At 70.9% G+C, this 111,198-nt stretch carries 95 protein-coding genes, 3 rRNA genes, 2 pseudogenes and 1 riboswitch (1 of these 101 running past the window's edge); of the genes and pseudogenes, 33 read left to right on the forward strand and 67 right to left on the reverse strand.

The genetic code is table 11. The features are described 5' to 3' along the window. From SA2016_RS19740 to SA2016_RS19765, 6 genes are all read left to right on the forward strand, one after another. A protein-coding gene (locus tag SA2016_RS19740) for an extracellular solute-binding protein (protein ID WP_066501559.1) crosses the window boundary here: on the forward strand, positions 1-396 show its 3' portion. It extends 903 nt beyond the left edge of the window; only the last 396 of its 1,299 coding nucleotides appear in the window; its start codon lies off the left edge, out of view; its stop codon occupies positions 394-396. Position 397: 1 nt separating this feature from the next. Further along, on the forward strand, positions 398-1,369 hold the full coding sequence (locus SA2016_RS19745) for a carbohydrate ABC transporter permease (protein WP_141305405.1): 972 nt from the start codon (positions 398-400) through the stop codon (positions 1,367-1,369). Positions 1,370-1,371: 2 nt separating this feature from the next. Next, positions 1,372-2,253 carry a carbohydrate ABC transporter permease gene (locus tag SA2016_RS19750; RefSeq protein WP_218030561.1) on the forward strand — a complete coding sequence of 294 codons (882 nt, stop codon included), beginning with the start codon at positions 1,372-1,374 and terminating at the stop codon, positions 2,251-2,253. Between the two features lie 13 nt (positions 2,254-2,266). Continuing rightward, entirely contained in the window at positions 2,267-3,313 is a 1,047-nt protein-coding gene (locus tag SA2016_RS19755; RefSeq protein ID WP_066501568.1) for a glycoside hydrolase family 130 protein, read from the forward strand. Between the two features lie 53 nt (positions 3,314-3,366). Then, entirely contained in the window at positions 3,367-4,440 is a 1,074-nt protein-coding gene (locus SA2016_RS19760) for a glycoside hydrolase family 130 protein (protein WP_066501570.1), read from the forward strand. Positions 4,441-4,537: 97 nt separating this feature from the next. Continuing rightward, positions 4,538-7,063 carry a glycoside hydrolase family 2 protein gene (locus SA2016_RS19765; protein WP_066501572.1) on the forward strand — a complete coding sequence of 842 codons (2,526 nt, stop codon included), beginning with the start codon at positions 4,538-4,540 and terminating at the stop codon, positions 7,061-7,063. Here the strand turns inward: SA2016_RS19765 and SA2016_RS19770 are convergent. After that, positions 7,013-7,900, reverse strand: coding sequence for a LysR family transcriptional regulator (locus SA2016_RS19770; protein WP_066501574.1), 888 nt, complete (start codon positions 7,898-7,900; stop codon positions 7,013-7,015). The two genes, SA2016_RS19765 and SA2016_RS19770, sit on opposite strands and share 51 nt — an antisense overlap. A 155-nt stretch (positions 7,901-8,055) precedes the next feature. Here SA2016_RS19770 and SA2016_RS19775 point away from each other — a divergent pair, with 155 nt between their 5' ends. Next, positions 8,056-9,216 carry an iron-containing alcohol dehydrogenase gene (locus SA2016_RS19775; protein WP_066501576.1) on the forward strand — a complete coding sequence of 387 codons (1,161 nt, stop codon included), beginning with the start codon at positions 8,056-8,058 and terminating at the stop codon, positions 9,214-9,216. Positions 9,217-9,256: 40 nt separating this feature from the next. Continuing rightward, positions 9,257-10,756 (forward strand): CoA-acylating methylmalonate-semialdehyde dehydrogenase, encoded by a 1,500-nt coding sequence (locus SA2016_RS19780; protein WP_066501578.1) that lies wholly within the window; start codon positions 9,257-9,259, stop codon positions 10,754-10,756. Between the two features lie 113 nt (positions 10,757-10,869). On the opposite strand, the gene SA2016_RS19785 is transcribed toward SA2016_RS19780, so the two are convergent. From SA2016_RS19785 to SA2016_RS19795, 3 genes are all read right to left on the reverse strand, one after another. Continuing rightward, positions 10,870-13,770, reverse strand: a complete 2,901-nt coding sequence (locus SA2016_RS19785; protein WP_084249673.1) for an FAD-binding and (Fe-S)-binding domain-containing protein — start codon at positions 13,768-13,770, stop codon at positions 10,870-10,872. A 172-nt stretch (positions 13,771-13,942) separates the two neighbouring features. Further along, on the reverse strand, positions 13,943-14,887 hold the full coding sequence (locus SA2016_RS19790; protein ID WP_066501580.1) for an ABC transporter substrate-binding protein: 945 nt from the start codon (positions 14,885-14,887) through the stop codon (positions 13,943-13,945). A gap of 163 nt (positions 14,888-15,050) precedes the next feature. Further along, a complete protein-coding gene (locus SA2016_RS19795; RefSeq protein WP_066501583.1) occupies positions 15,051-15,752 on the reverse strand; it encodes an ArsR/SmtB family transcription factor in 702 nt (233 codons plus the stop codon). A 64-nt stretch (positions 15,753-15,816) separates the two neighbouring features. On the opposite strand from SA2016_RS19795, the gene SA2016_RS19800 reads away from it, so the two are divergent. Further along, positions 15,817-17,067, forward strand: coding sequence for an MFS transporter (locus SA2016_RS19800; protein WP_066501586.1), 1,251 nt, complete (start codon positions 15,817-15,819; stop codon positions 17,065-17,067). 83 nt (positions 17,068-17,150) lie between these two features. On the opposite strand, the gene SA2016_RS19805 is transcribed toward SA2016_RS19800, so the two are convergent. Both SA2016_RS19805 and SA2016_RS19810 read right to left on the reverse strand, forming a co-directional pair. Next, entirely contained in the window at positions 17,151-17,579 is a 429-nt protein-coding gene (locus tag SA2016_RS19805) for a GlcG/HbpS family heme-binding protein (RefSeq protein ID WP_066501588.1), read from the reverse strand. Beyond that, complete coding sequence (locus tag SA2016_RS19810; protein WP_066501591.1) at positions 17,576-19,762, reverse strand: malate synthase G; 2,187 nt, start codon at positions 19,760-19,762, stop codon at positions 17,576-17,578. Before SA2016_RS19810 ends, SA2016_RS19805 begins: the two co-directional genes overlap by 4 nt. 253 nt (positions 19,763-20,015) lie before the next feature. Between SA2016_RS19810 and SA2016_RS19815 the strand changes: the two genes are divergently transcribed. Further along, positions 20,016-21,773 (forward strand): L-lactate permease, encoded by a 1,758-nt coding sequence (locus SA2016_RS19815; protein WP_066501593.1) that lies wholly within the window; start codon positions 20,016-20,018, stop codon positions 21,771-21,773. 49 nt (positions 21,774-21,822) lie between these two features. Further along, the gene (locus SA2016_RS19820; RefSeq protein WP_084249675.1) at positions 21,823-23,205 is read left to right on the forward strand and encodes an FAD-binding oxidoreductase; all 1,383 of its coding nucleotides are present in this window, start codon (positions 21,823-21,825) and stop codon (positions 23,203-23,205) included. Between the two features lie 77 nt (positions 23,206-23,282). On the opposite strand, the gene SA2016_RS19825 is transcribed toward SA2016_RS19820, so the two are convergent. From SA2016_RS19825 to SA2016_RS19835, 3 genes are all read right to left on the reverse strand, one after another. Continuing rightward, entirely contained in the window at positions 23,283-24,320 is a 1,038-nt protein-coding gene (locus tag SA2016_RS19825) for a carbohydrate ABC transporter permease (RefSeq protein WP_229711000.1), read from the reverse strand. Continuing rightward, complete coding sequence (locus SA2016_RS19830; protein WP_066502948.1) at positions 24,317-25,225, reverse strand: carbohydrate ABC transporter permease; 909 nt, start codon at positions 25,223-25,225, stop codon at positions 24,317-24,319. The genes SA2016_RS19825 and SA2016_RS19830 overlap by 4 nt, the downstream gene beginning before the upstream one ends. 64 nt (positions 25,226-25,289) lie before the next feature. Next, positions 25,290-26,687, reverse strand: a complete 1,398-nt coding sequence (locus tag SA2016_RS19835) for a type 2 periplasmic-binding domain-containing protein (protein ID WP_066501595.1) — start codon at positions 26,685-26,687, stop codon at positions 25,290-25,292. Positions 26,688-26,926: 239 nt separating this feature from the next. Here SA2016_RS19835 and SA2016_RS21855 point away from each other — a divergent pair, with 239 nt between their 5' ends. Continuing rightward, positions 26,927-27,097, forward strand: coding sequence for a DUF8730 family Cys-rich protein (locus tag SA2016_RS21855; protein ID WP_169803095.1), 171 nt, complete (start codon positions 26,927-26,929; stop codon positions 27,095-27,097). Then, the gene (locus SA2016_RS19840) at positions 27,094-27,675 is read left to right on the forward strand and encodes a hypothetical protein (protein WP_066501598.1); all 582 of its coding nucleotides are present in this window, start codon (positions 27,094-27,096) and stop codon (positions 27,673-27,675) included. The genes SA2016_RS21855 and SA2016_RS19840 overlap by 4 nt, the downstream gene beginning before the upstream one ends. 28 nt (positions 27,676-27,703) lie before the next feature. Here SA2016_RS19840 and SA2016_RS19845 read toward each other — a convergent pair whose 3' ends face one another. The 12 genes from SA2016_RS19845 to SA2016_RS19900 all read right to left on the reverse strand — a co-directional run bounded on the left by SA2016_RS19845 (position 27,704) and on the right by SA2016_RS19900 (position 41,101). Continuing rightward, positions 27,704-28,657 carry a 3-hydroxyacyl-CoA dehydrogenase NAD-binding domain-containing protein gene (locus SA2016_RS19845; RefSeq protein WP_066501606.1) on the reverse strand — a complete coding sequence of 318 codons (954 nt, stop codon included), beginning with the start codon at positions 28,655-28,657 and terminating at the stop codon, positions 27,704-27,706. Positions 28,658-28,676: 19 nt separating this feature from the next. After that, positions 28,677-30,071 (reverse strand): NAD(P)(+) transhydrogenase (Re/Si-specific) subunit beta, encoded by a 1,395-nt coding sequence (locus tag SA2016_RS19850; RefSeq protein WP_229710999.1) that lies wholly within the window; start codon positions 30,069-30,071, stop codon positions 28,677-28,679. Further along, positions 30,068-30,376, reverse strand: a complete 309-nt coding sequence (locus SA2016_RS19855) for an NAD(P) transhydrogenase subunit alpha part 2 (protein ID WP_066501613.1) — start codon at positions 30,374-30,376, stop codon at positions 30,068-30,070. The genes SA2016_RS19850 and SA2016_RS19855 overlap by 4 nt, the downstream gene beginning before the upstream one ends. Next, positions 30,376-31,638 carry a Re/Si-specific NAD(P)(+) transhydrogenase subunit alpha gene (locus SA2016_RS19860; protein ID WP_066502955.1) on the reverse strand — a complete coding sequence of 421 codons (1,263 nt, stop codon included), beginning with the start codon at positions 31,636-31,638 and terminating at the stop codon, positions 30,376-30,378. Before SA2016_RS19860 ends, SA2016_RS19855 begins: the two co-directional genes overlap by 1 nt. A 70-nt stretch (positions 31,639-31,708) precedes the next feature. After that, positions 31,709-32,146 (reverse strand): VOC family protein, encoded by a 438-nt coding sequence (locus SA2016_RS19865; RefSeq protein ID WP_084249677.1) that lies wholly within the window; start codon positions 32,144-32,146, stop codon positions 31,709-31,711. Between the two features lie 83 nt (positions 32,147-32,229). Further along, positions 32,230-33,462 carry a sigma-54-dependent transcriptional regulator family protein gene (locus SA2016_RS19870; RefSeq protein ID WP_169803096.1) on the reverse strand — a complete coding sequence of 411 codons (1,233 nt, stop codon included), beginning with the start codon at positions 33,460-33,462 and terminating at the stop codon, positions 32,230-32,232. Between the two features lie 194 nt (positions 33,463-33,656). Further along, entirely contained in the window at positions 33,657-33,794 is a 138-nt protein-coding gene (locus tag SA2016_RS19875) for a YegP family protein (protein ID WP_157089153.1), read from the reverse strand. A 175-nt stretch (positions 33,795-33,969) separates the two neighbouring features. Further along, positions 33,970-34,254: a MoaD/ThiS family protein gene (locus SA2016_RS19880; protein WP_066501623.1), complete on the reverse strand. Its 285-nt coding sequence runs from the start codon at positions 34,252-34,254 to the stop codon at positions 33,970-33,972. 2 nt (positions 34,255-34,256) lie between these two features. Continuing rightward, positions 34,257-35,384 carry a beta propeller repeat protein gene (locus tag SA2016_RS19885; RefSeq protein ID WP_066501624.1) on the reverse strand — a complete coding sequence of 376 codons (1,128 nt, stop codon included), beginning with the start codon at positions 35,382-35,384 and terminating at the stop codon, positions 34,257-34,259. Between the two features lie 225 nt (positions 35,385-35,609). Then, positions 35,610-35,726 (reverse strand): 5S ribosomal RNA (gene rrf, locus SA2016_RS19890). Positions 35,727-35,909: 183 nt separating this feature from the next. After that, positions 35,910-39,035: ribosomal RNA gene (locus SA2016_RS19895) — 23S ribosomal RNA — on the reverse strand. Positions 39,036-39,577: 542 nt separating this feature from the next. Further along, positions 39,578-41,101, reverse strand: a 16S ribosomal RNA gene (locus SA2016_RS19900). Together the 16S, 23S and 5S rRNA genes form the textbook arrangement of a ribosomal RNA operon. A 562-nt stretch (positions 41,102-41,663) precedes the next feature. On the opposite strand from SA2016_RS19900, the gene SA2016_RS19905 reads away from it, so the two are divergent. The 3 genes from SA2016_RS19905 to SA2016_RS19915 all read left to right on the forward strand — a co-directional run bounded on the left by SA2016_RS19905 (position 41,664) and on the right by SA2016_RS19915 (position 44,629). Beyond that, positions 41,664-42,002, forward strand: coding sequence for a metal-sensitive transcriptional regulator (locus SA2016_RS19905; RefSeq protein WP_066501627.1), 339 nt, complete (start codon positions 41,664-41,666; stop codon positions 42,000-42,002). A 115-nt stretch (positions 42,003-42,117) separates the two neighbouring features. Next, a complete protein-coding gene (locus SA2016_RS22405; protein ID WP_066501629.1) occupies positions 42,118-42,348 on the forward strand; it encodes a heavy-metal-associated domain-containing protein in 231 nt (76 codons plus the stop codon). Between the two features lie 4 nt (positions 42,349-42,352). Continuing rightward, entirely contained in the window at positions 42,353-44,629 is a 2,277-nt protein-coding gene (locus SA2016_RS19915; RefSeq protein WP_066501631.1) for a heavy metal translocating P-type ATPase, read from the forward strand. A gap of 121 nt (positions 44,630-44,750) precedes the next feature. Here the strand turns inward: SA2016_RS19915 and SA2016_RS19920 are convergent, their stop codons facing one another. Continuing rightward, entirely contained in the window at positions 44,751-45,758 is a 1,008-nt protein-coding gene (locus SA2016_RS19920; protein WP_066501632.1) for an EamA family transporter, read from the reverse strand. Between the two features lie 81 nt (positions 45,759-45,839). On the opposite strand from SA2016_RS19920, the gene SA2016_RS19925 reads away from it, so the two are divergent. Next, on the forward strand, positions 45,840-46,394 hold the full coding sequence (locus tag SA2016_RS19925; protein ID WP_066501633.1) for a CGNR zinc finger domain-containing protein: 555 nt from the start codon (positions 45,840-45,842) through the stop codon (positions 46,392-46,394). Between the two features lie 2 nt (positions 46,395-46,396). On the opposite strand, the gene SA2016_RS19930 is transcribed toward SA2016_RS19925, so the two are convergent. The 3 genes from SA2016_RS19930 to SA2016_RS19940 form a co-directional block, all read right to left on the reverse strand. Then, entirely contained in the window at positions 46,397-46,774 is a 378-nt protein-coding gene (locus SA2016_RS19930) for a hypothetical protein (protein WP_066501636.1), read from the reverse strand. A 66-nt stretch (positions 46,775-46,840) separates the two neighbouring features. Continuing rightward, positions 46,841-47,464 (reverse strand): hypothetical protein, encoded by a 624-nt coding sequence (locus tag SA2016_RS19935; RefSeq protein WP_066501637.1) that lies wholly within the window; start codon positions 47,462-47,464, stop codon positions 46,841-46,843. A gap of 47 nt (positions 47,465-47,511) precedes the next feature. Then, the gene (locus SA2016_RS19940) at positions 47,512-48,873 is read right to left on the reverse strand and encodes an MATE family efflux transporter (RefSeq protein WP_066501640.1); all 1,362 of its coding nucleotides are present in this window, start codon (positions 48,871-48,873) and stop codon (positions 47,512-47,514) included. Positions 48,874-48,981: 108 nt separating this feature from the next. On the opposite strand from SA2016_RS19940, the gene SA2016_RS19945 reads away from it, so the two are divergent. Further along, entirely contained in the window at positions 48,982-49,785 is an 804-nt protein-coding gene (locus SA2016_RS19945) for a class I SAM-dependent methyltransferase (RefSeq protein WP_066501642.1), read from the forward strand. Positions 49,786-49,878: 93 nt separating this feature from the next. On the opposite strand, the gene SA2016_RS19950 is transcribed toward SA2016_RS19945, so the two are convergent. After that, positions 49,879-51,315: an amino acid permease gene (locus SA2016_RS19950; RefSeq protein ID WP_066501645.1), complete on the reverse strand. Its 1,437-nt coding sequence runs from the start codon at positions 51,313-51,315 to the stop codon at positions 49,879-49,881. A 259-nt stretch (positions 51,316-51,574) separates the two neighbouring features. On the opposite strand from SA2016_RS19950, the pseudogene SA2016_RS19955 reads away from it, so the two are divergent. After that, a pseudogene (locus tag SA2016_RS19955) lies at positions 51,575-51,933 on the forward strand (VOC family protein). A gap of 87 nt (positions 51,934-52,020) precedes the next feature. Here the strand turns inward: SA2016_RS19955 and dnaB are convergent. Beyond that, positions 52,021-53,409 (reverse strand): replicative DNA helicase, encoded by a 1,389-nt coding sequence (gene dnaB, locus SA2016_RS19960; protein ID WP_066501646.1) that lies wholly within the window; start codon positions 53,407-53,409, stop codon positions 52,021-52,023. Positions 53,410-53,878: 469 nt separating this feature from the next. Between dnaB and SA2016_RS19965 the strand changes: the two genes are divergently transcribed. Then, positions 53,879-54,604, forward strand: a complete 726-nt coding sequence (locus SA2016_RS19965; protein WP_066501653.1) for a TroA family protein — start codon at positions 53,879-53,881, stop codon at positions 54,602-54,604. A 1-nt stretch (position 54,605) separates the two neighbouring features. Here SA2016_RS19965 and SA2016_RS19970 read toward each other — a convergent pair whose 3' ends face one another. From SA2016_RS19970 to rpsF, 6 genes are all read right to left on the reverse strand, one after another. After that, entirely contained in the window at positions 54,606-55,748 is a 1,143-nt protein-coding gene (locus tag SA2016_RS19970; protein WP_066501654.1) for a dipeptidase, read from the reverse strand. 136 nt (positions 55,749-55,884) lie between these two features. Further along, positions 55,885-56,556, reverse strand: coding sequence for an FMN reductase (locus tag SA2016_RS19975; RefSeq protein ID WP_066501658.1), 672 nt, complete (start codon positions 56,554-56,556; stop codon positions 55,885-55,887). Positions 56,557-56,726: 170 nt separating this feature from the next. Beyond that, on the reverse strand, positions 56,727-57,179 hold the full coding sequence (gene rplI / locus SA2016_RS19980) for a 50S ribosomal protein L9 (RefSeq protein WP_066501660.1): 453 nt from the start codon (positions 57,177-57,179) through the stop codon (positions 56,727-56,729). 16 nt (positions 57,180-57,195) lie between these two features. Next, entirely contained in the window at positions 57,196-57,435 is a 240-nt protein-coding gene (gene rpsR, locus SA2016_RS19985) for a 30S ribosomal protein S18 (RefSeq protein WP_026820365.1), read from the reverse strand. Positions 57,436-57,514: 79 nt separating this feature from the next. Continuing rightward, on the reverse strand, positions 57,515-58,108 hold the full coding sequence (locus tag SA2016_RS19990) for a single-stranded DNA-binding protein (protein ID WP_066501661.1): 594 nt from the start codon (positions 58,106-58,108) through the stop codon (positions 57,515-57,517). A 63-nt stretch (positions 58,109-58,171) separates the two neighbouring features. Next, entirely contained in the window at positions 58,172-58,477 is a 306-nt protein-coding gene (gene rpsF / locus SA2016_RS19995) for a 30S ribosomal protein S6 (protein WP_066501662.1), read from the reverse strand. Positions 58,478-58,764: 287 nt separating this feature from the next. Between rpsF and SA2016_RS20000 the strand changes: the two genes are divergently transcribed. Continuing rightward, the gene (locus SA2016_RS20000) at positions 58,765-59,421 is read left to right on the forward strand and encodes a DUF1345 domain-containing protein (RefSeq protein ID WP_066501667.1); all 657 of its coding nucleotides are present in this window, start codon (positions 58,765-58,767) and stop codon (positions 59,419-59,421) included. A gap of 42 nt (positions 59,422-59,463) precedes the next feature. Here the strand turns inward: SA2016_RS20000 and SA2016_RS20005 are convergent, their stop codons facing one another. Genes SA2016_RS20005 through SA2016_RS20015 form a run of 3 tightly spaced genes read right to left on the reverse strand, consistent with a single transcriptional unit; the run spans position 59,464 to position 62,003 of the window. Then, positions 59,464-60,759, reverse strand: coding sequence for a M18 family aminopeptidase (locus SA2016_RS20005; RefSeq protein WP_066501669.1), 1,296 nt, complete (start codon positions 60,757-60,759; stop codon positions 59,464-59,466). A gap of 34 nt (positions 60,760-60,793) precedes the next feature. Further along, positions 60,794-61,531, reverse strand: a complete 738-nt coding sequence (locus tag SA2016_RS20010) for a glutamine amidotransferase (protein ID WP_066502966.1) — start codon at positions 61,529-61,531, stop codon at positions 60,794-60,796. Then, complete coding sequence (locus SA2016_RS20015; protein ID WP_141305490.1) at positions 61,500-62,003, reverse strand: hypothetical protein; 504 nt, start codon at positions 62,001-62,003, stop codon at positions 61,500-61,502. The genes SA2016_RS20010 and SA2016_RS20015 overlap by 32 nt, the downstream gene beginning before the upstream one ends. Before the next feature lie 166 nt (positions 62,004-62,169). On the opposite strand from SA2016_RS20015, the gene SA2016_RS20020 reads away from it, so the two are divergent. Further along, positions 62,170-63,600, forward strand: coding sequence for a hypothetical protein (locus SA2016_RS20020; protein WP_066501674.1), 1,431 nt, complete (start codon positions 62,170-62,172; stop codon positions 63,598-63,600). 20 nt (positions 63,601-63,620) lie between these two features. On the opposite strand, the gene SA2016_RS20025 is transcribed toward SA2016_RS20020, so the two are convergent. Together SA2016_RS20025 and SA2016_RS20030 are read right to left on the reverse strand one after the other, a co-directional pair. Then, positions 63,621-63,917, reverse strand: coding sequence for a hypothetical protein (locus SA2016_RS20025; protein WP_141305489.1), 297 nt, complete (start codon positions 63,915-63,917; stop codon positions 63,621-63,623). A gap of 8 nt (positions 63,918-63,925) precedes the next feature. Next, positions 63,926-64,642, reverse strand: a complete 717-nt coding sequence (locus SA2016_RS20030) for a GAF and ANTAR domain-containing protein (RefSeq protein WP_066501677.1) — start codon at positions 64,640-64,642, stop codon at positions 63,926-63,928. Between the two features lie 310 nt (positions 64,643-64,952). Between SA2016_RS20030 and SA2016_RS20035 the strand changes: the two genes are divergently transcribed. Beyond that, positions 64,953-66,158 carry a S53 family peptidase gene (locus SA2016_RS20035; protein ID WP_066501679.1) on the forward strand — a complete coding sequence of 402 codons (1,206 nt, stop codon included), beginning with the start codon at positions 64,953-64,955 and terminating at the stop codon, positions 66,156-66,158. An 88-nt stretch (positions 66,159-66,246) separates the two neighbouring features. Here the strand turns inward: SA2016_RS20035 and SA2016_RS20040 are convergent, their stop codons facing one another. The 6 genes from SA2016_RS20040 to SA2016_RS20065 form a co-directional block, all read right to left on the reverse strand. After that, on the reverse strand, positions 66,247-67,626 hold the full coding sequence (locus SA2016_RS20040) for an LLM class flavin-dependent oxidoreductase (protein ID WP_218030584.1): 1,380 nt from the start codon (positions 67,624-67,626) through the stop codon (positions 66,247-66,249). Positions 67,627-67,693: 67 nt separating this feature from the next. Continuing rightward, on the reverse strand, positions 67,694-69,037 hold the full coding sequence (locus tag SA2016_RS20045; protein WP_066501685.1) for an MFS transporter: 1,344 nt from the start codon (positions 69,035-69,037) through the stop codon (positions 67,694-67,696). Between the two features lie 38 nt (positions 69,038-69,075). After that, positions 69,076-69,192, reverse strand: a riboswitch (SAM riboswitch). A 224-nt stretch (positions 69,193-69,416) separates the two neighbouring features. Beyond that, positions 69,417-70,133: a response regulator gene (locus tag SA2016_RS20050; RefSeq protein ID WP_066501686.1), complete on the reverse strand. Its 717-nt coding sequence runs from the start codon at positions 70,131-70,133 to the stop codon at positions 69,417-69,419. Beyond that, the gene (locus SA2016_RS20055) at positions 70,130-71,365 is read right to left on the reverse strand and encodes a sensor histidine kinase (protein ID WP_066501689.1); all 1,236 of its coding nucleotides are present in this window, start codon (positions 71,363-71,365) and stop codon (positions 70,130-70,132) included. Before SA2016_RS20055 ends, SA2016_RS20050 begins: the two co-directional genes overlap by 4 nt. Before the next feature lie 7 nt (positions 71,366-71,372). After that, positions 71,373-72,236, reverse strand: a complete 864-nt coding sequence (locus SA2016_RS20060) for a hypothetical protein (protein ID WP_066501692.1) — start codon at positions 72,234-72,236, stop codon at positions 71,373-71,375. Continuing rightward, complete coding sequence (locus SA2016_RS20065) at positions 72,233-73,207, reverse strand: ABC transporter ATP-binding protein (protein WP_084249679.1); 975 nt, start codon at positions 73,205-73,207, stop codon at positions 72,233-72,235. Before SA2016_RS20065 ends, SA2016_RS20060 begins: the two co-directional genes overlap by 4 nt. Before the next feature lie 226 nt (positions 73,208-73,433). Here SA2016_RS20065 and SA2016_RS21635 point away from each other — a divergent pair, with 226 nt between their 5' ends. Genes SA2016_RS21635 through SA2016_RS20085 form a run of 4 tightly spaced genes read left to right on the forward strand, consistent with a single transcriptional unit; the run spans position 73,434 to position 77,418 of the window. Beyond that, the gene (locus tag SA2016_RS21635) at positions 73,434-74,987 is read left to right on the forward strand and encodes an efflux RND transporter periplasmic adaptor subunit (protein WP_066501693.1); all 1,554 of its coding nucleotides are present in this window, start codon (positions 73,434-73,436) and stop codon (positions 74,985-74,987) included. 7 nt (positions 74,988-74,994) lie between these two features. Then, positions 74,995-75,744, forward strand: coding sequence for an ABC transporter ATP-binding protein (locus SA2016_RS20075; RefSeq protein WP_066502975.1), 750 nt, complete (start codon positions 74,995-74,997; stop codon positions 75,742-75,744). Further along, on the forward strand, positions 75,741-76,970 hold the full coding sequence (locus SA2016_RS20080) for an ABC transporter permease (RefSeq protein WP_229710849.1): 1,230 nt from the start codon (positions 75,741-75,743) through the stop codon (positions 76,968-76,970). The genes SA2016_RS20075 and SA2016_RS20080 overlap by 4 nt, the downstream gene beginning before the upstream one ends. 7 nt (positions 76,971-76,977) lie before the next feature. Next, positions 76,978-77,418 (forward strand): hypothetical protein, encoded by a 441-nt coding sequence (locus SA2016_RS20085; protein ID WP_141305486.1) that lies wholly within the window; start codon positions 76,978-76,980, stop codon positions 77,416-77,418. 16 nt (positions 77,419-77,434) lie between these two features. Here the strand turns inward: SA2016_RS20085 and SA2016_RS20090 are convergent, their stop codons facing one another. Together SA2016_RS20090 and SA2016_RS20095 are read right to left on the reverse strand one after the other, a co-directional pair. Beyond that, positions 77,435-78,970 (reverse strand): bifunctional phosphatase PAP2/diacylglycerol kinase family protein, encoded by a 1,536-nt coding sequence (locus SA2016_RS20090; protein WP_306505411.1) that lies wholly within the window; start codon positions 78,968-78,970, stop codon positions 77,435-77,437. Between the two features lie 10 nt (positions 78,971-78,980). Next, positions 78,981-80,204: an MFS transporter gene (locus SA2016_RS20095; RefSeq protein ID WP_066501695.1), complete on the reverse strand. Its 1,224-nt coding sequence runs from the start codon at positions 80,202-80,204 to the stop codon at positions 78,981-78,983. 167 nt (positions 80,205-80,371) lie between these two features. Here SA2016_RS20095 and SA2016_RS20100 point away from each other — a divergent pair, with 167 nt between their 5' ends. Beyond that, the gene (locus SA2016_RS20100; protein WP_066501697.1) at positions 80,372-80,617 is read left to right on the forward strand and encodes a DUF3072 domain-containing protein; all 246 of its coding nucleotides are present in this window, start codon (positions 80,372-80,374) and stop codon (positions 80,615-80,617) included. 22 nt (positions 80,618-80,639) lie between these two features. Here SA2016_RS20100 and SA2016_RS20105 read toward each other — a convergent pair whose 3' ends face one another. The 13 genes and pseudogenes from SA2016_RS20105 to SA2016_RS20160 all read right to left on the reverse strand — a co-directional run bounded on the left by SA2016_RS20105 (position 80,640) and on the right by SA2016_RS20160 (position 95,406). Continuing rightward, on the reverse strand, positions 80,640-81,380 hold the full coding sequence (locus SA2016_RS20105; protein ID WP_066501700.1) for a GAF and ANTAR domain-containing protein: 741 nt from the start codon (positions 81,378-81,380) through the stop codon (positions 80,640-80,642). Positions 81,381-81,497: 117 nt separating this feature from the next. Continuing rightward, positions 81,498-82,241, reverse strand: a complete 744-nt coding sequence (locus SA2016_RS20110) for an MBL fold metallo-hydrolase (RefSeq protein ID WP_066501703.1) — start codon at positions 82,239-82,241, stop codon at positions 81,498-81,500. A gap of 40 nt (positions 82,242-82,281) precedes the next feature. Continuing rightward, the gene (locus tag SA2016_RS20115; RefSeq protein ID WP_066501705.1) at positions 82,282-84,315 is read right to left on the reverse strand and encodes a penicillin-binding transpeptidase domain-containing protein; all 2,034 of its coding nucleotides are present in this window, start codon (positions 84,313-84,315) and stop codon (positions 82,282-82,284) included. Between the two features lie 77 nt (positions 84,316-84,392). Next, on the reverse strand, positions 84,393-84,590 hold the full coding sequence (locus tag SA2016_RS21640) for a hypothetical protein (protein WP_141305485.1): 198 nt from the start codon (positions 84,588-84,590) through the stop codon (positions 84,393-84,395). A 198-nt stretch (positions 84,591-84,788) separates the two neighbouring features. Next, entirely contained in the window at positions 84,789-85,061 is a 273-nt protein-coding gene (locus tag SA2016_RS20120; RefSeq protein ID WP_066501707.1) for a hypothetical protein, read from the reverse strand. 145 nt (positions 85,062-85,206) lie between these two features. Next, the gene (locus SA2016_RS20125) at positions 85,207-85,650 is read right to left on the reverse strand and encodes a response regulator (protein ID WP_066501711.1); all 444 of its coding nucleotides are present in this window, start codon (positions 85,648-85,650) and stop codon (positions 85,207-85,209) included. A 203-nt stretch (positions 85,651-85,853) separates the two neighbouring features. Then, positions 85,854-86,381, reverse strand: coding sequence for a GNAT family N-acetyltransferase (locus SA2016_RS20130; RefSeq protein WP_066501714.1), 528 nt, complete (start codon positions 86,379-86,381; stop codon positions 85,854-85,856). A 46-nt stretch (positions 86,382-86,427) separates the two neighbouring features. Continuing rightward, positions 86,428-88,110 (reverse strand): ABC-F family ATP-binding cassette domain-containing protein, encoded by a 1,683-nt coding sequence (locus SA2016_RS20135; protein WP_066501716.1) that lies wholly within the window; start codon positions 88,108-88,110, stop codon positions 86,428-86,430. A gap of 169 nt (positions 88,111-88,279) precedes the next feature. Beyond that, positions 88,280-90,915, reverse strand: a pseudogene (gene hrpB, locus SA2016_RS20140) (ATP-dependent helicase HrpB). A 14-nt stretch (positions 90,916-90,929) separates the two neighbouring features. Beyond that, the gene (locus SA2016_RS20145; protein WP_174835364.1) at positions 90,930-92,390 is read right to left on the reverse strand and encodes a glycosyltransferase family 87 protein; all 1,461 of its coding nucleotides are present in this window, start codon (positions 92,388-92,390) and stop codon (positions 90,930-90,932) included. 56 nt (positions 92,391-92,446) lie between these two features. Continuing rightward, on the reverse strand, positions 92,447-92,698 hold the full coding sequence (locus tag SA2016_RS20150; protein ID WP_066501718.1) for a hypothetical protein: 252 nt from the start codon (positions 92,696-92,698) through the stop codon (positions 92,447-92,449). 639 nt (positions 92,699-93,337) lie between these two features. Further along, on the reverse strand, positions 93,338-93,928 hold the full coding sequence (locus SA2016_RS20155; RefSeq protein ID WP_229710884.1) for a histidine phosphatase family protein: 591 nt from the start codon (positions 93,926-93,928) through the stop codon (positions 93,338-93,340). Between the two features lie 8 nt (positions 93,929-93,936). After that, on the reverse strand, positions 93,937-95,406 hold the full coding sequence (locus tag SA2016_RS20160) for a CCA tRNA nucleotidyltransferase (protein WP_066501720.1): 1,470 nt from the start codon (positions 95,404-95,406) through the stop codon (positions 93,937-93,939). Between the two features lie 137 nt (positions 95,407-95,543). On the opposite strand from SA2016_RS20160, the gene SA2016_RS20165 reads away from it, so the two are divergent. The 5 genes from SA2016_RS20165 to trxA all read left to right on the forward strand — a co-directional run bounded on the left by SA2016_RS20165 (position 95,544) and on the right by trxA (position 101,317). After that, a complete protein-coding gene (locus SA2016_RS20165) occupies positions 95,544-96,050 on the forward strand; it encodes an NUDIX hydrolase (protein ID WP_066502983.1) in 507 nt (168 codons plus the stop codon). Between the two features lie 8 nt (positions 96,051-96,058). Beyond that, positions 96,059-98,026 carry a murein biosynthesis integral membrane protein MurJ gene (gene murJ, locus SA2016_RS20170; RefSeq protein WP_257125841.1) on the forward strand — a complete coding sequence of 656 codons (1,968 nt, stop codon included), beginning with the start codon at positions 96,059-96,061 and terminating at the stop codon, positions 98,024-98,026. A gap of 139 nt (positions 98,027-98,165) precedes the next feature. Further along, the gene (locus SA2016_RS21645) at positions 98,166-99,776 is read left to right on the forward strand and encodes a hypothetical protein (protein ID WP_066501722.1); all 1,611 of its coding nucleotides are present in this window, start codon (positions 98,166-98,168) and stop codon (positions 99,774-99,776) included. A 207-nt stretch (positions 99,777-99,983) separates the two neighbouring features. Beyond that, on the forward strand, positions 99,984-100,958 hold the full coding sequence (gene trxB / locus SA2016_RS20180; protein ID WP_066501724.1) for a thioredoxin-disulfide reductase: 975 nt from the start codon (positions 99,984-99,986) through the stop codon (positions 100,956-100,958). 29 nt (positions 100,959-100,987) lie between these two features. Further along, positions 100,988-101,317: a thioredoxin gene (trxA, locus tag SA2016_RS20185; RefSeq protein ID WP_066501726.1), complete on the forward strand. Its 330-nt coding sequence runs from the start codon at positions 100,988-100,990 to the stop codon at positions 101,315-101,317. 4,086 nt (positions 101,318-105,403) lie between these two features. Here the strand turns inward: trxA and SA2016_RS20190 are convergent. The 8 genes from SA2016_RS20190 to rpmH all read right to left on the reverse strand — a co-directional run bounded on the left by SA2016_RS20190 (position 105,404) and on the right by rpmH (position 110,990). Further along, positions 105,404-106,600 (reverse strand): ParB/RepB/Spo0J family partition protein, encoded by a 1,197-nt coding sequence (locus SA2016_RS20190; protein ID WP_066501730.1) that lies wholly within the window; start codon positions 106,598-106,600, stop codon positions 105,404-105,406. A gap of 79 nt (positions 106,601-106,679) precedes the next feature. Then, positions 106,680-107,597, reverse strand: a complete 918-nt coding sequence (locus SA2016_RS20195) for a ParA family protein (protein ID WP_371326638.1) — start codon at positions 107,595-107,597, stop codon at positions 106,680-106,682. 196 nt (positions 107,598-107,793) lie between these two features. Further along, on the reverse strand, positions 107,794-108,432 hold the full coding sequence (rsmG, locus tag SA2016_RS20200; protein ID WP_066502988.1) for a 16S rRNA (guanine(527)-N(7))-methyltransferase RsmG: 639 nt from the start codon (positions 108,430-108,432) through the stop codon (positions 107,794-107,796). A gap of 43 nt (positions 108,433-108,475) precedes the next feature. Continuing rightward, a complete protein-coding gene (locus SA2016_RS20205; RefSeq protein ID WP_066501733.1) occupies positions 108,476-109,015 on the reverse strand; it encodes a Jag family protein in 540 nt (179 codons plus the stop codon). Beyond that, positions 109,012-109,977, reverse strand: coding sequence for a membrane protein insertase YidC (gene yidC / locus SA2016_RS20210; protein WP_066501734.1), 966 nt, complete (start codon positions 109,975-109,977; stop codon positions 109,012-109,014). Before yidC ends, SA2016_RS20205 begins: the two co-directional genes overlap by 4 nt. 21 nt (positions 109,978-109,998) lie before the next feature. Then, positions 109,999-110,418, reverse strand: coding sequence for a membrane protein insertion efficiency factor YidD (gene yidD / locus SA2016_RS20215; protein WP_084249684.1), 420 nt, complete (start codon positions 110,416-110,418; stop codon positions 109,999-110,001). Next, positions 110,402-110,803 (reverse strand): ribonuclease P protein component, encoded by a 402-nt coding sequence (gene rnpA, locus SA2016_RS20220; protein WP_066501736.1) that lies wholly within the window; start codon positions 110,801-110,803, stop codon positions 110,402-110,404. Before rnpA ends, yidD begins: the two co-directional genes overlap by 17 nt. A 49-nt stretch (positions 110,804-110,852) precedes the next feature. Continuing rightward, entirely contained in the window at positions 110,853-110,990 is a 138-nt protein-coding gene (gene rpmH / locus SA2016_RS21160) for a 50S ribosomal protein L34 (protein ID WP_084249685.1), read from the reverse strand. Between the last annotated feature and the right edge of the window lie 208 nt (positions 110,991-111,198).

Consider the following 111,198-nt stretch of genomic DNA (forward strand, 5'->3'; position numbering starts at 1 on the left):
GCCCCGCAGCAGCAGGACAAGGTCTCGACCTTCTCGGACGCGAAGAACGTTGCCATGTACTCGGCCTGCAAGAACCGGGGCACGGCGTGGGATGTCCTCAAGTTCGCGACCAGCAAGGACGAGGACGGCAAGCTCCTCCAGGAGACCGGCCAGATGCCGATGCGCCAGGGGCTCACCACGGCCTACGCGGACTACTTCGCGAAGAACCCGTCCTACAGCCAGTTCGCCGACCAGGCCTCGCGCACGGTCGAGGTCCCCAATGTCTCCAACTCGGTCCAGGTGTGGCAGACGTTCCGCGACGCCTGGTCGAAGTCCGTGATCTTCGGCAACCAGAGCATCGACGATGCGTTCCATGGCGCCTCGGACAAGATCAACCAGCTCGTGTCGCAGAAGTAGCATGATGACCCACCCTCAGACGACATCCCCTGTGCCGGCGGCCGCGGAGGCGAAGCCCGCCTCCGCGGCCCGGCATGGGGGCGGACGCCCCCGGGCGAGGCTGCTCGGCCAGCACCCGCTCGGAATCCTGTTCTCCCTCCCGTACGTCGTGTACGTGATGGGCGTGCTCGCCGTCCCGTTCGGGTTCGCGGTCTACATCTCGGTCCACCAGTACTACTTCACCGCTCCCGGTGTGGACGTGGACCGGCCGTTCGTGGGACTGGACAACTACGTCAGTGTGCTCTCGGATCCGGCTGTCCAGCAGTCGTTCCTGAACATCCTGGTGTTCCTGGTGATCAACGTCCCGCTGACGGTCGGGCTCTCCCTCGTCCTCGCGACCGCCCTGAACCGGGTGCGGTGGCTGCGCACCTTCTTCAGGGTCTGCTACTACGTCCCCTACGTGACCGCGAGCGTCGCCGTCGTCGGCGTGTGGCTGTTCCTGTTCCAGCAGCACGGCCTGGTGAATTCGCTGCTGGGGCCGCTCGCGCCCGCGCCGTCCTGGCTGGTCAACTCGTGGCTCGCGATGCCCACGGTGGCGCTCTTCGTCACCTGGAAGCAGCTGGGGTTCTTCATCCTGCTCTACCTGGCCGCTCTGCAGAACATCCCGAACGAGCTCTACGAATCCGCCGCTGTGGACGGCGGGGGCAGGTGGGTCCAGTTCTGGAACGTCACCGTGCCGGGCGTGCGCTCGGCCAGCGTCCTCGTGGTCATCCTCGCCACCATCACCGGGGCCAACCTCTTCACCGAGCCGTACCTCCTCACCGCGGGCGGCGGCCCGGACGGCGCCTCCTCCTCGCCGGTGTTCCTGATGTACCAGAAGGGAATCCTGCAGGGAAACCCGGACGTCGCCGCCGCCCTCGGGGTGGTGCTCGTCGCCGGGATCCTGGTGGTCACGCTCATCCAGAAGAGGCTCGTCGGGGGGAAGGAAGAATGACCATGGACACTGACACCACCAGCACCACCGACGCGGCGCCCCGCCGCGGAACGCGCCGCCCCCTCGGCGCCGGGAGCATCATCCTGCTCGCCCTCGGGGCCCTGGCGTTCCTGTTCCCCTTCTACTACATGGTGGTCGGGTCGCTGCAGTCGAGCCCGGACACGAGCGTCGCCGGGGCCTTCCCCCATCCGGGAAACCTCACCGTGCAGAACTACGCCAGCATCAACGACTCGATCAACCTGCTCCGGGCGCTGGTGAACTCGGGGATCTTCACCGGCGGGGTGATCCTGTGCACGGTCGTCTTCGGCATCCTCGCCGGGTACGCGATGGCGCAGATGCGATTCCGGGGACGCGGGTTCGTCTTCGCCCTCATGCTCCTGGTGCAGATGATCCCGTTCCAGCTCCTGCTCATTCCCCTGTACATCATGATCGTGCGCGACTACGGCCTCGGTGACAGCTACCTCGGGATGATCCTGCCCTTCGCGATCAACTCGACCGCCGTGTTCGTCTTCCGCCAGTACTTCCTGCAGGTCCCGGCGTCCCTGTTCGAGGCCGCCCGGATCGATGGCGCCGGCGAGCTGGGCATCCTGTTCAGGATCGCACTGCCGCTGGTCCGTCCCGCGCTGGTCACAGCCGTCCTCCTGACCTTCATCGGCCCCTGGAACGAGTTCCTCTGGCCGTTCCTCGTGACCAAGGACGCCTCGATGCAGCCGCTCGCCGTGTCCCTGGCCAACTACATCTCCACCGTCGCTTCGGCCACATCGAACCCCTTCGGCGCGATCCTGGCGGGTGCCTGCGTGCTCGCCCTGCCCGCCGTGGTGCTGTTCATCGTGTTCCAGAAGCAGTTCACCGCCACCGACCTCGGCTCCAGCATCAAGGGCTGACCCGGAAGGACCCATGCACCCCCTCACCACGGCAGCGCTCCAGGACGGCCTGGCCCGCGCCCTGAGCCACACCAACGCGTCCACCGACGCCCTCTCCACTGACCAGTTCTCCGCCGACTGGGACGACCGCCCCGACTGGGCGATCGGGCCCTTCCGGAAGGACGAGGACCTCACCTTCAGGCCCCAGGGCCAATGGCCGGACCCGACGGGCATCGGCTGGACCAGCGCCTCGATCTTCAATCCGAGCCTGATCGAGCGCGACGGCGTGCTCCACCTCTTCTACCGCGCCTCACCCCGGAAGGAGAGCCTCGAGAGCCGCATCGGCACCGCGGTCCACACTCCGGGCCACGGATGGGCCGAAGGGCAGAACCCGGTCGTCTACCCGACGCTGGACAACGAACTGCTCGGCGTGGAGGACCCCAAGGTCTACTCGGCCGAGGGGCGCTACTACCTCTTCTACAACGGGATCTGGCCACTGGCCGGGACCAGCGAGGCGGAGGCCTACCCCTCCCCGGGATGGCCCCTCGGAGACGTGGGCTGCGACATCAACCTCGCCGTCTCCGACGACCTCGTGCACTGGGAGAAACGCGGACGGATCGTTCCCCACGAGGTCTCCCACCTCTGGGCCAAGGGCGCCGTGATCCCGACCGACGGCACCGGCGAGGCGGTGAAGATCGGGGGCGAATACCTGATGTTCCTCTCGGAGGGGTGCGACGGCAGGGCCGTCGTCGGCCGGTCGAGGGACATGGAGCACTGGGACTTCGCCGAGCAGCCGTATCTGGATATCTCCGCCCTCGGCTCCCTCCACGAAGTCGCCTGCGCAGTGGCCACCGGAGGCAACCTCGTCCTGGACTTCTTCTACGGCGACCACGACGGAAACTTCGCGGCAGCCCAGGCGCTCTACTCGCTCGAGGACCCCTTCACCCAGATCGCCCTCCACCGCGGAGGCTCGCTCGCCTGGGGCGGCCTGATCCGCTACGGCGACCGGTGGACCTTCGCTCAAGGATGGGACGCCCCCGCAGGCCAGCGGGAACTGTACCTCTACCGCTCAGAGAACTGACCACGCTTCTCCCCGACCGCCTCCCCGTACCGAGACTCCTGGAGCACCACGCCATGACCACCACCCAGTTCCCCTATGCCCTCACCCGCGCCGGCGTCATCATGTCCCCCGAGCCCGACAACGAGCTCGAGGCCGAGGGCGTCCTCAACCCGGCCACCGTCCGCGGCGCGGACGGCACCCTGTACCTGCTCCCCCGCCTGGTCGCCGCAGCGAACGTGTCCCGCATCGGCCTGGCCGAGATCAAGGTTGCCGACGGCGTTCCCGTCGACGTGGCGCGCGAGGGCGTCGTCCTTGCCCCGGACCGTTCCTGGGAGCACGGCGCGCAGAACGCGGGCGTCGAGGACCCCCGCGTCACCTTCATCCCCGAGCTCGGGCTGAACGTGATGACCTACGTCGCGTACGGGCCCCTCGGCCCCCGCACCGCCCTCGCCGTCTCCCACGATGAGCGCTCCTGGCGCCGGCTTGGCCCGGTCTCCTTCGAGTACGACGACAGCCTCGACGTCGATCTGGGCCTCTACCCGAACAAGGACGCCGTCTTCTTCCCCGAGGTTGTCCGCGATCCCGACGGGGTGCCCAGCTTCGCCGTCCTGCACCGGCCCTCGTGGGACCTGCAGGACGTCCGTCCCGGCGAGGTGGCCATGCCCCCGGCAGGACTGCCGGATGAGCGGCCGAGCATCTGGATCAGCTTCATCCCCGTCGAGGAGGTCCAGAAGGACATCAGGGCACTCGCACGCTGGCGCGGGCACCGGGTCGTCGCATCGCCCGAGGCGCCGTTCGAGCAGACCAAGATCGGAAGCGGGCCCGCGCCCATCCGGGTCGAGGAAGGCTGGCTGCTGCTCCACCACGGCGTCGTCGGCGAGCTCGTCCCCGGCGTCGCCCAGCAGAAGAACGTCAACTACGCGGCCGGCGCGATGATCCTCGACTCCGAGCAGCCGTGGCGCGTCACGGCGCGCACGGACGCCCCGCTGCTCTCCGCCGACACCGACGACGAACGCGAGGGGATCGTGCCGAACGTCGTCTTCCCCACCGCGATCGAAGAAGTCGACGGCGCCCTGTTCGTCTTCTACGGCATGGCCGACTCCAAGATCGGCGTCGCCCGCCTTGAACACAGCGTCTCCCGCCGCTGACCCCCCCGAAGACGTCGGACCGGCCCGTACCCCCCCTCGGGCCGGTCCGACCCCTCCATGCCCGCCCGGGACCGCCCGGCCAACCCCGGAGCCTCGAATGCAACGCACCGCCATCTCCCACGGTTGGGCCCTCTCCCACACCGCGGGCCCCCGCTCCTCGTCCGTGGGCAGCCTCAGGGACATCCCCGCCACCGTTCCGGGCACCGTGCACACCGACCTTCTGGCAGCCGGAATCATCGAGGACCCCTACCTCGACGGCAACGAGGCCCTGCAGGCGTGGATAGCCCAGTCCGACTGGCGCTACACGACGTCGTTCGAGTGGGAACCCGGGGACGAGCGGAGCGAGCTCGTCTTCGAGGGCCTGGACACCGTGGCCGCCGTCGCCCTCAACGGACACCCCGTCCTCCACGCGGAGAACATGCATCGCACCCACAGGGTCGATGCCACGGCGCACCTCGTGCCTGGCACCAATCACCTCGCGGTCGAGTTCTCCTCCGCCATCAGAGAGGCCGACCGGCGCTCCCTCGACCTCGGCTCCCGCCCCCACGCCAACCACCATCCGTACAACGCCCTGCGGAAGATGGCATGCAGCTTCGGCTGGGACTGGGGCATCGACACCGCCACGGCAGGGATCTGGAAGCCCGTATACCTGGAGCAGTGGTCCACCGCGCGCCTCGCCTCGGTCCGGCCGGTCGCCACCGTGGACGGCGCCGACGGGGTGGTGGACATCCATCTCGAGCTCGCCCGGGCCTCCGGAGAGGGGCCCCTCGTGGCCACGGCAGCCATCGGCGGCGCCACCGCCCGCACCGTCCTCTCCCCCGGCACATCCTCGGCCGTCCTCTCCGTCCGCCTGCCGTCCGTCAACCTGTGGTGGCCCCGGGGCTACGGCGACCAGGCACTCTACCGGCTCGACGTGGAGATCGGCCCCGCGGACGGCCGCACCGCGGTTGCCCTGGACTCCTGGAGCCGGGACATCGGCTTCCGCACCGTGGACCTGGCCATGCCCGAGGACGGCGGGGGCACCGGCTTCGGCCTCGAGGTCAACGGCCGGCCCGTGTTCGTCAAGGGTGCCAACTGGATCCCGGACGACGCCTTCCCGCACCGCGTGGACCGCGCCCGCTACGCCCGGCGCATCGGCCAGGCCGCCGCAGCCGGCCTGAATCTACTGCGCGTGTGGGGCGGGGGGATCTACGAGTCCGAGGACTTCTACTCTCTGTGCGACGAGCACGGCATCCTCACCTGGCAGGACTTCCTCCTGGCCTGCGCCGCCTACTCCGAGGAGGAACCGCTCCGCTCGGAGATCGAGGCGGAGGCGCGCGAGGCCGTCGCCCGGCTCGCCGTGCACCCCTCGCTGGCCGTCCTCAATGGGAACAACGAGAACCTCTGGGGCTACACGGACTGGGACTGGCAGGCCCTCCTCGAGGGCCGGTCCTGGGGCAGGGACTACTACTGCACCGTCCTGCCCGGCATCGCGGCCGAACTTGCCCCGCACGTGGTCTACACACCGGGCTCGCCCTTCACGCCCGCCGCCTCTGGCTTCGACCCCCAGACGGACCCCAACGATCCGTCCAGGGGGACCATGCACATCTGGGACCTCTGGAACCAGAAGGACTACCTCCACTACCGCGACTACCGGCCCCGCTTCGTCGCCGAATTCGGTTGGCAGGGCCCCCCGGCCTGGTCCACGCTCACCCGCGCGCTCAGCGACGACCCGCTCACCCCCGAGTCCCCCGGGATGCTCTCGCATCAGAAGGCCGCAGACGGGAACACCAAGCTCGTCCGCGGGCTCGTGCCCCACCTGCCCCTCCCCCATGAGATGCACGACTGGCACTGGGCGATGCAGCTGAACCAGGCCAACGCCGTCAGGACCGGCATCGAATGGTTCCGGTCCCTCGCACCGCACTGCACGGGATCGATCGTCTGGCAGCTCAACGACTGCTGGCCGGTCACCTCGTGGGCCGCGATCGACGGCAACGGCCACCCGAAGCCGCTCTATGCCGCCCTCCGGGCGGCGAATGCGGACAGGCTCCTGACCATCCAGCCAACGGACCCCGCATCGACCCGATCACCGCTCGAGGCGGACGCCGTCAACGACACGGACCAGGCCTGGGAGGGCGAGCTCCGGATCGAACGCCGCACGCTCTCGGGCCGGGTCCTCAGCGATGTGGCCGTGGGTCTGCGTGTTCCGCCCAGATCGGTCGTCAGAACGCCGCTCCCGGAGGACCTCAGCCTGCCGGAGGACCCCGCCTCGGAGATGCTGGTCGCCGTCCTGGCCGGAACCCGAACGTTCTGGCACTTCGCCGAATACCGCGGCCAGGCCCTCGACGCAGCCGAGTTCCTGGCCGAGGCGGAACCGTGCGACGGCGGGATCCTGCTCCGGATCACTGCCCGCACCCTCCTGCGTGACGTCACGGTCCTCGCGGACAAGCTCGACGCGGACGCCACCGTCGACCCGGCACTCGTGACGCTCCTGCCCGCAGAATCCGCTGAATTCCGGATCAGGACCGCGCTGCCGCTCACCCTCTCCGAGCTGAGCGACCGCCGCGTCCTCCGAAGCGCCAACCAGCTCGTCTCACACGGCGCGGAGGTACCTGTGCCCGCGGACGAGCTCGACCAGGGCTGACTCGGCGGCCTTGGTCCGGGCGAGCCGTTGGTGCTCGGAGGGCACTGCTATCCAGTAGGTGCGCTGGATGGTGGTGCCCTCGATGATGCGCACCAGCCGCTGGTCCCCTGCCGCCACGAAGTCCGGCAGGACGGCGACCCCGAGACCGGCGATGGCGGCCATCCACTGGCCCGTGACGTTGTTGGTCTGCACGGCCGGCCGCACTCCCGGCAGCGTCTCGTCGAGGAACCGCAGGGCCGGGATGTCGAGCAGGGCATCGACGTACCCGATCATCGGATGGCTGGCCAGGTCGGCGAGGTCGGTGGGCCATCCGCGCCGGCTGAGGTAGTCGGGGCTCGCGTAGAAGCTGAGCCCGTAGGTCGCCAGGGGCCTCGACCGGACGCCTCTGGTCGTCGGCTCCTCCAGCGCTATGCCGATGTCGAACTCGCGCGTGGCGAGCAGGCTCAGGCGCGTCTCGGTGACCACCTCGACCGTCAGATCGGGGTAGTCGGCCCGGAGGGGACCGAGCCCGGGCGAGAGCACGAAGGCGCCGAAGCCGTCAGGGGCGGCGATGCGCAGCGTGCCCGAGAGCCGGCCGCGGGCCGAACCGAGCTCCTCGGCCGCCGCAAGGAGCGCTGACTCGATGGCCTCGGCATGAACGAGGAGGCCCTGCCCTGCCTCAGTGAGTTCCCACCCTCCCGGGGTGCGGTCGAACAGGCGGGTGCCGGCAGCCCTCTCGAGCTGGCTCACTCTCCTGCCCACCGTGGTGTGCTCGACCCCCAGCGCCCTGGCGGCCGCCACAAGCCTCTTGGTCCGCACCACTTCCAGGAAGAAACGGAGATCGTCTGCTTGGATCACGCAGCAACCCTACGGCGATGTGTGCATTTGCGCACACGGCTGGGCCGAAATCACCCTTGCCCTCGCCACCGGCTGCACAGAGACTGAAGGCATTCCCCGGTGCCGCGGATCCGCCTGCCGGGAGGTCCAGCCCACTACTGCCGGGAGGCACCGCGATGACGTTCCAGATTTCCCTGCCCCGCCTGATGACCGTGGGCGCCGGCGCGGTCCGCGAGCTGGGGAGCACCGTGCGGGACCTCGGGGCGTCCCGGCCCCTGGTGGTGACCGACCCCTTCATGAAGGACTCCGGAACGGTCGACGCCGCCCTGGCCTCCCTGCGCGATGCGGGGCTGGCCACCGGCCTGTACGCCGAGTGCGTCCCCGACCCCACCACGGACTCCCTGAAGGCCGGCCTCGCCGCGGTTGAGGAGCACCGGGCGGACCTCCTCGTCGGCTTCGGCGGCGGCAGCTCCATCGACACGGCCAAGGCGCTCGGGTTCCTCTCCCAGAACCCCGGCCCGATGCGGGACTACAAGGCGCCCCGGATCAACACCGGCCCCGCCCTGCCCGTCGTCGCCGTCCCGACCACCGCGGGCACCGGCTCCGAGGCCACCCAGTTCACGATCATCAGCGACTCCGAGACGGACGAGAAGATGCTCTGCACGGGCCCGTCGTTCCTGCCGGTCGCAGCGGTGGTGGACTACGAGCTCACGCTGTCCATGCCGGCCCGGCTCAGCGCGGACACCGGCGTGGACGCCCTCACCCACGCGATCGAGGCCTACGTGAGCCGCCGCGCCAACCCCTTCTCGGACGGCTTCGCGCTCTCCGCCATGGCTGCGATCGGCGCGAATCTCCGCGAGGTCTACAAGGACGGCTCGAACCAGGCGGCCCGCGAGGCGATGATGCTCGCCGCCACCCAGGCCGGCATCGCGTTCTCCAACTCGAGCGTGGCCCTCGTGCACGGCATGAGCCGGCCCATCGGCGCGCACTTCCACATCGCCCACGGGCTCGCCAACGCGATGCTCTTCCCGGCCGTCACCGAGTTCTCGGTCTCCGGCGCCGAGGCCCGCTACGCGGACTGCGCGCGGGCCCTCGCCGTCGCGGGAGAGGAGGACGACGACGCCACCGCGGCCCAGGCCCTCGTCGACGAGCTCAAGGCCCTGGCCCGCGACCTCGCGGTGCCCACGCCCGCCTCCCGCGGGATCAGCCGCGAGGACTGGGACCGCGCCGTCCCGGTCATGGCCGAGCAGGCCCTCGCGTCCGGCTCGCCCGGGAACAACCCGGTGGTCCCCACCGCCGAGGAGATCGAGCACCTCTACGCGGCCATCTACGGCTGAACCCCCCAGTCCCTTCCACGTCACATCAGGAGCACATGAGATGACTGTCAAGACCATTCCGCATTTCCTCAACGGCGAGGAGACCCAGGGCGTCGGCGAGCGGACGCAGCCGGTGTTCAACCCGGCCACCGGCGAGCAGACGGGCGAGCTGCGCCTCGCCGACGCGGCCGACCTCGAGGCCGCGGTCGCGAACGCCCGCAAGGCCGCCGAGTCCTGGGGGGAGGTCTCCCTGTCCCGGCGGACCGCGGTGCTGTTCCGCTTCCGCGAGCTGGTCGCCGCCCACGTGGAGGACCTCGCGGCCCTGGTCACGGCCGAGCACGGGAAGGTGATCTCCGACGCCAAGGGCGAGATCGGCCGGGGCCTGGAGGTCATCGAGTTCGCCTGCGGCATCCCGCAGCTGCTCAAGGGCGCCTACTCCGACCAGGCCTCCACCGGCATCGACGTCTTCTCCTACCGCCAGCCCGTCGGCGTCGTCGCCGGGATCACCCCGTTCAACTTCCCCGTCATGGTCCCGCTGTGGATGGCCCCGGTCGCGATCGCCACCGGCAACGCCTTCATCCTCAAGCCGAGCGAGCGGGACCCCTCCGCCTCCCTGCTGCTCGCGCGGCTGTGGACCGAGGCCGGCCTGCCGGACGGGGTCTTCCAGGTCCTGCACGGCGGGAAGGAGACCGTCGACGGGCTCCTGACCCACCCCGACGTCGACGCGATCTCCTTCGTGGGCTCGACCCCGATCGCGAAGTACGTCCACGAGACCGCGACCGCGCACGGCAAGCGCGTCCAGGCCCTGGGCGGGGCGAAGAACCACGCGATCATCCTCCCGGACGCGGACATGGACAACGCCGCCGACCACCTCGCCGCCGCCGCGTTCGGCTCCGCCGGGGAGCGGTGCATGGCCATCTCCGTCGCCGTGGCCGTCGGGGAGGCCGCCGACGCCCTCGTGGGCAAGGTCGCCGACCGCGCCCAGGCCGTCAAGGTCGCCGAGGGCACCGAGCCGGACGCGGAGATGGGCCCGATCATCACCGCCGCCTCCAGGGACCGGATGGCCTCCATCGTCACCGCCGCGGCCGACGCCGGCGCCGCCCTGGTCGTGGACGGGCGGGAGTTCACCGTCCCCGGCAAGGAGGGCGGGAACTGGTTCGGGCCCACCGTGCTCGACCAGGTCGGCACGGACATGGAGGCCTACACCGAGGAGATCTTCGGCCCGGTCCTGTCCGTGGTCCGGGTCGAGACGGTCGAGGAGGCCATCGAGCTGATCAACGCCAACCCCTACGGCAACGGCACCGCGATCTTCACCTCCTCCGGCTCCAACGCCCGCAAGTTCCACCGCGGCGTGCACGTGGGCATGATCGGGGTCAACGTCCCCATCCCCGTCCCGGTCGCCTACCACTCCTTCGGCGGCTGGAAGAACTCCCTCTTCGGCGACAAGCACATCTACGGCGAAGAAGGCGTCGCCTTCTACACCCGCGCCAAAGTCATCACCCAGCGCTGGCCCGAACCCACCCACGCCTCCGGCGCCACCTACAACTTCCCCTCCAACTAGACCCCAGCCCCTTCCGTCTGAAAGTCACCTCCTGAAGGGCAACGTCCTGACAATGACCTTCAGGAGGTGACTCCCAGACGGGGATAACGGGGAGACGGGGAGACCGAGCGGCTCTACGGCGTCGTCTTGGACTGAGCCGCGCCCCGGCGGAGCGCCTCGGCGAGCACCTGGACGAGGTGGCGCCCCTCGAGCCCGGCGAGGTCGGCCACCTGGGTGCGGCACGAGAACCCGTCGGCCAGGATCGCGCGGTCGGGTGAGGCCTCCGCCCGCGCGAGGATGCCGCCACGGGCAATCTGCTCGGAGACCTCGTAGTGGCCCGCCTCCATGCCGAAGTTCCCGGCGAGCCCGCAGCACCCGGCCGAGACCTCGACGTCGCACCCCATCGCCTCGAGCAGCGCCCGGTCGGCGCCGTAGCCCATCACCGAGTAGTGGTGGCAGTGCGGCTGGACGAGCAGCCTCTCCGCCAAGCGCGGCGGCTCCCAGCCGATCCCGGTCAGGAACTCGGCCACGGTCTTCACGGACCGCGCCACCTCGGCGGCGCGCGGGTCGCGCGGGAGGAGCTCCGTGAGGTCCGAGCGCAGCGTCGCGGTGCAGCTCGGCTCGAGCCCCACCACGGTCCGGCCCGCCTGGACGTGGGGGGCGAGCTCGTCCAGCGTCCGGTGCAGGCGCACCTTCGCCGCGTCGAGCTGGCCCGTGGAGATGTAGGTGAGGCCGCAGCACGCCTTCCCGGCCGAGACCTCGACGTCGCATCCCGCGGCCTCGAGCACGGCGATCGCGTCCCGGGGGATCTGTGGGTCGAGGCCGTCGGAGAACGTGTCCACCCACAGGAGCACCTTCGGCGCTCCGGGGGCCGCGGCCGCCGCTCCCGTCGCCTCCGCCGGCGCACGACGCCGCCCGCGCGCCTCCCAGCGGAAGGGCGCCCTGGGCAGGCGCGGCAGGGAGCGGCGCGGGTCCGCGCCCATGAGCGTGAGCGCCGCGGCGCGCAGCGGGGGGACCCGCGCGCCCAGGTTCGCGAGCGGTGCGAACGGGGCGGTGAGCCGGAGCCACTGGGGAAGCCGGCCGAGGGTGTAGTGGCTCAGGGGCCGCAGGCGCCGGCGGTACGTCTGGTACAGCGTCTCGGACTTGTACCGGGCCATGTCGATGCCCGTGGGGCAGTCGCTCGCGCACGCCTTGCAGCTCAGGCACAGGTCCAGCGCCTCGTGCACCTCCGGCGAGCGCCAGCCCTCCCGCACCAGGCTCCCGTTGAGCATCTCCTGCAGCGCCCGCGCCCGCCCGCGGGTCGAGTCCTTCTCCTCGCGCGTGGCGATGAAGGAGGGGCACATGAACGCGCCCGCGTCCCGCGCGTCGGCGCGGCACTTCCCCACGCCCACGCAGCGGTGCACAGCGGAGGTGACGCTCCCGCCGTCGTCCGCGAAGGCGAAGCCGGACCCCACCCGCAGCTCGATCGCCTGGGGCCGCCGGAGGTCGGCGTCGACCTTCGAGGGCCGCACCACGATGCCCGGGTTCATCAGGTCGTGCGGATCGAACAGGCCCTTGAACTCGGCCATCGCCGCGAGCGCTTCGGCGCTGTACATCTCGCCGAGGAGCTCGGAGCGGGCGCGGCCGTCGCCGTGCTCGCCGGAGAGGGACCCGCCGTGCGCTGCCACGAGCTCGGCCGCGCGCTCGAGGAAACGGCGGAGGACCGCGCCGTCGTGCTCGAGGGGGAAGTCGAGGCGGAGGTGCACGCAGCCGTCGCCGAAGTGGCCGTAGGCCATGCCGCCCACGCCCTCGCTGTCCATGAGCCCGGCGAGGCCGCGGAGGTAGTCCCCCAGGTATTCGGGCGGGACCGCCGAGTCCTCCCAGCCGCCCCACGCCTGCCGGCCGTCCTGGGTGCGGCCGGCGTGCCCCGAGGCGTCCTCGCGGATGCGCCAGAGCCTACTCGCCTCCTCGCCCGCTGGGAGCACCTGGACCGCGTCGGTCGCCGCGGCATCGGCGAGGCGGCGCGCGGCGTCGGCGGCCGCGTCGGCCGTCTCCCCGGGCACCTCGGCGATGAGGAGGCAGCCGCCCTCGGGGAAGTCGGGCACGCTGCCGGGGCCCTTGGCGCGCCGGACCGCGTCGAGCAGCCCGGTATCGAGGGCCTCGAGCGCGAGGGGACGGAAGCGCAGGAGGTTCGGCACGTCGTCGGCCGCGGCGGCGAGGCCCGGATAGCCGAGCACCGCGAGCGCGGGCGCCTCCGCGCGCGGCACGAGCCGGAGCGTGGCCTCGAGGAGCACCCCGCAGGTGCCCTCGGTGCCCACGAGCGCGGCGGCGAGGTTGGCGCCGTTCTCCGGCAGGAGATGCTCGAGCGAGTAGCCGGAGACCTGGCGGCGGAACCGGCCGAACTCCGTGCGCAGCAGCGCGCGCCACCGGTCGACGAGCGCGGCGAGGCCCGGGACGGCGCCGAGTGCCTCCGCGCCGGAGCCCACCGTGAGCACCTCCCCCGCCGGGGTGAGCCACGTCAGCGAGAGCACGTTGTCCGCGGTCCTGCCGTAGGACATGGCGTGGGCCCCGCACGCGTTGTTGCCGATCATCCCGCCGAGCGTGCAGCGGGTGCCGCTCGCCGGGTCGGGGCCGAAGCGCAGCCCATGCGGGGCGCACGCGTCCTGGAGGTCCTTGAGGACCACGCCGGGCTCGACCACCGCCGTCCCCGCCTCCGGATCGAGGCTCACGATCCGGTTCAGGTACCGGGATGTGTCGATGACCAGGCCGGGCCCTATGGAGTTGCCGGCCATCGAGGTGCCGCCGCCGCGCATCGTGACCGGCACGCCGTGCCGGCGGGCGGCGGCCACCGCCTCGATGACGTCCTCGCGGCTGCGCGGCAGCACGACGACGTCCGGCGCGACGCGGTAGTTCGCCGCGTCCGAGGTGTAGAGCGCCCGGGTCAGGGAGGAGTCGTCCACGTCGCCGCGGAGGCTGCCGCGCAGCTCCTCGACGAGGCCGCGGAGGCCCCTAGGGGCGTGGGTGCTGCTGCGGGGACGCTGCGTGGTCGACGTCATGGTCCAGTCCTACCCCGGATCGGGCGCGGTCAACGGCGGCGGCCACCCTCGCTCGGATTCGAGGTGCCGTCCTGCCCACGTAGCCCCTCACCCCGGGCGGCGCGCCGCGGGACGGCACGCCGCAGTCACGCCGTGCAGGCGCCTGAAAGTGGGCAGGAACGCACGCGCTGCCTCAGCCGGCGAGCCCCTTCTCCTTGAGCCACGCGTCCGCGGCGGCCTTGGGGTCCTGCTTGGCGCTGCCCGAGACCTCGTCGTTGAGCTTGACGAGGTCCGCGGTGGTGAGCGCGGCCTGGACCTTGTTCAGCACGCCCTTCGCCTTGTCCGTGATCCTGTCGGTGCGCACGAGCGGGACCACCTGCTGGGCGGCGAAGTTGTTCTGCGGGTCCTCGAGGGTCACGAGGTGGTTCTGCGAGATGAGCGGCGAGGTCGTGAACACGTCCGCAGCCTGGATCTGGTTGTCCTGGAGCGCCTTGATGGTCACGGGGCCACCGCCGTCGCTGAGCGGGACGAACTGCTTGGGCGTGCAGCCGTACTTGGCCTTGAGCCCGGGCAGCCCCTGCGGGCGGTCCTTCGCCTCGGGCGGCATGCCGAGGGAGATCTGGTCGCAGACCTTCCCGAGGTCGGCGAGCGTCTTGAGGCTGTACTTGTCCGCGGTGGCCTGGGTGACCACGATCGAGTCCTTGTCCTCGGCGTTGGCCGGGTCCAGCACCGCGAGGCCCTTCGGCGTGGCCGCGGGGAGCGCCTTCATGACGTCCGCGGCGCTGACGGCGGTGGCGTTCTTGTCGAAGTAGCGCAGGAGGTTGCCCGAGTAGTCCGGCACGGCGTCGATCGAGCCGTCCTGGAGCGCCTTGACGTAGACCTCGCGGGAGCCGATCCCCGTCTTCGTGGTCGCCTGCACGCCGGCGCCGTTGAGCGCCCCGGCGTAGATGTCCGCGAGGATCTCGCTCTCGGTGAAGTTGGCCGAGCCCACCACGATCGCCCCGCCCGCGCTGGCCTGGCCCGAGGCCGGCGCCGTGGAGAGCGGATTCGACGCGCCGCCGCACGCGCACAGGGCGAGTGCGACGACGGGGACGGCCACGAGGGCGGCCTTGCGGGCCAGGCGTCGGTAGATGGTCACGGTCGGGTTCCTCCTGCGATCGGTGCGGTGACGTGCCGTGATCCCGGACCGGTGCTCGCACCCGGGTCGAAGGCCATCATCCCCTGTCATTCGGAGCAGGCTGAGGAACGGATGGCCACGGGCGCGGCGCGGCAGCGGCGCAGCCGGCCCCTCAAGGCCAGCCCTACGCGGCGGCCCCGGACTCGACGGCCAGTCCGGCGAGCCGCCACTCGAGCATCCCGTCCTCGAGGCGGCGCGCGGCCACGCCGCGGGCGCGGAGGAGGTCCACAGCGTCGTAGGCCATGACGCAGTAGGCGCCGCGGCAGTAGGCCACAACCTCCGAGTCGGCCGGCAGCTCGGCCAGGCGCGCCTCGAGCTCGTCGAGGGGAATCGAGACGGCGCCGGGGAGGTGCCCAGCCGCGAACTCCTCAGCGGGCCGGACGTCCAGGACGGTCAGGGTACCGGCCGCCGCCCGCTCGGCGAGCTCCTCCCGCGTGAGCCCTTCCTCGGAGGCCCGCTCCCCCGCGAGGCGGAGGTAGGCGACCCGGCGCGGCTCGACGTCGGCCACGCGCTCCTGCGCGACACCCCGGAGCAGGGCGTACAGGCGCAGGACGTCGGGGCCCGCCACCGTGTAGAAGATGCGCGTGCGCGAGCGGCGGGTGGCGACGAGCCCGGCCTGCCGCAGCGTCTGCAGGTGGGCGGATGCCGTGGACAGGCCCAGTCCCGCGGCCTCGGCGAGGGCCTCGACGCTCCGCTCCCCCTGGGTGAGGAGGTCGAGCAGCTCGAGCCGCTTGCCGTTCGCGAGGGCCTTGCCCACGCGCGCGAACTCCTCGAAGAGCGCCGCCTTGTCCTCGCGCCGCGCAGCCGCCGACGACCCCTCAGCCATCCATTCCTCCAAAGATCCGTGTAATACTGGATCAAATCCTATTCCATGTTTCTTTGGAGAACCAGTGAAGACCACCGCTCCCCCGGTCCTCGGGCTGCGGCACAACCTCGCCCAGTTCATCCTCCTGGTCGCCGTCAACGCCCTCGTGGGCGGGACGCTGGGGCAGGAGCGCACCGTCCTGCCCCTGCTGGCCACGCGCGAGTTCCACCTCGACCTCTACACGAGCGCCCTGACGTACATCCTGGCGTTCGGGGTGTCCAAGGCCGCGATGAACTACTTCGCCGGCACCCTCTCGGACCGGTTGGGGCGCAAGCCCGTGCTCGTGGCCGGCTGGCTCGTGGCGATCCCCGTGCCGCTCATGCTCATCGTCGGGCCCCAGTGGGGCTGGATTGTGGCCGCGAACGTGCTCCTCGGCATCAGCCAGGGCCTGACCTGGTCCACCACCGTGGTCATGAAGATGGACCTCGTGGGCCCGCGGCAGCGCGGCCTCGCGATGGGGTTCAACGAGGCGGCGGGCTACCTCGGGGTCGCCGTGACCGCCCTCGCCACCGGCTGGATCGCCGCGCAGTACGGCCTGCGGCCGGGACCGTTCCTGCTCGGCGCCGCCTACATCGCGCTCGGGCTGGGCCTGTCCGTCCTGACGGTGCGGGAGACGCACCACCACGCGAGGCTAGAGGCGGCCCAGCACGTCTCGGCCCGGGCCACGGCCCACGGCGGCCTCACCACGGGCGAGGTCTTCCGGCTCACGAGCTTCACCGACCGCTCGCTCTCCTCCGTGAGCCAGGCCGGGATGGTGAACAACCTCAACGACGGCCTCGCGTGGGGCCTCTTCCCGGTCCTGTTCGCCTCCGCGGGGCTGAGCCTGGGCCAGATCGGCGTCCTCGCCGCCGTCTACCCGGCGGTGTGGGGCGCGGGCCAGCTCGTGACCGGGGCGGCCTCGGACAGGTATGGGCGCAAGTGGCTCATCGCCGGCGGCATGGTGGTGCAGGCGGTGGCCCTGGGGATGGTCGCGGCGGGCCACGGCTTCGGGATCTGGCTCGCCGCCGCGGTCCTGCTCGGGGCCGGCACCGCGATGGTGTACCCGACGCTGCTCGCGGCGATCGGCGACGTCGCGCACCCCGCCTGGCGCGCCCGCTCCGTGGGCATCTACCGCCTCTGGCGCGACGGCGGCTTCGCCGTGGGCGCGCTCCTCTCCGGCGTCCTCGCGGACCTCTACGGGCTGCCGACGGCGATCGCGGCCGTCGCCGTCCTCACCGCCCTCTCCGGGGTGGTCGTCGCGGTGCGCATGCGCGGCACCGACCACGCGGCGGCGTAGCGCGCCCCTGCAGAAGGAGGCGGACGACGGCGGGTGGGCACCCGCCGTCGTCCGCCTCCTCTGGCTGCGCCCGCTCAGGGGGCTCAGGCCACCTGCGCCTCGAGGCCCACGGACTGGATCGCCTTGGCTGCGGCGGTCTCGTCGTTGTCGGACGTGTCGCCGCTGATGCCCACGGCTCCGTGCACGTCCCCGTCGCCGTTGCGGATGATCACGCCGCCGGGCACCGGGACGAGCCGGCCGCCCAAGGCGGCCGCCGCCGCCGTGACGAAGTAGGCCTGCTGCTCGGCGCGCTCCATGAGGGCCCGGGAGCCCATGCCCAGGGCGAGGGCGCCGTACGCCTTGCCGTGGGCGATCTCGAAGCGGTTGTTCGAGGCGCCGTCCTCCCGCGCCGCGGCGACCACGTGGCCCCCGGCGTCGAGCACCACGACGGTCAGCGGCTTGAAGCCCTGCTGCCGGCCGACCGCGAGCGCCTCGTCGACGATCGTGCGGGCTGCTGCGAGTCCGATGCTCACGAGGCGCTCCTGACCAGGCCCTCGGCCTGCTTCTGCGCCTCGCGGCGGCGGTGCAGGATCGGCTCGGTGTAGCCGGAGGGCTGGCTGGCGCCCTCGAGCACGAGCTCGCGGGCGGCGAGGAAGGCCTCCGAGTCGAACGAGGGCGCCATGGGCACGTAGCCCGGGTCACCGGCGTTCTGCTCGTCGACCACGGCCGCCATGCGCCGCAGCGAGTCCTCCACCTGCTCCTCGGTGATGATGCCGTGCAGGAGCCAGTTGGAGATGTGCTGGGAGCTGATGCGGCACGTGGCGCGGTCCTCCATCAGGGGGGTGCCCTCGATGTCCGGGACCTTGGAGCAGCCCACGCCGGAGCTCACCCAGCGCACCACGTAGCCCAGGGTGCTCTGGATGTTGTTGTCCAGCTCGTTGCGGCGGGCCTCCTCGTCCCACCCGCTCGGGTCCCCGAGCGGGATGGTGAGCAGCTGGCGCAGCGTGGACCGGCGGCCGGTGCCGAGCTCGGCCTGCCGGGCGTCCACGTCGACCTGGTGGTAGTGGATCGCGTGCAGGGTCGCCGCCGTGGGCGACGGGACCCAGGCGCAGTTGGCGCCGGCGAGCGGGTGCGCGACCTTCTGCTCGAGCATGTCCTTGAGGTTGTCCGGGGCGGCCCACATGCCCTTGCCGATCTGGGCACGGCCGCGGAAGCCGCACTCGAGCCCGATGTCCACGTTCGAGTCCTCGTAGGCCTTGATCCAGCTGGTGGAGCGCATGTCCGCCTTGCGGACCATCGGCCCGGCGAGCATCGAGGTGTGGATCTCGTCGCCGGTGCGGTCGAGGAAGCCGGTGTTGATGAAGACCACCCGGTCGCGGGCCTGAAAGATGCAGGCCTTGAGGTTCGCCGAGGTGCGGCGCTCCTCGTCCATGATCCCGATCTTGAGCGTGCGCGGCTCGAGTCCGAGCACCGACTCGGCGCCGGCGAGGAGGGCGCAGGCCACGGCGACCTCCTCCGGTCCGTGCATCTTGGGCTTGACGATGTAGACCGACCCGGCACGGGAGTTGCCGCCCGCGTGCGGGCCCCGCAGGTCGTGCACCGAGCCGAGGCCCGTGAAGAGCGCGTCGAGGATCTCCTCGGGGACGGGGTTGCCGGCGGCATCGAGCACGGCGTCGCTCGTCATGAGGTGGCCCACCTGGCGGATGAGCAGGAGCGAGCGCCCCGGGAGGGTCACCTCGGACCCGTCGGGCGCGGTGTAGACCCGGTCCGGGTTGAGGCGGCGGCTGAAGGTGCGCCCGCCCTTGCTCACGTCCGCGGTGAGCGTGCCCTGCATGAGCCGGAGCCAGTTGCGGTAGCCGGAGACCTTGTCCTCGGCGTCCACGGCGGCCACCGAGTCCTCGAGGTCCATGATCGTGGTGAGCGCGGCCTCGAGCACCACGTCCTTCACGCCCGCGGCGTCGGTGGACCCGATGGGGTGGCTGCGGTCGACCTGGATCTCGAGGTGGAGCCCGTGGTGGGCGAGCAGGATGGCCTCGGGCGCGGCGGCCTCGCCGCGGTGCCCCACGAACTGCGCGGGCTCCGCGAGCCCGGTCTCGCCCTGGGCCGTCTCGGCCACGAGGGCGCCGGCCTCGATCCGGTAGGCGGTCACGTCCGCGTGGGAGCCGTGGGCGAGGGGCACAGCCTCGTCGAGGAGCTGCCGCGCCTTGGCGATCACGGCCTCGCCGCGGACGGGGTTGTAGTCCCCGCCCCGCTCGCGGCCCTCGGCCTCGTCGATCACGTCGGCGCCGTAGAACGCGTCGTACAGGGAGCCCCACCGGGCGTTCGCAGCGTTGGCCGCGAAACGGGCGTTGAGGAGCGGCACCACGAGCTGCGGGCCCGAGAGGCTGGCGATCTCCGGGTCCACCCGCTCGGTCGAGATGCTGAAGTCCCCAGGCTCGTCCACGAGGTAGCCGATCGAGCGCAGGAACGCCTCGTAGGCGTCCTGGTCGATCCCGCCCTCGCCGGCGGAGCGGTGGAACTCGTCGATCTGCGCCTGGATCCGGTCCCGGGTGGCGAGCAGCTCCGCCACGCGCGGAGAGAACTCCTCGATGAGCGCCGCGGCGCCGGACCAGAAGGCATCCTCCTCGATGCCCGTGCCGGGAAGGGCCTCGTCGCGGACGAACGCATGGAGCGCCTCCGCGACCCGCAGCCCGTGGAGGTCGATTCGGTCGGTCATGATGACTCCTCGCAATGAAAGCGCTGTTTCGCAATGCGGAAAATGTATCTCGATCCCCACGAAGGTAGCCAGCCCGGCGGCCCGCTGTCAACGCCGCTCCGCCGTCTGGCCTCTCAGAACGCACCGTGGACTGACCACTGTGGACCGACCATTGACCGGTGGTCCAGCTCACACCTAGACTCCGAGGGGCTATTTCGGATAACGGAAAGTAACTTCCGGTCCATAGCGGTCCCCCACAGACAAAGGAGTCTCTGTGAGCACCTTCCACCAGCTTGTCGATCCCCTCAACGGGTCGCTGGCCCTCTCGGCGGTCCTGGCCGCCCTTCCCCTCATCCTGCTCTTCGTGATGCTCGGCATCTTCCGGACGAAGGCATGGAAAGCCGCCGTTGCAAGCCTCGTCCTCTCGATCGTCCTCGCCATCGCGGTCTGGCAGATGCCGCCCGGGCAGGCCCTCTCGGCCACCGCGGAGGGCGCCTTCTACGGGGTGTTCCCCATCCTGTGGATCCTCATCAACGCGCTGTGGGTCTACAAGCTCACCGTCGCCACGCGCTGGTTCGACGTCCTCGGCACCACCATCCGCTCCATCTCGGCCGACCTGCGGATCCTCGTGATCCTCATCGCGTTCTGCTTCGGGGCGCTCCTCGAGGCCCTCGCCGGCTTCGGCGCCCCCGTGGCCATCACCGCCGCGATGCTCGTGGCGGCGGGCATGAAGCCGCTGAAGTCCGCCATGGTGGCCCTCCTCGCCAACACGGCGCCGGTCGCCTTCGGCGCCATGGCCTCGCCGGTCATCGCCCTCAGCGGCGTCACGGGCATCCCGCTCGGGACGGTCTCGGCGATGGCGGGGCGGCAGACCCCGTTCCTCGCCCTGATCGTGCCGCTCCTGCTCGTGTTCATCGTGGACGGCAGGCGCGGTGTCCGGCAGACGTGGCCCGCGGCCATCGTGGGCGGCGTGGTGTTCGCCATCGTCCAGTTCCTCACCTCGAACTTCTTCACCGTCGAGCTCACGGATGTCCTGGCGAGCATCGTCGCGATCGCGGCCGTCCTGCTCCTCCTGCGGGTGTGGCAGCCGGCGGAGCTGCTCGAGGCGGACGGCGTGGCCGAGCAGGAGAGCGAGACGGTGCTCGCCCAGCAGGGCGCGTCGGCCGTCACGCGCGACGTCGATGCCTCCTCCACGGCCACCGTCGGCGCCCGGGCGGGGGGTGCCTCCGCGACGGGCGCCACCGGCGGCGAGCCGCCGCACGGAGCCGGCCGGGCCGGCGTCGGACGCCCCAGCACCCGCGAGATCTGGATGGCGGTCGCCCCCTACCTCGTCATCATCGTGGTCTTCTCGCTGTCCCAGGTCCCCGCGATCAAGACCTGGCTCACGGCGGTGGGCGGCTTCTCCTTCCGGTGGCCCGCCCTCAACGTGGTGGACCCCGCCGGCAAGCAGGTGGGATCGCAGATCATGCGGTTCGACCACCTCAAGGCCACCGGCACCCTGCTGCTCCTCTCCGGCCTCATCACCCTCGCGCTGTACCGCATCCCGTTCGGCCGCGGCGTGCGGATCTACGGCGAGACGCTCAAGGTGCTGCGCTGGACCATCCTCACGGTCAGCGCGGTCCTCGCCCTCTCCTTCGTCATGAACCTCTCCGGCCAGACGGGAACGCTCGGCATCGCCCTGGCATCCGCCGGCGGGATCTTCGCCCTCCTCTCCCCCGTGCTGGGGTGGATCGGCGTGGCCCTCACGGGCTCGGACACCTCGTCGAACTCCCTGTTCGGCCAGCTGCAGGTCACGGCCGCCGCGCATACGGGGCTCTCGCCGATCCTCATGGCCGCGACGAACTCCTCGGCCGGCGTGCTCGGGAAGATGCTCTCGCTCCAGAACCTCGCCGTCGCCGCGGCAGCCGTGGGCCTCGACGGTTCGGAGAGCACCCTCTTCCGGCGCCTGCTCGGCTGGAGCCTGGGGCTCCTCGTGGTCCTCACCGTCCTCGTGCTCCTGCAGACCGGCCCGCTGTCCTGGATGGTCCCGTGACCTCCGGGGCGCCCTCCCCTACCATCACCACAACACCCCAGAAGGCACCATGACGCTCAACATCGGGACCGCAGAAGCCATGCACACTGACACCGGCGCGTTCGCCGCGCACCCCCGGGCCACCTTCGACACCGGTGCGCGCGCCGCAGCGGCCACCGACCGCTCGGGCTACGAGCCGCCGACACTGCCCGATGCGGTGGTCCACGCCGAGTCCGTGGAGGACGTGGTCCAGGCCCTCCAGCTGGCCCACGAGCACCACCTGCCCGTGGTGCCCCGCGGCGCGGGCACCGGCCTCGCGGGCGGCTCGAGCGCGCACGCGGGAGAGGTGGTGCTCGATGTGTCCCGCATGAACCGCATCCTGAGCATCGACCCGGTCGAGATGATCGCGGTCGTGCAGCCGGGCGTCCTCAACGCAGAGGTCAACGCGGCCGCGGCCGAGCACGGGCTCTTCTACGCCCCCGACCCGGCCAGCACGGCCATCTGCTCGATCGGCGGCAACATCGCCACGAACGCGGGCGGCATGTGGTGCGCCAAGTACGGGGTGACGCGGGAGTCGGTGCTCGGGCTCACGGTGGTCCTCGCGGACGGCCGCGTCCTGCACACCGGCCGCTCCACCATCAAGGGCGTCACCGGGTACGACCTCAACGCCCTGTTCATCGGCTCCGAGGGCACCCTCGGCGTGGTGGTCGAGGCGACCCTGCGGCTGCGGCCGCGACCGGTGCGCACGGAGACGCTCGCGGCCTACTTCCCCGACGTCGAGGCGGCCGGCCGCGCGGCCTCGGCGATCACGGCCGCGCGGATCCAGCCCTCGATCCTCGAGCTCATGGACGGCCCCACGCTGGACGCCGTGGACCGGGCGGAGGGGACCCGGCACCGGGAGCTCGGCGGCGCCTTCCTGCTGGCCCAGACGGACGGCTTCGGGGCGCACCTCGAGCTCGACGAGATCGCGTCCGTCATCGGCCCCTACGCCTCCACGGTGCACCGGGCCGGCGGCGCGGACGAGGCCGCGGCCCTCGTCAAGGCCAGGCGGGACGCGATCCCGGCACTCGAGAAGCTCGGCCGGGTCTCGATCGGGGACATCGCCGTTCCGCGCAACCGGCTCGCGGAGGCCTTCACCGGGCTCGAGGAGATCGCCGCCCGGACCGGGACGAGGATCTTCAGCGTGGCCCACGCCGCGGACGGCAACCTGCACCCCATGATCGTGGTGGGCCCCGAGGAGTCGATCACCTCCGGACCGGCGAAGGAGGCGCTCGGCGAGATGTTCCACCTCGCGCGGCGGCTCGGCGGAACGCTCACCGGCGAGCACGGCGTGGGACTGCTCAAGCGCGAGTGGGTCGGCGAGGAACTGGGCGAGACCTCGCGCTCGCTCCAGCAGGCGATCAAGGCCACTCTGGACCCCTCGGGCATCCTCAACCCCGGCAAGGCGATCTGACCCGGCCCGCGCTCGAGGCGACGCACGACGGCGGGCGGGCACCCGCCGTCGTGCGTCGCCTTCTGCCGTGCGTCACCTCAGCCCTTGAGCGAGCCTGCGGCGATGCCCTCCATGAAGTAGCGCTGGCCGAACGCGAAGATGACCATCATCGGCAGGGTGACCAGCAGGGAGGCGACCATCACGTACTGGTAGTCGCCGTGGCCGCCGGCCGTGGGCGAGTACATCGTCATGGCGTAGGCGATCCCGAGCGGCACCGTGTACCCCTTGGGGTCGCCGAAGTTGAGGTAGATGAGCGGGCCGGCGAAGTTGTTCCACGAGGCCTGGAACTCGAAGATGAACACGATGATCGCGCTCGGCAGCGCCAGCGGGAACGCGATCCGGCGGAAGAGGCCGAAGAAGGAGCACCCGTCGATCCGTGCCGCCTCGAACAGGTCGCGCGGCAGGGAGAGGTAGAACTGCCGCATGAGGAAGATGTAGAACGCGGACCCGAACAGCGTCCCGCCCCACAGGGGCACGGTGGTCCCGAGCCAGCCGAGGGTCTTCCAGATCAGGTAGTTGGGGATGAGCGTCACGGCGCCGGGCAGCATCATGGTGCCGAGCAGGACGCTGAACAGCACCTTCTTCCCCGGGAACCTGAAGTAGGCGAACCCGAAGGCGATGGCCGAGCTCGTCAGCGTGACGATCGTGGCGGCGGCCAGCGCGATGAAGACCGAGTTGAAGACCCAGCTGAGCAGGGGCAGCTGGTTCCAGACGTCGGCGTAGTTCTGCGGGGTCGGGGTCAGCGGGATCAGCCGGTTGTCGAAGACCTCGCCGCGGGGCTTCAGCGACGCGGCGAGCAGCCACGCGAACGGGTACATGAACGCCAGCGCGAAGCCGGTGAGCAGCACCCAGCGGACGGTCTGGCCGAGGCGGCGGAGCACCCGCCGGCGGCGGTCGGAGACCGAGTGCGGGGGCACCGGGCGCCCGGATGCCGGGTGCCCCGACGCGGGGAGCCCCGGCGGCCGTCCCGCGGTGCCCGGGATGGCTGCGCCGGCGGCGACCAGGGGGCCCGCCGCCACGGAGGAGGACGGATCGTCCGCTGCGGTCGGCTCGAGGCCGGGGTTGGCGTTGGTCACGGGCGGTCGTTCCCCTCGTAGTGGACGAACCGGTTGCCGACCTTGATCTGGATCACCGTGATGACCATGATGATCGCGAACAGCAGCCAGGCCATCGCGGCCGCCGGCCCGAAGTTGAACTGCTGGAACGCCTGCTGGTACAGGTACACCCCGTAGAAGCGGGCGGCGTCGGGCACGGACGAGTTCCCGTCCCGGTAGAACAGCAGGTAGGCCTGGTCGAAGACCTGCAGCGCCCCGATGGTGTTGACGATGACGAGGAAGAACAGCGTCGGGGAGATCATCGGGATCGTGATGTGGAAGAACTGCTGGACCCGGTTGGCGCCGTCCGTGGCCGCCGCCTCGTAGAGCTCCCGCGGCACGGCCTGGAGCGCCGCGAGCAGGATGACGGTGGTGCCCCCCACGCCCCACAGGCTCATCAGCACGATCGAGGGCTTCATCCACGCCGGATCCGCGAGCCACTGCGGCCCGTCGATGCCGAAGAGGCCGAGGAACTTGTTGATGGCCCCGCTGTTGCCGTTGAGCAGGAGCAGGAACACGGCGGCCGTGGCGACCCCGGGCGTCATCTTGGGCAGGTAGTAGACCACCCGGAAGAAGCCGGAGGCCCGCTTCACCCCGTTCAGGAGCGAGGCCAGCAGGAGCGCGAACGCGATGTCGAGGGGCACGGCCATCGCGGCATAGATGAACGTGTTCCCGAGCGAGGAGAGCACGTTGGGGTCCTGCACGAGCCGCGCGTAGTTCTCGAAGCCGGCTGGGCCGCTGGCGCCCGTGGCGAGGTCGTAGTTCTGGAACGAGAGCACCAGGCTCCAGCTCATCGAGATCACCGTGAAGATGGCCAGGCCCGCGATCCACGGCGCGATGAAGAGGTAGCCGGCGGCCGACTCCCGGACGTTGTACTTCCTCCGCAGGCCCCTGCGCCCCCGCGCGCGGCGCGGGGGGCCCTGGTATGGCGGCCGTCTGTCTCGGCGGTCATCAGCCGTTCTTGCCGGCCGAGGTCTGCTGCCAGGCCCGCAGCGCCGTGGCCTGCGCGTCCTTGAGGGCGGTGGCCGGATCCTTCTCGCCGGAGAGCGCCACGGCGACGGCGTTGGAGAGCGCATCCTTGATGGCCGAGCCGGCAGGGGAGCTGCCGAAGGAGGCCGTGGTGTCCAGGGTCGCGTACGCGGTGCTGATCAGCTGGTCGAAGTCCGCGCTGCCCGAGGGCACCACGTGGGCATCGCGGACGGCCTTGTCGGCGGCCGGGGAGCCGGTGAAGAGGCCCGTGTTGATCGAGTTCTTCTGCTGGACGGTCTTGGCGCGGGCGTCGCCGGCCGCCTTCCAGGCATCCAGGGACGTGGCCTTGATGGCCCACGCGCACGCGGCCGAGGGGTTCTTGGCCGCCGTCGGGATGGCGAGGGCGGTGCCGCCGGCGTAGCCGAGGGCCTTGCCGTCGAGGGTCTTGATGGGCACCCCGACCACGCTCACCTTGTCCTTGGTCGCCGAGAGCACGTTGATGTACCACTGCGCCCACGTCTGGGCGCCCACCTCGTTCTTCACGTACTGGTTCTCGTTGCCGAAGGCGTCCATGGAGTCCTTGAAGGACTTGATGGCCGCGTAGCCGCCCTGGGCGTCCATGAGCTTCTTCATCCAGGTCAGGGCCGTGACGTTGGCGGAGGCGTCCAGGCTCGGCTTGCCGTTGGCGTCCATGGCGCTCCCGCCGAAGACCTGCAGCCACAGGTCGGCCGAGCCGGGCAGGTCGGCGTCGAAGCCGATCACGGAGGGCTTGCCGCCGGAGGCCTTGTACATCTTCTGGGCGGCCGCGACGATCTGGTCCGGCTTGGAGGTGTCGAGCTGGTCGACGCCCACGCCGGCGGCCTGCATCACGTTCTTGTCCGCGATGAGCATGGAGGTCTGGAAGAACTGGGGGACCCCGTAGACCTTGCCGCTGTAGGTGACGCTCTTGGTGGCGGCCGGGTAGTACTGCGTCTTCGGGTCGACGCCCCACAGCGAGTAGCAGGCGTCGAGGGGCTGGATGAGGCCCTTGTCCGCGAGCGTGGGGACGATGCTGCGGTCCACCTGGATGAGGTCCGGCACCTGGCCGGAGGCGGCCTGGGCCGAGAACTTCTGGGTATCGAAGTTGGTGGTGTCCATCGTGACGGTGGCCGGCGCGACGGCCTTCGTGGCCAGATCAGAACGGGACTTGCCCACCTCGTCCGAGGGGTTGTAGCCGCTGGTCTTGAGGGTGCCCGAGAGGTCCTTGCTGAACGATCCCGCGCCGGCCGAGCCGCCGGGGGCAGCGCTGCCCCCGGAGGCGGCGGGGTTGCACGCGGTGAGTGCCATGAGCACCGAGAGGGACAGCGCGGCGGCGCTGAGCTTGGTCCTGTGAGTCGACATTGACGTCCTCTTCCTTCAAGCCCTTCAGGCCCCCGGATGCGCAGGGGGACTTACGGAATTCCGGGCGTTCCCCCTGCTTGAGAACGATGCCCTTCTAAGGCGAAGGCTACCGAGGAGAAGCGGAGGAGTCGCGCACCCGCCGCGGCCGTGTCGGAAGCGGGCGGCTTGCCGTCCGGGGCGCTGGGCCTTACAGTAGAAATACCCCCAGGGGTATATCGACCCGGACAAAGGAGAATCCTATGTGCAGCCCCGCAACGTGCCCCACCTGCGGCAAGGTGACCTGGACTGGCTGCGGCCAGCACGTCGACCAGGTGTTCGCGAACGTCCCCGAATCCCGCCGCTGCCCCGGCCACGACCAGGCACCGGGCTCCGGCGCCAGCCTGCTGGGCAAGTTCCTCTCCTGGCGGTGAGCGACCGGGAGCCGCACGGCCCCGCGTTCGACGCCGATCCCGTCCTCGTGCTCCCGGCCGGCGGCCCGCGTGGCCTCGCCTCGCGCTGGTCGGTGCCCATGACGTGGACGGGAAGCAGGTGGGCCACTGCTGCGGCGGCCGTGGTGCTCGCGGCCGCCGCCCTGGTCTTCGCCAACGGTGCCTTCGCCGCGGCGTCCCTTCCCGGCGCCCTCTGGACGGCCGCCCTCGTCGGCGTCGGCTCGGCCACGTTCGGACTTCTGGTCGGCAGCCTCGTCGGAGCCCCGATCGGGGCCGGGGCGACCGCCTGCGACCTCCGCGGGCCGCTGTTCGGCATGATGGGCCTGCTGCTGGCCACGACGCAGAGCCGTTCGAGCCTGCTCGTCCAGCTGTTCGCGGGCCTGCCCCTGGACGCGATCCGCTTCGGGGTCCAGCCCGCGGTGGGCGCGGCGGCGGTCGCGCTCATGGCGGCCGCCCTCTCCTCACGGCTCCGGCTCGAACGCGACGCCCTCGCGGACCCGGCCGGCGCCCAGGCCTGCGCCACCTGCGTGCCGCTGTTCCCGCGCCGCCCGCAGGCGTAGACCCGTAGGCCCCCCGCCAGGCGGGGGCCTACGGGATGTGCGGGGCCTGGGCCTTGGCAGCGAGGAGCCCGAGGAGGAGCCTGTCCCGCTCGGCGAGCACGGCCTCCCAGTCGCGGCCCTCGAGCTCCGCGGCGACGCCCTCTGCCATCGTCTCGATGTAGTCGTCGGTCTCGGGGTACTCGCCGAGATCGGCCGCCCACTCCCGCATGGCAGGGCCGAGGTGCTCGAGGAAGTGGGTGATGCCGCCGTCCCCGCCGCCGGCGTGCATCGTGAGGAAGGGCCCCAGCAGGGCCCAGCGGAGGCCCGGGCCATACGCGATCGCGGTGTCGATGTCCGCGACGCTCGCCACGCCGCTGCGGACCAGGTGGAACATCTCCCGCCACAGGGCATCCTGCAGCCGGTTGGCCACGTGGCCCGGGACCTCCCGGTTGATGCGGATGGGCTTCTTGCCGACGTCGGTGTAGAAGGCGAGCGCGTGGTCCACGTTCTCGGGAGCGGTCCGCGCACCGCCGAGCACCTCGACGAGCGGAATGAGGTGCGGCGGATTGAACGGGTGCCCGAGCACGAGCCGCTCCGGGTGGCGCATCCCCTCCTGCGCCTCGGAGACCAGGAGCCCCGAGGACGAGCTCGCGATGAGGGCCGCCGCATCGGCGCCCTCCTCGATCTCCGCCAGGATGGCGCGCTTGAGCACCAGCCGCTCGGGCCCGTTCTCCTGGACGAAGTCGGCGCCCCGGGCTGCCTCGGCGATCGAGGGCGCGAAGGCGAGGCGGTCCTGCGGGGCGGAGCCGCCCTCCCCCTCGGCACCGAGGGCCGCGAGGGTGGGCCAGAAGGCCTCGACATGGGCGCGGAGCCGGTCCTCGGCGCCCTCGGCCGGGTCCGCGGCCGCCACGCGGAAGCCGCGCGAGAGGTAGTAGGCGGCCCAGCTTGCGCCGATGGTGCCGGTGCCGATCACGGCGACCGTCCTCGGGGTCGTGGGGGTCATCGTGGGTCCTTCCCTGGGGTCAGAGGGCCTTCACGGCGCCGAGGACCTGGGTCAGGGAGTCCTTCGCGTCACCGAAGAGGAGGGCGGTCTTGGGGTCGTAGAGCAGCTCGTTCTCGATGCCGGCGAAGCCCGGCCGCATGGAGCGCTTGAGGAAGACCACCTGCTTGGCCTCGGCGACCTCGAGGATCGGCATGCCGTAGATCGGTGAGCCCGGCGTGGACTTCGCGGCGGGATTGACCACGTCGTTCGCGCCGACCACGAGGGCGACGTCGGCCTGCCGGAACTCGCTGTTGACCTCGCTCATCTCCTTGAGCGACTCGTAGGGCACGTTCGCCTCGGCCAGGAGCACGTTCATGTGCCCCGGCATGCGCCCTGCCACGGGGTGGATCGCGAACTCGACGTCGATCCCCCGTGCCTCGAGGGCGCCCGCGAGCTCGGCCGCGGTGTGCTGGCCCTGGGCGACGGCGAGCCCGTACCCGGGCACGATGATCACCTTCTGCGCGTAGCCGAGCAGCACGGCGACGTCCTCGGGGCTCGAGGAGCGGACGGGGCGGTCCGAGACGGCGGTGGAGCCCGCCGTCGACCCTCCCCGGAAGGCGCCGAACATGATGTGCACGACGCTGCGCCCCATGGCTGCGGCCATGAGGCGGGTGAGGATGGTGCCGGACGCCCCGACGAGGGTGCCCGCGACGACGAGGAGCACGTTGCCGAGCACGAGACCGCTGGCGGCGACGGCGAGGCCCGTGAACGCGTTGAGCAGCGAGATGACGATCGGCACGTCCGCCCCGCCCACGGGCAGCACGAGCAGGACCCCGGCCAGGAGCCCGAGGGCGAGGAGCACGACGGCGAGCGGCACCGAGCCCGTCGCGACCACGGCCCCGGCCGCGGCGAGCGCGGCGAGCAGCACGGCGCCCATGAGCACGGGAAGGCCCAGGAACGTGACGGGCCGGGTGGTCATGAGCTCCTGGAGCTTGGCGAACGTCACGGCCGAGCCGGCGAAGGAGACGGCTCCCACCAGGAGCGTGAAGACGATCGCCAGCCGCACCCAGCCGTCCTCGGGGGCGCCCGCGTGGGGCAGTTCGAGCAGCGCGACGAGGGCCGCCGCACCGCCGCCCACGCCGTTGAAGAGCGCCACGAGCTGCGGCATCTGCGTCATCTTGACCCGGCGTGCCACCGGCGCCGCGATGGCCGCGCCGACCGCGATCGCGGCGAGGATCCAGGGGATGTTCGCGAGCCGGCTCGAGAGGAACACGGTCACGAGGGCGATCGCGGCGCCGAGCGCGCCGACGAGGTTGCCCCGGCGGGCATGCTTCGGGGAGGACAGGCCCTTGAGGGCCAGGATGAAGCACACGGCTGCGGCGAGGTAGAGCAGCGCGGTCCAGGTCGGGTCGAGCAGGGGCGCGGAGGCGGTCACCTGGCGTCCTCCTTGGCCCCGGGAGCCGGCCGGCGCCCCCTGAACATCTCGAGCATCCGGTCGGTCACCACGAACCCGCCCACGAGATTGGCCGTGGCGAGCACCACGGCGAGCAGTGCCAGCGCGAGCACCCACCCGTCCTCCGCCTGCCCGGCCACGGTGATCGCGCCCACGAGGATGATCCCGTGGATCGCGTTCGCGCCGGACATGAGCGGGGTATGCAGGATGCTCGAGACCTTCGAGACCACTTCGAAGCCCACGAACACCGCGAACACGAGGATCGTGAGCACCTCCACACCGCCCATCAGCCCGCCCCCTCCTCGGTCTCGTCCTCGATGCCCGGCGGCCCGTCCCGCCGCGCGGCGCCGGCGGCGACCGAGCTGCCCGCGGATGCGGTGGCTGCGAGGGCAGCGAGCGCCTCGGCCGTGGGCTCGTGGCGCACCTCGCCCGCATGCGTCAGGCATGCCCCGGCCACCACCTCATCGTCGAAGTCGGGCCGGATCTCGCCGCCGTCGCCGGGGCCCTGCGGGACGAGCAGCTCGATGAAGTTGGCGACGTTCTTGGCGTACAGGCGCGAGGCGTCCGCGGGCATCGCCGAGGCGGCGTCCTTGAGGCCCACCACGGTGACCTCGCCGGCCCCGCCCGCCACTTGTACCGCCACGTCCTCGCCCGGGACGGAGCCCTCGACGTTGCCCCCGGACTCGGCCGCCATGTCCACGACCACCGAACCGGGCCGCATCGCGGCGACCATGTCCCGGGTCACGAGCAGCGGGGCGCGGCGCCCGGGCACCGCGGCGGTGGTGATGAGCACGTCGGCCTCCGCGACGTGCGGCGCGAGGAGCTGGCGCTGGAGGGCGCCGCGGTCGGCGGAGAGCTCCCGGGCGTAGCCGCCCGCGGCCTGGGTGGCCTCGGCCGAGTCCACGTCGAGGTGGACGAACGTTCCGCCCATCGAGGCGACCTCGTCCGCGGAGGCGGGGCGGATGTCGTTGGCGGAGACCCGCGCGCCGAGCCGCTTGGCGGTGCCGATCGCCTGGAGGCCCGCGACCCCGGCACCGAGCACGAGCACCTTCGCCGGCGGGACCGTGCCGGCGGCGGTCATGTAGAGCGGGAAGAAGCGCGGAAGCCGGATCGCTGCCTCGAGCACACAGCGGTAGCCGGTCACGAGGGCCTGCGAGGTGAGGGCGTCCATGGACTGCGCGCGGGAGATCCGCGGGACGAGCTCGAGCGCGAAGGCCGTCACCCCGGCATCGGCGAGCGCGCGGACCGTGGGCAGCTCGGTGGACGGCGAGGCCAGTCCCACCGTGACGGCGCCCGGCCGGAGGGCCGCGGCCGTGGCCGGATGGAGGGGGCGCACATGGGCCAGCAGGTCCACACCGGCGGGATCGAGCGCGGGCACGACCTCTGCCCCGGCCTCGGCGTACGCGGCGTCGGAATGCCCGGCGGCCGCCCCCGCGCCCGACTCTACTGAGACGTCGAGGCCCTGGCCCACCAGCTGCCGCACGGTCTCGGGCGTCGCCGCCACGCGCCGCTCGCCGAGGAGCCTCTCCCTCGCGATGCCCACCCTCACGTGCACACCTCCGCTCCGGCGGCGCACCGTGGCCGCCTGAGCCAGAGTCTATGCGCCCCTGCGCCCGTGTCTACGATGCGGCGCCCTGTCCGCTCTGGCCGGCGATGTTGACGAGCCAGGCGATGCCGAACCGGTCGGTGAGCATGCCGAACGTGTCGCCCCAGATGGCCTTCTGCAGCGGCATGGACACGGTGGCACCCTCGGCGAGCCTGTCCCAGTAGCCGCGCAGCTCGTCTTCCGTCTCCGGGCCGCCGCTGAGCGAGACCGAGAAGTTGTTGCCGGGGCGGTACTCCATGCGGGGCGGGGTGTCCGAGCCCATGAGGGTGAAGCCGCCGGGCGTGGTGAGCTGCGAGTGCATCACGAGGGGCCCCTCCGAGGGGTCCATGGCGGCGTGCAGGTCGTCGAAGGTGGAGATGGTCAGGTCCCCGCCGAGCACCGACTGGTAGAACGTCATGGCGTCCCGGGCGTTGTCCTTGAAGTTGAGGTAGGGATTCAGGGTGGCAGGCACAGTGCGGCTCCTCGCGAGTGGTCTGACGCTGACCCTCAGGACCCTACGTCCCGCCGCCGGCGGTTGTCAGCCGTCGAACGGCCCTATCCTGCGAGGCGCTCGAGGTGGGCCACGACGGCGGCCCGCTTGGGCGAGCGCGGCGGGAGGAGGCTGAGCGCGGTGCGCCACGCCTCGGCGTCGTCCGCCGCCTCGGGGAGCCGGAGGTAGTGGAGCACGACGTCGACGGCGGCGCTGCCCACCACCGCCTCCCGCAGCGTCGCGGACAGCTCCTCGCGCAGCTCCGTGATCGCCGGCGCCTCGGAGCGCGGCAGGAGCTGGCCGGCGTAGGCGCCGAGGGCCTGGCGGTGTGAGCCGCGGGCGAGGAGCGCGAGGGCGGTCATGGAATCGACCTCGAGGCCCTCCACCCGGTAGGGGCGCGAGAGCAGCGTGACCCCGGTCCCCGAGGCCTCGAGGACCTTGCGGAGCCGCACGAGCTCCGCGCGCAGCGTCACCGGCGGCACGGGCTGGGAGTAGAGCCGCTCGGCCAGCTCCTCGGCGGTGAGGCCGCGCGGGTTCCCGGCGAGCAGCACGAGGATCTCGGAGTGCCGCACGCTCAGGTTCAGCTCGCGGCCTCCCCAGCGCAGCACGCCCTGGTCGCGGCCGGTGACGGCCAGGACCGCGCCGACGGGCCGCTGGGCCCGCTCGATGCGCGGCTTCCGTTCAGGGCCGAGCGTCCGGAGCCGCTCCTCGACGGCGGCGACAGTGGCCCTGAGCCAGGGCAGGGCGTGGCCTCCCACGGCCTGCTCTCCCCCCGTGATGTCGACAACGCCGAGCGTCTGGCCCGTCGCGGGGTCGCGGATGGGCATCGCCGTGCAGGAGAAGGCCTCGACCAGGGGGCTGAAGTGCTCGGCGCCGTGGATCTGCACCGGACCGCCGGTGGCCAGGGCCGTGCCGGGCGCCGACGTGCCGATGCTCGCCTCGGACCAGTCGGCGCCCTCGAGGAAGGCCATCCGCTCCGCCCGCCGGCGCACCGCGGCGTCCCCGCCGAGCCACAGGAGCCGGCTGCCCGCGTCGCCCACGGCCACGAGGATGCCCGAGTCGCGGGCAGGCTCGACCAGGAGCCGGTCGATCACCGGCATCACGGGTGCGAGCGGATGCTCCGCGCGGTAGGCGTCGAGTTCGCCCTCGTCGAGGATGCTCGTGACCACGGCGTCCTCACGGCGGGGGTGGACGGCGAGCGAGCGGCGCCAGGAGTCGGCCACGACAGGGCGCGCCGACCCGTCGTCCCCCGCTGCGGGGACCGGATCGGGTGCCTGCTGCACCTGGTTCGCACGCACGCCCACCCACTCCTTCATGTGTGCCGTGGCTCACAAGTGTACGCGCCGCGGCCGCCGGTCCGGCCGGCGCAACGTTGCGCCGAGGTTGCATCAGAAGCCTTACCGGAGGACTACTCCCTGTGGCACGTCTTCGACGCCCCGGTGCCGATGGGCCCGGCGGCCGGGACTCCATCGTCCCGGCCGCGCCGGCCCGCTCAGGCGCCGTGCGCCGTGCGGTCGACCACCAGTGCCAGCGCCGCGGCCTCGCGGATCTGGGCGATGGCGCTGCGCACCGCGTCGATGCTGGGCAGCCCGCTGAGGTCGGTGAGGACCTCTCCGGCAGGCCCGGTCATGCGCAGCCGGTAGGAGCCGCGCCTGGCGGGGTCTCGGAGTACTTCGAACGTCGGGCTCATCATCCACCTGTCTGCACAGCACTGTGCTCTGTTCAAAAATGTGACAGTGCCAGTCTCATTGAGCCGCGCGACGGTGACCAAGGTCAAAGGTCACATATCGGCATGTTGCGGGCGGCTATCCGCCGGCGATCGACTGGATGACGAGCACTTCCTGCCCCGCGGCGACCGGGGTCGCAAGGCCCCCGGCGCGGCGCACGTCCTCACCGTCGACGTAGATGTTGACGTGCCGGCGCAGCTCGCCCCGCTCGTCCCGGATCCTCCGGCCCAGGACGGGATAGTCGCGGCCGACGGCGTCGAGGGCCTCCCGCACGGACCTCGCCGAGGCGTCGGGCAGCTCGAACTGGGTCCTCCCGCCGCTCGCCGGCGCGAGGACGGAAGGCACGACGACGGTGACGGACACGCCTAGGTCCCCTGGCCGGCGTCGTGCGCTGCTCCGGCCGGCGGGGCGGTGAGCTCGGCAGCCCGGACGCACAGCACGTCGGGCAGGTGCGCGATCACCTCCTGGAAGGCCTCCCCCTCGTCGGCGCTCGCGTACACCGAGCCGCCGCGGGTGCCGAAGTAGACGCCCACGGGCTCCGCGGTGTCGACCGAGGCCGCGTCGCGGAGCACGGTGTTCCAGTCCGGCTCGGCCAGGCCCGTGTCGAGGCTGCGCCAGCTCTCCCCGGCGTCATCGGTGCGGTGGACCGCGAGGCGGCCGCCGGGCGCGACCCGTTCCCAGTCCGAGACGAGGGGCACCACCCAGGCGGTGCCGCTGCGCCGCGGATGCGTGAGCATCACGAACCCGAAGTCGGCCGGCAGCCCGTCCGCGATGGACACCCAGGTGTCCCCGCGGTCGTCGCTGCGGTAGACGCCCCGGTGGTTCTGCGCGTAGAGACGTCCCTCGCTGTCGGCCGCGATCTTGTGGACGCACTGTCCGACCTCGGGACTCGGGTCGGGCAGGAAGTAGGCGGAGATGCCGTGGTTCCGGGCGGTCCAGCTCGCGCCGGCGTCGGTGCTGCGGTAGACGCCGCCGGCACTGATGGCCACGTGGACCTGTTCCGGATCCTCGGCGTCGGGCACGATCGTGTGGACGGCCGCGCCGCCGGCGCCGGGCGCCCACCGGTCCCTGTCGGGGTGCTCCCAGAGGGCCCGGTTCAGCTCGAACGTCGCTCCGCCGTCCGTCGACTTCCACACCGAGATCGGCTCCGCGCCGACCCAGACGACCTCCGGGCGGTCCTCGGAGTCCGGCTGGATCTGCCAGATCCGCTCGACGGCGGCCTCCGTCCCCTCGGGGAAGACGACGGAGCCCTGCTCGGGCTCGGTCCAGGTGGCGCCGAGGTCGTCGGAGTGGACCACGGTGGGCCCGAAGTGCTCCGAGCGGACGCCCACGAGCAGGCGCGTGCGGCCGCCGCGCGTGTCGATGGCGACGGAGGGGATCTCCTGCATCAGGAACTGGGGCTCGGCGACGGTCCAGGTCTTGCGGTCCTCGCTCGTGGCGAGCCAGAGCCCCTTCTTGGTCCCGACGGCGAGGAGGAAGCGCGGTGTGGTCATCGCGCCATCAGAGCATCGGGCGCAGCGGGGCAGCAAGGGTCCGGCCGCCAGGAAGTCACTACGGCCGAAGGTAGGCACGCCTAACCTGCCGGCGTAATCTCTTGCCTAGGACTTCGAGGCTGCCCCGGAGCGCGTATTCCCCCAATTGCGCGCTCCGGGGTCTTTTGTGTGTTAAGTGCGGGAGCCCCCCAACCGGGTGGTTGGGGGGCTCGACCGTGTGGTGTTGTCCGGCGGTGTCCTACTCTCCCACACCCTCGCGGGTGCAGTACCATCGGCGCTGTGGGTCTTAGCTTCCGGGTTCGGGATGGGTCCGGGCGTTTCCCCCACGCTATGGCCGCCGTAACCCTTCTACCCTTCCCTGCCCCGGTGTGGGGGTGGGTGGGTGGTCTGTGGTCACGGGTTTCCGTGATGTGTATTCGGTTGTGGGTTCCCCGGGGTTTGTTGTCTGGGGACCGTATGGTGGACGCGGAGCATTCTGTGGTTCGCACACCCCCTTTTTTTCCTTGCGGTGGTGGGGGGTGTGGTGTGTTGAGGTTGTCGGCCTATTAGTACCGGTCGGCTTCACGAGTCTTCAGTCCTCGTTTCCACGTCCGGCCTATCAACCCAGTGGTCTGCTGGGGGCCTCTCGCCCTTGACGGGCGTGGAGATCTCATCTTGAAGCGGGCTTCCCGCTTAGATGCTTTCAGCGGTTATCCCATCCGAACGTAGCCAACCAGCCGTGCACCTGGCGGTACAACTGGCACACCAGAGGTTCGTCCGTCCCGGTCCTCTCGTACTGAGGACAGCCCTTCTCAGATCTCCTGCGCGCGCAGCGGATAGGGACCGAACTGTCTCACGACGTTCTAAACCCAGCTCGCGTACCGCTTTAATGGGCGAACAGCCCAACCCTTGGGACCTACTCCAGCCCCAGGATGCGACGAGCCGACATCGAGGTGCCAAACCATGCCGTCGATATGGACTCTTGGGCAAGATCAGCCTGTTATCCCCGAGGTACCTTTTATCCGTTGAGCGACGGCCCTTCCACGAGGTGCCGCCGGATCACTAGTCCCGACTTTCGTCCCTGCTCGAGATGTCTCTCTCACAGTCAAGCCCCCTTGTGCACTTGCACTCGCCACCTGGTTGCCGACCAGGCTGAGGGGACCTTTGGGCGCCTCCGTTACTCTTTGGGAGGCAACCGCCCCAGTTAAACTACCCGTCAGGCACTGTCCCTGACCCGGATCACGGGCCGAGGTTCAGGTGTCCAAAGCGACCAGAGTGGTATTTCAACGATGACTCCACCGGCACTGGCGTGCCCGCTTCACAGTCTCCCACCTATCCTACACAAGCCGCTCCGAACACCAATACCAAACTGTAGTGAAGGTCTCGGGGTCTTTCCGTCCTGCTGCGCGTAACGAGCATCTTTACTCGTAGTGCAATTTCGCCGAGTTCACGGTCGAGACAGCGGGGAAGTCGTTACTCCATTCGTGCAGGTCGGAACTTACCCGACAAGGAATTTCGCTACCTTAGGATGGTTATAGTTACCACCGCCGTTTACTGGGGCTTGAATTCTCCGCTTCGCCATTGCTGGCTGACGGGTCCTCTTAACCTTCCAGCACCGGGCAGGAGTCAGTCCGTATACATCGTCTTGCGACTTCGCACGGACCTGTGTTTTTAGTAAACAGTCGCTTCCCCCTGGTCTCTGCGACCCATATCCCCTCCCAGGCGCGCGGCCTGTTCAAGGTCAGGGTCCCCCTTCTCCCGAAGTTACGGGGGCATTTTGCCGAGTTCCTTGACCGTGATTCTCTCGATCGCCTTGGTATTCTCTACCTGATCACCTGTGTCGGTTTGGGGTACGGGCGGCTGGGACCTCGCGTCGATGCTTTTCTCGGCAGCATAGGATCACCCGATCCCCCCGTGAGGGGGTCCCGTCGGATCTCAGGCCCTGTGCGCGGCGGATTTGCCGACCGCGCGCCCTACATCCTTGGACCAGGTCAACCATCGCCTGGCCGGGCTGCCTTCCTGCGTCACACCTGTTAATACGCTTGCCTCGCAGCTCTGGTCCCCGCGCTCGCCCCACGGTCCATGCCCGAAGGCATGGGGTGTGGGGTCCGGGCGGTCAGCATCGGCTGTCCGGCATGGGCGGTCCTTCGCCGGTACGGGAATATCGACCCGTTGTCCATCGACTACGCCTGTCGGCCTCGCCTTAGGTCCCGACTTACCCAGGGCAGATGAGCTTGACCCTGGAACCCTTGATCATCCGGCGGACGGGTTTCCCACCCGTCTTTCGCTACTCATGCCTGCATTCTCACTCGTGCGGCCTCCACCCCTCGGTCACCCGGGGGCTTCACTGCCCGCACGACGCTCCCCTACCCAGCCCCACCCCTGAACCACGAAGGCTAGGGTGCACGTGGGACTGCCACGGCTTCGGCGGTGTGCTTGAGCCCCGCTACATTGTCGGCGCGGAATCACTTGACCAGTGAGCTATTACGCACTCTTTCAAGGGTGGCTGCTTCTAAGCCAACCTCCTGGTTGTCTGGGCAACTCCACATCCTTTCCCACTTAGCACACGCTTGGGGCCTTAGCCGGTGGTCCGGGCTGTTTCCCTCTCGACTACGAAGCTTATCCCCCGCAGTCTCACTGCTGCGCTCTCACTTGCCGGCATTCGGAGTTTGGCTGACGTCAGTAACCTTGTGGGGCCCATCGGCCATCCAGTAGCTCTACCTCCGGCAAGAAACACGCAACGCTGCACCTAAATGCATTTCGGGGAGAACCAGCTATCACGGAGTTTGATTGGCCTTTCACCCCTACCCACAGCTCATCCCCTCCATTTTCAACTGAAGTGGGTTCGGTCCTCCACGACGTCTTACCGTCGCTTCAACCTGGCCATGGGTAGATCACTCCGCTTCGGGTCCAGACCACGCCACTGAACGCCCTGTTCAGACTCGCTTTCGCTACGGCTCCCCCACACGGGTTAACCTCGCGACGTGGCACTGACTCGCAGGCTCATTCTTCAAAAGGCACGCCATCACCGCACCCCCAACGGGGCCGGCTCTGACGGTTTGTAGGCGCACGGTTTCAGGTACTGTTTCACTCCCCTCCCGGGGTACTTTTCACCTTTCCCTCACGGTACTTGTCCGCTATCGGTCATCGGGTAGTATTCAGGCTTATCAGGTGGTCCTGACAGATTCGCACGGGATTTCTCGGGCCCCGTGCTACTTGGGGACACCGGCAAGGACGGCAGACCAGCGTTACGGCTACGGGACTCACACCCTCTACGGCCGGCCCTTCAAGACCGTTCGCCTACACTGCTGCACTCGCCCCCGACCACCGGCAGATGATCGAAGCCAGGCCCCACAACCCCCTGCGCGCAACCCCTGCCGGGTATCACACGCGCACGGTTTGGCCACATCCGCGTTCGCTCGCCACTACTGACGGAATCACTGTTGTTTTCTCTTCCTGCGGGTACTGAGATGTTTCACTTCCCCGCGTTCCCTCCACACCGTCTATGCGTTCAACGGCGGGTCACCGCATCAAGTGCGGCGGGGTTCCCCCATTCGGAGACCCTGGGCTCACAGTCCGGTTATCGACTCCCCCAGGCTTATCGCAGATTCCCACGTCCTTCATCGGCTCCCGATGCCAAGGCATCCACCGTGCGCCCTTGGAAACTTCAACACAGAAGAAACCACAAAGGGCGCACACACACGCAAAACATGCATGCACACACCTACAAGAAAACTCGACCCGCCACGACCACACCACCACCCCACAGGGCAGGGCACAGCGCGGCAGGAAGAAATTGCTAGATGCTCGCGTCCACTATACAGTTCTCAAACAACAACCCCCACAACCTGCACCCATGCGGCAGGGCCGCACGGCACGGGAAGGCGGGAACCAGCACCCCCACACACCCCGCACCCCCACACAGGGGGCACAGGAGCAAAACGGGGGCGCAGGGCGTGTTGCCCCAGGACCCAACAGTGTGCCAAGGACCCCACCCCCCGGACAATCCGGCCCGGAACCCTTTCCAACCGCCCACACCGGAGTGCGGGGGCGTACTGGGGCCACAGGCCGTACCAGGGGCACGGGCCACGAATCCGTCGATGTTCCACCCATGAGCACCCGCCGGGAGACGAACGCTCCCGCAGCGGGCCGCTGCTCCCCCCGCACCGGCACGGCCCATGCGGGCCGCCCCCGGCAGGGGCGCTGCTCCTTAGAAAGGAGGTGATCCAGCCGCACCTTCCGGTACGGCTACCTTGTTACGACTTAGTCCCAATCGCCAGTCCCACCTTCGACGGCTCCCTCCCACAAGGGGTTGGGCCACCGGCTTCGGGTGTTACCGACTTTCGTGACTTGACGGGCGGTGTGTACAAGGCCCGGGAACGTATTCACCGCAGCGTTGCTGATCTGCGATTACTAGCGACTCCGACTTCATGGGGTCGAGTTGCAGACCCCAATCCGAACTGAGACCGGCTTTCTGGGATTGGCTCCACCTCACAGTATCGCAACCCTTTGTACCGGCCATTGTAGCATGCGTGAAGCCCAAGACATAAGGGGCATGATGATTTGACGTCGTCCCCACCTTCCTCCGAGTTGACCCCGGCAGTCTCCCATGAGTCCCCACCCGAAGTGCTGGCAACATGGAACGAGGGTTGCGCTCGTTGCGGGACTTAACCCAACATCTCACGACACGAGCTGACGACAACCATGCACCACCTGTGAACCGGCCCCGAAGGGAAGCCCCATCTCTGGGACGGTCCGGCACATGTCAAGCCTTGGTAAGGTTCTTCGCGTTGCATCGAATTAATCCGCATGCTCCGCCGCTTGTGCGGGCCCCCGTCAATTCCTTTGAGTTTTAGCCTTGCGGCCGTACTCCCCAGGCGGGGCACTTAATGCGTTAGCTGCGGCGCGGAAACCGTGGAATGGCCCCCACACCTAGTGCCCAACGTTTACGGCATGGACTACCAGGGTATCTAATCCTGTTCGCTCCCCATGCTTTCGCTCCTCAGCGTCAGTTACAGCCCAGAGACCTGCCTTCGCCATCGGTGTTCCTCCTGATATCTGCGCATTTCACCGCTACACCAGGAATTCCAGTCTCCCCTACTGCACTCCAGCCTGCCCGTACCCACTGCAGACCCGGGGTTGAGCCCCGGGCTTTCACAGCAGACGCGACAAACCGCCTACGAGCTCTTTACGCCCAATAATTCCGGATAACGCTCGCGCCCTACGTATTACCGCGGCTGCTGGCACGTAGTTAGCCGGCGCTTCTTCCGCAGGTACCCTCACCCCAAGGGGCTTGTTCCCTGCCGAAAGGGGTTTACAACCCGAAGGCCGTCATCCCCCACGCGGCGTCGCTGCATCAGGCTTCCGCCCATTGTGCAATATTCCCCACTGCTGCCTCCCGTAGGAGTCTGGGCCGTGTCTCAGTCCCAGTGTGGCCGGTCACCCTCTCAGGCCGGCTACCCGTCGTCGCCTTGGTAGGCCATCACCCCACCAACAAGCTGATAGGCCGCGAGCCCATCCAAGACCGCACAAGGCTTTCCACCCCCCACCATGCGGCAGGAGGTTGTATCCGGTATTAGACCCAGTTTCCCAGGCTTATCCCAGAGTCAAGGGCAGGTTGCTCACGTGTTACTCACCCGTTCGCCACTAATCCACCCCGAAGGGCTTCATCGTCCGACTTGCATGTGTTAAGCACGCCGCCAGCGTTCATCCTGAGCCAGGATCAAACTCTCCGTCAAAGAACACGCCAACCAGGAACCCCAGGAAAATGAGGCACACCCGGCCAGCAGAAAATGATCCGGCATCAAACACCCACTGCCGTGCACGGGGGTGCACAGCAACAGGCACATTTGACAACCATAAAAAATGGCATCAACAAACTTGGCACACTATTGAGTTCTCAAACAACACGCCCCCGCAGGTACTCCGACCAGCCCAACCGGACCGGCCACATCCCCGCGGCAACAAGATTCAATCCTACCCGATCCGATTTCCTTTTCCAAATCCCGCTTCCGGGAGTGGATCGAGAAATTCGAATCCGAATTCCGCCGTCCGGGCGCACTCGAAGGTGCACCATTCCGGTGGAATTCCTAGGGGTTCTGCCGCCCTGTCCGGTCCGCGATCAGTTCGCAGCCGCTCCGGCGACTCAGAAAACATTACCGGCTCGCGGCGGTTCGGCCAAATCGGGAGGGTGTGCCCTTGGCCACTGGGGCCGGAGGGGCGGGTCCGGTGGCCGCCCACGGGACACATACCCCCGTGGGGTACTTGACCCATACCCCGGGTGGGTATAGCTTCGGTCCCATGGACGAGATCACCCAGGCCCCCGAGCACCAGCATGCAGGGCCGCCCTACGGCTACACCGCAGACAAGGACGCCTACCTGCGGCGCCTGAGACGCATCGAGGGCCAGGTCCGGGGCATCGCGCGCATGGTGGAGGAGGACAAGTACTGCATCGACATCCTCACGCAGGTGTCCGCCGTCACCAAGGCCCTCCACGCGGTCAGCCTCGGGCTCGTCGAGGAGCACATCGGACACTGCGTGGTCGGCGCCGCCAATGTGCAGGACCCCGCCCGGCGCACCGAGGAGATCGATGCCAAGGTCAAGGAGGCCACCGATGCCATCGGCCGGCTGCTGCGGTAACGCCGCTCCCGGCCACGGCTCCGCCGGCTCCCCCGGACGGCCCGCGGGGACAGTCCGCCTGCCCCGGCCTACGCTGGGCACCACCACCGAGAACACGCACCAGAGGAGAAGCACCATGAGCCACTTCACCACCACCGTGCACGTCGACGGCATGACCTGCGGCCACTGCGTCAGCTCGGTCACCGAGGAGATCGAGTCGATCGACGGCGTCCAGGACGTCTCCGTCGACCTCAACGCCGGCGGCGTCTCGGAAGTGACCATCCAGTCGGACCGCAGGCTCAAGCACGAGTCGATCAGCGAAGCAGTCGCCGAGGCGGGCTACGTCGTCGTCGACAACGACGCCTAGGACGATGGACCACAAGACCGCCCAGCTCCCCCGCATCGTCGAACTCGATATCGGGGGCATGACGTGTGCCTCCTGCGTGAACAGGGTCGAGCGGAAGCTGGGGAAGATCGAGGGCGTCCACGCCTCGGTGAACCTTCCCCTCGAGTCCGCCCGCGTCGAGGTTCCCGCCGGCGTGAGCGACGAGCAGCTGATCACGACCGTGGCGGCTGCCGGATACACCGCGAAAGTCAAGGCCCAGCCCCGCCCCGCTGCCGCCTCCGGCGAGGGGGAGGGCGAGGACCACGGTGAGCACGCGCCGTCGTCCGCGGGATCCGTCGAGGCGCCGGCCCGCACGCTGCTGCCGCGGCTCGCCGTCGCGGCGGTGCTCACCGTCCCCGTCGTCCTGATCTCGATGGTCCCGGCCGCCCACTTCCCCGACTGGGGCTGGTGGGCCGCCGCCCTGGCCCTGCCGGTCGTCACCTGGGCGGCGTGGCCGTTCCACCGCGCGGCGGCAGTCAACGCCCGCCACGGCGGCTCGACCATGGACACCCTCGTCTCCCTCGGGGTGACAGCGGCGTACGTCTACTCGCTCGTGCAGCTGCTGGCCGACCCGGGCCTGACCGCGCACCCGGGCATGGAGATGTCCGGCGGGGCGCTGTACTTCGAGACCGCCGCCGTGGTGACCACATTCCTCCTCCTCGGGCGCTGGCTCGAGGCGCGCGCCAAGTCCCGGGCCGGCGACGCGCTGCGGGCGCTCCTGGACCGCGGCGCCAAGCGGGCCACGCTCCTGCGCGACGGCGTCGAGACGGAGGTCCCCGCGGACCAGCTCGTGCCCGGAGACCTCTTCGTGGTCCGGCCTGGGGAGAAGATCGCCACCGACGGCACGGTCCGCGAGGGTGCCTCCGCGGTCGACGCGTCGCTCCTCACGGGCGAGTCCGTCCCGGTCGAGGTCACCGAGGGCAGCTACGTCACCGGCGCCACGGTCAACACCTCGGGCCGGCTCGTGGTCGAGGCCACCCGCGTGGGCTCGGACACGACGCTCGCGGCGATGGCGCGACTCGTCTCCGAGGCACAGACGAGCAAGGCGCCCATCGCCCGGCTCGCGGACAGGATCAGCGCCGTCTTCGTGCCCGTGGTGCTCGCGATCACCGCCGTCACGTTCGTCCTCTGGCTCGTGCTCGGCGGCGCGCTGCCCTCCGCCTTCACGGCCGCCGTCGCCGTCCTCGTGATCGCCTGCCCGTGTGCGCTCGGCCTCGCCACCCCGATCGGGCTGCTTGCGGGCAGCGGGCGCGGCTCGCAGCTGGGCATCCTCATCCGGGGCGCCCACGTCCTCGAGGACACGCGCGCCGTCGACACGATCGTGCTCGACAAGACCGGGACCGTCACCACCGGCCGCCTGGCGGTCGACACGGTCGACGCCCTCGGGGACCTCGACCGTGGCGCGCTGCTCCGACTTGCCGGGGCCGTCGAGTCCGCGAGCGAGCATCCCCTCGCCCGCGCCGTCACCGCGGCGGCACGCAGGGCGCACGACGGCGCGGGCCTGCCCGGCGTCGTCGGCTTCCGTTCCGCGCCGGGCGGCGGGGTGGAGGGCACCGTCGAGGGGCGCCGCGTGCTCGTGGGCCGCACCGACTGGATCGCCGGGCAGCTCGGTTCGGCGCCCGACGCCGGGGCCGCGGCCACGTTCACCGAGCGCGAGGAGGCCGGCGCGACCGCGGTGTGGGTCGCCGTCGACGGCGCCGTCGCCGGGATCGTGGCGCTGCGCGACTCGGTCAAGCCGGGGTCCGCCGCGGGGATCGGCCGGCTGCGGGCCCTCGGCCTGCGGCCCGTGCTCGTCACCGGGGACAACGCGGCCGTCGCGGCCCGGGTCGCCGCCGAGGTCGGCATCGCGGGCGAGGACGTGCAGGCGGGCGTCCGCCCCGAGGGCAAGGTCGAGGCGGTCAGGCGGCTCCAGTCCGGCGGCGCCCGCGTCGCGATGGCCGGCGACGGCGTCAACGACGCGCCCGCGCTCGCGCAGGCCGACCTGGGGATCGCGATGGGCTCGGGCACGGACGTGGCCCGGGAGGCCGCCGACCTGACCGTGATGGGCGACGACCTGAATCAGGTCGCGGCGGCGATCGCGCTCTCGCGCAGGACGCTGGCGATCATCAAGCAGAACCTGTTCTGGGCGTTCTTCTACAACGCGGTCGGGATCCCCGTCGCGGCGCTCGGACTGCTCAACCCGATGATCGCCGGCGCGGCCATGGCGGCGAGCTCGGTGCTCGTCGTGGCCAACTCGCTGCGCCTCACGCGCTTCACCCCCTAGCCCCTCCCCCGTTTCGGGTACGCATCTCGACGCAGAAACGCCCATTCGGGTACGCGCCGGCGTACCCGAAACGGTGAAAGGGCGACGAGATGCGTACCCGAAACGTGAGGGCGGGGGGCGGTCAGGCGGGGCGGTTGACCGCCGGCAGCGAGCCGGTCGCCAGGTCCGCCGCCGGGAGGGCCTCCGGTGCCGAGTCGGGGACCACGGCGGACGCAGGGGCGCGGAGCTCGTCCATGCGTACCATGATCACCCCGGCCACGATGAGCGCGCCGCCCACGAACTGCACCGGTCCGGGGACGTCGCCGATCATGATCCACGACGCGACGACAGAGAAGAGCACTTCGGTGAGCGAGACGAAGCTCGCGACCTTCGAGCCGAGCCGCTGCGTGCCGATGATCCCGAACGTGTAGGCGAGCACCGCGGCGACGAGCGTGATGCCCGCCAGCGGGACCACCCAGCTGGCCTCGCCGCCGAGGAGCGCCACGGTCCCGAACGTCGCCCCCAGGGGCAGCAGGCCCACCACGGCGAGCAGGGCAATGGTCAGGGCCCCGGACACCATCCCCCCGGCCACGGTCACGAGAGGCGGCAGGACGCCGTCGGACTTCGCCGAGAGGACGAAGTACACGGCGAGGCAGACCGCCGCGGCGACGCCCCACAGCACGCCGACGGGATCGACGTGCTGGGCGCTCATGAGGTCCAGGACCAGCACGAGCCCGAGCATCGCCGTCACTGTCCCGAGGATGGTGAGGGTTCCCGGGCGGTGCCGCGTGCGCAGCCAGGCCCAGCCCACGAGGATGATCGGGGCGAGGTACTCGAGCATGAGCGCGACCGGCGGGCTCATGCGTGCCACGGCATTGAAGTAGAAGAACTGGCACAGCGCGATGGCGATCGCGCCGTAGGCCGCCATGAGCGCCACCCCTCCTCGGAGGCGCGACCACTGCCCGCGCATCATCCACGCCGCGGGGAGGGCCATCACGAGCGCGGCGAGCCCCACCCTGCCGCCGACCACCGCGCCGGGCGTCCACCCGGCCTCGAGCAGGGACTTCCCGAGCGGTCCCGAGATGCCGAACGTCGCGGCCGACAGCAGGGCGAAGACGAGACCGGATGCGGAACGGTTCGCGGACAGCACAGGGCACCCCCCAAAGATCGTGTCATGAGTAAAGCAAGGGTATGGTGATGACAGTAGATCCCGATCCCGTCAGGAGTCAACGTGATCTTCGCCCATGACACCGAGGTGGCGCTCCGCAGCGCCGTCAACCTCGTCAACACCCTCGACCCCCTCGGAGCAGACGGCGGCGACCACCTCGCCACCGGCGAGGACCTGGACCGCTTCCTCCTCAAGGAGAAGTTCACGGGCTCCCGCACGCACGACGCCGCGGAGCTGGCTGGGGTGCGCGCGCTCCGGTCGCGGCTGCGCACCCTCTGGGACTCGACCGAGGAGGAGGCCGTGGAGCTGGTCAACGCCCTGCTCAGCGAGGCCCGGGCACTGCCTCAGCTCGTCAAGCACGACGACTGGGACTGGCACCTCCACGCCACGACCCCGCAGGCGCCCCTCGCGGACCGGATGGGCACGGAGGCGGCGATGGCGTTCGTGGACGTGATCCGCTCGAAGGAGCTCGACCGCCTGCGCGTCTGCTCGGCGGAGGACTGCGAGGCGGTTCTGGTCGACCTGACGAAGAACCGCTCGAAGCGCTACTGCGACACGGGCAACTGCGCCAACCGGGCGCACGTGCGCGCCTACCGGGAGCGCAAGGCCGCGAGCTGAGGTCAGGCCTCCGGACCGGGGCTGCCCGGGGTGCCGCCGTCGGCCTCGTGGCCCGGCTCGGCCGCATCGTCCGCGGCAGGGGCGCCCTTGGCCGGGCGCTGGGCGCGCTTGAGCCGGTCCTCGGAGCGCAGGTTGACGCCGTCGCCGCGGCCGAGGTGCTCGGCGTTCTCCTTGTAGCTCATGGACAGCATGGCAGCGATGACGAGGCACACGATGAAGGCGATGCCGGCGGCGCTGAACGCCAGGTCGAACCGGAGGCCGTGCCCGGTCCCTCCGGAGGCGAAGATCAGCACCGTCACGAAGGCGACGACACCGAAGAACGCCGAGAACATGAGCGGGCCCTTGATCCCGACGCGGGGCCCGCGCGGTGTATCAGACATGGGCCCTCCTCAAGCGGCCGGGAAACGTGGGAAGCTTCTACGCGCAGTAGAAAGAACGTATCGATTCTAGGCCACGTCGGGCTGCGCGGCGGAATCGTGCCTCAGGCTCAGGCCGCCGATCAGGAGCAGCACCCCGGTGATGATGGCCGCGCCGCCGGCCACTCCGAGCAGTGCGTGGGCGCCCAGGCCGGCAACGAACGGCAGCAGGACCGCGGCACCGAGGTGCACCGCGCCGATGATGACCTCATCCCGCGCCAGGGGGCTCCGCCCCCTTCCGACGATGGCCGCGACGAGGTCGGCGAGTCCGGTGAGCGCGAGGGCCGCAGCACCGCCGGCCGCGATGACGCCGCCCCCGGGCGCGGCGCCGAGTCCCAGGCCCACGGCCGCAGCCAGGCCGAAACAGGCCGAGGAGACCAGGCGGACGGCCGCGGTAGGACGGGCGGCGGGGTCCGCGGCGCGCCCTTCCTCGCGCAGCAGCCACGCGCGGGCCGCCGCGAGCCCCACGAAGTAGGCCGCGAGGCACCAGGCCGCGCCCGCGGCGGTCGGCGTCCCCCAGAAGACGGTGACCGCGCCGAAGGCCAGCGCGACGACCGCCCTCAGGATCACCGGGGCGGCGAGGGAGCGCTGCTCGGCGGGGGCGACGGCGCCGGACGGGACGGCTGCGGGCTGGGTCGAAGGGTTCTCGGGCACGGGCCAAGTCTAGCCAGCCGGCAGGTGCCGCCCCGCCGCGCGTCCCGCTAGTGCGAGCCGAGCACCATCCAGGCGTCCGAGCGCGCCCGAAGGCCGAGGGTCAGTGCGCGCGCGAGCATGTATCCGCCGGCGAACGCGGCCCACAGCCACATGAGCCCCGCCGGTCCCCCCACGCCGGAGAGCCCTGCCCACACGAGCAGGGGGGCGTAGACCACGAGGTTGAGCAGCCCTGCGATCGCGAGGTACCGGGCGTCCCCGGCGCCGATCAGCACGCCGTCGAGGACGAACACGTAGCCGCACACCGGCTGGCTCGCGGCGAGCACGAGCAGGGCGGGCAGCAGGGCCTCGTGGACCTGCCGGTCCGGGGTGAAGATCCAGCCGATCCACGGTGCGCCGGCCGCGAGGAGGGCCCCGGTGATGACCCCGTACCCGAGGGACCACCGCACCATGGTCCGTGTGAGGGCCCGCGCCCGCGCCGCGTTCGCGGCGCCGAGCTCCTTGCCGATGAGGGCCTGGGCGGCGATGGCCAGGGCGTCGAGGGCGAAGGCGAGGACGTTGAAGAGCGTCATGGCGAGCTGGTGGGCGGCGAGGTTCGCCGGTCCCTGCTGCGTGGCGACGACGACGGCCGCGAAGATCGCGGCACGGAGCGTGAGCGTGCGCAGCATGAGCCAGGAGCCCACGTGGGCGGCGCCCAGGAGGCCGCGCCGGCTCGGGGCGAGGCCCACGCCCTCGTGCCGCATCCGCCGCAGCACGATGCCCAGGTACGCGGCCGCCATGCTCAGCTGGGCGACACTCGTGCCGATGGCCGATCCCGCGATCCCCCAGCCGAGGCCGTAGACGAACAGCAGGTTCAGCAGGATGTTCCCCGTGAAACCCACGGTGGCGACGACGAGCGGGGTCCTCGTGTCCTGGAGCCCGCGCAGCGCCCCGGTGCCCGCGAACACGAGCAGCATGCCCACGAGCCCGGGCATCGACCAGACGAGGTACTCGACCGCGTACCCCCGCACCTCCGTGGGGCCGCCGAGGAGGCCCACCACCGCTGGGGCCGTGAGCCAGCCGAGCGCCGCGAGGGCGAGGCCGAGCAGCAGCGCGAGCCAGGCGCCGTCGCGCGCGGCGGACATGGCGTGGCCCATCTTCCCCGCGCCGAGGAGGCGCGCCACGGCGGGCCCTGTCCCATAGGCCAGGAAGACCATGAGCCCCACGGCGGTCTGCAGCACCGTGGTCGCGATCCCGAGGCCCGCCAGCTCCGCGACCCCGAGGTGCCCGACGATCGCTGAGTCGGCGAGGAGGAAGAGCGGCTCCGCGATGAGCGCGAAGAAGGCGGGCACGGCAAGGCGCAGGATCTCGCGCGCCGCCGACCGCGGCGCGGTGTCCTGCGCGTGCGCGTGGACCCGCTCCTCCTGCTCCATGGGTCCCACTGTAGGCGCCCGCGCCGACACTCCTGCGCGGGGTGGGCCCGGGTGGCCCCGGGCCTCTGGGATCTGGCGGCCGCGCGGCCCCGAACCGATACTGATCGCATGTCAGGGGACTCAGCCTTCACCGGATCCATCCCGGAGCTCTACGACACCGTCCTCGTGCCCATGGTCTTCCAGGACTTCGCGGACGACCTCGCCGCCGACGTCGCGGCCGCCGACCCTGCGAGCGTGCTCGAGACGGCGGCGGGGACGGGAGTCGTGACGAGGACGCTCCACCGGGTCCTCCCGGGCGCCAGGATCACCGCCACGGACCTCAACCCGGCCATGCTCGTCCAGGCCGACCGCATCCTGCCCGCCTCCGACTCCATCCGGTGGCAGCAGGCCGATGCCCAGGAGCTCCCGTTCGAGGATGGGGCCTTCGACGCGGTGGTGAGCCAGTTCGGGATCATGTTCTTTCCCGACCGGGTGCGGGCCTATGCGGAGGCGCGGCGCGTGCTGCGGCCCGGCGCCCGGATGACCGCGGCCGTGTGGGGGCCGCTCGAGGGCAACGAGGTGACCCTCCTCGTCGAGCAGGCCCTGGCCGAGCTCTTCCCCGGGAGGACGCCGACGTTCTACCGCCGCATCCCGTTCGGGTACACGGACCATGACCTCATCCGTGCCGAGCTCGAGGAGGCGGGCTTCTCGGACGTCGACGTCCGCACGGTCGAGCACGTCAGCGCTCCGACGTCCACGGGCGCGATCGCGCTCGCCCACTGCCAGGGGACGCCCCTCGCCAATGAGCTGCGCGAGGGATACGGGGACCCCGTGCAGATCACGGCGGACGTGGCCCGGGTGCTCGAGGAGCGGCTCGGCGGCAGGCCGTTCTCGGGCCCCACCACGGCGATCTTCTTCTCGGGCGTCGCCTGACGCACGACGCGGCCTGACGCCCGACGGCGCGGGACCGGCTCCTGCTCGAGCCGGCACCGCGCCGTCGTGCTTACCCCTGGGCCGTGGCCGGCCTCAGGCGCCGTGCGCGTGGGCTTCGGCGTCGACCTCGGTCGCCTCGAACCCGGGGGCCTCGGCGAGGGCGGGTGCACCGGCCGGCGTCGGGCCGCGCCGGCGGTAGCGGGCCACGCCGATCGCGACGACCACGGCGGCGAGTGCCACGGACAGGACGAGCTCGTCGCGGGTGTCGTCGAGGAAGAGCATGCCCACGAGCAGCGCGACGATCGCCACGATGGACGCCCAGGTCAGGTACGGGAAGAGCCACATGCGGATCTCGAGCTTCGTGCCGGCCGCGTCGGCCCGGCGGCGCAGGATGAGCTGGGAGGCCGCGATGACGAGCCACACGAACAGGGCGATCGCGCCCGAGGTGTTGACCAGGAACAGGAAGACCGTGTCGGGCCACAGGTAGTTCAGGCCCACCGTGACGAAGCCGACCACCGTCGAGACGAGCACTGCGCGGACGGGGACGCCGCGGGTGGAGATGCGCGACCACGACGACGGGGCGTCGCCCCGCCGCGAGAGCGAGAAGATCATGCGGCTGGCCGTGTAGAGGCCCGAGTTGAGGCACGAGAGGACCGAGGTGAGGACGACGATGTCCATGATGGTGCCCGCGCCGGGGATGCCGAACCGCTCGATCACCGCGACGTACGGGCTCTTGGCGACGGACGCGTCGTCCCACGGCAGGAGGGTCACGACGATCGCCATCGAGCCGATGTAGAACACGAGGATGCGCCACACGGTCGAGTTGACGGCCTTGCGGACAGCGGTCACCGGATCGGCGGACTCGCCCGCCGCGATCGTGGCGATCTCGGCGCCGAAGAAGGAGAACACGACGACGAGGATGCCCGCCAGGACAGCGCTGCCGCCGTTCGGCAGGAGCCCGCCGTGGCCGAGCAGGTTGGTGGTGCCGGGGGCCGGGAGGCCGGGGATGAGGCCGAAGATCGCGGCGAGGCCGGCGATGAGGAACAGCACGATCGCGGTGACCTTGACCGAGGCGAACCAGAACTCGAACTCGCCGTAGGACTTCACGCTCCACACGTTGGTCAGCGTGAGCGCGACCATGAGCACGAGGGCCCAGATCCACTGGTCGACGCCGGGGAGCCAGCGGTGCATGATCGCCGCCCCTGCGGTGGCCTCGATGCCGAGGACGATGATCCAGAACCACGCGTAGAGCCAGCCGATGCTGAAGCCGGCCCAGCGGCCGAGGGCCTTGTCCGCGTACGCCGAGAAGGAGCCGGTCTCGGGGTTGGCCGCGGCCATCTCGCCGAGCATGCGCATCACGAGGATCACGACGACGCCTGCGGCCGCATAGGCGAGGAGGATTCCGGGGCCGGCCTGCTTGATCGCCGCGCCGGAGCCGACGAAGAGCCCCGCCCCGATGACGCCGGCGATGGCGATCATCGACAGGTGGCGGGGCTTGAGGGTCTTGTGGAGTTCTGGTTGGGAAGCCATGAGGCTCACTTCCATCGTTAGGGTCAATGCCGGAATCAATGGTGGCCCCATACCCAGAGGGTCTGCGCGGGCGTTCGCACAGTCTTTGCCGCGCGCTGCAGGGTATCCGCCCAATCACGATTACCCTCAGGCACCATCTGTTCCCGCACGGGCGCCCCGAAACCTCCCCGCAACGTAGGCGGCGCCACGGCCGGTCGTGATCCAGGCCACGCCGGCCCTGCGGACACGGGCTGTCCTGAACGCGGTCTACCGTGCCGGTATGGCTATCGCACGCTTCCCCTCCGTTGTCATCGACTGCCCCGACGCGGCCGCGCTCGCGCAGTTCTACGCCGGCCTCCTCGACTGGGCGATCGAGGAGTCCTCCCCCGACTGGGCTCGGGTCCGCGCCGACTACGGCCAGTGCCTCGACTTCCAGGGGGTGCAGGGCTATACGCCGCCCCAGTGGCCCGGGCAGGAGGTCCCCAGCAGATGCATCTCGACGTCGTAGTGGACGACCTCGACGCCGCCGAGGCGTCGGTGCTGGGACTCGGCGCCTCGAGGCACGATCACCAGCCCGGGACCACCTTCCGGGTCTTCCTCGATCCGGCCGGGCACCCGTTCTGCCTGTGCCTCAGCTGAGGCACTGGCAGCGGAACTCGCCACGGACGCACGACGGCGGTGGCGCGGCTCCCGTGGGGAGCGCACCGGCGGTGCCTAGCCGCGACCCTAGAAGCCGCCGCCCTCGCCCCCGGCGTCGGCAGCCATGTTGGCGAAGCGGGAGTAGTGGCCCTGGAACGCGACCACGATGTCCTTGGTGGGGCCGTTGCGGTGCTTGGCCACGAGGATGTCCGCCTCGCCGGCGCGTGGCGACTCCTTGTTGTAGACGTCCTCACGGTGGAGCAGGATCACCATGTCGGCGTCCTGCTCGATCGAGCCCGATTCGCGCAGGTCCGAGACCATCGGGCGCTTGTCGGTGCGCTGCTCGGACCCTCGGTTGAGCTGCGACAGCGCGATGACGGGCACCCCGAGCTCCTTGGCGAGGAGCTTGAGGGCGCGGGAGAACTCCGAGACCTCCTGCTGGCGGCTCTCGACCTTCTTGCCGCTGGACATGAGCTGGAGGTAGTCGAGCACCACGAGCTTGAGGTCGTGCTGCTGCTTGAGGCGGCGGCACTTGGCCCGGATCTCCATGAGGGACATGTTGGGCGAGTCGTCGATGAACAGGGGCGACTCGTTGAGGGGACCGAGCACCGAGGCGATCTTGGCCCATTGGTCGTCGCGCAGGGTGCCGCGGCGGAGGTCCTGGAGCTGAATCGATGCCTCGGCGCTCATCAGGCGCATCGCGATCTCGTTGCGGCCCATCTCGAGTGAGAAGAAGACGGTCGCCATCTTGTGCTTGATCGCTGCGGAGCGGGCGAAGTCGAGCGCGAACGTCGACTTGCCCACGGCCGGACGCGCCGCAATGACGATCATCTGGCCGGGGTGGAGTCCGTGGGTGAGCTCGTCGAGCTCGTAGAACCCGGTCGGGACGCCGGTCATGCCGCCGCCGCGGTGGCCGGCCGCCTCGATCTCATCCATGGCGCCCTCCATGACCTGCGAGAGCGGGACGTAGTCCTCGGCTGTGCGGCGCTCGGCCACGGCGTAGACCTCGGCCTGAGCCTGGTTGACGAGGTCCTCGACCTCGCCGTCCTGCCCGTAGCCGAGCTGGACGATCTTGGTGCCGGCCCCGACCAGGCGGCGCAGCACCGCGCGCTCGGCCACGATCTCCGCGTAGTAGCCGGCGTTGGCGGCGGTCGGCACGGACTGGATGAGTTCATGGAGGTAGGCGGGGCCGCCCACCCGGTTGATCTCGCCGCGCTTCGTCAGCTCGTCCGAGACGGTCACGGCGTCCGCGGGCTCCCCCCGCCCGTAGAGGTCGATGATGGCCTCGTAGATGGCCTCATGGGCCGGACGGTAGAAGTCGATGCCGCGCACCACTTCCACCACGTCTGCGATCGCGTCCTTGGAGAGCATCATCCCCCCGAGCACGGACTGTTCCGCGACGATGTCCTGCGGCGGTGTGCGCGCGGCGTCCGCGTCCCTGAAGGACGGTGCTGAATCGACGTGGGACGTGGACATGGGCAACACCTCGGACCGCTGGCAACCGTCCCGGAGCAGGCCGTCGGGACCGTGCTCCGGAGGAACGTGCACACCGTATCCGGGCCCACCGACAGTCGTGAAGCTGGGTTTGCACCACCCTTGTGGACAAACCTGTGGGAAAAGGGTGCCCAGGCGTTCACCAACCTGTGGATATCTGTGCACAACTCTCCGGCCCAGCTGAAAAGAGCGCTCTGACGTGCGAAAACGTTGTTGACAGCTTGTGGATCCAGAAAGTTTGTCCACAGACGAAATCCACAAGTCCACACGGGCCGCAGCCGCGTCTCCATACGTCGGGGCACATACGCTGCCGCCACATGTGACTCAGCCCACATGTGTTGCGGGCCGCTCGCGGTCCATGCGCTCCGAGGCATGCGAGCGTTCCCTCGCAGCAGGATGAGCGCAGGCACTACGCTGGAGGAACCCACTCCGCCACCCTCCAGAAGCCCTCATGCAAAACCTCCTGCCTCCGCTCCTGATCCTCCTCGTCGTCGCTGCCGTCGTCGTCTTCGTGCTCCGCGCCGGCGCACGGCGCAGCAGGGAATCCCTCGAGGGTGCTCTCTCCGGAGGGCCCACCGCCGCAGCGGCCGCCTCGGCGCGGCTCAACGAGGCCCAGCACCGGGCCGTCTACTCGCTCATCGCCCGCGGCCTCACCGTCCAGGCGATTGCTGCCTACCGCGAGGCCACGGGCTCCGGGCTCGTGGAGGCGCGCAACGCCGTCATCCTCCTCGACCGCTACCCCCAGGCGTTCCGCAGCGCGGGGAACGCGCCCACGCCGGAGGACCGTCGAGCACCCGAGCAGGCCGCCGCGCCCCAGGAGTGCGCCCCACCCGAGCAGCCCGCCGCACCCGAGCAGCCGCCCGCCGTCGCACGCGGCGGCGCGGCAGAGGCGTCAGCGAAGCCGGCACGGAGCGCCGAGGGGGCGCCGTCGGCGGGAGCAGGCCGTGCCGGAGGGTCCGGCGAGGGCGGCCCCGAGCGGTTCCCGTACCGGTACCGCGCCATCGTGAGCAACGGGCGCCAGACCCTCGAGGTTGCCTCCAACATGCTCAACGACGAGATCTACAACGAGATCAAGTCCTTGGCCCGGATCGGCGACGCCGAGGACGCGGCACAGATGCTGCAGCGCCACTCGGACATCAGCATCGAGGACGCGCGCGCGTTCGTCGCGCTGCTGTGAGCTAGGCGGCCGCCTCCTGGGCGCCCTCGAGCACCCGCAGCGCGTTGCCCCAGCACAGCGCGTCGAGGTCCTCGCGCGACCAGCCCCGTTCCGCGAGGGTCGAGAGCAGCGGACCGTAGCCCGCGACCCCGTCCATGCCCCGGGGCAGGTCCACGGTCCCGTCGAAGTCGCCGCCGAGCCCGAGATGGCCGGGACCCACCACCTCGCGGGCGTGCTCGAGGTGGCGCACGACGTCGCCGATCGTCGCCTCGGGCGCGGGGTGGGACTGAAGCCACGCAGAGAACTCTGCGGCGGCCTGCGGGTCCTCCTCGGGGGCAACGTCGTGGAAGTCCACGGGCAGGCCGAGGGAGAGGCGCGTCTCGTGCACGGCGAGGGCGTGCTCGCGGCACGACTCGGAGACGAACTTGGGCACGAACGTGACCATGAGGACGCCGCCGTTGGCGGGCAGACGTTCGAGGATGCGGTCGGGCACGTTGCGGGGATGGTCGCAGACAGCGCGGGCCGAGGAGTGGGAGAAGACCACGGGGGCGCTCGTGGCATCGAGGGCGTCCTCCATGGTCTGCGGCGAGACATGGGAGAGATCCACGAGCATGCCGAGCGCGTTCATCTCGGCGACGACGCTCCGCCCGAAATCGGTCAGGCCGGTGTCACGCCCGGCCGCCATCGCCTCGCCGGTCGCCGAGCAGGCCCAGGGGACGTCGTCGTTGTGCGTGAGGGTCATGTAGGCCACTCCCAGCTGCGCGAGCATCCGCAGCACGCCGAGCGAGCCGGCGATGCTGTGGCCGCCCTCGGCTCCCATGAGGGAGGCGATGCGGCCCCGGGCTGCGGCCTCGCGCACCTCCTCGGCGCTGCGGGCCAGCGCGAAGACGTCGGGGTGCGCGGCGGCGATGCGCCGCACGCAGTCGATCTGCTCGAGCGTCGCAACCACCGACTCGGCCGGGGCCAGGGTCGAGGGGACGAACACGGACCAGAACTGCGCACCGACACCGCCCTCGCGCAGCCGCGGGATGTCGGTGTGGAGGCGCGGCTGGCGCGCGCCGAGGGCGGCCGCGGCGACGTCGTAGCCGAAGTCCTGGCGGAGCGCCCAGGGAAGGTCGTTGTGCCCGTCGAAGACCGGCGCGTGGTCGGTGGCTGGCTGCTGCATCCCGCCATCGTACGTCGGGGGGTCCTTCCTCTGGAGGCCGCCTCTGTGACCCGCGGGAACTGACCTTCAGGAGGTGACTCCCAGAAGGTGACCTTCAGGAGGTGACTCCCAGGAGGTGACCTTCAGAAGGCGGCTCTCAGCGGCGGGGGGCGGTGAGGTCGGCGAGGAGCTCCTCGAAGGACTTGTCCTCGGGGCGGGTGGCCACGGACGGGAGCGCCTGTGCGCCGGGTGCGCCGGCCGCGGCCGGACGGGCCGCGGCGAGCTCGCGCACGAGCTCGGTGGCAGCGCGCTCGATCCGGGCCGTGAGGCCGGCCGCCTGGCCGCCGTCCGTGCCCTTGCCCCAGTCGGTCGGGGCGGCGAACACGCCCGTGGGAACCGTCCGGGTGCGCAGGTAGCTGAAGAGCGGGCGCATCGCGAGGTCGAGCACGAGGCTGTGCCGCGCGGTGCCCCCCGTGGCCCCGAGGAGCACCGGCTTGCCCTCGAGCGAGCGCGGCTCGAGCACATCGATGAAGGACTTGAAGAGGCCGCTGTAGCTGGCCGAGAAGACGGGCGTGACCGCGACGATGGCGTCGGCGCCTCCCACGGCGGCGATCGCCTCGGCAAGGTCCGGGGCGGCGTAGCCGGTCACGAAGTTGTTGGCGATGTCCACGGCGAGGTCTCGGAGCTCGAGGACGGTGACCGCGGGGTCGAGCCCCGTGGCGCGGCCGAGCCGCTCGACGGCCACTGAGATCTGGTCCGCGAGGAGCCGGCTCGAGGAGGGGACGCCGAGGCCCGCGGAGATGACGACGATGGACGTGCTGGCTGCCATGATCCTGCCTTGCTCTCAAAATACATGCTTTTGCATCTACTTCGACCAACAGGAAGACCCGCCGCTGTATTCCCCCGACGCCCCCCGGCACGCGGAAGGGCCCCCACCGCACCAGCGGTGGGGGCCCTTCCTCAACCCGTCATGCCAACGGCATGGGCCGGAGCCGCAGACTACTTCGCGGCGACGACCTCAAGGTTGACCACGGCCGAGACCTCGTCGTGCAGGCGCACCGAGACCTCGTACTTGCCGGTCGACTTGATGTGGCCGGGGATGACCACCTTGCGCTTGTCGATGGCGCCGAGGCCAGCGGCCTCGACAGCACCGGCAACGGCGTCCGGACGGACGGTGCCGAACAGGCGGCCTTCCTTGCCGGCCTTCACCTCGAGGCGCACCGGGGTGCCCGCGAGAGCTGCAGCCTGGGCCTGGGCGGCCTCGAGCGACTTGTGGGCACGGGCCTCGCGGGCGGCGCGGATCTGCTCGACCTGCTTCTCCCCGCCCTTCGACCACGTGACCGCGAAGCCGCGCGGCAGCAGGTAGTTGCGCGCGTAGCCGTCCTTGACCTCGACGACGTCACCGGCGGAGCCGAGACCCGTCACCTCGTTCGTCAGAATGAGCTTTGCCATGAGATTGCTTCCCTTCTCAGCCGCGGCCAGCGCCGGAGTAGGGGAGCAGGGCGACCTCGCGGGCGTTCTTGATCGCCTGGGCGATCTTGCGCTGCTCCTGCACGGACACGCCGGTCACCCGACGCGCGCGGATCTTGCCGCGGTCCGAGATGAACTTGCGCAGCAGGGCGACGTCCTTGTAGTCGATGACGGTGATGTCAGCGGCCTTCAAGGGGTTGGACTTTGGTTTCGGCTTACGGATTTCAGCCTTGGCCATCGTGGAGCTCCTTAGTCTCTGGAGCCCGTGGCATCAGCCACGGGATGGTTGTGATGTTGTGGTGTGGAAGGTGAATCGATCAGAACGGGGGCTCGGAGTCGTTGCCCGTGCCCCAGCCACCAGAGCTGCTGACGCCCGGGGTTGCCCACGGGTCGTCCTGCTGCTGGCCGCCGCCGCCACCCCAGCTGCCGCCGGAGCCGCCACCCGGGTTCTGCGAACCCTGGTTGCCGCCCCAGTTGCCCCCGGAGGAGCCGCCGCCGAAGTTCCCGCCCTGGCCTCCGCCGAAGTTGCCGCCCTGGCCGCCGGAGCGCTGGGTGCGGTTGACCTTCGCGGACGCATAGCGCAGGCTCGGGCCGATCTCGTCGACCTCGAGTTCGATGACGGTGCGCTTCTCGCCTTCCTTGGTTTCGTACGAACGGCTCTTCAGGCGGCCGGAGACGATCACGCGCATGCCCTTGGTGAGGGACTCGGCGACGTTCTCGGCAGCCTCGCGCCAGATCGACGCGCGGAGGAACAGGGTCTCCCCGTCCTTCCACTCGTTGGCCTGGCGGTCGAACGTGCGCGGGGTCGAGGCCACGGTGAAATTGGCCACGGCAGAGCCCGACGGCGTGAACCGCAGCTCGGGATCATTCGTCAGATTGCCGATCACCGTAATGGTGGTCTCGCCTGCCATGCTTCCTCCTGGTTCGTCCGACGCGTGCTGAAGATCGATGTACTTGAGGGAATCACGCCAAGACTACTTGGCGGACACCTTCTGGTCCTCGGGGCGGATGATCTTGGTGCGCAGGATCGTCTCGTTGAGGGAGAGCTGGCGGTCCAGCTCCTGGGCCGTGGCCGGCTCAGCGGTGAAGTTGACGACGGCGTAGATCGCCTCGTTCTTCTTCTTGATGTCGTACGCCAGGCGGCGACGACCCCAGATGTCCACCTTGTCGATGGAGCCACCGCTGGTGGTGACCACAGAGAGGAACTTATCCAGCGACTGCTGGACCGTGCGCTCGTCGACCTCGGGGTCGATGAGGACCATCAGTTCGTAAGGACGCATGTGTGAACCCACCTCCTTCGGGCTAAGCGGTTGCGGTCTTTCCGCAACAGGAGGTTCATGTGCGCGCCCGTGCGCCGTCCCCGCAGAGGGCGGGAGGTGGCACACAGACTGCACAAGTCTACCCGACGCGGGCTCGTCTCCCGACCGGCCGGGCACCTCCCCCGCGATCCACGCTAGCGCCGGCCGCGCGGCGTCGTGCGTGTGGAGAGCCCGATGTGGACGACACGCCCGAGACGCGGCTGTGGAGGGACGGCGGATTCCCAGACTCGGCTGCAAGGATCGGGCGCATGAAGCCTGACGCCGAGCTTTCGCATCGTGCCCGGACCGCGCGCCGCAGGGTCTGGATCATGCTGGCCACCGGAGTGGCCGTGGCCGTCCTGACCGGGATCTTCAGCTCGTGGTGGCACGCGCCCGCCGCGGGCTGGGGCGCGGCCGCCCTCGTCTACGACGTCTGGGTCTGGGTGCGCATCGCCCCCATGGACCCGGAGCAGACGCGCACCCACGCGCGCCAGGAGGACCCCCGCCGCAGCACGCGCGAGTTCCTGATCCTCAGCGCCAACGTGGCGGCGATCATCGCCGTGGTGATCGTCATCGTCTCCGGCAACAACGCCAACGGCCCGGCGAAGGCGGCCCTGGCCTTCCTTGCGCTCACCGTCGTGGCGGCCTCGTGGCTCATGCTGCACACGATCTTCACGCTCCGGTACACCGAGCTGTACTACGCGACCCCCGAGGGCGGCATCGACTTCAACCAGGACGAGGCCCCGCAGTACACGGACATCGCCTACATGGCCTTCAGCCTCGGTATGACCTACCAGGTCTCCGACACCGCTATCAGGAACCACGGCATCCGCGCGGAGGCGCTCAAGCACAGCATCCTCGCGTACGTCTTCGCGACGCTCATCCTCGCGGCGACCATCAACCTCGTGATCGGCCTCGCGGGCTAGGGTCCTCACACCGGCCCCGGCCCTCGAGCCCCGGGGCCCCGCTCAGCCGGCCTGGGCGAAGAAGCGCTCCACGGCCCTGGACAGCCGCCACGGATCCTGCACCCCGGCCAGCTCGCGGGCCGAGTGCATGGAGAGCAGCGGGATGCCCACATCCACCGTGCGGATGCCGAGGCGGGTCGCGGTGAGCGGACCGATCGTGGACCCGCAGGGCACGTCATTGTTGGAGACGAACTCCTGGTACGGCACCTCGGCCTCGCCGCACACCGTCGCCCAGAGCGCCGCGCCGGCAGCGTCGGTGGCGTACCGCTGGTTCGCGTTGATCTTCAGCAGCGGTCCGCCGCCCAGGAGCGGGTGGTTGGCCGGGTCGTGGCGCTCGGGGTAGTTGGGGTGGACGGCGTGGCCGGCGTCCGCGGAGACGTGCCACGACGCCGCGAAGGCACGACGCCGGTCGCCCGCCGAGGCGCCGAGGCCGTCGCCGATCCGGGCCAGGACGTCCTCGAGGAACGGGCCGGACGCGCCCGAGCGGGACGCGGATCCCACCTCCTCGTGGTCAAAGGCGGCGAGGACGGCAATCGGGGCCCCCTCCGCGTCGGTGGCCTCCGCGGCCTGCACGAGGGCCACGAGGCCAGCGTGCACGGAGGAGAGGTTGTCCAGCCGCCCCGAGGCGAAGAACTCGCCGTGGGCGCCGAAGACCGCGGGCTCCTGCGTGTCCGCCACCACGACGTCGAAGCCGCCCACCTCGTACGGGTCCACGCCGGCGGCCTCGGCGAGCACGCCGAGCAGGTCCTCGGCGGACGGGTCACCGAGGCCCCAGACCGGATTCATGTGCTGCTGCTTCCCGAGGGCGAGGCCCTCGTTGACCGCCCGGTCAAGGTGGATCGCGAGCTGCGGGAAGCGCAGGAGGGGACCGGTCGCGGCGAGGTGCTGCGCGCCGTCGAGCGTCACGAGACGGCCGGCGAGCCGGAGGTCCCGGTCGAGCCAGGAGTTCAGCAGCGGGCCGCCGTACACCTCGACGCCGGCCTGCAGCCAGCCGAGCCGGCCCGTGGTGGGCTTGGGCTTGAGCTTGAAGGAGGGCGAGTCGGTGTGCGCCCCGAGGATGCGGAACGGCGTGGTGGCCCCCGCCCCCTCCGGCACGGTCCACGCGATGAGCGCGCCGTCCCGGACCACGGCGTACTTCCCGGGGCCGCCGGGCCACGCGTCGATCTCGGAGAGGACCTCGAAGCCCTCCCCGGCGAGCCGCCGTGCACCCTCGGCGGCGGCATGGAAGCTCGACGGCGAGGCCATGACGAAGCGGCCGAGGTCGAGGGCGTGCGCGTGCGCGTGGGCGGCAGTAGGCATGCTGCGAGTCTAGCCAGCCCGGTTCACGCGCCGGTCAGTCCCCCACGGCGTAGCGGCTGACGAAGTTGTCCAGGATCTTCTGCGGCTCGCTCACGCGGGCGCCGCGCGCGCGTTCCTTGACCTGCTCGGCCTCGTGGGGCGGGAAGTAGCCCGAGTGCCGGTAGGCGTCGATGCGCCGTTCGAGGCCCGCCACGTCCAGCTCGGGGTGGAACTGGGTCGCGTAGAGGTTCCGGCGGAAGCGGAACATCTGCACCGGGCACGTGTCCGAGCCGGCGAGGAGCGCGGCGTGCGGCGGGAGCGTGCGGACGGCCTCCTTGTGGCCCACGAAGGCGTGGAACGCCGGTTGGAGGCCGGCGCAGAGGGGATCCCGGAGGCCGACGGCGCTCAGCCTCACCTTCACGGGCCCGACGGGCTCGCCGAAGTGGCGGTCGATCACGGCACCCATCTGGCTGCCCAGGAGACCGACCCCGTAGCAGGCGCCGAGGAACGGGAAGTCTGCCTCGACGATCCGGCGGAGCAGGACGCCGATCTCCTCCTCGACCCGGCGCTGGACCGGGTCCTTCTCCTCCCTGGGGTCCGAGGCGGTGAACGGGCTCCCGCCGAGGATCACCCCCGAGTAGTCCTCGAGCCGGATCTGGGGCAGGGGGCCGGCCTCGGCGCGGACGCGATGCAGGTGCTCGGGCTCGAGGCCCGCGTAGGCGCAGAAGGCCCGGTACTCGTCGTCCGCCACCTCGTCGTGGTCACGGGATGCCAGCAGAAGGAAGGGCCTCATGAGCATATTGTGGGCTCCCCGGCGCCCGGAGCGAAGCGGCGGCGCGGGCGGCAGCAGCGAGGGCGAGGACGGTGAGCAGGGCTGCCGCGATGTGCGCCACCACGAGGAGGTGGAAGTCCAGCGGCGCAGCCTGCACGGCGCCGGCCGGGGCCGTGGACACCGTGCCGTGGTGGGCGTGCCCCGCCGCGGGGAAGAGGGGACCGTCCGGACCGGCAAGCGCCGTGAACGCGAGGTGGAGGGCCTGCTGGAGGGCGCCGCTGCCGAGGGCGAGCATCCAGGGGGCGAGGGGCGCGCGGGCCACCGCGGAGGCCAACAGGCTCACGAGCACCACGAGCGCCGCGAGGACCCCCGCGGGCGGCGCGGCCCCGCCCGAGACGAGGTGGGCCACGAGCCCGAGGCCCACCGCCGCCGGGCCTCCGACCAAGGCCCATGCCGCCGACCTGCGGCGCCCGAGGCGCGATGTCCTGTCCATGCACAGCATTCGGAGCGAGGCGCCCCGGCGGATGGCGGCCCGGCGCCGCCCCGCATCGCGGACGTCATCTGGACGGGCTGGCCTTGCCCCGAGCGCGCCCGGGAAGACAAAGGAGGCGGAGCAGTCAGTGGAATGAGCCATGCGGCGACGTGCGGGTGGTGGGGATATGCCTGAGCGGGGGCCCCTGAGGGACCTGCAGTCGATGCTCCTCGGCATGCTCGGGGACCTCTCGGTCCGCCGGGTGCTCGAACGGCTCGCCGACTCGGCCCGGGACCTGGCCAGTGCCACGGAGGCGGTCATCCGGCTCTCTGCCCCCGACTGGGCGCCCCTCGTGGTCAGCTCCTCCTCACCGGAGCGGCGAGTGCCGGAGGACGGGGATCCCCCGCCCGGCGCAGATCCCCCCGGGACCAGTCCGTGGGATGCCGCCACGGACAGCGGGCGCACGCTCCTCTCCGTGCCGATCCGCGCCCACGGGGCACACCTCGGCGAGCTGTTCCTGACGGGCCGGGGCCCCTTCGCGCCAGAGGTCGAGGAGCTGATCGCAGCTCTGGCTGCGGCGGCCGGGGCCGCGGCGTGGAACGCCCGCCTCTACGAAGAGGCGCAAGGCCGCGAGCGATGGCTCGACGCGACGCTTTCGGTGACGGCAGACCTGGTCTCCGGACAGGGACTCGTGGCCGGACGCGAACTCGATCTGGTCGCAGGGCGGGCGCTGGCGGCCTCGCAGTCGACCCTGGCCCTGGTGGCGCTGCCGGACGGCGGGTCGTTCCGGATCGCCGCGGCCGCGGGGACGATGCCGTCGCCGACGCTTCTGGCCGTCCTCGCGGAGCGCCTGCCCCAGCCGACGGGGCACGCGCAGGACGGCGAGGCCGCGATCTGGCTCGGGACGGACGCTACCGAAGGCCTCGGCCCCCTGTTGGCGGCGCGGCTCGGCCGCAGCCCGGCGCCGGGCGTGCTGCTGCTGGCACGGAAGGAGGGCTCGTCCTACACGCGACCCGACGTCTCCGCCGCGGCCGTGTTCTGCTCCAACGCTGCGCTGGCCCTGGGGATGCGGGCCCGCAGCCTGGGCGGGGAGGCGCTGGCCGCAGACCGTGCCCGCATCGGCGACGGCGTGCGCGAGCGGATCGTGCCGCGTCTGCTCTCGGCCGGCCTGAGCCTGCGGCAGCTCGCTCTGCTCGCCCCGGCGGCCAGCGCCGCGGCACTCGTCGAGGAGGTTTCCCGCCAGCTCGACACGGCGGTGCAGAATCTGCTGCAGACAGGCGAACTGTTCGGGACCGGGCACCTCACGCAGGGGGTCGAGGCGGCGTCCTTCTCCGCGGAGCTGCTCGCCGCGGTGAGCGCCTCTGCTGACGCCGCCGGCGTCGAGGCGCAGATCACGATCCTCGGATGCACGGAGGTGGTCCCTGCCGACGCCGCGGGCCGGCTGCTGGCGTTGGTCAACGAGGTCGTTGCTGCCGCAGGGGAAGCTCAGTCCGGCGCACGGGTCGACCTCACGGTGTCCGCCGAGGAGCAGGCCGCGGAGCTGGTGGTCCACGGGGAGGCCGCCACCGCCCGGCGGCGCATCAGGGTCCCGTTCGCCCACCCGTCCTCCCCGGCCTGACGGCAGGAGCTCCCGGAGGGTCAGCGGCCGTCCGGCGCCTCCCCCTGGCCCGGGTTCCGCTCTCCGTCCAGCCCGCGGCTGTAGGGCGCGTCGGCTGCCCCGCCGGCCAGCTCGTTCACGGCGTGGGAGACCAGGTCGCGCTGGACCGCCGGCAGGGCGAGCACCCCGTTGAGGTAGGCGTCTACCTCGTACTCGCCGGCGTCACCGGCCAGCCCGAAGTAGCGCAGCCACACTTGCCCCGGGGTCAGGCCCGCCTGGTCCATCGCCTCGCGGGTGAGTCTCCATTGCCGCGCGTCGCCGTCGTGTCCCGTGTCCATCCCGGGCCTCAGAGGACAGGGCGGCCGGCGACGATGTCCTGGGCGGTGTCGCTGAGGGCCCGCTGCTCAAGTCGGGAGAGGTCGATGATGCGGGAAAGCGCCTCATCGGGACCGAGCCGCTCCCGTTCCATGATGATCCCGGTGGCCATGCGGATCGCGTCACGGTCGGCGATCGCCGCCGTCATCAGCGCGCTCGCCCGCTGGGCGGCGTCCCGCGCCTGCAGGTTGGCCAGCATGATGGCCGCGGGACGGGCCAGCATCTCGAGGAGGCGCAGGTCGTGCGCGCTGAACATCCCGGCCTTGTCCGAGTAGACCTTCATTGCCCCGATGGGGGTCCCCCCTGAGATGAGGGGTGCGCTCAGCGCCGAGCGCAGGCCCAGCGAGGCGGCCGCCCGGGTCCAGAGGGGCCAGCGCGTCTCGGTCCCGATGTCCTCGATCGTCTGGCTCGTGCCCTCGGCCCAGGCACTCAGGCAGAGGCCCTGCCCCATCTCGTACTGCAGGCGGTCGGCCTCGAGGACCACCTCGTCGGTCGCGCCGGTGCTGGTCTTGCGGCCGCGCCCGTCGATCAGGGTGGCCCCGGCACCGGAGGCATGCGGAATGGCCTCCTTCGCCGCCAGGGCTAGGGACTGCACGGCCTCCTCGGCCGACTCCCTCGTCAGCAGGAGGTCCGCGAGCCGCGCCGTCAGCCAGGCCAGCTCCTGCGCGAGCGGGAAGTCGTCCGTCATCGGCGGTGCCCCCTCGTGCAGCTCAACGCGTCCATGGTCGCCTCTCGTATCGCACAAAGGATCGTACAGAGCCAGTCTCGCGCATCCGGACCCGATCAGGAACGGCGCCGCGCAGGCCTCGGTATCAGCTCCGGATGAGCTGGGGGTCCCACCTAACTGAGAGTTTGCTGGCAATCCTGTTCGCGCTCTTGTCGCGGTGCCGGAGGCCTGCGAGTCTCGGTTCGTCGGCGTGACGGATCTTGTCAATTTTGCGGAGGGCCCGTCTCCCCCGGCGTCACCATCGCGTTGTCCCCAACCAGAAGGGCATGACATGAGGAAGCTCCTCGCCGCAGCGGCGGCAGGCCTGCTGCTCGCGGGCGTCGCCGCCGCGGCTCCGGCGTCGGCATCACCCGGGCCGAACCAGCACTCGGACCGCTCGATCCAGGTGTGCGCAGCGCCGCGCGCCGGCGACGCCGCGTGCACCGCCCGGCAGGCGGCCGACCCGGCGGGCAAGCCCATCACGGGCAACGCCGCCCCGCCGTCCACGGCCCTCACCCCCACCCAGCTGCAGAACGCCTACAAGCTCACCGGCGCGACCTCCGGAGGGCGGACGGTGGCCATCGTGGACGCCTACGGGTACCCGAACCTCGAGCGGGACCTCGGAGTGTACCGCCAGCAGTTCGGCCTTCCCGCGTGCACCTCCGCTAACGGCTGCCTCACCGTGCGCAACCAGACCGGCGGCACGAGCCTTCCGCGGTTCGACCTCGGCTGGTCGCAGGAGCAGGCACTCGACGTCGACGCCGTCTCCGCCGCCTGCCCCGACTGCAAGATCGCGGTCTTCCAGGCCAAGTCGGCGAGCTTCGCGGACCTCGGCACGGCCGTGCAGACTGCGGCCAAGACCCCCGGCGTCGTGGCGATCTCCAACTCCTACGGCGGCTCGGACGCCGCGGACGCGACCTATGGCAAGTACTACAACTTCCCGGGCATCGCGGTGACCGCGAGCACCGGGGACAACGGCTACCAGGGCGGGTCCTACCCGGCGTCCTCGAGCTACGTCACGGCGGTGGGCGGCACCTCCCTCACGGCCGCCTCGAACACCCGCGGCTGGTCCGAGTCCGCGTGGAGCGGCGCCGGCTCCGGCTGCTCGACGTACAACGCCGCCCTCCCGGCGGCCGCCCCATTCAACACCGGGTGCGCGAACCGGGCCATGGCGGACGTCTCGGCCGCGGCCGACCCGAACTACGGCGGCCTGGCCGTCTACTACCCGACCTCGAGCACGTCCTCGACGTGGGGCCAGTTCGGCGGCACAAGCGAGTCCTCGCCCATCATCGCCTCGGTGTACGCCCTCAGCGGCACCACGGGCTCCGCAGCGACGGGAACGTACGCGAACTCGATCCCGTACGGCCACTCCTCGAGCCTGTTCGACGTGACGAGCGGCTCGAACGGCACGTGCCCCACGTCCCAGTGGTGCACCGCCGGCGCAGGGTGGGACGGCCCCACGGGCCTCGGCACGCCGAACGGGGTGGGCGGCTTCTAGCCACCTGCGCTGAGGGGTCGTGTCCCTGCCGATCGCGGCAGGCACACGACCCCTCAGCTGTCGGGGCCGGCTGGCTCAGGCGAGCTGCTCAGGCGGTCGCGGGGACGACGCCGGCCACGCGCCGTGCCGGGTGGTCGGCGGCGAGGCGCGGGCCGGCTCCCAGGACGGTCCCCCGGAACGTCGCTCCGGGGGCAGCCTCGGCGAGGAGCCCGCGACGGCGCAGCTCGGGCGAGACGAGCCGGGCGAACTCGAGCAGGTCTGCCGGCCGCACGGCCGAGGTCAGGTTGAACCCGTCCACGCCGCCCTCATCGGCGAAGCGCTCGAGCTCGTCCACGACCGTGGCCGGCGAGCCGACGATCACCGGCCCTCGGCCGCCGATCGAGACGAACTTCGCGACCTCGCGCAGCGTCCACGTCCGCTCCGGGTCCAGGAGCGTGAACTGGGCGAGGGCGGACTGGTTGGCCTCGCTCCTGATGTACGTCAGCGGCGCGTCCTGGTCCAGCCCTGAGAGGTCCACGCCCGTCCAGCCGGCGAACAGCGCGAGCGCGGCGTCGGTGTCCACGTAGGACTCGTACTCGGCGAGCTTCGCGGCGGCGGCCTCGTCCGTCTCGGCCACGATCACGGTCGCGAGGTTGAACGCCTTCACGGAGTCCGGCGCGCGGCCGGCGGCGGCGAGTTCCGCCCTGAGCCCGTCGGTGAACTTCTTCGCCTGCGCGGGCGTGGAGCTGGAGAAGAACACGGCCTCGGCATGCTTCGCGGCGAAGGCCTTGCCGCGGGCCGAGGCGCCGGCCTGGAAGAGCAGGGGGGTCCGCTGCGGGGAGGGTCCGACCAAGGCGGGGCCGGGCACCCGGTAGGCGTCGCCGTCGTGCGCGATCCCGCGGACCCCGGCGGGGTCGGCGAAGAGGTTCGCGGCGGCGTCGGCGACCAGCGCGCCGTCGTCCACCGAGCCCTCCCACAGCTTGTAGACCACGTCCATGAATTCCTCGGCGCGATCGTAGCGCTCATCGTGCGGCACCTGGGTGTCGAGGCCGAGGTTCCGCGCGGCCGACTCCTGGTAGGAGGTGACGATGTTCCACGCGAGCCGGCCGCCCGTGAGGTGGTCCAGCGTGCCGAACCGGCGGGCCAGGAGGTAGGGGTGGTCGTAGGTGACGGAGGCGGTGACGCCGAAGCCGAGCCGCTCGGTGGCCGCCGCGAGGGCGGACACGATCAGCAGCGGGTCGAGGGCCGGGTACTGGACCCCGCCGCGGACGGCCGCGTCGGCGCTGCCGCCGTAGACGTCGTACTGGCCGAGCACGTCCGCGAAGAAGATCCCGTGGAAGCCGCCGTCCTCGAGGGCCTTGGCGAGCCCGGTCCAGTAGCCCAGCTCCGCGAAGCGGTGGGCCTGCGAGTCGGGGTGTCGCCACAGGCCCGGCGACTGGTGCACCGGCACGAGCATCTCGAACGCGTTCAGCAGCAGGGGCTTGGTCACGGGGTTCCTTCCGGATTCGGGTTCCGTGGGCGGGGACTTGGGGGGGCGGACGACGGCGGGCGGCGCCTCAGGCGCCCGCTCCGCCCTCCGCGGTGGCCGGCTGGGCGGCGCGGAGGCCGACCGGGTCCTTGGCGGCGAGGGCCGCCGCCGTGGTGAGGACGCCGAGCACGGCGAACCAGCCGCACACGAGCCACGGCGCCCCGCCCCCGGCCTGGAGCAGGGCCGCGGCGACGAGCGGGGTGACCGCCGCGGAGAGCACGGTGCCGACCTGGTAGCCGAACGAGACTCCCGAATAGCGCAGCTCGGTGGGGAACTGCTCGGCGAACCACGCGGCCTGGGGGCCGTAGATCGCGTCATGGAGGATGTTCATCCCGACGAGGAGCACGAGCGGGAGGAAGGCCAGGCTGCCATGGTCGAGGAACCAGAAGAACGGCCAGATGAGCACCACGACGCCCACGGACGCCCCGACGGCGATGCGCCGGCGTCCGATCCGGTCGGAGAGCCAACCCCAGAACGGGCCCGAGAGCAGCCCGATGGCGGAGACGATGAGGATCGCGGCCAGGCCCGAGGTGGTGTCGTGGCGGCGGTCCTTGAGGTACCCGAGGATGTACACGGTCATGAGCGTGTAGATGGCGGGCTGGACGAGCCGCATACCGATGGTCACGAGGATTCCGCGCGGGTGCTCGCGCAGCACGCGCGCCACGGGCCGGGCCACGGTGCGCGCGGCATCCTTGACCGCCGTGAACTCCTCTGCGTCGGTCACGCCCAGGCGGATCCACAGGCCGATCAGGACGAGGACGCCGGAGAGGAGGAACGGCAGCCGCCACCCGAACGACTGGAACTGCTCAGGGGTGAGGAACCCCTGCGTGAGCGCGTACGCGCCGGTGGCCAGGAGCATGCCGGCCGCCGAGCCCACCTGCGTGAACGAGCCGAAGAGTCCGCGCCGGCCGGCCGGGGCGTGCTCGACGGAGAGCAGCGCGGAGCCGCCCCACTCGGCGCCGGCGGAGAGGCCCTGGATGAGCCGGAGTCCCACGAGTCCCACCACGGCGAGGATGCCGATGGAGGCATAGTTCGGCAGGACGCCGATGAGGGTGGAGGCGATGCCCATGGTCAGCAGGGAGGCCACGAGCAGGGCCTTGCGGCCGATCCGGTCCCCGAGGTGGCCGGAGATGACGCCGCCGAGGGGCCGCGCGATGAACCCGACCGCGTAGGTGGCGAACGAGGCCAGGACGCCCACGAGCGGGCTCGCGTCGGGGAAGAACTGCTTGTTGAACACGAGGGCCGAGGCCGTGCCGTAGAGGTAGAAGTCGTACCACTCGATGGTGGTGCCGACGAACGCCGAGGCGAGGATGCGGCGCTTGGCGCGCAGGGCGGTGCCGAGTCCCGGCTCGGTTCTCAGGAGGGTGGCCATACAGGTCCTCTTCGGGTCGCGGCGCGAGGCTCGCTCAGGCGCCATACTTACGGCGCCGGGGGCCCGCGCGCCGTCGAATCCTCACCTGGGGCACCCCACTACAGCCGGAGGGTTGCCGTCCGGCAAGCCAGGGCTTGATGCCGGAACTCTTGATTCTTCGCCCAGTCTGCCGGTGGGCGCCCCGCCTGACGAAACGCACCCGTCACGGAGGTTCACACTCGCCCCACCCCGCCTTCTGAAGGTCACCTCCTGAAGGTCACCTCCTGAAGGTCAGCTCCTGAAGGTCAGCTCCTGCGGGAGCGACCCGCTGGACCTGACTTCCAGGACGTGACTTCCAGAAGGTGACCTTCAGGAGGTGACTTCCAGACGGAGGGGGGACTCAGTAGTCGGGGTTGCTCGGGATGATGAGCCCCGTCTCGTACCCGTACACGACCGCCTGCACCCGGTCGCGCAGGTGCAGCTTGGTCAGGATCCGGCGCACGTGGCTCTTCACGGTGGCCTCGGAGAGGAAGAACCGGTGCGCGATCTCCGCGTTGCTCAGGCCCTCGCAGATGGCCCGCAGGACCTCGAGTTCGCGCGGCGTCAGCTCCTTGAGCAGGGGGTCCGGGGCGGCGCCGCCGTTGCTCCGGGCGGGCGCGCCGCCGCTGCGGACGTAGGTCTCGAGGAGCCGCTGGGTCACGCGGGGGCTCACGACGGCGTCCCCGCTGGCCACGAGCCGCACGGCCTGGACGAGTTCGGCGGGCGCCACGTCCTTGAGCAGGAACGCCGAGGCGCCGGCCTGGAGGCCGGAGAACGCGTACTCGTCGAGATCGAAGGTGGTCAGGATGATGACGCGGGCAGGGCTGTGGGCGGCGGCGATGCGCCGTGTGGCCTCGATGCCGTCCATGACCGGCATCCGCACGTCCATGAGCACCACGTCGGGGCGCAGCGACTCGGTGAGCTTCACGGCCTCGGCGCCGTTGCCGGCCTCGCCGACCACCTCGATCCCGTCCTCGGACTCGAGGACGAGCCGGAAGCCCATCCGCAGCAGCGGCTGGTCGTCGACGAGCAGGAGCCTCAAGGGCCCCTCGCCGTGGTGGTGCTCCGTCTCGCTCATGCGTCCCCCTCCGCCCAGTGCTGCTCGTCCACCAGCAGCTCGGTCTCCACGACCCATCCTCCCCCGGCCCGCGGGCCCGCGCGGAGGGTGCCGCCGTAGAGGGCGGCCCGCTCCCGCATCCCGGCGATGCCGGCTCCCGTCCCGAGGCGAGGCCGCGCGCCGTCGGCCGCCGCGCCGTCGTTCTCGATCCGGACCCGCACGGTGCTGCCCTCGCGTGCCACCTCGACCTCGACGCGGGAGACCCCGCGCCCGTAGCGGAGCGCGTTGGTCAGGGACTCCTGGACGATCCGGTAGACGGCGAGCTGGAAGGCGGGGTCCGCGGGCGGGGCGGCCCCGGTGAGTGTGAGGACGGCGGGGAGCCCCGCGGTCCGGAACCCGGCCACGAGCGACTGCAAGCTCTCGGTGCCGGGGGCGGGTGCGAGGCTTGCCTCCGATGCCGGCTCGCGGAGCACCCCGAGGACGCGGCGCATGTCCGCCAGGGCGGTGCGCCCGGTACGGGACAGCTCGCCGAGGACCTCCTGGGCCCTGTCCGGGTCCTTCGCGGCGATCTTCGCGGCGCCGTCGCTGAGGGCGACCATGACCGTGAGCGAGTGCGCGACGACGTCGTGCATCTCCCGGGCGATCCGGTTGCGCTCCTGGACGGAGGCCAGCTCGGCCCTGCGCATGGCCCAGGCCCGGATCTCGGCCTGGTGCTCGCGGGTGCCGCGGACCCAGGCTCCGAGCCCGGCGGCGAGGACGTCCATGAGCAACACGGAGACCGCGGCGACCAGGCCCACGTAGCGGGCGTTCTCCGGGACGGCGGGGCCGCGGGGGGTGTAGACGAACGCGTAGTAGACGGAGGCGGGGACCGAGGCGAGCACGGATGCGCCGAAGGCGACGAGCGCCGGGGCTGAGACGGCCACGGCGTAGAGCGCGAAGAAGACCGCCGCGCTCATGACCGAGCTGTTCGGGGACTGGTAGAGCAGGGCGGCGTCGATCGCCACGGTCACCACCAGCACGGCCCACGGGGACCGGCGCCGCCCCAGCAGGGCCGCCTGCTGGACGGCCAGCAGGGCCAACCGCCACCAATTGCCGTGCAGGGCGTACTCGGCGAAGAGCGGCCCCGCGAGGAACGCGGCCGCGGCGACGACGATCCAGTCCATCGCCACGGGACGGTCGGCCAGGTACGCGCGGACGCGGCCCCGCCGTGGCGGGACCGCGAGGGCGAGCGCCTGCGCGCCGGGAGCGTGCACGGTCCTCCTACACGTCCCGCTGCTTGAGCGTGGTGAAGGCGGCGAAGAGGAGCACCACCACATAGGCGGCGATGACCAGCGTGCCCTGCCAGGGCTCGAGGAGGGAGGAGTCCAGGGGCTGGCTGGACCCTGCCTCGAGCATGGACTGGAACGCGTTGGTGGGGAGGTACTTGCGTGCCTCCTTGAAGAAGTCGTTCGGAATGAGCTGGAAGATGATCGGGAGCACGAACAGCACGGCCACCAGCGTGACGATCGCCCCGGCGGAGTTGCGCAGGAGTGCGCCGAGCGAGAGCCCCATGAGGGCCACCGCGGACACGTAGGCCGCGCTGAGGAGCATGATCCGCTGGACGTCCCAGCTCGCCATGTCGAGGCTCAGGCTGTAGTTGCCGAGGATCGGCTGGGCCACGAGGCCGCCGAGGTAGGCGCCCGCGTAGGTCACCGCGAACCCGACCACGACGGCGTAGACCGCCTTCGCGGCGAGCACGGGCCAGCGCCTGGGGACCGCGGCGAACGTCGCCCGCGACATGCCGGAGGTGAACTCCGCGCTGATCAGGAGCACGGCGAGCGAGCCGACGATGAGCTGCGAGAAGGTCACGCCTGCATCCGGAAGGTGCGGGAGCAGGGCGGTGACGTTGATGGCCTCGCGCGGATTGGTCACGGTGCCGCTGTGCTGGGCCTGGGAGACCTGGCCGAAGCCCCACGCCTGGAGCGCCGCGAAGCCCATCATGAGCGCGACGGCGCAGACCAGGAGGATCCGGGTCGACAGGAGCGAGAGGAGCTTGATCCGCTCGGAGGCCAGGACCCGGAGGAAGGTCGGGCCGGCGAGGGCCGGTGCCGCGGAGCGGCGGGCGTGCTGGACTGCGGTGCTCATCGGTGCGCCTCCTGGGTCTGGGCGGGGGTGGCCGCGGCGGGCAGGCTGGGCGCGTGGCCGGCATCGGGACGGTCGGAGCGGTACTCGACGTCGTCCTTGGTGAGCTCGAGGTAGGCCTCCTCGAGGCTCGCCTGCAGCGGCGTGAGCTCGTAGACCAGGATGCCGGCGCCGAGCGCGGCCTGGGCGATCTCGCGCGGCCCGAGGCCGGAGACCTCGAGGAGCTCGCGCTCCTGGGTCTGGATGCTCACCCCGTCACGGGCCAGCAGCGCGGCGAGCTGCTCGGGGCTATCCGTGCGGACCCGGGTCCGTGCTCGGCCCTCGCCGTTGAGGATCTCCTGGATCGGTGCGTCCGCGATGATCTTGCCGCGGCCGATCACGATGAGGTGGTCCGCGGTCTGGGACATCTCGCTCATGAGGTGGCTCGAGAGGAAGACGGTGCGCCCCTCGGAGGCAAGGTACTTGACGAGGTTGCGGACCCACAGGACGCCCTCGGGGTCGAGGCCGTTGACGGGCTCGTCGAGCACCACGACCTGCGGGTCGCCGAGCAGGGCCGCGGCGATCCCGAGCCGCTGCCCCATGCCGAGGGAGAAGCCCTTGACCTTCTTCCGTGCCACGGCGCCGAGGCCGGTCATCTCGATGACCTCGCTGACGCGCGAGACCGGGATGCGGTGAGTGGCGGCGAGGGCGCGCAGGTGCGTGTAGGCGGTGCGGCCGGGATGCACGGCGCGCGCCTCGAGGAGGGCGCCGATCTCCCGCAGCGGTGCCCGGTGCCTGACATACGGCTCGCCGTTGACGGTCACGGTGCCGCGGGTGGGCGCGTCGAGCCCCATGATCATGCGCATCGTGGTGGACTTGCCGGCACCGTTGGGGCCGAGGAAGCCGGTGACGCGGCCCGGCTGGACGGTGAAGGTGACCCCGTCCACGGCCGTCTTGTCGCCGTAGACCTTGGCCAGGTCTTGCGCCTGGATCATGACATTCCCCTTCGTGTTCGCATGGTTCCACGCTAGGGCGGCCACCCGGGCGGGCGCGACGACCGCGGGGATGAACTCGCGCGTCCCCCCGTGGGCGGTGCTCCTCCTCAAGGATGAGTCTGGGCGGAGGAACCCGCGAGGAAAGGCAGGACACACCCACACCTGCCACAGCCCATCCTCGGCCCGGCCACAGCCTGCGCATAGCCTCGCGCCCTAGGTTTCACCCGTGAACCGTCGCACCCTCGTCATCAACAGCGCCCTCGGGGCGGCTGCCCTCCTCCTGAGCGGAGGGATCTGGGCGACCGTCGCCGCGACGGCGCGCCCCGCCAGCAGCGTCAGCAGCCGCACGGTCTCCGTAGCGCGCGCCTCGCTCCAGCAGACTGCCACGGCCTCGGGGAATGTCTCGTCGGCCGCGACCACCACGGTGGGGACCGGCAACTGCTCGGGCGCCGTCACGGCCGTCAAGGTTGCCATCGGCCAGACCGTCAAGGCCGGTGACGAGCTGGTGGACATCGACCCGACCAACGCGCAGAACGCCGTCGACTCGGCCCAGGCGCAGCTCGACGCGGCCTCGGCGCAGACCGGACAGCAGGCAGCCAGCGCGGCGAACTCGGTGGCCCAGGCGCGCCAGCAGCTGGCCAGTGCCCAGCAGACCCAGGCGCTCGACGTGCAGCAGCTGGCGGCCTCCGTGGCGGCCGCCCAGAAGCAGGTCGACGCGGACCAGGCCACGCTCACGCAGGACCAGGCCACGGCATCGGCGAGCCCGAGCAGCACGCCCGCAGCCAATGCGCTGACCGCGGCGCAGGCGCAGCTGGCCAAGGACCAGCAGTCCCTCACCCAGGCCCAGAACCAGCAGGCCTCCTCGACCCTCAAGGACCAGCAGCAGGTCGCCGGGGCGGGCGTCTCGCTCAGCTCGGCGCAGAACGCCCAGGCCAATGCGGCGCCCGCGAACGTCACGAGCGCCCAGATCACGCTCAAGACCGCCCAGGACAACCTCGCCGACTGCGTGGTCAAGGCCCCCTCGAACGGCACGGTGACCGCCATCGGTGCGGTGGTGGGCGCGAACGCGTCCGGGGGCTCCTCGGGCGGTTCGAGCGCCTCCGGGGCCGGGTCTGCGGCCTCCGCCGGAAGCACCGGCGCGTCGTCGTCCGGCGCTGCCGGGTCCGGATCGGCGGCGGGCCTCGTGACCCTCACGGACGCCGGCCACCTCCAGGTCACGGCGGCCTTCTCCGAGTCGGACGTCGCGGCCATGAAGGCGGGCCAGGCCGCGACCCTCACCTTCCCGGCCCTGAAGGCCGACGCCGGCGCGCCGCCGGTGACGGGGACCGTCACCTCGATCGCGGCGACCTCCACGACCACCAACGGCGTCGTCACCTATGCCGTGACCGTCTCGATCGCGAACCCGCCGGCGGCCGTGCGCCTCGGCGAGAGCGCCACGGTGGCGGTCACGACGGCGTCGGCCGACAACGCGCTCGTGGTGCCGACCCTCGCGATCACGACTGCGGGCACGCGCCAGACGGTGACCGTGCAGCGCAACGGTGCGGACGTCCCGGTGGCCGTGACCACCGGCGTGACGGCGAACGGCCGCACCCAGATCCTCACGGGCTTGGGCGAGGGGGACCAGATCGTGCTCCCCAGCGTGACCGGCACCACGGACACCTCGACCCAGAACCCGCGGGGCCTCTTCGGCGGGGGCTTCGGCGGCGGCGCCGGGGGCAACGGCGGCGGCGGGGCGCGAGGAGGCACGAGTGGCGGCAGCAACTCCGGCACCGGCCGCTGATCCGGGCATGAGAGAGCTCGAGTACGCACGGCCGGCGGCACGTGCGGCCGCACACCGGTCGCGGCCCGTGATCGCCCTCGAGGACGTCAGCAAGGTCTACGGCCAGGGCGAGGCCGAGGTCCGGGCGCTGGACGGCGTGGGCCTGAGCATCGGCCGCGGCGAGTTCGTGGCGATCGTGGGCGCGTCCGGGTCGGGCAAGTCGACCATGATGAACATCATCGGGTGCCTGGACGCGCCGACGGGCGGGAAGTACCTCATGGACGGGATCGCGACCGGCGAGCTCGACGAGTTCCAGCTCGCCCAGATCCGCAACCGCAAGATCGGGTTCGTCTTCCAGAGCTTCAACCTCATCCCCCGCACGCGGGCCGTCGACAACGTGGCGATGCCCCTGGCATATCGGAAGGTGGGCCGGCGCGAGCGGCACGCCCTCGCGCTCGAGGCCCTCGACGCCGTCGGCCTCTCCGCCCGCGCGGGCCACCTGCCCTCGCAGCTCTCCGGCGGCCAGCAGCAGCGCGTCGCGATCGCCCGCGCCCTCGTCGGCGAGCCGGTGCTCCTCCTCGCGGACGAGCCGACCGGGGCGCTCGACACCAGGTCCTCGCACGAGATCCTCGATCTCTTCGACGCCCTGCACGCCCGCGGCCGGACGATCGTCATGATCACCCACGAGCCGGAAGTCGCCGCCCGCGCCCAGCGGGTGGTGCGGATGCAGGACGGACGCATCGTCGAGGACTCTGCACCGTCGGGAGGCAGCGCGTGATCGCCGAGTCCGTGCGCTTCGCCCTCTCAGGGATCGCGGCGAACAAGATGCGCTCCGTGCTCACCACGCTGGGAATCGTGATCGGCATCAGCGCCGTCATCACGCTCCTCGCCGTCGGGGCCGGGACGTCGAACATGATCAAGGAGCAGATCGGGCGCCTGGGCACCAACGTGCTCACCGTGAACCGCGCCGTCGCGACGGGCGGACGGGCCACCGGCGGGAGCGCGACCGCGACCCGCACCCGGTCCACCTTCCTCACCCTCGCCGACCAGCAGTCCCTCGACGACCCGGTCCTCGCCCCGGACATCGCGACGACAGCCCCGGTGGTGCAGGCGCAGTCCGTCACCGCGGCGCTGGGCTCCTCGACGCACTCGATCGCCTCGACGCTCGGGACCACGCCGTCGTACTTCGGCATCACGGCGTTCAGCGCCGCGGCCGGGCGGGTGCTCGACGACGCCGACGCCGGCCAGCCCGTCGTCGTGCTGGGCAACAGTGTGGCCGTCGACCTGGCCCAGGACGTGTCCACCCTCGTCGGGCAGACCGTCTCGCTCAACAGCCGCAACTTCACGGTGGTCGGTGTCCTCGCCGCCAAGGGCACGAGCGGGCTCAACGACCCCGACGACGTGGCCATGGTCCCGATCGACACGGCACAGGGCGCCTTCACCGGCTACACCCAGAGCCTCTCCTCCATCGCCGTGCAGGCCAAGAGCGCCGACGTCATGACCCAGGCGCAGAACGAGATGCAGCAGATCCTCGATGCCCGGCACCAGGTGACGCCGGACACCCGCGACTACCAGGTGCGGAACCAGGCCCAGGTGCTCTCGACCGCCACCTCCACCACCCAGACCCTGACGATCCTCCTCAGCGCGGTCGCCGGGATCAGCCTCCTCGTCGGCGGGATCGGGGTCATGAACATCATGCTCGTCACCGTGACGGAGCGGACCAGGGAAATCGGAATCCGCAAGGCCATCGGCGCCACGCGGGGCAACATCGTGCTGCAGTTCCTCGTCGAATCACTCATCATCTCGGTCCTCGGCGGCATCGCGGGCATCCTCCTCGGGTTCGGCGCCTCCGGCTTCCAGTTCTTCGGCATCCAGCCGGAGGTCCAGTGGTGGACCGTGTGGCTGAGCGTTGCCGTGTCCGCAGGGATCGGACTCGTGTTCGGCATCTATCCGGCCAACAAGGCCGCCAAGCTCCGTCCCATCGACGCCCTCCGCTACGAATAGAGCCCCCATGAACGAGCACACGCCAGAATCCACTGTTCCCACCGAGCGCATGGCCGTCGGCGGGTCCGCGGAAGCAACCGAGGCGTTCACCCTTCCGCAGGCGTCCGTTCCGGCCCCGTGGGGCAGCCCCCTGCCGGCGCGCGAAGAGGGGCTCCTCCCCTCCGACGACGCGGACGAGGCCTTCGACGAGCCGTTCGTCCCGGCGCCCCGGTGGCGCGCGGGAAGGCTCACCAAGGTCCTGGTGTGCCTGTGCCTCGTGCTCGCGGGCGGCCTCGGCGGGGCGGCGCTGCAGAAGTCCGTGGATGCCCGTACCGGCCTGACCGGCCGGGGCCAGTTCCAGATCAGCTCGCAGAACGGTGCGGGAGGCGGCAACGGCGGCTTCGGCGGCCGCAACCGCGCATCCCAGAGCACGGGGACCGCACCGGCGCCGGCTCCGTCGGCCCCCTAGGTCCTCCGAGGAACGGTCAGCCGGCGGCCCGCGGCGAGTACACCGTGAGGGCACCCCGCTCCACCCGGACGGTGGCGCGCCGGACTCCGGGGACCACCTCGCCGTCCACCGCAAGGACCAGCGGCCGCCCGAGGGCCGCGAGTTCGACCTCCTCGGCATCCCACTCGTGCAGGGCCGGGCTCCGCTCGGCGGTGCCCGTGACCAGGGCCGTCAGGAGCCGGAGCCGGGCGAAGCGGGGCCGGGCGCTGGCGGCACGGAGGTCGAGGACGCCGTCGTCCAGGATGGGGCGCTCGAGCGGCGCGATGTCGCGGGGCCAGTAGCGGCCGCGGCCGATGTAGAGGGTCCACACCTTGCGGCGGACGCCGTCGATCTCGAGCCAGGTGGGGGTCGAGGCGCCGAAGGTCCGCAGGGCCGCGAGCGTGCCGGCCGCGCGCTTGGGGAGCCAAGGGAGGCGGCGGCGGAGATGGTCCCGCCGCCGGACGAGGTTGGGGTACACCCCCACGCTCGCCGTGTTGAGCATGACGACGCGGACCTCCTCGGGTGCCTCGGGATCCCCGCGCTCGGCCCGCACGCGGCCGAGGTCGCACACGAGCGCCGTCCCGGCGTCCACGGCGTCGGCGACGTCGGCGCCCTCGAGCGCTCCGAGGTCGCGGGCGAAGTGGTTGAAGGTCCCGCCCGGCAGCACCGCGAGGGGCATGCGGAGGTCTGCACACACTCCGGCCACGGCGCCCACCGTGCCGTCGCCGCCCCAGACGCCGAGGGCGCGAACGCCGGACGTCGCGGCAAGGGTCCGCGCGACCTCGGCCGCGTCGTCGTCCTCCCCCACCTCCTTGACCATCGCGGAGGGGAAGAGCTCCCGCACCCTCGCCGCGGAGTCAGTCCCGGCCGGACCGCTGGCCGGATTGAGGACGACGGCGAGCCCCTCCCCCCGCTCGAGGGCGGGGGCGGGGGCGGGGGTCGTCCGGGCGGGCGGCGCGGTCTCGAGGCGGGCCCACCAGGTGCGCGTCACGAACGCGGCGCCGACGCCGCAGGCGGAGCCGAGGACGACGTCGCTGGGCCAGTGCGCGCCCGTGTGGACGCGCGAGTAGGCCACGCCGGCGGCCAGTGGGACGAGCGCGGCGCCGAGCGGCGGGCTCAGCAGCCCGACCCCGGTGGCGAAGGCGAAGGCGGAGGCCGAGTGGCCGCTCGGCAGGGACGAGCTCGTGGGCTGGGGGCTGAGGAAGCGGTGCACCGGCAGGGCCGCAGGGTGGGGCCGGGTGCGGGGCAGGAGGCGCTTGGCGACGATGTTCACGCTCGCGGAGGCGAGCGCCACGGCCATCAGGCCGTGCGCGGCGGCCCGCCGGGACGGCCCCTTCTTCAGGGCCAGGCCCGCGGCGATGGCGATCCACAGCTTCGAGTGCGTGGCGGCCCGGGTCAGCCAGGAGAACGCCGGGTCCCAGGGGCCGCGCGGAAGCCGGGCGACCCGGTCGACCAGGGCGGTATCCATGCGCTGGACGGCATGGAAGGGCAGGCCGGGGGGACGGAGGTCGCGGAGCCTGCGGGGTCGCATCATGGCGGCCAGCCTACTGCGCCGCGCCATGTGCTGGGCCTTCCTTCCGGGTCACGCCGGCCAGGGCGAGGGCCACCAGGATGGGCACGAGGATCGCGAGCAGCGCATGCCGCAGTCCGAGATGGTCGCCGAGGAAGCCGAGGAACGGCGGCCCCGCCAGGAAGGCGATGTAGCCGATGGTCGAGACGACCGAGACCCGGGCGGCCGCCCGTCGGGGATCGTCGGCGGCCGCGGACATGCCCATGGGGAAGGCGAGCGCCGCGCCGAGCCCCCAGAACACGGCCCCGACAGCGGAGAGAAGATAGGTGCTTGCCAAGGCATATGTGGTCAGCCCGATGAGCGCCGAAAGCATGCTGAGGCGGAGGGCGGCCACCCGGCCGATCCTGTCGATGATCCGGCCCCCGAACCAGCGGGCCACCGTCATGGCGCCCACGAACACGGCGAAGAGGGCCGCGCCGGCGGCCTCGCTGGCACCCAGGCCGTCCACCACGCCCTTGGAGATCCAGTCGTTCCCCGCACCCTCGGTGAGCGTGGCGCCCAGGACCACCACGCCGATGAGCACGGTGCGGGGGTGGCGCCAGGCGTCGAGCACGCTGCCCTTCGGCGCGGCACCCTCGGGCGGTGCGGCTCCCTCGTGCGGCGACTCGTCGGCGTCGTGCGCGAGGAAGTACCGCGGGACGAGGACGATGATCACCGCGACGACCACGACGATCGCGAACAGGTGCAGCGCGAGGTCGATCCGGGCGGCGCTCAGCGCCGCCCCGAGGAGCGCGCCGAGGACGGCTCCCCCGCTGAACGCCGCGTGGAACTGGGGCATGACGGTGCGGCCGAGACGGTGCTCGACGTCCGCGCCGCCGATGTTCTGGGCGACGTCCCAGAAGGCGATGCCGCTGCCGAAGAGGACCATGCCCGCGGTGACGACCCACACCGAGTGGGCGAGCAGGCCGACGGCGATAACGGCTGCGGCGGTGATGGCCAAGGATCCGCCGAACCGGATGGTGGCCTTGAGCCCGATCCGGTCCACGATCGATCCGGTCAGCGGCAGCGACACGAGGGAGCCGAGGGCGCCGACGAGCAGGACCGCGCCCATCTCGCCGGTGCTCAGCCCCAGCGTCTGCGTCACGGACGGAATGCGGGCTGCCCAGGAGGCGAAGATGAAACCGTTGGTCCCGAAGATGACGAAGATGGCAATGGCGGCCCCGCGGACCGTCCCGGCCGAGTCCGTGCGGGTGCTCATGCGGCGCCCACCAGTGGCCCCGAATCCGTCGATCGCATGGGCCTACTCAATCACCCCGGGGTGGCGGGCTGCGCGCGCCGCGGCGGGGCGCCCGCGGATCGGCGGCTAGGACCGGGAGCTTCGCTCGGACGGTTTGGCCGCCTGCCCGCGCGGGCACAGGAGTCCGTATGAGTGACGACACCGAGACCCTCGGCAGCCCCGAACCCGAGCCACAGGGCGGACTCGACCGCGACCCGGGCGACTGGGTGACCGGCGACGAGCCGATGACTGCCGCCCAGCGCAGCTATCTCGACACGCTCGCGAGGGAGGCCGGGGAGGAGCTTCCCGCCGATCTCACCAAGGCGGAGGCCTCGCGGCACATCGACAGGCTCCAGGGCAAGAGCGGGCGGCTGTCGGAGGACCCCGGCCAGTAGCCTCGGCGCTGCCGGAACGCGCTCAGGCGCACTGGAAGCCGGTCGAGGGAGTGTCCGGGTCGCAGATGGACACGACCTCGAGCGCGACCTCCCTCAGCTTCCGGTTCCGGTGGTTGGACGCCTGGACCAGGATTTCCTTCGCCTCCCGCTGCGTGCAGCGGGACTGTCCCATGATGATGCCGAGGGCAAGGTTGATCGCGGTCCGCGAGTCGAGGGCGGCCATGAGGTCGCTGGAGAGTTCGCTCTCCGCGGCCAGGCGCAGGGCGATCTGGACGGCGATCGACGCCTCGGATGCAACGGCGGAGAGCTCCTCCCTGTCGGTCGCCTCGAAGGCGTCGCGCCGGATGCTGTAGCAGGTCAGTGCGGCATGCGCCCCAACCCCGAGCGGGATCGGGGCGGCCATGAGCGACCGCGGGCCATGGCCCCTGATCTGGGAGACGAAGCCCCTCCAGCGCTGCTCGGACCACAGGTCCGCGCTGCAGACGGCCACGCCGGTCCGGGCGGCCTCGAGGCAGGGGCCGTCGTCGGCTGCGAACTGGAGCTCGTCCCACCGCGACGCCTCCGGGTGGCTGGACGCGATGGTGGCCCCCCGCCGGCACCGCTGCAGGGTCACGCTGCAGCAGTCGGCGCCCCTGGAAGCCAGACGTTCGGCCGTGGTCTCCGCCAGCTGACCAAGGAAGGCCTGCAGGCCATCGCTCTGGAGCAGGGCCTCCTGCAGCTGGCGGGCTACACCGGGCCGCATCTCGATATTCTCGGCCGTCACCGTGCTGCCTCCTCACCCACGTCCTTCCGCGGCGGCGCTGCCCCTGTCCACACCTCCATGATCGGCTCGGCGTGCGCGATGCGCAACGATTGCGGTGGCGCATGGATCATGGATGCGTCAATGGCGGGAGACCACGAGGGCTCGAGCGACGGCAGCCTCGGCGCCCTGCATCCATGGTTCCCCGTGGCCCGGCAGGAGGATCGAGGCCCGCGTGGACGCGAGCTCGCCCAAGGACGCCAGGGCCGTCTCGCTGTCTGCGGTCGCGGCCTGGGCGACGATCTGCGGGCCACGGCCCCCCGTGTAGGGGTCGAGGGTCACGAGCGCGTCGCCGGTGATCACCGCATCCCGTTGGGGGAACCACAGCGCGACCGAACCCGCGGTGTGTCCGGGCACCTGCAGGAGCGTGGGGCTCCCCGGGAGCGCCCGCAGCGCGTCCTGGTCCAGGGTCTGCACGTCGCGCAGGCCCGGCACGGCGAACGCCCCGGCGGCGGCCATCTGGCCGAAGGCCAGGAGGGACTTCGGGTACCGGACCGGGTACAGCAGCGCGCTCCGCTCATGCCGGTAGCGGTAGGGGTGGGCCGCGATGTCATGGTCCGCGGCGTGCGCGTACACGGGGATGCCCAGCCTCGCCCTGAGGCGGGTGGCGGAGCCGATGTGGTCGAAGTGCCCGTGGGTCAGGACCAGCGCCCGGATGTCTTCCGGCCCCCTGCCGAGCTCCCGGACCGCCTGGGCGAGCAGCCGCTCGCTCGAGGGGAATCCGGCGTCCACCAGGAGGAGGCTCCCGCCCTCGTCGACCACGTACAGATTGGTGGCGGCATGCTCGAGCCGGTGGATGCCGGGGGCCGCGTTCTGGGTGAACATTGCGACCGGTTACCCCGCGGAGGTGGCTCGAAACGACGGCTCAGCCGGCCTTGACGAGGAAGTTCTTCAGCAGCGGCCCGGACACCGTCGCCCCCAGGCCGCCCTCCTCGACGAACACCGCCACCGCGAGGTCGCCGTGGGTCCCGATGATCCAGGCATGGGTCTTGGGCGGGGTGTCGGAGCCGAACTCCGCCGTGCCGGTCTTCGCTCCCACGGGACCGCCGGGGACGTCCGCGAGGAATCCGGCATGCCCGCTCGTGACGACGGCCCGCATCATGTCCTTCAGCACCGCCGCCTCCGCGCCCGTGAGCGGGGGGCCGGGCTGGGAGGAGGGACTCGCCGTCGTGCCTGCGGACGACGGCGCCGGGCTGGCCGAGCCGCTCCCGGCACCTGCGGGGGCGCTTGCGGCGGTGGCGGACGCGTCCGCGGACGGCGGGCCGCCCTGCGTGGTGGCAGCCTGGGGGTTGAGCACGAGCTGCGCCGAGACGGGCGAGCCCTTCGCGACCGATCCCGCCATGATCGCCGCCGCAAGCGGGGAGAAGAGCACCCTGCCCTGGCCGATCATCGAGGCAGCGTGGTCGGTGGAGCCGGCGTCGCCCGGGACGGATCCGAGGAAGGCCGGCGCCCCGAGCCTGGGGGCGCCGACGGCCACCCCGAGAGAGGTCGCAGCGGACTCGAGCTGTGCCTGCGAGACCTTGTCGCGCTGGGAGATGAAGGCGGTGTTGCACGAGTGGGCGTAGGCATCGCGCACGGTGATCTCGCCGAGCGAGGACGCGGGATAGCCGGTGGCGTTCTGGAACGTCTTGCCGTCCACGGTGAGGGTCGGGGTGCACTGCACCTTCAGGTCCGCGGTGGCTCCCTGGCGGATGAGCGCGAGCGAGTCGATGGTCTTGAAGATCGACCCCGGCGCGTACTGGCCGAGCATCGCGGTGTTGTACCCGTTGCTGCCGGGACCGGATGCGGCAGCGAGGACCGCCCCGTCGGAGGGACGCAGCGCGACGATCGCCGAGGCCGGCCCAATCCCGGCGAGCTCGTCCTCCGCAAGCTGCTGGAGGCGGGGGTCGAGGGTGGTCTTCAGGGGGGTGCCGGGCACCGGCTGCTTGGTGAACAGCGTGCGCCGGGACCCGGGGTCAGCCTTGAGCTTCTCCGCCGTGAGGTCCGCGGGCTGGGCGTGGACGGTGACCCCGTCCAGGCCGCGGAGCTGGGAGTCGTACTGGGCCTGCAGACCGCTCGCACCGGCCGTCTCACCGGGCTGGATCGTCCCGCCGGAGGCCTGCACCTGTTCCGCTGTGGCCTGCCCGATCACGCCGAGGACCGGCCGTGCGAACGTGCGCGTCGGCGCCAGGGGCATGCTGTCCTTGACGGTGATGGCGCCGGGGACGGCGGCGATCTGGTCGTCGGTGGGGGTGCGCCCGGGTTCGTCACGGAGCGTGATGGCCTCCACGAAGGCCTTCTCGCCGGCAGCCTTGACCTGCTTGGCGAACTCGCCGGGGTCGATCTTGACCAGGGCCGCGAGCTTGGCGGCGGAGTCGGCCTGGCGGTCCGCCGCGAGCTGGGACTTGTCGATTCCCACGCGGAGCACGGGCCGCTCAGTCACGAGCTTCGCGTCCCCGGCACCGAGGATGTCGGCGCGGGCGGGCGCGGTGGTGTCGAAGGTGAGGACCTCGGACTCGCCGAGCTGGGGGGCGAGGAGATCGGCCTTCCACTGCGTGAGCCAGCGGTCGCCGTCCCGGGCGAGCTGCGCCGTCGTCTGGTACGTCCAGTCCTGCCCAGCGAGCTTCCAGTCATAGGCGAGGACGACGCCGGCCTTGTCGCCGTCCACTTTCGGCTCGCCCGCGGTGACGGCCGGCTTCACCGCGCCGAGGCCCTTGAAGGCGGCGGCGAGCTGCTGCTGGGCGGCGGCCGGATCCTTGCCCTGCATCGGCACGCCGCCGACGTCGCGGGCGGCGAGCGCCGAGGCGAGCTGGCCCGCGGCCTGCTTGGCCGCAGACTGGCGGCCGTCGTCGCACGAGGTGAGCGCCGCGCCCATCACGGCGGCGGCGAGGACGAGAGAGACCACGCGGAATTTCCCCACGCCGACAGCCTAAGCGGTGGCTCCGACAGCGCTGGCACCGGCCGGCCGCGTGCTGCGGCCCCGGACGGGACGCCGGGTCAGAGCCTGCCGTTGCGGGACTCGTTCGCCCGCAGGGACCAGGCCGCCAGGAAGGCCAGGGAGAGCGGATAGGCGAGGGTCCCGAAGATGCCGCCGGCACACACGAGGACGAGGATCACCGCCACGGCCACGCAGGCCGCCAACCGCACCCGCACGCGCGGGGAAACGGGGGTCTTCTGGTGAGAGCTGACAGCCATTGCCCTCGCCTCCTGATCGCTCTGGAAGGCACTGTGTGGCGAGGGCTGCCGAGCCCGAGATGAAGCCTGTTTCCCCCGCGACCTGCTTGTCCACGATGCCCCAGCCCCCTGGATCCACTGTCGTCTCGCACCCCGGATCGGGGCCAGAGTCCAACGGCCCAGTCGGCCGGTCATGGCAGAGCGCGCCGGGGCGTACGCCTATCCGCTCCAGATGTCGCCGGCCTCGAGCCGGTGGAGCTGGGCCAGAGCCTGTTCCGCGTCGAGGCCCGCGCGCAGGAGTTCGTCCAGGATCTGCTCCTGGCGGCGCACCGCCTGGGGATCGAGGGCTCCTGCTGCGTGGGGCGGCTGCGGGAAGCGGACCGGGTCGCGGGGCGGCCGGTCGTCGGCTGCGTCGAGAGGACGGGGCGAGTGGGTGCGCCCGGCCGCGGGGCGGTCATGGTGGCGCGGGGGGCGAGCAGGGGCGTTCTTCATCGGTCTCCGTTTCGCATCCTCGAAGGGCTCCTCCAAGGGTCCGAGACGGCGGCTCCCAGCTGGAGGGCCAAAAGTCCTACGTCGTGGCCGCGCCGGGCGCGCACTCCGCAGCGCAGGGGCGCATCACAACAGGCTGAGCCGAGGATCAGTGGCCCTCGTCGGCCGTCTCCGGCACCGCGGCGCGGTCCTGGCCCGAGGACGCCGCCGCGGCCACGGCGGCGAGGAGTTCGGCGGTACGGATGTTCTTCAGGACGAGCGCGCTGGCTCCCGCCGCCGCGGCCCGGCGGCCGAGCTCGGGGGCGTCCCACGGGGCCAGGAGCACACACTGGATCGCGGGGTCAGCGTCCCGGACGAGGCGGCAGATGTCCACCCCCGCCCACGTGAGCATCCCGGCGTCGAGCACGCACACATCGGGCCGCAGATCCAGGATCCGCGCGGCCGCGGCGGCTGGGTCCCCGTCGGTGCCGATGACCTCGAACCCCTCGTCCTGGAAGAGCTCGCGGAGGCTCTCCCGGGCCAGGTCGTGACGGTCGTAGATGAACAGCCGGGCCTGCGGGCGCGCAGCACCGGAGGACGGTTGCGAAGACAAGGGCCGGCTCCTTCAAGCTCGATCCAGAAGGGGACCGCGAGAACGTCGTCGCCCTCATTCGGTCCGGAAGGGGATCGTCCAGTCCTGCCATTCTCCCCCCGCCGCGCCGGGTTGGATAGGGCCGGTAGCCACGGAGGCGCCGAACGGATCCGTGAGGTTGCCGCTTCGAGGAGCGCAGCTGTCCCGGAGTGCCGAGGAGCGCCTCAGAGCCTCAGCTCGAGCAGCACGGTGTCCCGCCACGTCCCCGCAAGGGGCCCGTGGCCCATGAGCGCGATCCGTTCCCGGCGACCCACCTCGCGGAAGCCGAACTTCCGGTGGAGCGCCAGGCTCGGGGCGTTCTCGGGGAACACAGTGGCCTGGACGGTCCAGATCCCGCGATTCCGGGACTCCTCGAGGAGGGCCGCCATGAGGAAGGTCCCCACGCCGCGTCCGCCGGCCCCGGGGTCCACGTAGAGCGAGTGCTCCACGACGCCGCGGTAGACCTCCCGGGCGGACACGCGGGCCGCACCGGCCCAGCCGAGCACCCGTGAACCAGCGCCCGACTCGCAGGCCACGAGCACGAACTCCTTCCTCGCGGCAAAGGCCTCCCAGGTGGGCGGGGGTGCTGATTCGAAGGTCGCGTCGCCGGGCTCGATCCCCGCGGCGTAGATGTCGCGGATGCGCGGCCAGTCCTCGGCGGTGGCGTCACGGGCGGTCAGGGCAGGCGGGGCCTCGGCGGAATGGGCGTCCATGGGGCGATGCTACGTGCCGCGCCGCCGGCACCGTGCGGGACTGGGCCTACCGGGCCCGCTCGACGCGCCCCTCGTCCCACACGGGCTCGGAGGCCTCGCGCACGGTGCCGTCGGAGCCGAAGACGAGGAACCGGTCGAACGACTTGGCGAACCAGCGGTCGTGCGTCACGGCCAGGACCGTGCCCTCGAACGCCTCGATGGCCCGCTCGAGCGCCTCGCCCGAGTGGAGGTCGAGGTTGTCGGTGGGCTCATCGAGGAGCAGCAGCGTGGCCCCGGAGAGCTGCAGGAGCAGGACCTGGAACCGGGCCTGCTGGCCGCCCGAGAGGGACTCGTACTTCTGCTCGGACTGGCCCGCGAGCCCGTAGCCGTCGAGGGCACCCGCGGCGGCCTCCCGCGCGAGGCCCGAGCGGTGCTCGTCGCCGCGGTGGAGGATCTCGAGCAGGGTCCGGCCCGCGAGATCCGGGCGGGAGTGGGTCTGGGCGAAGTACCCGGGGCGGACTCGGGCCCCGAGCCTGACCGTCCCCTCGTGCGCAACAGGGGCGATCACGACCTCGGAGACGGGCAGGTGCTCGCGCTCGGGGTCGGTGCCGCCGAGCGCGAGCAGGCGCAGGAAGTGGCTCTTGCCCGAGCCGTTGGAGCCGAGCACGGCGACCCTGTCCCCGAACCAGATCTCGGCGGAGAAGGGCTTCATGAGGCCGGTGAGCTCGAGCTTCTCCGCCACCACGGCGCGCTTGCCCGTGCGGCCGCCGCGCAGGCGCATCCGTACGTTCTGCTCGACCGGCAGCGCCTCGGGCGGGCCGGCCGCGAGGAACTTCTCGAGCCGGGTCTGGGCGGCGTGGTAGCGGTTGGCCATGTCGGACCGGAACGCCGCCTTCGTCTTGTACATGGTCACGAGTTCCTTGAGCTTCGCGTGCTCCTCGTCCCAGCGCTTGCGCAGCTCTTCGAACCGGGCGTTCCGCTCGGCCCGGGCCTCGACGTAGGAGGCGAACCCGCCGCCGTGGACCCAGGCACTCGCGCCGTTGATCCCTGGTTCGAGGGTGACGATGCGCCCAGCGGCGTTGTTGAGCAGCTCGCGGTCGTGGCTGATGAAGAACACCGTCTTGCGCGAGGAGTTGAGCATGTCCTCGAGCCACCGCTTGCCGGGCACGTCGAGGTAGTTGTCCGGCTCGTCGAGGAGCAGGAGGTCGTCGGGGCCGGCGAAGAGTGCCTCAAGGACGAGCCGCTTCTGCTCGCCCCCGGAGAGGGTCGATGCCGCGCGGTGCTGGGCGCGCTCGTACGGAACGCCGAGCGCAGCCATCGTGACCTCGTCCCAGACGGTCTCCCACTCGTACCCGCCGGCGTCGCCCCACTCGGCGATCGCGTGGGCGTAGGCCATCTGGGTGGCCTCGCCGTCGTTCTCCATCATGGCCAGCTCGGCGGCATCGAGCGCCCGGCCCGCGGCGGCGACGTCCGGCGGTGCGGCTCCCAGCAGGAGGTCCCGGACGGTCGAGTCGTCGCGCACCTGGCCGATGAACTGCCGCATGACGCCCATCGCGCCGGACCGGCCCACCACGCCCTCATCGGGGGTGAGGTCGCCCGCGATGATCTTGAACAGGGTCGTCTTGCCCGTGCCGTTCGGGCCGATGAGCGCCGTCTTCGAGCCCTCCGGGACCTTGAAGGCCACTCCGTTCAGGAGCGGGGTGCCGTCCGAGAGGACGTAGTCGATGCCGGAGAGGTCGAGGTGGGCCACCCATCAAGGGTAGTGGCTGGCCGCTGCACCCTTGACACCGCCCGTGGCGGGCATTTCGACACAACCCGGTCCCCGAACAGGCCCGGAACGGCCCCAAGAACGCCTGAGTTGTGTCGATATGCCCGAGCGTCGATATGCCCGAGCACCGTCAGAGGTGCCGGGCACCGCCTCACTCTCCCGCGAGCCGCCTCTTCGTCTTCGCCGTCGCCACCGCGGTCCACGGGTCCTCGGGCCAGGGGTGCTTGGGGTAGCGGCCGCGCATCTCGGCGCGCACCTGCGCGTAGGGGCCCGACCAGAAGGAGGCGAGGTCGGCGGTCACGGCGAGCGGCCGCCCCGCCGGGGAGAGGAGGTGGAAGAGCACCGGCACGCGCCCGTCCGCGAGGCGGGGCGTCTCGGCCCAGCCGAAGCATTCCTGGAGCTTGACCGCCACGATCGGGAGCGCGCCCGGTCCCCCTGTGCTGTCCGTCGCCGCGACGTCCTCGACCGGCGGATACTCGATCCGCACCCGCGACCCGCTGGGCACCTCGAGCCGCTCCGGCGCGAGCTCGGCGAGCCGGGACGCCTCGGGCCAGGGCAGGAGGCGTCGCAGGGGCTCGGCGAGGTCGATCCCGCGCGCCGCGGCGCCCCGGGCGAGCGCGTCGACCTCGGGGCCAGCCAGTCGTCGAGGCGGGCGAGCAGGGCGGCCTCGGACACCTCAGGCCAGGGCGCGCCGAGCTCGCGGTGGAGGAGGGCGAGCCTGCGGCGCAGGGCGTCCGCGCCCTCGGACCAGCCGATGGCACCGAGACCGTCCGCCGAGAGTGCCCGGACCACGGCGGCGTGGCCCTCCTGGGGTGCGGGCCGCACCGGGGTCGAGGTGAGCTGGATGGCGCCGAGCCGCCGCTCGCGCCGCGCCGCGACGCGCCCGTTCGCGAAGCCGGCCTCGACGCGGTCGGTCAGCAGGTGTGCGGCGGCCGCCTCGGCGAGCTCGCGGGTGATCGGGGCGGCGGCGCGCACGGCGGCGCCCGTCCCCGCCGCGTCCCGGCCCGCCGCCCGCGCGGCGTCGGCCACGGCGAGCCACTCGTGCCCGGACAGGGAGCTGCCGGCGGGGAGTCCGGCCCGTGTGCCGGAGGCGAGCAGATAGGCCTCCCGGTCGCCGGGGACCCGGCGGGCCACCGAGCCGGGGAAGGCGAGGGCGATCACGGCCCCCACCTCCGTTGACGGTTCATGTCCCTCCGTTGAGGGGTCATGTCCCTGCGCGGACCCGGCCCCGGCTTCCCGCGCGATCCGCTCGAACCGCCTGACCTCCTCGGCCCAGGCGCGGGACAGCGGGTCGCGGCCAGACCGCAGGGCCCCCAGGAGGCGTCCGAGGTCCGCACCGGGTGGGCGCAGGTCACGGGCAGCCATCGCGACCGCCTCGGCGGCGGCGCGCGCGCCGACCAGCCCGGCCCCCTCCAGCAGCGCGCGGGCCAGCCGCGGGTCGGCGGGGATACGGGCGAGCCTGCGCCCGAGGGCTGTGGCCTGGCCGGCGTCGTCCACGGCGCCGATCGCCGCGAGCACGGAGAGGGCGTCGGCCAGGGCCGCACGCGGAGGCGCGTCCGGGAGCGCGAGGCCCCAGCCGCCGGGCGCTCCCCAGCACGCGAGGACGAGCGCTGCCTCGGTCAGGTCCGCGGAGGCGATCTCGGGGGTCGAATGGGCGGGGGCCGCGGCGTAGGCCCGCTCGTCATAGCAGCGCACCACGCGGCCTGGCCCCTGGCGCGCGGCGCGCCCGGCCCGCTGCTGTGCCGAGGCGCGGGAGCACGAGACGGTCACGAGGCCGGACATCCCGCGGGAGGAGTCCCGGCGAGGTTCGCGGGCCAGCCCGGAGTCGATGACGAGCCGCACCCCAGGAACCGTGAGCGACGACTCGGCCAGCGCGGTCGAGACCACGATCCGCGGCCGGTCCCCGGGGCCCCGGCCGGACACCGCGCGGTCCTGTTCCGCGGCCGGGACCTGGCCGTGGAGCTCGAGGACCTCGGTTCCCCGCGCCCGCGCGCGCAGCCGCTCGGCGACGTGCCGGACCTCCCGTGCGCCGGGGAGGAACACGAGCGCATCGACGTCCCGGCCGGCGGCCAGCTCGGCCGCGTGCTCGGCCGCCGCGGTGTCGGCCACGTGGTCGAGGAAGGTGCGGGCCACTCCGCGCTCGTCGAGCCTGGGCGCGTCCGACGGCGCCCACGTCACCTCGAGCGGGTGCAGAGCGGACGGGCAGTCGACCACCGGCACGGGTCCATCGTCCCCGCCCAGCAGCCTGGCGAAGCGCGGTGCGTCCACGGTGGCGGACATGGCGACGAGGCGGAGGTCGCCGCGCAGCTGCCGGACCTCGGCGAGCATCCCCACCAGGAGGTCCGTCTCGAGCCCGCGCTCGTGGACCTCGTCGAGGACCACGGCGCTGACCCCGTCCAGGCCCGGGTCGGCGAGCAGGCGGCGCACCAGCACCCCGGGCGTGACGAACTCGACGACGGTGTCCGCGCCAGCCGTCCGCTCGCCCCGCACGGTGTACCCGATCCGGTGCGCACCGGCGCCCTCCAGCGCGACGAGCCGGTGCGCCGCGGCCCGTACGGCGACCCGGCGCGGCTGGGTGACGACGACGCGCGGCGGGGCGCCGCCGTCGTGCGCCTCCGCGAAGGCGAGGTTCGCCACGAGCGGCGGCACGAGGGTGGTCTTGCCGGTGCCCGGGGGCGCCTGCACGACCGCCGCGGAGCCCGGGTCCGCGAGGGCCGTCCCGAGCTCCGCGAGCGATCCGGCGAACGGGAGGCCGGCGCCGATGCGGGCCAGATCGAACGGCGGCATGGGCGGGCGGGAGGTCACCGGTCCGCTGTGGCGGGCGCAGGAGCCGCCCGGCGCTCGAGGGAGCGGACCGTGACTGCATCCGGGGCGTGGTCGAAGTCGCCGCCCTGGGGGTCGTCCTGGCGGCTGCGGCGGACAGGGTCGCCGCCCGGCTCGTAGATGTCCATGACCACCCGCACGCAGAGGTAGGCGACCGCACCCATGTGCGCGAGGACGGCGCCCACGTAGTAGGGCGAGTCGATGTTGTTGGTGGCCGGGCCCCCGCTCGTGATCGCGCCGAGGTACATCCACACCGCCCACCAGTGGAGGGCCTCGACGGCCATCCAGACGAGGAAGTCGCGCCAGCGTGGCCGGGCGAGCGCGAGCAGCGGGATGAGCCACAGGACGTACTGCGGGGAGTAGACCTTGTTGGTGAGGATGAACGCGGCCACCAGCAGGAACACGAGCTGGGCGAGGCGGGGACGCCGCGGGGCGTGGAGCGCCACGAAGGCGATGAGCACGAGGGCGAGGACGAAGGAGACGGCGGCGATAGCGTTGACGGCCGGTGCGTCGAGCGCGGCCCAGCGCAGCCGGCCGGCCACGAGGTTGTAGGCGTAGTACGCCGAGGAGAAGCCGGGCTGCCGGTCCCGCGTGAAGGTGAAGAAGTACAGCCAGCCGCGCAGGTCGAGGAGCATGAACGGCAGGTTGGCCAGGAGCCATGTGCCCACGGCTCCCCCGAGGGTGAGCCACAGGGGCCGGTACCTTCCGGTGCGCACGGCCAGGAGCAGGATGGCCCCGAGGGCGAGGACGGGGTACAGCTTCGTGGCCGCGCCGAGGCCGATGAACACCCCGGCCCACAGCGGCTGCCGGCGGGCGAACGCGTACATGCCGATCGCCAGCAGCGCGAGCGGCCACATGTCCCAGTTGATGAACCCGGCGAGGATAGCCCCGGGGGCCACGGCGAGCATGGCGGCGTCCCAGGGGCGCCGTGGGTTTGAGCGGGCGGTCACGACGACGGCAACGATCCACATCACGGCCACGAGCACCGCGTTCACGTCGAAGTAGCCGGTGGCCCGCGCCTCGGTGTTCCCGGTCCCCGGCACGAGGAGGGCGGTGAGGCCGGCGATGAGGCTCGTGAGCACCGGGTACTCGAACGGCGCGTTGGCGTTGAGGAAGGGCAGGACCCCGTCGGCGAGGCCGCGCTCCTTGAACAGGACCGGGAAGTCGGAGTAGCAGGTTGCGTAGAAGTGCTGCGGGGTGGTCCAGCCGTTGACCCTGCAGTAGCCCTTGAGGACCACGCCGAGCACCGCCGCGAGCACGGTCAGGACCACGAGCACCCGCTCGGGGGTCCAGAATCCGCTGCGGATGATCCCGGGGGCGGCGTGCTCGCCGAGGGGCCCGCCCACGGCCTCGGAGAGCGTGTGGAGGAGGGGGTCGTTGCGGGTCGGCGAGATGACCGCCTGCCGTGCTTCGGGCTTCTCGTCGGAGCGCACCACCATGGCCTCGAGCCTACCGGCTGGCTGGGCGGCCCGCCCCAGCACGGGGGCGGGCCGGGTCAGAGGACCGGCCGCGAGAGCACGAGTTCGCGCTGGACGGCGTCGCGGTGGGCGTCGATGCGCTCCGCGTCGATCCGGGCCAGGCCGAGGGCGCGCAGGGCGCTCCGGATGCGATGGGCCACGGGGGTCACCTCCTCGGGGGCGGTCTGGGGCTGCGGGGGCACGCTGGCGGACGACGGCGGGCGGGCCGCCGTGCGCTCGGCGCGCAGGGATTCGGTGTCGGTCAGGGGCAGCGGGGTGCGCGAGGGCATGGGAGCTCCAGGGCAGGGGGCAGCGCGGCAGGGCGCGGCCTGGCGGACCGTCGCCGGCGGGCGACGAAAGGGCAGGGGTTATCGCCGAAAGGGATAACGGTGAATTCCGCAGCGCAATTCGCCCGCAGAAATGCAGGGGAATTGTCAGGGCGGGAATGACCTGTGGAATATCAGGGGTCCACAGGACGTGCCGCCGTCGCAAGGCCCACGGAGGGCGCCGGGGACGGCGGGGAAAGGAAGCGCGGCGGCGGCTCCGGACGGCCCGTCAGGCACGCCGGGCGTACTGATCTCCACGAACGGCCCGCGCCACGGCCCCGGGGGTGCCACCTAGAAGGCGGTACTCACTGAGGAGACGCGGCGTGAGGGCCGGTTGGCCGAGGGATCAGGCGCTGCAGGCGCCAGAGACCGGCAGGAGGCCGCGATGACCGCCCATCGCAAACGCGGTCCAACCACGGTAGAGAACCTTGGTCATCATCATCGGTCCAGCCTCCTTCTTCGCCAGTAGGTCTTTGGGGCAACTGCTTCGGGAACGGCTCGAAAAAGCCGTGCACCCATAAAATACCCACTGCCGGCGATAAACCGCAAGCAGAAAAGCAGGATTCTTTGAAAGAATTCCGAGCTTCCCGCGCGGGCCGCCGCTCAGAGCCCCCAGGCCTCGACGGCCGGCGTCCTCTTGTCCCAGCCCAGGCGGCAGGCCTTCGCGGTGCCGAGCACAAAGTGGCGCCCGGCGGACGCGGGCAGGCCGAGCCAGCGTGCTGCGAGGATCCGGCAGAAGTGGCCGTGCGCCACCACGAGGGCGTTGTCGACGCCGGCGGTGCGCACCCGCTCGACGATCCTGTCGGCGCGCTCCCCGACGTGCTCGAGCGCCTCGCCGTTCGGCACGCCGTCCTTCCAGATGAGGTAGTCCGGGTTCTCGGCGCGGACGTCGGCGGACCGGACGCCCTCGTAGTCGCCGTAGTCCCACTCGACGGCATTGGGCTCCGGCTGCGCCTCGGGGAAGCCGGCGAGCTCCGCCGTCCGGCGCGCCCGCACCAGGGGTGAGGTGAGCACGAGGCCGAAGTGGACGCCGTCGAGCGCCCGCCGGGCTGCGCGGGCCTGGTCCTCGCCGACCCGCGTGAGCGGAAGATCGGTCAGCCCGGTGTACTGCCCGCTCCTGGACCATTCGGTCTCGCCGTGGCGCAGGAGCCACAGCCTCGTGAGACCGAAGTCCTCCATGCCCGGAAGGCCCATCCCGTCCACTAGTGCTCCTTGCTCTCGACGCTCTCTGCTGCTGATGCCGACTCGGGCTGCTGCGCCCACCACGCGAGCAGGCGCTCGCGCGCCTCCTCCTCGGAGGCGGGGCCATGCTCCATGCGCTCCTCGAGCAGGAACTTGTACGCGCGGCCCACGAGGGGCCCGGGGCGCACGCCCAGGATCGCCATGATCTGCTGCCCGTCCAGATCGGGGCGGATCGAGGCGAGCTCCTCCTGCTCTGCCAGCTCCGCGATGCGCCGCTCGAGGTCGTCGTAGGCGAACGCGAGGCGGTCCGCCTTGCGCTGGTTCCGCGTCGTGACGTCGGAGCGGGTGAGGCGGTGCAGGCGCTCGAGGAGGGGGCCGGCGTCGGTCACGTAGCGCCGGACGGCCGAGTCGCTCCACCCGGCCTCGCCGTACCCGTAGAAGCGCATGTGCAGCTCGACGAGCCGCGCCACGGCCTTGATCGTGTCATTGTCGAAGCGCAGGGCCTTCATGCGCTTCTTCACGAGCTTCGACCCCACGACGTCGTGGTGGCGGAAGGTGACCCCGCCGCCCGGTTCGAAGCGGCGCGTGGCCGGCTTGCCGACGTCGTGCATCAGCGCAGCGAACCGCAGCACGAAGTCCGGGCCGGGCACGGCACCGTCGGGTCCCGTCTCGAGCTCGGCAGCCTGCTCGAGCACCGTGAGCGAGTGGTGGTACACGTCCTTATGGCGGTGGTGCTCGTCCGCCTCGAGGCGCAGCGCGGGGACCTCGGGAATCACGTGCTCGGCGAGGCCAGTCTCGACGAGCAGGTCGATGCCGGTGCGCGGCTCGGCGCCGTTGACGAGCTTCACGAGCTCGTCGCGCACGCGTTCGGCCGAGACGATGGTGATCCGCTCCGCCATGCCGGCCATCGCCGCGCGCACCTCGGGGGCCACCCCCACGCGCAGCTGGGAGGCGAAGCGGGCGGCGCGCATCATGCGCAGGGGGTCGTCGGAGAAGGACAGCTCGGGGGTGCCCGGCGTCCGCAGGATCCCGGCACGCAGGTCCGCCAGGCCGCCGAACGGGTCGACGAGGGTCAGCGAGGGCAGGCGGAGGGCCATCGCGTTCATGCTGAAGTCGCGCCGGCCGAGGTCCGCCTCGAGGCTCGTGCCGAAGGCCACCTCGGGCTTGCGCGAGGCGGAGTCGTAGGCCTCGGCCCGGTAGGTCGTGACCTCGATCTGGTGCCTGCCCTTGCGCAGACCGATCGTGCCGAATTCACGGCCGATGTCCCAGTGGGCGTCCGCCCACCCCTTCACCACGGAGAGCGTCTCATCCGGCGTCGCATCGGTCGTGAAGTCCAGGTCCGGGGACGTGCGGCCGAGGAAGAGGTCGCGCACGGGACCGCCCACGAGCGAGAGCTCGAATCCCGCCTCGGCGAACCTCCGCCCGAGCTCCAGGACCACCGGGTCCACCTCGAACTGGGGCCCGTGCGCTGCCGTGTCATCTGCTGCCATAGTCCTTAAAGCTTGGCAGATCCCGGCGCGTGCGCGCTCCGCGCCCCCGGTGCCGTCCCGGCCGGGGCTCGTTGGTTAGAGTGGACTGCATGGTCATCCCGTTGCCGAGCGATCCTCAGAAGAGGAGGAGTGCGCCCCTGCCGTCGGCCGTCGGGCCGCACATCGCCCCGGCCGGGCACGCCTATCCCTCGTCCCTCCCTACCGTTGAAGAGGTCTCGGCGGGCGGGGTCGTCGTGGACACGGCGGACCCCAACCTCCCGGTGGCGATCATCGCCCGGCTCAACCGAGGCGGCCGCCTCGAGTGGTGCCTGCCCAAGGGCCACCCTGAGGGACGCGAGTCGAACGAGCGCGCGGCGATCCGGGAGATCAGCGAGGAGACGGGCATCTCCGGTGAGATCCTCGCCCCGCTGGGCAGCATCGACTACTGGTTCACCGTCACGGGCCACCGCGTCCACAAGACCGTGCACCACTACCTCCTGCGGGCGGTGGGCGGGAACCTGACCATCGAGAACGACCCCGACCACGAGGCGGTCGACGTCGCGTGGATCCCCATCTCGGAGCTCACCCGGCGCCTGTCCTTCCCGAATGAGCGCCGCATCGCGGACCTGGCGCGCGAGGTGCTGCCCGAGCACCTCCTCTCGTGAGGCAGGCCGTGGCGTCACCCAAGTCCGCACCCGCCTCCGAGGCCCGCTCGAGCGCGATCATGGCGGCCGGCACCCTGGTCTCGAGGGCGCTCGGCTTCATCCGCTCGTGGATGCTGATCCTCGCCCTCGGTCTCGGCTCGACCGTGGCGGACACGTTCGTCAACGCGAACAACCTCCCGAACCTCATCTTCCTGCTCGTGGCCGGCGGCGTGTTCAACTCCGTCCTGGTCCCGCAGATCATCAAGGCCAGCAAGGCCGCAGACGGCGGGGCGGACTACATCAGCCGCCTCCTCACCCTCGGCGTGATCGTCATGCTGGTGCTCACGGCCGCGGTCACGGTGGCCGCGCCGTGGGTCATGCAGCTGACCACTTCCGGGTACAGCCCCCAGCAGCTGGCCCTCGCGACCGTCTTCGCCTACTGGTGCCTGCCGCAGATCTTCTTCTACGGGCTCTACGCCCTCCTGACCCAGGTGCTCAACGCGCACGGCGCCTTCGGGCCGGCGATGTGGGCGCCGATCGTGAACAACATCGTCGCGATCAGCGGCCTGGGCATGTTCGTGTGGATCTTCGGGGCGAACCGGAGCAATCCCCACAGCCTCGACAACTGGACCAGCGCCCACACCTTCTTCATCGCTGCGGTGTCCACCATCGGCGTCGCGATCCAGACCGCACTGCTGTTCATCCCGGTCCTGAAGCTCAGGCTCGGCCTGGCTCCGCGCTTCGGCTGGCGGGGCGTGGGCCTCGGTGCCGCCGCGAAGCTGGGCATCTGGACGCTGGCGACCACCGCGGTGGGCCAGCTGACGTTCCTGTACGTCATGAGGGTCGCGTCCCAGCCGGGCGCCGAGCGCGAGCGGCTCCAGGAGGCCGGCAATCCCCTGTGGCAGCAGGTCCCCGGCAACACGGTGCTCGAGATCGCGTCGCAGCTGTACCTCCTGCCGCACTCGATCATCGCCCTGTCCCTGGCCACGGTGCTGTTCAACAGGATGACCGAGGCGTCCCAGGCGGGGAACCGTGCCGGCGTCCGGGAGGCGCTCTCGCACGGCCTGCGCACCATGGCCGTCGCAACGGTCTTCGCGGCCCTCGCCCTGTTCGCGCTGGCCGCGCCGCTGGGCATGTTCTTCTCCGGCGGCCGCGCGTCGGACGGCGTCATGCTCGCCCAGACCCTGAGCATCCTGGCGCTCAGCACGCCGTTCATGAGCGCGAACTTCATGATGGCCCGCGTCTTCTACGCCAAGGAGGATGCGCGGACCCCGTTCAAGATCCAGCTGTGGCTCGCGATGCTCAACGTGATGGGCGCGTTCACGATCCAGTTCCTGCCGCCGCGGTACATCATCTTCTCGATCGCCGGCCTCTACACAGTCGGGAACATCCTCTCCGTGGTCCTCAGCAGCCACTACCTCCGCCGGCAGCTCGGCCACCTCGACGGGCCCACGGTCGCCCGCTCGTACATCCGGATGGGCTACGCGGCGACGGGCTCCGCCCTGGTGGGGGCCCTTGCCGTCGGGCTGCTCGGCGGTTACAACCCGAGCGGCTTCATCTGGAGCTCCAACTGGGCGGCGCTCGCGGCGATTGTGATCATCGCCGTGCCGATGCTCGTGGTCTACTTCGTGCTGCTGCGGCTCTTCCGCGTCAGCGAGGTGCAGGACCTGCTCGGCCCGATCCTCGGACGCCTTGGCGGCCGGTTCGCGCAAGGCGGCGGCGCCCCGCCGTCGCCCGTCCCGGCGCACGACGGCGCCGCTGCCGCCGGCTCCCAGCCGGAGCGCACCGAGGCGCCCATCACCGCCGCCCTCACCACGATCTCGGATGACACCGGCATCATCCCGCGCATCTCGGGCCAGTTCGACCCGGTCATGTACCGGGCCAGGCCGGCCACCGCGCCCGTCGAGAGGATCCCGGGGCGCCACACGTTCCAGGGACCGCCAGGAGAGAATCCGCACTTCCCCGACGAGTCGGACCACCACCGCCCCGAGGCTTGACAGCCCCTTCCGCTAGGATCACTAGCAGCACAAGCGCGGCCACCGGTCGTGCCCGCGCCAGCGACCAGGAGGTATCCGTGGCCCAGTCCATCGACGTCGGCACCGTGCTCGGGGGCGGTACAAAGTCACGTCTTCGATCGTGACGTCCCACGAGAGCGATCTTGTCCTCGGCGGCGTGGACCAGGTCCTGAACCGGCCCGTGAGCATTCTCGTTGCCGGGCCCTCGAACGCGGACCAGCTGGCCCAGAGCGCCCGCGAGGTGGCCATGGGCGAGCGGCACGGGGCCGTGCAGGTGCTGGATCTCGGGATCAGCCACGGCTCCACGTACCTCATCACGAACCACACCTCGCCCGCGGACCTGCTCGACCTGATCGTCCCGCAGGAGACGCCGTACGTCGAGCCGTTCTTCACCGACACCCTCGGCAGCGAGATCTTCGGCGAGTCGCGGTCCCGCGAGCCCGAGACGTACGACGGCATGGTCGACCCTGGCCGTCCCGACCAGTACATCCGCTACGACGACTACGGCGAGCCGGAGCATCCCGAGGACCAGGGTGCCCACGGCGGCGGTGCTCCTGGCGCGGCGGCCGCTGGGGCCGCGGGCGCGGCTGCTGCGGCAGCTGCGGCAGCTGCGGCCCGGCGGGAACACCAGCAGTACGAGTCGGGCGGGTTCCCCCCGGTGCAGGACCGGCCCACGCAGCAGCAGCCGCGTACGGCGCAGGGCGCCAGCGCACCCGGGGCGGTCCCGCCGCCTCCGCAGGCACCCCCGCGCTCGGCCGGCACGCCGTCCTCTTCGGCGGACACGTCCACCCAGGCCTTCGGTGCCGCGGCTGCGGGTGCCGCGGGCGCAGGTGCGGGTGCCGCGGCCGAGCCTGCCTCGGAGGCCGCATCGCCGAAGGTCACGCCCTGGTCGTCAGCCGGTAACCGGGACGCCTCGGGCGGGGCCCCCACCGCCGCCGCTCCGCAGCAGAGGCCGGCCGTGCAGCCTCAGCCGCGCCAGCAGCAGCCGTCCGCCGGCGCCGCGCCATTCCTGCCGGCGGCGGTCAGGCCGTCGTCGCCCGCCACCGACGATGGCGACTACGAGGACGACGAGTCGACGCGCCCACGTTCGATGCCCTGGCTCGTCGGCGGGGTGCTCGCCGTCGTGCTCATCGCCGCGCTCATCTTCGCCTTCACCACCCTCGGAGGGCTGTTCCAGCCGCAGCAGGGCGGCACCGCGAGCACCGGCCAGGCCAGCCAGCAGCCGACCGCCAGCCAGGAGCCGAGCGCGTCCGCCTCGGCCGAGCCGACCGCCCCTGCGGCGCCCCCGGCCATCGACTCGGTCACCCGACTCAACCCGGAGGAGCTCTCCTTCGCGAACGCCTTCGACAGCAGGCTCCCGCTGACCTTTGACGGGAACACCGCGACCTACTGGTCCGACATGGAGTTCGCGCGGGAGGACTGGGGCGGATTCACCAAGAGCGTCGCCCTCTCGGTCAAGCTCGCAAACCCCGCCCAGATCAAGCAGGTCACCCTCATCCAGTCCGGAGGATCGGGCGGCAACCTGAGCATCTACACCAACAGCCAGCCGAGCCTCAGCGGAGCCGCCCTCGCTGGGACCACGTCCTTCACCGGGCCGCAGGTGTCGGTGCCGGTCAGCGGCTCGCCGACCGCACAGTACGTGATCATCCAGATCAACGCGCTGCCCCGGCTCTCGGCTCCCAAGACGCAGTACCCGTACGGGCTGCGCCTCGCTGAGATCAAGGTCGAGTAGCGGCCGCTCCGCACGCACGTCGTGGAGGGCCCCGGGTCACACCCGGGGCCCTCCGCTGTTTCACGGGTGCGTGTGACCCCTGCTTGGGATGTGCCCCGGCCCCATGGGTACCCTTGGACCAGACAGCGTCCCGGAATATCGATATCCATCGGCGTGTTGTGGATGCTGACGCCAACCGTTGAATGCCAAGGAAGAGGTACGCACTCCGTGAGCACTGCAGAGACAAGCGCAGAGATCCGCGACGTCATCGTCGTCGGGTCGGGTCCCGCGGGGTACACCGCCGGAATCTATACCGCGCGAGCCAACCTTAATCCGTTGATCTTTGCTGGTTCCGTGACCGCGGGCGGTGAGCTCATGAACACCACCGAGGTGGAGAACTTCCCCGGCTTCCCCGAGGGAGTCCAGGGTCCCGAGCTCATGGACAAGTTCGAGCAGCAGGCCTCGAAGTTCGGCGCGCAGATCGAGTTCGAAGACGTCGAGTCGCTCGAGCTCGAGGGCGACATCAAGTCCGTGACGTTGGCCAGCGGTGAGACCTACCGGGCACGCACCGTGATCATCGCGACGGGCTCCGCCTACCGCGAGCTCGGTCTCCCCAACGAAAAGCGGCTGTCCGGCCATGGAGTGAGCTGGTGCGCCACGTGCGACGGCTTCTTCTTCAAGGACCAGGACATCGCCGTGATCGGCGGCGGCGACTCGGCCATGGAGGAGGCCCTCTTCCTCACGAAGTTCGCCCGCTCGGTCACTGTGGTTCATCGCCGTGACTCCCTGCGCGCCTCCAAGATCATGGCGGACCGTGCGCTCGCCCACGAGAAGATCACCTTCGTGTGGAACTCGGCGGTTGCAGACGTGATCGGCGCTGACAAGGTCACGGGCCTCCGGCTCAAGAGCACCGTGGACGGTACCGAGTCCGAGATCGCAGTGACCGGTGTTTTCGTGGCGATCGGCAACGATCCGCGGACGAGCCTGGTCAAGGACGTCCTCGCGCTCACTCCCGAGGGCACCATCGCCGTGGAGGGCAGGTCCTCGAAGACGAGCATCCCGGGCGTCTTCGCCGCCGGCGATGTTGTGGATCCCACCTACCGTCAGGCCATCACGGCAGCCGGTTCGGGTTGTGTCGCCGCTCTCGACGTCGAACACTACCTGGCCGACGTCGAGGCCCGCTCCCTCGCAGCACAGTCCTGAGACCCACCCTAGAGATCGGATCAGAAGAGATGAGCAACGCCAAGAACGTCACTGACGCCGAGTTCACTGACAAGGTCCTCATGTCCGAGAAGCCTGTCATTGTGGACTTCTGGGCCGAATGGTGCGGACCGTGCCGCAAACTCGGCCCGATCCTCGATGACATCTCCGTCGAATACGCCGACAAGGTGGATGTCGTGAAGGTGGACGTCGACAACAACCCGAACATTGCCGCCGAGTATGGGATCACATCGATCCCCGCCGTGTACCTGTTCGAGAAGGGCAAGGTCACGGGCACCGTCATCGGCGCCCGGCCCAAGCAGTACTTCGAGAAGGAGTGGAACGAGGTCCTCGCGAAGTAGGACTGCCTTCCGCAGCTGCGATGCTGGGGGGAGGACGCCAAGAGGCGTCCTCCCCTTTTCTTGTGCAACGATGCCCCGCACACGTTCTCCCTCGCACGCCCTAGTGCGTCGGTGCTTCACGTGAAACGCCGCTGTCTTCGTAGACCAGCTCGCGCCCCATGAGGCGCGCGAGCCGAAGCAAGCGACGCACGCGCGGCTTTCATGCTCGCGGCACCGCGTTCGCTCATCCCTGCTTGCGCATCCTATTCACCCGGAAGCCCGATCGCCCAGGCTGTTCCGACCGCTGTTTCACGTGAAACGAAGGTCCGTCGCGTGCCCGCTGTTGAGAAGCCCCCGCCGAGGATTTTCCGTAGAAAGAGACACCTCCTATCGAGGTGGTCCTGCTAATCCCACATCGACAGCAGCCCCTAAAGCCCAAGTGGCCAGGCTGCATGGTGGGGCCACCACGGAACCGCAATCCCGCCGACACAACGCCGCAACCATACCTTGGGACCCGCACCCCGGGGGCATCAGATCCCATGGACGGACAGCGGTCAGCATTGAAATCAGCCCAAACTCAGGACCTGCAGGTTGGCACTACCCTGCACGGCTAGTGTTGGCAGCGGATCGCTTCGTGTCACCACCTACTCCCATCCGCTTACCTGTAACTGCCGACCCACGAGCACCACCGGCCAGCAGGAACGTTCACGTGGCGGAAACGGGGTGTCTCGCTACGCCGCATGCCCTCTGGACAGATTCGCGGGCCCCCGTCGTTGCGTCGTGAGCCGATGATTTTCGATTCTCGACCAGGAGCGTGAGCGGGCCGCAGCATCGTGCGCGATCTCACCTGCGTCGCTCTAGTCACGCGTTGCGATGGACGAGAATTCACTAGAAGTGCGCCCGGCGGTCCTCCAGGCGCCCGTAGACGATCGACGGTCGTCCCCGGCTCATGTACCGGACAACATAGCGCTTCCTCGCAGGCGGCGGTGATGGGCCGGTCCGACGATCTACACCAGCTGCCGGCGATGGATCGCTGCTGACCCCCCCGGCAGCAGTTACGGTCTGTAGGCCAGCGAGACTTCTACTAGATGCCAAATCCGCGCCGATCGACGGGCAGACGCGTCGGTTCCCTCAAAGAGCCGGTCGATGCCCTAGCTGGTCGTCATCACGGTTTCTCGACGACTTGGGACACGCCCGAACGCGGCAAGGGCGGCCGCATCGAAACAGTCTGTCTATGTTCGGTCTTCGCACGCCCCAGTCCTGTGCTCTGCCGCTATTCTGGAGACGCGCCGCTCGCGAGGACGGTCCGTGCATCTTGCTCAGCGTTGCGACTGACGGCAGCGCCCGCGTTCGCCCGGGCCCGGTCGGCAGACTGGCCCCCGGTACGGGGCGGCATCCCAGACGCGTACGGCGACGAGGCGTCGCCCTTGAGTGGTGGCCACGTCGCGAAAGGGTGCGCAGGGTGCTGTCTCTGTTTCACGTGAAACACCGCGGCCATGGTTTCACGTGAAACGACGCCTCTCCTTACGGCCGGGCCGGCAGCTTGTGGAACGCCCATCCATGGGTACAGTCGCGCGGGTTATCCACACCAAACCGAACCAACGGCCCAGTACTCCACAGGGTTATCCACAGGCAATATCCACAGCCGGTTCTGCCGCGCTGTGCTGGCCGTCGTTACCAGCTGAGACAAGGAGGGCAAGCGGCATTGTCCCCTCCGGGCTCGGATTCGTTGTGGGTGCCAATTCGCAGCCGCCGTCGACCTCCAGCTACGAAGCACCGGACGTGTCCCACAAAACTCGGCCCGAGTCGGCTGATTTCAGCCCCTACTCATCCATCGGAGCACGTATCGGAGTGCCTGGGCTTACTCACTGTCGGGCGTGGATGCCGCGACAGCGCGATCATTGCATGAACACAAAGGACCGCAGCCCGCACATTCCACGCCGGCGCTATGCACGTGTCTCCGCCCACCGCCACGGACGTCGCAAATCCACAGCACTTATCCCCACCGTTATCCACAGGCCCATCATCGTCGGCCTCGAGATCCGCACAGGGATATCCACAGGTGATTTCGTGCGCCTGGGTGACGAATTGGCAACGGACACCGCCGCGACCGCCAGTGCGCACAGCTGGGGCCGGCCACCGACCGGGTCGAACCTCGACCGTCCGCTGTGGCCCACAGGGCTCTCGCTCGTCCACTCTGTCTAATCGCTGCTCGCCTGCGGAGCCCCCGCACGCTTGAGCGCCCCGATGCGCGCTGTCGAGTCCCTGGCACCCCGGCAGCCCCAGCTCGACCAGTCGCGGAAACGGCAGCGGTACGGAAGTCTGGCCGACCCGAGGGGCCGCGCATGATCGGCCAGCCTACACCGCCATGACTGCTCGAGCCCGAGGCTAGTGGGTAGCTCGGAGAGGCCGCTAACACGGTGCTCGGGCGGCTCCCGTCCTCTGCACGTCACAACCCGCACGAACCTGCAACCGGGCGGGCTCAATCAACCCACGCCACAGCGGAGAGCTGGCGCGGCCCGGGCTGTACATATCGCGGTCGCGCTGCTCGCGGGCCTGGACCGGCGCCCACCCCTCGGCGCGGGAGACGAGTCCCAAGCCTTTGGTTTCACGTGAAACACCTCCCTGCGACGGCACACCGAAGCGCCCGATCATGTCGTGAACAACGAGCTCGCGTCGAGCCTCTTCGGAAGGTGCCGGCCACGATTTCCCCGCCGGCCAAGGCCTCCGTTCGAGGTAGCACGGGTCCTTCCCATGACCAGGGAGTGACGAAGAGGCAGATCACGCCCGCTGACGCGGCTCGCAGGCGTTACTGTCTGGCCAACCGCAGCGCGAGTCGAATCCATCCCGTGCCGTCTCTCGAACCGCGCCGGGACCTGTATGGCCGAAGTGCCACCATGGCCACGGGGGCTAGGGCCAGGTTTCGAGCGAGCCCAGGTCATGGCATAGCGCGTATCGGGCCTGCCCTCCAATCGGCCAGCCGCCAGGTTGTCGATCGGCGTCGCACGCCGCCTCCCAACGGAGGGGTCATGGGGACGACATGGGCGCATCGTTTCACGTGAAACATCGGCAGCAGTGCCAGCGGGTCATAGCGCGCAGTCCGACGACAGCTCTGCGTCCGATCCGCCGCTCTCGTGGGTCCACAACGATTCCTCCTTGCCGGGTATTGCTGTGCTGACAGGCCCTGTCGTGAACCGGCATCCAGTGTCGTCCACAGCAAACTTCGAAAGCCGAGTGCGTACCCCTTTTAAGGAGGTCGACCTTGAGCGCGTCTCGGTGTCCGCGGTTCCGAGGAGATCACAATGACGGTAACCATTACTCCGAATCCGCAGGTTCGAAGCGGAGTCATCGCACTTCCCGCGACGTACTGGCGATTCGCCCGCACACCACCTGGTTCTTGGCATCGCGCTTGCGAACACGCGCGAGCCAACAGGGGTTCCGACCACAGCAAATGGCACCCCCACGATCGTCCTCCAAGGAAACGCGGCAACACCGCCTCTTAGGCAAGTGGATTTCTCTTGCAGTGTGGCCTACAGCGCCGCCGCCGCAGAAAGGGATCAAGCTCGCGGGGGGGCACTGCTTGGGCCTCGTGGACACAGATTCTTGGGCCGCGCGGAAGTGGGCGCGCGCGACGAATACGCGGTGCCGGAGACGCCAACGGGTTGCGTGTGGTCCGACTCTAGAAGTTGTCCCCCGTCTCCCGTCCTTCGCTGCTCCCAGCACCACCTCCAGGAGGGGTCTTTGAATCCACAGATCTGAAGGATTGTCACAGTATTCCCCGCGACGTGCTGGCGATTCAGCCGCACTCTACCCGATTCCCGGAAGCGCATGCGTCGTGCAATGCGCGATGCGCCCGCAGCTCACGCCCTGGGCGCGGGCTTGTCCATTGGCGCTCTATGCGGCAACCTCCGGCAGCGATGCGCAGATCCATGCACTTGATTCAGGCTGTCGAGCGACACCTGCAGAGGCCGCGGGGATTTTCCGCGTCCACCCACCAACGGCTTCAGCTTCCTGCCAGCGCTGCGTGCAAAGGCTCGGGGCCTGTTTCACGTGAAACAGGCCCCGATCAGACAGCAGTTCCGCTCAGCCCTCGCTGCGTTCCGAGGATCACTCCTCTTCGGGGCTGATGAGCGTCATGATCCGGTTGAGGTCTTCCACCGAGGCAAACTCGATGCTGACCTTCCCCTTGCGTGCACCGAGGGTGATCTTGACGTTGGTGTCGAGACGATCGGCAAGGTTGGACGCCAGGAAATCGAGCCGTTCGTGGCGCGCATTGTTCCGAGCAGAAGTACGGCGAGCCTCCTGCGGCTCCTGGTAGAGCGCAACGGCTTCCTCGGTGGCGCGCACGGACAGCCCCTCGGCGACGATCCTCTGCGCCATGCGCTCGATCGCGGCGTCATCCGGAAGAGAAAGGAGAGCTCGAGCGTGGCCAGCACTGAGCACCCCAGCCGCCACTCGGCGCTGGACGAGGGGAGGCAGGCGCAGAAGCCGGATGGTGTTGGAGACCTGCGGACGCGAGCGGCCGAGGCGATCGGCAAGTTCCTCATGCGTGGTTCCGAAGTCCTCGAGCAGCTGCTGATAGGCGGCAGCTTCTTCGAGCGGATTCAGCTGGCTCCGGTGGAGGTTCTCGAGGAGAGCATCGCGGAGGAGCGCATCGTCACCGGTGTCCCGGACGATAGCGGGAATCGCGTCCAGCCCCGCGGCCTTGGCCGCACGCCAGCGGCGCTCACCCATGACCAGTTCATAGCTTTCGCTACCGGATTCGGTTGACTTCCGGACGACGATCGGTTGAAGGATGCCGATCTCACGCACCGAGTGCACCAGCTCCGCCATGTCTTCCTCGTCGAAGACCGTGCGGGGCTGCTTCCGGTTCGGGTGGATGTCGTCCACAGGAATCTCGGCGAACTGTGCCCCCGGCACCTCGACGAGGTCCAGCTCATCCTCCGTCTGCGCGCGCCTAGACCGGCTCCGGGGCGCCTTGGCCCGCGGCTGGCCCGCCTCGTCGGGGACAGAGCCCCGACGGCCCTCCTCGTTCTCGGCCTCCGGAGCGCTGGAGGACGACTGCGAGGTCGAGGGCTTCTTGGCGCCCTGGTCTCCGCGGTCAACAGCCGGCTTCTCGGCCGGAACCTCTGCAGCGGTGCCGAGGGACTCCCCCTGCTCCTGCGCTTCCTCGGCGGACCGGCGCCCGGTGTCGGGGAAGAACAGGTCAACGGGGCGCGACGGCGTCGTCGAGCCGCTAACCGGTGCCGTGCTCGGGATGAGGGCTCCCAAACCCCGGCCGAGTCCTCGGCGCTTCTCGCTCATAGCGGTTTCCTCCCTTGAGCCCGTTCGCCCGGGCACTGGCTGTTCAGAGGTGATGCGAGACTGGTGACCCGCCAACGAGCTAGCGCTCCGCGATCTCGGCCGCGGCCTCGAGGTAGGACAGTGCACCGGTCGACGTCGGATCGTAGGTCAGCACGGTCTGCTGGTAGCTGGGAGCCTCCGAGATCCGGACAGAACGCGGCACCACTGCTTCCAGGACCTGCTCGGGGAAGTGCTCGCGCACCTCGGAGGCCACCTGGGCCGCGAGGTTCGTCCGGCCGTCGTACATGGTGAGGAGAATCGTGGAGACGCGCAGGTCCGCGTTGAGGTGCTTCTGGATCATCTCGATGTTCTTGAGCAGCTGGCTCAGTCCCTCAAGGGCGTAGTACTCGCACTGGATCGGAATGAGTACCTCGGTCGCCGCGCAGAAGGCGTTGACCGTGAGGAGGCCCAGGCTCGGCGGGCAATCGATGAAGATGTAGTCCAGGCGCTCGAGCCCAGCCTTCTGGCGCTCGGCGGCGTAGTTGTCGATGGCACGGCGCAGACGCTGCTCGCGTGCGACCAACGAGACCAGCTCGATCTCGGCGCCCGCCAAGTGGATCGTCGCGGGCGCGCAGACCAGGTTCTCCACGTCGGGGCAGGGTGCCACCACGTCGTTCAGCGGGGCATCGTTGATGAGGACGTCGTAGATGCTCTCGACTTCCGAATGGTGCTCGATGCCGAGGGCCGTCGACGCGTTGCCCTGGGGGTCGATGTCGATCACGAGGACCTGCATGCCCGCAGAGGCCAACGCCGCGGCGATGTTGACGGTCGTGGTGGTCTTGCCGACCCCGCCCTTCTGGTTCGACACCGTGAAGACGCGGGTGTTGTCAGGACGGCGGAGCGTGCGTCCACTGAGCCTCTCGCGGCGCCGCGCCTCACTCGCGAGCTGGCTCGCGATCGGGCTGCCCTCATCGAGGTTCTGGAGGAAGGACTGGGCATCGCCCTTCGGCGCAGCCAAGAGCTCGGCCGGGACCGAGGGCGGCTGCGGACCGGTTTCCGTGGGGCCGCTGGCCGTGGCGCGTGCAGACCCCAGCGTCAAAAAGGGAGGTATGCGCTGGGCCGACGTCTCGCCACTGGTCACTGTCAACTCACTCTCGATTCGCGTCGATTGCCTCTCCCTAGACTAACGGTTCAACCCGTCCTCCCGCGGGAGTTCAGGCCTCGCCGACATCGATCCTCACGACAGTCGTCGGCTCCTCCAGCAGGCTCTCGCCCACGGTGTGCACGTCTACGGAGTGGCCCTTGAACTTCCGGATGGCCTTGGCGGCCTTCTCCACTTCCTCCGCGGCACTGCGTCCCTTGATCGCCACCAGCGTGCCGGACCCGCGCAGCAGCGGGAGCGTCATGGGCACCAGCGTCGCGAGCGCGGACACGGCTCGGGCGGTGACGAAATCGGCGTCGACCTCGCCCGCAACCTGCTCGGCCCGTCCCCGGAGCACCGCGACGTTGGCAAGGCCCAGGTCGGCGACGACCTCCTCGAGCCAGTGCACACGCCGCTCGAGCGGCTCGATGAGCGTCAGGTGAAGGTCAGGCCGTGCGATGGCAAGGCACAGGCCGGGCAGCCCGGCCCCGCTCCCCACGTCTGCGACGCGTGCGCCCTCGGGGAATTCGGACTCGATGACAGCACAGTTGAGCACGTGCCGGCTCCACAGCCGCGGGACCTCCCGCGGACCGATCAGGCCGCGCTCGAGGCCGGACGTGGCGAGGTGGCGCACGTAGCGGCGCGCGAGGTCGAGGCGGTCGCCGAACAGGTGCTCGGCAGCGGCCAGATCGTTCCCGACCAGCTCGGGCACGCCGCCGACGGCGGCCTCAGCGGGTGACTTCTCGGCCACGTCGTCAGTCGGCCGAGACGACGATGTGCCGAGCGGCGCCCTCACCCTCGGATTCACTGACGAACCCGAGCTCGGCCACGGCGTCGTGCACGATCTTCCGCTCGTAGGAGCTCATCGGGTCGAGGTGGACCGTCGTCTCGCCGGCCTTGACCCGCTCGACGGCCGTCTCGGCGAGTTCCTGCAGCCGCACGGACCGCTCCCCGCGGTACCCATTGATGTCCAGGACGAGCCGCGAGCGGTTCCCGGTGGCAGAGAGCACGGAGAGGCGCGTGAGCTCCTGGAGGGCCTCGAGGACCTCACCGTCGGCCCCGACGAGGGTGTCGAGCCCCTCGGCCTCGTCATCCCCGACCACAGAAAGGTAGGTCCGGCCGTTGCGGACCTCGATGTCGATGTCGCCGTCGATGTCGGCGATGTCGAGGAGCTCCTCCAGATAGTCGGCGGCGACGTCGCCCTCCTCCTCAAGCCGGCTGAGCGGCGTCTGGGAGGCGGCGTCCTCGGCGTCGTGGTCCTCGGGAACGTTCACGGCAGTGCTCTCGGAGGTCATGACTTCTTCTTCCTGTTCTTCCGCTGCGGCTGCTGGCGCTGCGTCTTGGGCTCCGGCGGCGGCGGGATGTCCTCGGGCCGCATGACCTTGCCCGTGGTGACGTCGATCGGGGCGAGGCCCTTCGCGGCCCTGCGCTCGTTGAGGGCCCGAGCGGCAGGCGAACCGGGAGCGGGCATCCGGCGGATCACGTAGAACTGCTGGCCCATGGTCCACAGGTTGGAGATCGTCCAGTAGATCAGGACGCCGATCGGGAAGTTGATGCCGCCGATGCCGAAGACGAGCGGGAGGATGTAGAGCAGGATCTTCTGCTGGCGCATGAACGGGCTGGCCATGGCCGCCTCGGACATGTTCTTCGCCATGATCTGCTTCTGGGTGATGAACTGCGAGGCCGTCATCGCCACGATCATGAGGATCGAGAGGATGGCCACGGCGACCGCGTCGCCCCCACCGCCGTGCAGCAGCGACGCGGAGAGCGGTGCCCCCAGAATGCTCGAGTTGTGGAACTGCTCGACCTGGTCATGGGTCATCGCACCGATGCCGGTGTTGTTCGCCTGGGCGTTGCTGATCCCCGAGAGGACCCGGAAGAGCCCGAAGAAGAACGGCATCTGGATCAGCATGGGGAGGCAGGCGGAGAACGGGTTGGTCCCGTGCTGCTTGTAGAGCGCCATCTGCTCCTGGGCCATGGCCTGGCGCGAGAGCTGGTCGGTCTTGCCCTTGTACTTCGCCTGCAGCTTCTGGAGGTCTGGCTGCAGCAGCTGCATGCCGCGCTGGGCCTTGATCTGCTTGACGAAGACCGGGATCAGCGCCCCGCGGATCACCAGGACGAGCCCGATGATGGAGAACGTCCAGGTCCAGCCGCTCGCTGCGGGCAGGCCGATGAAGGACAGGGCCTCGTGGAAGGCCACCATGACGAAGGAGACCAGCCACTCGAAGGGCAGAAGTATTGTCCCTAGAGGGTCCATGCGTTTTCCCTGTTCCTCATGTCAGTTACTCGTGTCGTTGGGGCGCGGGCCTGCGGGGCCAGCACCGTCGGTCCAGAAGCGGTCCGGGTGGTTCAGCACGACGATCCGCGGGATGCGGTCCTCGGGCCAATGGCGGTGGCCCTCCGGGACCGGGTCAATGCCCCCGGCGTTCCAGGGATGGCATCGGGCCAGCCGGCGCACCGCCAGATACGATCCTCGCACAGCGCCGTGCACGGTGACGGCCTCGAGGGCGTACGCCGAGCACGAGGGGAAGAACCGGCACACCTGTCCGTACAGGGGTGACACGACGGCGCGGTAGGCCTTCAGCAGCAGGATGAGCACGTGCTGCGGAAGGGTCCAGACGAAACGGCCGACGCCGGCCGCCCACCTGACGGCCGCCGGTCGCCGCGCGCCGGCGGGCATCTCAGCCACCGCTGCCATCCGCTGTCCTCTCCCGTCCGGCGGCCCCGTCGGGGCCGGTGCCCCGCTCGAGGCGGCGCAGGGCTGCGCCGAGCGCCGATTCGTAGTCCGTGCTGAGGTCGTCCCAGCTCGCCGTTGACGACGCGGGGAGGGCGCGGACCACGACGTCGAGTCCGACAGGGCGCACGCGCACCGTCGAGGCGGCGGCCTCCCTCAGCCTCCGTTTAACGAGGTTGCGTGTGACTGCGTTCCCCACCGCCTTGGACACGATGAAACCGAACCGGCTCGCCCGCTCGCCAGTGGGGGCCGCATACAGCACGACGTTCCGGCGCCCTTGGCGGACGCCGGAACGTACGGTATGCGTAAAATCCGCGCCGGAGCGCAGGCGGTGGGCCGCGGCGAGCATCAGTCCGCCATCAGCGCGTGCCCGCGATCCGACCCGGCCGAGTCAGGACTCAGGCCGAGAGCTCAGCGCGGCCCTTGGACCGGCGCGCAGCCAGGATGGCGCGGCCGGCGCGGGTGCGCATGCGCAGACGGAAACCGTGCTTCTTGGCACGACGGCGGTTATTCGGCTGAAAAGTCCGCTTGCTCACTTCTCTCACTCCAGTAGATCGAGCGCGTCTGCCGGACGGGTCGAAGTGCTGGCGGACGCTATGTATTCATGGCCTGCCGCCCCCGCCGCGCCTCATGCCGGCATCCGCAGCACGGGCACCCGGAGGGGCTGTGCGTGGGGCGTGCCGAGGGCATGCGACAGGAGAAGTAGGCAGACACAAAGGACTTAACGACGTTAGGGCACGGCAA

The organism is Sinomonas atrocyanea (assembly GCF_001577305.1).
Taxonomy (GTDB): domain Bacteria; phylum Actinomycetota; class Actinomycetes; order Actinomycetales; family Micrococcaceae; genus Sinomonas; species Sinomonas atrocyanea.

Coding starts and splice junctions, on each gene's coding strand:
- rnpA (WP_066501736.1), bottom strand. CDS start 110,803: ATGCTCGCCGCGGCCCACCGCCTGCGCTCCGGCGCGGATTTTACGCAT.
- SA2016_RS20205 (WP_066501733.1), bottom strand. CDS start 109,015: ATGACCTCCGAGAGCACTGCCGTGAACGTTCCCGAGGACCACGACGCC.
- SA2016_RS19810 (WP_066501591.1), bottom strand. CDS start 19,762: ATGACCGACCGAATCGACCTCCACGGGCTGCGGGTCGCGGAGGCGCTC.
- SA2016_RS20065 (WP_084249679.1), bottom strand. CDS start 73,207: ATGATCCAGGCGCAAGACCTGGCCAAGGTCTACGGCGACAAGACGGCC.
- SA2016_RS20085 (WP_141305486.1), top strand. CDS start 76,978: ATGAACGAGCACACGCCAGAATCCACTGTTCCCACCGAGCGCATGGCC.
- SA2016_RS19885 (WP_066501624.1), bottom strand. CDS start 35,384: ATGACCACACCGCGCTTCCTCCTCGCCGTCGGGACCAAGAAGGGGCTC.
- SA2016_RS19915 (WP_066501631.1), top strand. CDS start 42,353: ATGGACCACAAGACCGCCCAGCTCCCCCGCATCGTCGAACTCGATATC.
- SA2016_RS20120 (WP_066501707.1), bottom strand. CDS start 85,061: ATGAAGAACGCCCCTGCTCGCCCCCCGCGCCACCATGACCGCCCCGCG.
- SA2016_RS19835 (WP_066501595.1), bottom strand. CDS start 26,687: ATGTCGACTCACAGGACCAAGCTCAGCGCCGCCGCGCTGTCCCTCTCG.
- SA2016_RS20145 (WP_174835364.1), bottom strand. CDS start 92,390: ATGGTGGTGCGCTCCGACGAGAAGCCCGAAGCACGGCAGGCGGTCATC.
- SA2016_RS20005 (WP_066501669.1), bottom strand. CDS start 60,759: ATGCCTACTGCCGCCCACGCGCACGCGCACGCCCTCGACCTCGGCCGC.
- rpsR (WP_026820365.1), bottom strand. CDS start 57,435: ATGGCCAAGGCTGAAATCCGTAAGCCGAAACCAAAGTCCAACCCCTTG.
- rplI (WP_066501660.1), bottom strand. CDS start 57,179: ATGGCAAAGCTCATTCTGACGAACGAGGTGACGGGTCTCGGCTCCGCC.
- SA2016_RS20015 (WP_141305490.1), bottom strand. CDS start 62,003: ATGGACAGGACATCGCGCCTCGGGCGCCGCAGGTCGGCGGCATGGGCC.
- SA2016_RS21640 (WP_141305485.1), bottom strand. CDS start 84,590: ATGGCTGTCAGCTCTCACCAGAAGACCCCCGTTTCCCCGCGCGTGCGG.
- SA2016_RS22405 (WP_066501629.1), top strand. CDS start 42,118: ATGAGCCACTTCACCACCACCGTGCACGTCGACGGCATGACCTGCGGC.
- SA2016_RS19965 (WP_066501653.1), top strand. CDS start 53,879: ATGCAAAACCTCCTGCCTCCGCTCCTGATCCTCCTCGTCGTCGCTGCC.
- SA2016_RS19990 (WP_066501661.1), bottom strand. CDS start 58,108: ATGGCAGGCGAGACCACCATTACGGTGATCGGCAATCTGACGAATGAT.
- SA2016_RS20035 (WP_066501679.1), top strand. CDS start 64,953: ATGAGGAAGCTCCTCGCCGCAGCGGCGGCAGGCCTGCTGCTCGCGGGC.
- SA2016_RS20095 (WP_066501695.1), bottom strand. CDS start 80,204: ATGAGCACCCGCACGGACTCGGCCGGGACGGTCCGCGGGGCCGCCATT.
- SA2016_RS19905 (WP_066501627.1), top strand. CDS start 41,664: ATGGACGAGATCACCCAGGCCCCCGAGCACCAGCATGCAGGGCCGCCC.
- SA2016_RS20075 (WP_066502975.1), top strand. CDS start 74,995: ATGAGAGAGCTCGAGTACGCACGGCCGGCGGCACGTGCGGCCGCACAC.
- SA2016_RS19975 (WP_066501658.1), bottom strand. CDS start 56,556: ATGGCAGCCAGCACGTCCATCGTCGTCATCTCCGCGGGCCTCGGCGTC.
- SA2016_RS19760 (WP_066501570.1), top strand. CDS start 3,367: ATGACCACCACCCAGTTCCCCTATGCCCTCACCCGCGCCGGCGTCATC.
- SA2016_RS20155 (WP_229710884.1), bottom strand. CDS start 93,928: ATGGGCCTTCCGGGCATGGAGGACTTCGGTCTCACGAGGCTGTGGCTC.
- SA2016_RS19930 (WP_066501636.1), bottom strand. CDS start 46,774: ATGTCTGATACACCGCGCGGGCCCCGCGTCGGGATCAAGGGCCCGCTC.
- SA2016_RS19780 (WP_066501578.1), top strand. CDS start 9,257: ATGACTGTCAAGACCATTCCGCATTTCCTCAACGGCGAGGAGACCCAG.
- SA2016_RS20110 (WP_066501703.1), bottom strand. CDS start 82,241: ATGTTCACCCAGAACGCGGCCCCCGGCATCCACCGGCTCGAGCATGCC.
- SA2016_RS19945 (WP_066501642.1), top strand. CDS start 48,982: ATGTCAGGGGACTCAGCCTTCACCGGATCCATCCCGGAGCTCTACGAC.
- SA2016_RS20160 (WP_066501720.1), bottom strand. CDS start 95,406: ATGGCAGCAGATGACACGGCAGCGCACGGGCCCCAGTTCGAGGTGGAC.
- SA2016_RS19855 (WP_066501613.1), bottom strand. CDS start 30,376: ATGGGCGGTGTGGAGGTGCTCACGATCCTCGTGTTCGCGGTGTTCGTG.
- SA2016_RS20045 (WP_066501685.1), bottom strand. CDS start 69,037: ATGGCCACCCTCCTGAGAACCGAGCCGGGACTCGGCACCGCCCTGCGC.
- SA2016_RS19775 (WP_066501576.1), top strand. CDS start 8,056: ATGACGTTCCAGATTTCCCTGCCCCGCCTGATGACCGTGGGCGCCGGC.
- SA2016_RS20150 (WP_066501718.1), bottom strand. CDS start 92,698: ATGCCCTCGCGCACCCCGCTGCCCCTGACCGACACCGAATCCCTGCGC.
- SA2016_RS19940 (WP_066501640.1), bottom strand. CDS start 48,873: ATGGAGCAGGAGGAGCGGGTCCACGCGCACGCGCAGGACACCGCGCCG.
- SA2016_RS19875 (WP_157089153.1), bottom strand. CDS start 33,794: ATGACCGGGCCTGCCGGAGAGGTCCTCACCGACCTCAGCGGGCTGCCC.
- SA2016_RS19765 (WP_066501572.1), top strand. CDS start 4,538: ATGCAACGCACCGCCATCTCCCACGGTTGGGCCCTCTCCCACACCGCG.
- SA2016_RS20100 (WP_066501697.1), top strand. CDS start 80,372: ATGAGTGACGACACCGAGACCCTCGGCAGCCCCGAACCCGAGCCACAG.
- SA2016_RS20130 (WP_066501714.1), bottom strand. CDS start 86,381: ATGGACGCCCATTCCGCCGAGGCCCCGCCTGCCCTGACCGCCCGTGAC.
- dnaB (WP_066501646.1), bottom strand. CDS start 53,409: ATGTCCACGTCCCACGTCGATTCAGCACCGTCCTTCAGGGACGCGGAC.
- SA2016_RS19820 (WP_084249675.1), top strand. CDS start 21,823: ATGACGCTCAACATCGGGACCGCAGAAGCCATGCACACTGACACCGGC.
- SA2016_RS19845 (WP_066501606.1), bottom strand. CDS start 28,657: ATGACCCCCACGACCCCGAGGACGGTCGCCGTGATCGGCACCGGCACC.
- SA2016_RS21855 (WP_169803095.1), top strand. CDS start 26,927: ATGTGCAGCCCCGCAACGTGCCCCACCTGCGGCAAGGTGACCTGGACT.
- SA2016_RS20010 (WP_066502966.1), bottom strand. CDS start 61,531: ATGAGGCCCTTCCTTCTGCTGGCATCCCGTGACCACGACGAGGTGGCG.
- SA2016_RS20020 (WP_066501674.1), top strand. CDS start 62,170: ATGCCTGAGCGGGGGCCCCTGAGGGACCTGCAGTCGATGCTCCTCGGC.
- yidC (WP_066501734.1), bottom strand. CDS start 109,977: ATGGACCCTCTAGGGACAATACTTCTGCCCTTCGAGTGGCTGGTCTCC.
- SA2016_RS20090 (WP_306505411.1), bottom strand. CDS start 78,970: ATGATGCGACCCCGCAGGCTCCGCGACCTCCGTCCCCCCGGCCTGCCC.
- SA2016_RS20030 (WP_066501677.1), bottom strand. CDS start 64,642: ATGACGGACGACTTCCCGCTCGCGCAGGAGCTGGCCTGGCTGACGGCG.
- SA2016_RS19950 (WP_066501645.1), bottom strand. CDS start 51,315: ATGGCTTCCCAACCAGAACTCCACAAGACCCTCAAGCCCCGCCACCTG.
- yidD (WP_084249684.1), bottom strand. CDS start 110,418: ATGGCAGCGGTGGCTGAGATGCCCGCCGGCGCGCGGCGACCGGCGGCC.
- SA2016_RS20025 (WP_141305489.1), bottom strand. CDS start 63,917: ATGGACACGGGACACGACGGCGACGCGCGGCAATGGAGACTCACCCGC.
- SA2016_RS19745 (WP_141305405.1), top strand. CDS start 398: ATGATGACCCACCCTCAGACGACATCCCCTGTGCCGGCGGCCGCGGAG.
- SA2016_RS19795 (WP_066501583.1), bottom strand. CDS start 15,752: ATGGCTGAGGGGTCGTCGGCGGCTGCGCGGCGCGAGGACAAGGCGGCG.
- SA2016_RS20190 (WP_066501730.1), bottom strand. CDS start 106,600: ATGAGCGAGAAGCGCCGAGGACTCGGCCGGGGTTTGGGAGCCCTCATC.
- trxA (WP_066501726.1), top strand. CDS start 100,988: ATGAGCAACGCCAAGAACGTCACTGACGCCGAGTTCACTGACAAGGTC.
- SA2016_RS19970 (WP_066501654.1), bottom strand. CDS start 55,748: ATGCAGCAGCCAGCCACCGACCACGCGCCGGTCTTCGACGGGCACAAC.
- SA2016_RS20050 (WP_066501686.1), bottom strand. CDS start 70,133: ATGAGCGAGACGGAGCACCACCACGGCGAGGGGCCCTTGAGGCTCCTG.
- SA2016_RS19785 (WP_084249673.1), bottom strand. CDS start 13,770: ATGACGTCGACCACGCAGCGTCCCCGCAGCAGCACCCACGCCCCTAGG.
- SA2016_RS19750 (WP_218030561.1), top strand. CDS start 1,372: ATGGACACTGACACCACCAGCACCACCGACGCGGCGCCCCGCCGCGGA.
- SA2016_RS19755 (WP_066501568.1), top strand. CDS start 2,267: ATGCACCCCCTCACCACGGCAGCGCTCCAGGACGGCCTGGCCCGCGCC.
- rpsF (WP_066501662.1), bottom strand. CDS start 58,477: ATGCGTCCTTACGAACTGATGGTCCTCATCGACCCCGAGGTCGACGAG.
- SA2016_RS20060 (WP_066501692.1), bottom strand. CDS start 72,236: ATGAGCACCGCAGTCCAGCACGCCCGCCGCTCCGCGGCACCGGCCCTC.
- SA2016_RS20000 (WP_066501667.1), top strand. CDS start 58,765: ATGAAGCCTGACGCCGAGCTTTCGCATCGTGCCCGGACCGCGCGCCGC.